The sequence below is a fragment of the Salirhabdus sp. Marseille-P4669 genome (assembly GCF_900240405.1).
Taxonomy (GTDB): domain Bacteria; phylum Bacillota; class Bacilli; order Bacillales; family Alkalibacillaceae; genus OEQK01.
The window spans coordinates 57672-173014 of the sequence record NZ_OEQK01000005.1; the positions used below are offsets into that span (position 1 = coordinate 57672).

Annotated in this window: 108 protein-coding genes and 1 tRNA gene (1 of these 109 only partly in view); 98 read left to right on the plus strand and 11 right to left on the minus strand. The window is 36.7% G+C overall.

The window, feature by feature from the left end; genetic code table 11:
• The 62 genes from C1A05_RS10790 to C1A05_RS11100 form a co-directional block, all read left to right on the plus strand.
• A protein-coding gene (locus C1A05_RS10790; RefSeq protein ID WP_102028249.1) for a phosphatidate cytidylyltransferase crosses the window boundary here: on the plus strand, nucleotides 1–150 show its end. It extends 648 nt beyond the left edge of the window; the window shows 150 of its 798 coding nt (coding positions 649–798); its start codon lies off the left edge, out of view; its stop codon occupies nucleotides 148–150.
• A 23-nt stretch (nucleotides 151–173) separates the two neighbouring features.
• Complete coding sequence (gene dxr, locus C1A05_RS10795) at nucleotides 174–1322, plus strand: 1-deoxy-D-xylulose-5-phosphate reductoisomerase (protein ID WP_102028250.1); 1149 nt, start codon at nucleotides 174–176, stop codon at nucleotides 1320–1322.
• A gap of 15 nt (nucleotides 1323–1337) precedes the next feature.
• Nucleotides 1338–2597 carry an RIP metalloprotease RseP gene (gene rseP, locus C1A05_RS10800; protein WP_102028251.1) on the plus strand — a complete coding sequence of 420 codons (1260 nt, stop codon included), beginning with the start codon at nucleotides 1338–1340 and terminating at the stop codon, nucleotides 2595–2597.
• Between the two features lie 26 nt (nucleotides 2598–2623).
• Entirely contained in the window at nucleotides 2624–4327 is a 1704-nt protein-coding gene (locus tag C1A05_RS10805) for a proline--tRNA ligase (protein WP_102028252.1), read from the plus strand.
• 298 nt (nucleotides 4328–4625) lie between these two features.
• Entirely contained in the window at nucleotides 4626–8918 is a 4293-nt protein-coding gene (locus tag C1A05_RS10810; RefSeq protein ID WP_102028253.1) for a PolC-type DNA polymerase III, read from the plus strand.
• 335 nt (nucleotides 8919–9253) lie between these two features.
• Nucleotides 9254–9724 (plus strand): ribosome maturation factor RimP, encoded by a 471-nt coding sequence (gene rimP, locus C1A05_RS10815; RefSeq protein ID WP_102028254.1) that lies wholly within the window; start codon nucleotides 9254–9256, stop codon nucleotides 9722–9724.
• Nucleotides 9725–9787: 63 nt separating this feature from the next.
• Nucleotides 9788–10894: a transcription termination factor NusA gene (gene nusA, locus C1A05_RS10820; RefSeq protein ID WP_102028255.1), complete on the plus strand. Its 1107-nt coding sequence runs from the start codon at nucleotides 9788–9790 to the stop codon at nucleotides 10892–10894.
• An 8-nt stretch (nucleotides 10895–10902) separates the two neighbouring features.
• The gene (gene rnpM, locus C1A05_RS10825; RefSeq protein ID WP_102028256.1) at nucleotides 10903–11181 is read left to right on the plus strand and encodes an RNase P modulator RnpM; all 279 of its coding nucleotides are present in this window, start codon (nucleotides 10903–10905) and stop codon (nucleotides 11179–11181) included.
• Nucleotides 11174–11488 carry a YlxQ family RNA-binding protein gene (locus tag C1A05_RS10830; protein ID WP_102028257.1) on the plus strand — a complete coding sequence of 105 codons (315 nt, stop codon included), beginning with the start codon at nucleotides 11174–11176 and terminating at the stop codon, nucleotides 11486–11488. Before rnpM ends, C1A05_RS10830 begins: the two co-directional genes overlap by 8 nt.
• A 4-nt stretch (nucleotides 11489–11492) precedes the next feature.
• Nucleotides 11493–13676: a translation initiation factor IF-2 gene (infB, locus tag C1A05_RS10835; RefSeq protein ID WP_102028258.1), complete on the plus strand. Its 2184-nt coding sequence runs from the start codon at nucleotides 11493–11495 to the stop codon at nucleotides 13674–13676.
• Nucleotides 13673–13951, plus strand: coding sequence for a DUF503 domain-containing protein (locus tag C1A05_RS10840; RefSeq protein ID WP_102028259.1), 279 nt, complete (start codon nucleotides 13673–13675; stop codon nucleotides 13949–13951). The genes infB and C1A05_RS10840 overlap by 4 nt, the downstream gene beginning before the upstream one ends.
• A 108-nt stretch (nucleotides 13952–14059) precedes the next feature.
• A complete protein-coding gene (rbfA, locus tag C1A05_RS10845) occupies nucleotides 14060–14416 on the plus strand; it encodes a 30S ribosome-binding factor RbfA (RefSeq protein ID WP_102028260.1) in 357 nt (118 codons plus the stop codon).
• 79 nt (nucleotides 14417–14495) lie between these two features.
• A complete protein-coding gene (gene truB / locus C1A05_RS10850) occupies nucleotides 14496–15407 on the plus strand; it encodes a tRNA pseudouridine(55) synthase TruB (RefSeq protein WP_102028261.1) in 912 nt (303 codons plus the stop codon).
• A gap of 16 nt (nucleotides 15408–15423) precedes the next feature.
• Nucleotides 15424–16371 carry a bifunctional riboflavin kinase/FAD synthetase gene (locus C1A05_RS10855; RefSeq protein WP_102028262.1) on the plus strand — a complete coding sequence of 316 codons (948 nt, stop codon included), beginning with the start codon at nucleotides 15424–15426 and terminating at the stop codon, nucleotides 16369–16371.
• Nucleotides 16372–16497: 126 nt separating this feature from the next.
• On the plus strand, nucleotides 16498–16767 hold the full coding sequence (gene rpsO / locus C1A05_RS10860; protein WP_102028263.1) for a 30S ribosomal protein S15: 270 nt from the start codon (nucleotides 16498–16500) through the stop codon (nucleotides 16765–16767).
• 160 nt (nucleotides 16768–16927) lie between these two features.
• Complete coding sequence (gene pnp, locus C1A05_RS10865) at nucleotides 16928–19039, plus strand: polyribonucleotide nucleotidyltransferase (protein WP_102028264.1); 2112 nt, start codon at nucleotides 16928–16930, stop codon at nucleotides 19037–19039.
• A gap of 163 nt (nucleotides 19040–19202) precedes the next feature.
• The gene (locus tag C1A05_RS10870) at nucleotides 19203–20156 is read left to right on the plus strand and encodes a polysaccharide deacetylase family protein (protein ID WP_102028265.1); all 954 of its coding nucleotides are present in this window, start codon (nucleotides 19203–19205) and stop codon (nucleotides 20154–20156) included.
• A gap of 39 nt (nucleotides 20157–20195) precedes the next feature.
• Nucleotides 20196–21410 carry a M16 family metallopeptidase gene (locus C1A05_RS10875; RefSeq protein WP_102028266.1) on the plus strand — a complete coding sequence of 405 codons (1215 nt, stop codon included), beginning with the start codon at nucleotides 20196–20198 and terminating at the stop codon, nucleotides 21408–21410.
• Nucleotides 21411–21459: 49 nt separating this feature from the next.
• On the plus strand, nucleotides 21460–21702 hold the full coding sequence (locus C1A05_RS10880; protein ID WP_102028267.1) for a YlmC/YmxH family sporulation protein: 243 nt from the start codon (nucleotides 21460–21462) through the stop codon (nucleotides 21700–21702).
• Between the two features lie 321 nt (nucleotides 21703–22023).
• Nucleotides 22024–22917, plus strand: a complete 894-nt coding sequence (dpaA, locus tag C1A05_RS10885; protein WP_102028268.1) for a dipicolinic acid synthetase subunit A — start codon at nucleotides 22024–22026, stop codon at nucleotides 22915–22917.
• 1 nt (nucleotide 22918) lies between these two features.
• Complete coding sequence (gene dpaB / locus C1A05_RS10890) at nucleotides 22919–23524, plus strand: dipicolinate synthase subunit B (protein WP_102028269.1); 606 nt, start codon at nucleotides 22919–22921, stop codon at nucleotides 23522–23524.
• Between the two features lie 170 nt (nucleotides 23525–23694).
• Entirely contained in the window at nucleotides 23695–24747 is a 1053-nt protein-coding gene (gene asd, locus C1A05_RS10895) for an aspartate-semialdehyde dehydrogenase (protein ID WP_102028270.1), read from the plus strand.
• 160 nt (nucleotides 24748–24907) lie between these two features.
• Nucleotides 24908–26125: an aspartate kinase gene (gene dapG / locus C1A05_RS10900; RefSeq protein ID WP_102028271.1), complete on the plus strand. Its 1218-nt coding sequence runs from the start codon at nucleotides 24908–24910 to the stop codon at nucleotides 26123–26125.
• 24 nt (nucleotides 26126–26149) lie between these two features.
• Complete coding sequence (dapA, locus tag C1A05_RS10905; RefSeq protein WP_255398299.1) at nucleotides 26150–27016, plus strand: 4-hydroxy-tetrahydrodipicolinate synthase; 867 nt, start codon at nucleotides 26150–26152, stop codon at nucleotides 27014–27016.
• Nucleotides 27017–27121: 105 nt separating this feature from the next.
• Nucleotides 27122–27877, plus strand: coding sequence for a ClpP family protease (locus C1A05_RS10910; protein WP_102028273.1), 756 nt, complete (start codon nucleotides 27122–27124; stop codon nucleotides 27875–27877).
• Complete coding sequence (locus C1A05_RS10915) at nucleotides 27874–28083, plus strand: YlzJ-like family protein (protein ID WP_102028274.1); 210 nt, start codon at nucleotides 27874–27876, stop codon at nucleotides 28081–28083. Before C1A05_RS10910 ends, C1A05_RS10915 begins: the two co-directional genes overlap by 4 nt.
• 206 nt (nucleotides 28084–28289) lie before the next feature.
• Nucleotides 28290–30611 (plus strand): FtsK/SpoIIIE family DNA translocase, encoded by a 2322-nt coding sequence (locus tag C1A05_RS10920; protein WP_102028275.1) that lies wholly within the window; start codon nucleotides 28290–28292, stop codon nucleotides 30609–30611.
• 905 nt (nucleotides 30612–31516) lie between these two features.
• A complete protein-coding gene (locus tag C1A05_RS10925; protein WP_102028276.1) occupies nucleotides 31517–32599 on the plus strand; it encodes a BMP family lipoprotein in 1083 nt (360 codons plus the stop codon).
• A gap of 153 nt (nucleotides 32600–32752) precedes the next feature.
• On the plus strand, nucleotides 32753–34285 hold the full coding sequence (locus C1A05_RS10930; RefSeq protein WP_102028277.1) for an ABC transporter ATP-binding protein: 1533 nt from the start codon (nucleotides 32753–32755) through the stop codon (nucleotides 34283–34285).
• Nucleotides 34282–35331, plus strand: coding sequence for an ABC transporter permease (locus tag C1A05_RS10935; RefSeq protein ID WP_102028278.1), 1050 nt, complete (start codon nucleotides 34282–34284; stop codon nucleotides 35329–35331). Before C1A05_RS10930 ends, C1A05_RS10935 begins: the two co-directional genes overlap by 4 nt.
• Nucleotides 35332–36285 (plus strand): ABC transporter permease, encoded by a 954-nt coding sequence (locus C1A05_RS10940; RefSeq protein WP_102028279.1) that lies wholly within the window; start codon nucleotides 35332–35334, stop codon nucleotides 36283–36285.
• A 248-nt stretch (nucleotides 36286–36533) separates the two neighbouring features.
• Nucleotides 36534–37817 carry an EF-P 5-aminopentanol modification-associated protein YfmF gene (yfmF, locus tag C1A05_RS10945; RefSeq protein ID WP_102028280.1) on the plus strand — a complete coding sequence of 428 codons (1284 nt, stop codon included), beginning with the start codon at nucleotides 36534–36536 and terminating at the stop codon, nucleotides 37815–37817.
• A complete protein-coding gene (yfmH, locus tag C1A05_RS10950; protein ID WP_102028281.1) occupies nucleotides 37814–39103 on the plus strand; it encodes an EF-P 5-aminopentanol modification-associated protein YfmH in 1290 nt (429 codons plus the stop codon). The genes yfmF and yfmH overlap by 4 nt, the downstream gene beginning before the upstream one ends.
• Before the next feature lie 11 nt (nucleotides 39104–39114).
• A complete protein-coding gene (gene ymfI, locus C1A05_RS10955) occupies nucleotides 39115–39834 on the plus strand; it encodes an elongation factor P 5-aminopentanone reductase (RefSeq protein WP_200816491.1) in 720 nt (239 codons plus the stop codon).
• 89 nt (nucleotides 39835–39923) lie between these two features.
• Nucleotides 39924–40184 carry a DUF3243 domain-containing protein gene (locus C1A05_RS10960; RefSeq protein WP_102028282.1) on the plus strand — a complete coding sequence of 87 codons (261 nt, stop codon included), beginning with the start codon at nucleotides 39924–39926 and terminating at the stop codon, nucleotides 40182–40184.
• Between the two features lie 176 nt (nucleotides 40185–40360).
• The gene (locus C1A05_RS10965; RefSeq protein WP_102028283.1) at nucleotides 40361–41155 is read left to right on the plus strand and encodes a DUF3388 domain-containing protein; all 795 of its coding nucleotides are present in this window, start codon (nucleotides 40361–40363) and stop codon (nucleotides 41153–41155) included.
• 17 nt (nucleotides 41156–41172) lie between these two features.
• Nucleotides 41173–42093, plus strand: a complete 921-nt coding sequence (locus C1A05_RS10970; protein ID WP_159462058.1) for a helix-turn-helix domain-containing protein — start codon at nucleotides 41173–41175, stop codon at nucleotides 42091–42093.
• A 125-nt stretch (nucleotides 42094–42218) separates the two neighbouring features.
• Nucleotides 42219–42797, plus strand: a complete 579-nt coding sequence (gene pgsA, locus C1A05_RS10975; protein ID WP_102028285.1) for a CDP-diacylglycerol--glycerol-3-phosphate 3-phosphatidyltransferase — start codon at nucleotides 42219–42221, stop codon at nucleotides 42795–42797.
• Entirely contained in the window at nucleotides 42794–44044 is a 1251-nt protein-coding gene (locus C1A05_RS10980; RefSeq protein WP_102028286.1) for a competence/damage-inducible protein A, read from the plus strand. The genes pgsA and C1A05_RS10980 overlap by 4 nt, the downstream gene beginning before the upstream one ends.
• A 166-nt stretch (nucleotides 44045–44210) precedes the next feature.
• The gene (recA, locus tag C1A05_RS10985; RefSeq protein ID WP_102028287.1) at nucleotides 44211–45251 is read left to right on the plus strand and encodes a recombinase RecA; all 1041 of its coding nucleotides are present in this window, start codon (nucleotides 44211–44213) and stop codon (nucleotides 45249–45251) included.
• Between the two features lie 255 nt (nucleotides 45252–45506).
• On the plus strand, nucleotides 45507–47075 hold the full coding sequence (rny, locus tag C1A05_RS10990) for a ribonuclease Y (protein ID WP_102028288.1): 1569 nt from the start codon (nucleotides 45507–45509) through the stop codon (nucleotides 47073–47075).
• 114 nt (nucleotides 47076–47189) lie between these two features.
• A complete protein-coding gene (locus C1A05_RS10995) occupies nucleotides 47190–47987 on the plus strand; it encodes a TIGR00282 family metallophosphoesterase (RefSeq protein ID WP_102028289.1) in 798 nt (265 codons plus the stop codon).
• A gap of 241 nt (nucleotides 47988–48228) precedes the next feature.
• The gene (gene spoVS, locus C1A05_RS11000; RefSeq protein ID WP_010093295.1) at nucleotides 48229–48489 is read left to right on the plus strand and encodes a stage V sporulation protein SpoVS; all 261 of its coding nucleotides are present in this window, start codon (nucleotides 48229–48231) and stop codon (nucleotides 48487–48489) included.
• A 90-nt stretch (nucleotides 48490–48579) separates the two neighbouring features.
• Nucleotides 48580–49500 carry a dipeptidase gene (locus C1A05_RS11005; RefSeq protein WP_102028290.1) on the plus strand — a complete coding sequence of 307 codons (921 nt, stop codon included), beginning with the start codon at nucleotides 48580–48582 and terminating at the stop codon, nucleotides 49498–49500.
• A 130-nt stretch (nucleotides 49501–49630) separates the two neighbouring features.
• The gene (locus tag C1A05_RS11010; RefSeq protein WP_102028291.1) at nucleotides 49631–51391 is read left to right on the plus strand and encodes a 2-oxoacid:acceptor oxidoreductase subunit alpha; all 1761 of its coding nucleotides are present in this window, start codon (nucleotides 49631–49633) and stop codon (nucleotides 51389–51391) included.
• On the plus strand, nucleotides 51378–52244 hold the full coding sequence (locus tag C1A05_RS11015) for a 2-oxoacid:ferredoxin oxidoreductase subunit beta (protein ID WP_102028292.1): 867 nt from the start codon (nucleotides 51378–51380) through the stop codon (nucleotides 52242–52244). The genes C1A05_RS11010 and C1A05_RS11015 overlap by 14 nt, the downstream gene beginning before the upstream one ends.
• Before the next feature lie 458 nt (nucleotides 52245–52702).
• Nucleotides 52703–53122 carry a thiol-disulfide oxidoreductase DCC family protein gene (locus tag C1A05_RS11020; protein ID WP_102028293.1) on the plus strand — a complete coding sequence of 140 codons (420 nt, stop codon included), beginning with the start codon at nucleotides 52703–52705 and terminating at the stop codon, nucleotides 53120–53122.
• 236 nt (nucleotides 53123–53358) lie between these two features.
• A complete protein-coding gene (miaB, locus tag C1A05_RS11025; RefSeq protein WP_102028294.1) occupies nucleotides 53359–54936 on the plus strand; it encodes a tRNA (N6-isopentenyl adenosine(37)-C2)-methylthiotransferase MiaB in 1578 nt (525 codons plus the stop codon).
• A gap of 1 nt (nucleotide 54937) precedes the next feature.
• Nucleotides 54938–55363: a RicAFT regulatory complex protein RicA family protein gene (locus tag C1A05_RS11030; protein ID WP_102028295.1), complete on the plus strand. Its 426-nt coding sequence runs from the start codon at nucleotides 54938–54940 to the stop codon at nucleotides 55361–55363.
• 261 nt (nucleotides 55364–55624) lie between these two features.
• Nucleotides 55625–56191 (plus strand): outer spore coat protein CotE, encoded by a 567-nt coding sequence (cotE, locus tag C1A05_RS11035; RefSeq protein ID WP_102028296.1) that lies wholly within the window; start codon nucleotides 55625–55627, stop codon nucleotides 56189–56191.
• Nucleotides 56192–56436: 245 nt separating this feature from the next.
• Nucleotides 56437–59004: a DNA mismatch repair protein MutS gene (gene mutS, locus C1A05_RS11040; protein ID WP_102028297.1), complete on the plus strand. Its 2568-nt coding sequence runs from the start codon at nucleotides 56437–56439 to the stop codon at nucleotides 59002–59004.
• Nucleotides 59005–59046: 42 nt separating this feature from the next.
• The gene (gene mutL, locus C1A05_RS11045; protein WP_102028472.1) at nucleotides 59047–60882 is read left to right on the plus strand and encodes a DNA mismatch repair endonuclease MutL; all 1836 of its coding nucleotides are present in this window, start codon (nucleotides 59047–59049) and stop codon (nucleotides 60880–60882) included.
• Between the two features lie 341 nt (nucleotides 60883–61223).
• Nucleotides 61224–62165 carry a tRNA (adenosine(37)-N6)-dimethylallyltransferase MiaA gene (gene miaA / locus C1A05_RS11050; RefSeq protein ID WP_102028298.1) on the plus strand — a complete coding sequence of 314 codons (942 nt, stop codon included), beginning with the start codon at nucleotides 61224–61226 and terminating at the stop codon, nucleotides 62163–62165.
• 33 nt (nucleotides 62166–62198) lie between these two features.
• Nucleotides 62199–62423, plus strand: a complete 225-nt coding sequence (gene hfq, locus C1A05_RS11055; protein WP_102028299.1) for an RNA chaperone Hfq — start codon at nucleotides 62199–62201, stop codon at nucleotides 62421–62423.
• Nucleotides 62424–62581: 158 nt separating this feature from the next.
• The gene (locus tag C1A05_RS11060; protein ID WP_373419471.1) at nucleotides 62582–63508 is read left to right on the plus strand and encodes an AAA family ATPase; all 927 of its coding nucleotides are present in this window, start codon (nucleotides 62582–62584) and stop codon (nucleotides 63506–63508) included.
• 29 nt (nucleotides 63509–63537) lie between these two features.
• A complete protein-coding gene (gene hflX / locus C1A05_RS11065; protein ID WP_102028300.1) occupies nucleotides 63538–64812 on the plus strand; it encodes a GTPase HflX in 1275 nt (424 codons plus the stop codon).
• The gene (locus C1A05_RS11070; protein ID WP_102028301.1) at nucleotides 64790–66061 is read left to right on the plus strand and encodes a methionine gamma-lyase family protein; all 1272 of its coding nucleotides are present in this window, start codon (nucleotides 64790–64792) and stop codon (nucleotides 66059–66061) included. Before hflX ends, C1A05_RS11070 begins: the two co-directional genes overlap by 23 nt.
• A 117-nt stretch (nucleotides 66062–66178) precedes the next feature.
• Nucleotides 66179–66583, plus strand: coding sequence for a MerR family transcriptional regulator (locus tag C1A05_RS11075; RefSeq protein ID WP_102028302.1), 405 nt, complete (start codon nucleotides 66179–66181; stop codon nucleotides 66581–66583).
• 20 nt (nucleotides 66584–66603) lie between these two features.
• On the plus strand, nucleotides 66604–67941 hold the full coding sequence (glnA, locus tag C1A05_RS11080) for a type I glutamate--ammonia ligase (protein ID WP_102028303.1): 1338 nt from the start codon (nucleotides 66604–66606) through the stop codon (nucleotides 67939–67941).
• Between the two features lie 271 nt (nucleotides 67942–68212).
• Nucleotides 68213–68527 carry a hypothetical protein gene (locus C1A05_RS11085; RefSeq protein WP_102028304.1) on the plus strand — a complete coding sequence of 105 codons (315 nt, stop codon included), beginning with the start codon at nucleotides 68213–68215 and terminating at the stop codon, nucleotides 68525–68527.
• A gap of 398 nt (nucleotides 68528–68925) precedes the next feature.
• Complete coding sequence (locus tag C1A05_RS11090) at nucleotides 68926–69306, plus strand: hypothetical protein (protein WP_102028305.1); 381 nt, start codon at nucleotides 68926–68928, stop codon at nucleotides 69304–69306.
• A gap of 602 nt (nucleotides 69307–69908) precedes the next feature.
• Nucleotides 69909–70226 (plus strand): hypothetical protein, encoded by a 318-nt coding sequence (locus tag C1A05_RS11100; RefSeq protein ID WP_102028307.1) that lies wholly within the window; start codon nucleotides 69909–69911, stop codon nucleotides 70224–70226.
• A gap of 90 nt (nucleotides 70227–70316) precedes the next feature.
• Here C1A05_RS11100 and lexA read toward each other — a convergent pair whose 3' ends face one another.
• Nucleotides 70317–70940 (minus strand): transcriptional repressor LexA, encoded by a 624-nt coding sequence (gene lexA, locus C1A05_RS11105; protein ID WP_102028308.1) that lies wholly within the window; start codon nucleotides 70938–70940, stop codon nucleotides 70317–70319.
• A gap of 278 nt (nucleotides 70941–71218) precedes the next feature.
• Between lexA and C1A05_RS11110 the strand changes: the two genes are divergently transcribed.
• From C1A05_RS11110 to C1A05_RS11150, 9 genes are all read left to right on the plus strand, one after another.
• Nucleotides 71219–71869 carry a YneB family resolvase-like protein gene (locus C1A05_RS11110; RefSeq protein WP_102028309.1) on the plus strand — a complete coding sequence of 217 codons (651 nt, stop codon included), beginning with the start codon at nucleotides 71219–71221 and terminating at the stop codon, nucleotides 71867–71869.
• Nucleotides 71870–71952: 83 nt separating this feature from the next.
• Entirely contained in the window at nucleotides 71953–72186 is a 234-nt protein-coding gene (locus C1A05_RS11115; RefSeq protein WP_102028310.1) for a DUF896 domain-containing protein, read from the plus strand.
• 264 nt (nucleotides 72187–72450) lie between these two features.
• On the plus strand, nucleotides 72451–74451 hold the full coding sequence (gene tkt, locus C1A05_RS11120; RefSeq protein WP_102028311.1) for a transketolase: 2001 nt from the start codon (nucleotides 72451–72453) through the stop codon (nucleotides 74449–74451).
• A 141-nt stretch (nucleotides 74452–74592) separates the two neighbouring features.
• Nucleotides 74593–75015 (plus strand): sporulation inhibitor of replication protein SirA, encoded by a 423-nt coding sequence (gene sirA / locus C1A05_RS11125; protein ID WP_102028312.1) that lies wholly within the window; start codon nucleotides 74593–74595, stop codon nucleotides 75013–75015.
• 75 nt (nucleotides 75016–75090) lie between these two features.
• Nucleotides 75091–75315: a YneF family protein gene (locus C1A05_RS11130; RefSeq protein ID WP_102028313.1), complete on the plus strand. Its 225-nt coding sequence runs from the start codon at nucleotides 75091–75093 to the stop codon at nucleotides 75313–75315.
• 371 nt (nucleotides 75316–75686) lie between these two features.
• Nucleotides 75687–76394, plus strand: a complete 708-nt coding sequence (locus C1A05_RS11135; protein WP_102028314.1) for a cytochrome c biogenesis CcdA family protein — start codon at nucleotides 75687–75689, stop codon at nucleotides 76392–76394.
• A gap of 121 nt (nucleotides 76395–76515) precedes the next feature.
• Nucleotides 76516–76938 (plus strand): Na(+)/H(+) antiporter subunit B, encoded by a 423-nt coding sequence (locus C1A05_RS11140; protein WP_102028315.1) that lies wholly within the window; start codon nucleotides 76516–76518, stop codon nucleotides 76936–76938.
• A gap of 26 nt (nucleotides 76939–76964) precedes the next feature.
• Nucleotides 76965–77327 (plus strand): response regulator, encoded by a 363-nt coding sequence (locus tag C1A05_RS11145; RefSeq protein ID WP_102028316.1) that lies wholly within the window; start codon nucleotides 76965–76967, stop codon nucleotides 77325–77327.
• 29 nt (nucleotides 77328–77356) lie between these two features.
• Nucleotides 77357–77863: a CcdC family protein gene (locus C1A05_RS11150; protein WP_102028317.1), complete on the plus strand. Its 507-nt coding sequence runs from the start codon at nucleotides 77357–77359 to the stop codon at nucleotides 77861–77863.
• Here the strand turns inward: C1A05_RS11150 and C1A05_RS11155 are convergent.
• A complete protein-coding gene (locus C1A05_RS11155) occupies nucleotides 77856–78305 on the minus strand; it encodes a DUF2621 domain-containing protein (protein WP_102028318.1) in 450 nt (149 codons plus the stop codon). The two genes, C1A05_RS11150 and C1A05_RS11155, sit on opposite strands and share 8 nt — an antisense overlap.
• A gap of 193 nt (nucleotides 78306–78498) precedes the next feature.
• Between C1A05_RS11155 and C1A05_RS11160 the strand changes: the two genes are divergently transcribed.
• From C1A05_RS11160 to C1A05_RS11170, 3 genes are all read left to right on the plus strand, one after another.
• On the plus strand, nucleotides 78499–78912 hold the full coding sequence (locus C1A05_RS11160) for a hypothetical protein (protein ID WP_102028319.1): 414 nt from the start codon (nucleotides 78499–78501) through the stop codon (nucleotides 78910–78912).
• A gap of 236 nt (nucleotides 78913–79148) precedes the next feature.
• Nucleotides 79149–79802, plus strand: a complete 654-nt coding sequence (locus C1A05_RS11165) for a pyridoxine/pyridoxamine 5'-phosphate oxidase (protein WP_102028320.1) — start codon at nucleotides 79149–79151, stop codon at nucleotides 79800–79802.
• A 132-nt stretch (nucleotides 79803–79934) separates the two neighbouring features.
• On the plus strand, nucleotides 79935–80273 hold the full coding sequence (locus C1A05_RS11170) for a J-domain-containing protein (protein WP_102028321.1): 339 nt from the start codon (nucleotides 79935–79937) through the stop codon (nucleotides 80271–80273).
• Between the two features lie 102 nt (nucleotides 80274–80375).
• Here the strand turns inward: C1A05_RS11170 and C1A05_RS18045 are convergent.
• Nucleotides 80376–80472 (minus strand) — tRNA-Sec (locus tag C1A05_RS18045).
• 131 nt (nucleotides 80473–80603) lie between these two features.
• Here C1A05_RS18045 and selB point away from each other — a divergent pair.
• From selB to selA, 3 genes are all read left to right on the plus strand, one after another.
• A complete protein-coding gene (gene selB / locus C1A05_RS11175; protein WP_102028322.1) occupies nucleotides 80604–82487 on the plus strand; it encodes a selenocysteine-specific translation elongation factor in 1884 nt (627 codons plus the stop codon).
• Between the two features lie 77 nt (nucleotides 82488–82564).
• A complete protein-coding gene (locus C1A05_RS11180; RefSeq protein WP_373419472.1) occupies nucleotides 82565–82804 on the plus strand; it encodes a SelT/SelW/SelH family (seleno)protein in 240 nt (79 codons plus the stop codon).
• 94 nt (nucleotides 82805–82898) lie between these two features.
• Nucleotides 82899–84302, plus strand: a complete 1404-nt coding sequence (selA, locus tag C1A05_RS11185; protein ID WP_102028324.1) for an L-seryl-tRNA(Sec) selenium transferase — start codon at nucleotides 82899–82901, stop codon at nucleotides 84300–84302.
• Here selA and C1A05_RS11190 read toward each other — a convergent pair.
• Nucleotides 84288–84416, minus strand: coding sequence for a small acid-soluble spore protein P (locus C1A05_RS11190; RefSeq protein ID WP_102028325.1), 129 nt, complete (start codon nucleotides 84414–84416; stop codon nucleotides 84288–84290). The two genes, selA and C1A05_RS11190, sit on opposite strands and share 15 nt — an antisense overlap.
• A 203-nt stretch (nucleotides 84417–84619) precedes the next feature.
• Between C1A05_RS11190 and acnA the strand changes: the two genes are divergently transcribed.
• The 7 genes from acnA (at nucleotide 84620) to C1A05_RS11220 (ending at nucleotide 89687) form a co-directional block, all read left to right on the plus strand.
• Complete coding sequence (acnA, locus tag C1A05_RS11195; RefSeq protein ID WP_102028326.1) at nucleotides 84620–87331, plus strand: aconitate hydratase AcnA; 2712 nt, start codon at nucleotides 84620–84622, stop codon at nucleotides 87329–87331.
• A gap of 143 nt (nucleotides 87332–87474) precedes the next feature.
• Nucleotides 87475–88128 (plus strand): TlpA family protein disulfide reductase, encoded by a 654-nt coding sequence (locus tag C1A05_RS11200; RefSeq protein WP_159462059.1) that lies wholly within the window; start codon nucleotides 87475–87477, stop codon nucleotides 88126–88128.
• A 75-nt stretch (nucleotides 88129–88203) separates the two neighbouring features.
• Nucleotides 88204–88350: an FbpB family small basic protein gene (locus C1A05_RS17865; RefSeq protein ID WP_145997314.1), complete on the plus strand. Its 147-nt coding sequence runs from the start codon at nucleotides 88204–88206 to the stop codon at nucleotides 88348–88350.
• A gap of 83 nt (nucleotides 88351–88433) precedes the next feature.
• The gene (gene sspN / locus C1A05_RS11205; RefSeq protein ID WP_102028474.1) at nucleotides 88434–88583 is read left to right on the plus strand and encodes a small acid-soluble spore protein N; all 150 of its coding nucleotides are present in this window, start codon (nucleotides 88434–88436) and stop codon (nucleotides 88581–88583) included.
• 13 nt (nucleotides 88584–88596) lie between these two features.
• Complete coding sequence (tlp, locus tag C1A05_RS11210) at nucleotides 88597–88827, plus strand: small acid-soluble spore protein Tlp (protein WP_102028328.1); 231 nt, start codon at nucleotides 88597–88599, stop codon at nucleotides 88825–88827.
• A 132-nt stretch (nucleotides 88828–88959) separates the two neighbouring features.
• Nucleotides 88960–89382 carry an acyl-CoA thioesterase gene (locus C1A05_RS11215; protein ID WP_102028329.1) on the plus strand — a complete coding sequence of 141 codons (423 nt, stop codon included), beginning with the start codon at nucleotides 88960–88962 and terminating at the stop codon, nucleotides 89380–89382.
• 2 nt (nucleotides 89383–89384) lie between these two features.
• Nucleotides 89385–89687, plus strand: coding sequence for a hypothetical protein (locus tag C1A05_RS11220; protein ID WP_102028330.1), 303 nt, complete (start codon nucleotides 89385–89387; stop codon nucleotides 89685–89687).
• 11 nt (nucleotides 89688–89698) lie between these two features.
• Here C1A05_RS11220 and yidD read toward each other — a convergent pair whose 3' ends face one another.
• From yidD to plsY, 4 genes are all read right to left on the minus strand, one after another.
• Nucleotides 89699–89941: a membrane protein insertion efficiency factor YidD gene (yidD, locus tag C1A05_RS11225; RefSeq protein WP_102028331.1), complete on the minus strand. Its 243-nt coding sequence runs from the start codon at nucleotides 89939–89941 to the stop codon at nucleotides 89699–89701.
• Nucleotides 89942–89960: 19 nt separating this feature from the next.
• Nucleotides 89961–90890, minus strand: a complete 930-nt coding sequence (gene folE2, locus C1A05_RS11230; RefSeq protein ID WP_102028475.1) for a GTP cyclohydrolase FolE2 — start codon at nucleotides 90888–90890, stop codon at nucleotides 89961–89963.
• Between the two features lie 111 nt (nucleotides 90891–91001).
• Complete coding sequence (locus tag C1A05_RS11235; protein ID WP_102028332.1) at nucleotides 91002–92183, minus strand: CapA family protein; 1182 nt, start codon at nucleotides 92181–92183, stop codon at nucleotides 91002–91004.
• A 120-nt stretch (nucleotides 92184–92303) separates the two neighbouring features.
• Nucleotides 92304–92885: a glycerol-3-phosphate 1-O-acyltransferase PlsY gene (gene plsY / locus C1A05_RS11240; protein WP_102028333.1), complete on the minus strand. Its 582-nt coding sequence runs from the start codon at nucleotides 92883–92885 to the stop codon at nucleotides 92304–92306.
• 224 nt (nucleotides 92886–93109) lie between these two features.
• Here plsY and C1A05_RS11245 point away from each other — a divergent pair, with 224 nt between their 5' ends.
• From C1A05_RS11245 to C1A05_RS11310, 14 genes are all read left to right on the plus strand, one after another.
• Nucleotides 93110–94852: a glycosyl hydrolase family 18 protein gene (locus tag C1A05_RS11245; RefSeq protein WP_102028334.1), complete on the plus strand. Its 1743-nt coding sequence runs from the start codon at nucleotides 93110–93112 to the stop codon at nucleotides 94850–94852.
• A gap of 60 nt (nucleotides 94853–94912) precedes the next feature.
• Nucleotides 94913–95326, plus strand: coding sequence for a CoA-binding protein (locus tag C1A05_RS11250; protein ID WP_102028335.1), 414 nt, complete (start codon nucleotides 94913–94915; stop codon nucleotides 95324–95326).
• A gap of 292 nt (nucleotides 95327–95618) precedes the next feature.
• A complete protein-coding gene (gene parE, locus C1A05_RS11255; protein ID WP_102028476.1) occupies nucleotides 95619–97574 on the plus strand; it encodes a DNA topoisomerase IV subunit B in 1956 nt (651 codons plus the stop codon).
• 15 nt (nucleotides 97575–97589) lie between these two features.
• Entirely contained in the window at nucleotides 97590–100043 is a 2454-nt protein-coding gene (gene parC / locus C1A05_RS11260; RefSeq protein ID WP_102028336.1) for a DNA topoisomerase IV subunit A, read from the plus strand.
• 238 nt (nucleotides 100044–100281) lie between these two features.
• Complete coding sequence (locus C1A05_RS11265; RefSeq protein WP_102028337.1) at nucleotides 100282–101940, plus strand: peptide ABC transporter substrate-binding protein; 1659 nt, start codon at nucleotides 100282–100284, stop codon at nucleotides 101938–101940.
• Nucleotides 101941–102077: 137 nt separating this feature from the next.
• A complete protein-coding gene (gene fabI / locus C1A05_RS11270; protein ID WP_102028338.1) occupies nucleotides 102078–102857 on the plus strand; it encodes an enoyl-ACP reductase FabI in 780 nt (259 codons plus the stop codon).
• Between the two features lie 122 nt (nucleotides 102858–102979).
• The gene (locus C1A05_RS11275) at nucleotides 102980–103576 is read left to right on the plus strand and encodes a TetR/AcrR family transcriptional regulator (RefSeq protein ID WP_102028339.1); all 597 of its coding nucleotides are present in this window, start codon (nucleotides 102980–102982) and stop codon (nucleotides 103574–103576) included.
• A gap of 105 nt (nucleotides 103577–103681) precedes the next feature.
• Nucleotides 103682–104824: an acyl-CoA dehydrogenase family protein gene (locus tag C1A05_RS11280; protein ID WP_102028340.1), complete on the plus strand. Its 1143-nt coding sequence runs from the start codon at nucleotides 103682–103684 to the stop codon at nucleotides 104822–104824.
• 11 nt (nucleotides 104825–104835) lie between these two features.
• A complete protein-coding gene (locus tag C1A05_RS11285; RefSeq protein ID WP_234998481.1) occupies nucleotides 104836–106185 on the plus strand; it encodes an acetyl-CoA carboxylase biotin carboxylase subunit in 1350 nt (449 codons plus the stop codon).
• Between the two features lie 11 nt (nucleotides 106186–106196).
• Nucleotides 106197–106409, plus strand: coding sequence for an acetyl-CoA carboxylase biotin carboxyl carrier protein subunit (locus tag C1A05_RS11290; RefSeq protein ID WP_102028342.1), 213 nt, complete (start codon nucleotides 106197–106199; stop codon nucleotides 106407–106409).
• Between the two features lie 23 nt (nucleotides 106410–106432).
• Complete coding sequence (locus C1A05_RS11295) at nucleotides 106433–107347, plus strand: hydroxymethylglutaryl-CoA lyase (protein WP_102028343.1); 915 nt, start codon at nucleotides 106433–106435, stop codon at nucleotides 107345–107347.
• Entirely contained in the window at nucleotides 107344–108120 is a 777-nt protein-coding gene (locus tag C1A05_RS11300) for an enoyl-CoA hydratase-related protein (protein WP_102028344.1), read from the plus strand. The genes C1A05_RS11295 and C1A05_RS11300 overlap by 4 nt, the downstream gene beginning before the upstream one ends.
• Before the next feature lie 21 nt (nucleotides 108121–108141).
• Nucleotides 108142–109674, plus strand: a complete 1533-nt coding sequence (locus tag C1A05_RS11305; protein WP_102028345.1) for an acyl-CoA carboxylase subunit beta — start codon at nucleotides 108142–108144, stop codon at nucleotides 109672–109674.
• A gap of 142 nt (nucleotides 109675–109816) precedes the next feature.
• Nucleotides 109817–110590 (plus strand): class I SAM-dependent methyltransferase, encoded by a 774-nt coding sequence (locus C1A05_RS11310; RefSeq protein ID WP_102028346.1) that lies wholly within the window; start codon nucleotides 109817–109819, stop codon nucleotides 110588–110590.
• A 58-nt stretch (nucleotides 110591–110648) separates the two neighbouring features.
• Here the strand turns inward: C1A05_RS11310 and C1A05_RS11315 are convergent, their stop codons facing one another.
• The 3 genes from C1A05_RS11315 to C1A05_RS11325 all read right to left on the minus strand — a co-directional run bounded on the left by C1A05_RS11315 (nucleotide 110649) and on the right by C1A05_RS11325 (nucleotide 115269).
• Nucleotides 110649–112592 carry an AMP-binding protein gene (locus tag C1A05_RS11315; protein WP_102028347.1) on the minus strand — a complete coding sequence of 648 codons (1944 nt, stop codon included), beginning with the start codon at nucleotides 112590–112592 and terminating at the stop codon, nucleotides 110649–110651.
• Between the two features lie 489 nt (nucleotides 112593–113081).
• Nucleotides 113082–114293: an MFS transporter gene (locus C1A05_RS11320; RefSeq protein WP_102028348.1), complete on the minus strand. Its 1212-nt coding sequence runs from the start codon at nucleotides 114291–114293 to the stop codon at nucleotides 113082–113084.
• Between the two features lie 100 nt (nucleotides 114294–114393).
• On the minus strand, nucleotides 114394–115269 hold the full coding sequence (locus C1A05_RS11325) for a LysR family transcriptional regulator (RefSeq protein ID WP_102028349.1): 876 nt from the start codon (nucleotides 115267–115269) through the stop codon (nucleotides 114394–114396).
• Nucleotides 115270–115343: the final 74 nt, after the last annotated feature.

The following is a 115343-nucleotide window of genomic DNA, read 5'->3' on the forward strand; positions in this document are numbered from 1 at the left end:
CAAATTGGGGATTTAGTAGAGTCGGCAATTAAACGTAACTATAATATTAAAGATTCAGGTACCATTTTACCAGGACATGGTGGTATTTTAGACCGTTTTGATAGTTTAATTTTTGTTTTACCTGTTATTCATTTAATCCACTTTATTTGATTCGAGAAATAGGAGAGAAGAATATGCAAAACGTTACACTTCTAGGAGCAACAGGATCTATCGGTATTCAAACAATTGACGTAATTGAAGAACATCAAGAAGAATTTTCACTATTTGCGATTTCTTTTGGAAGAAATGTCGAGAAAGCTCTACCTATTATTTTGAAGTTTCAACCAAAATATATCGTTGTAGGTAGCGAGGATATAAAGCAAAGCGTACAGCAACAATTACGATATCATGCAACAGTATATGTAGGAATTGAAGGGATGAAGGAAATTGTTACCCATCCCGATGTAGATATTGTTGTAAATGCGGTACTTGGTAGTGTTGGTTTAGAACCGACAATAGACGCAATACGTGCGAAAAAAAGAATTGCTTTTGCAAACAAAGAGACGCTCGTTACAGCTGGCCATCTTGTGATGAAGGAAGCAAACAAGTATGGTGTGGAATTGCTACCAGTCGATAGTGAGCATGCAGCTATTCATCAATGTTTAAAAGGCGAAAGTAAGAAGGAAGCGAAACGGATTATTATAACTGCATCAGGTGGAAGTTTTCGAGATAAGACTAGAGAAGAACTTAAAAATGTTAGCTTAAAAGAAGCTTTACAACATCCCAATTGGTCTATGGGCGCTAAAATTACGATTGATTCAGCTACGATGATGAACAAAGGCTTAGAAGTAATTGAAGCACATTGGTTATTCAATATGCCGTATGACAAAATCGATGTATTACTTCATAAGGAAAGTGTCATTCACTCGATGGTAGAATTTCAAGATTTAAGTGTGATGGCTCAACTAGGTACACCGGATATGAGAATCCCAATTCAATATGCTCTAACGTATCCTTCTAGGTTTGCATTCCCGAAAGGAAAAGGGTTAAACTTAATGGAAATCGGAACATTGCATTTTGAAAAACTTAGTACGGAAAGATTTCCAGCGTTAAAAATGGCGTATGAGGCAGGTAGAGCAGGTGGAACTATGCCAACTGTACTAAATGCTGCCAATGAAGTTGCTGTCCAATTATTTTTAGATGGGAAAATTTCTTTCTTAACTATTGAAGATTTTATCCAAAAAGCTATGGATGAGCATACAATTATTAATAACCCTGAATTAGAAACAATTTTAGAGATAGACCAAGAAACTAGGAGACGGGTAAAATCTTATGTTAACTAAAGGTAGGTGCTTTGTTTGAATACCATCATTGCTTTTATTTTTATGTTTGGACTACTCGTATTTGTCCATGAACTTGGACATTTAATATTTGCAAAACGAGCTGGAATGCTAGCAAGAGAGTTTGCTATCGGCTTTGGACCAAAATTGTTTTCATTTAAAAAAAATGAAACGTTATATACGATTCGCTTAATTCCGGCAGGTGGTTACGTACGAGTGGCAGGGGAAGACCCAGAAATTATTGAACTAAAACCAGGTCATCATGTTGGATTAGAATTTAAAGAAAATGGCCTAGTAAATAAAATCATCGTTAATAATAAATCCAAACATCCAAATGCTCGAGTAATCGAAGTAGAGCGTGCGGATTTAGATCATGATTTAGTAATTGAAGGGTATGACGTGGACAGTGAGGAACGAGTGGTGTTCCAGGTTGATCCGAAAGCCGATTTTGTAATGGATGAAAAGGAAACACAAATTGCACCTTATGATAGACAATTTGCTTCTAAGTCTGTTCCGAAAAAGGCATTGCAAGTTTTCGCTGGTCCGTTAATGAACTTTTTATTAGCGATTATCATCTTTATTATTTTAGGCTTTATTCAAGGTGTTCCTGTCGATGAAGCTGAGCTTGGAAAGCTGACGCCAGGTGATCCTGCAGCCGAAGCTGGACTTAAGCAGGGAGATATTGTGGTTAAGGTTGATAATGAAGATGTGGATACATGGACAGATTTTGTACTAACTGTTCAGGAACATCCGAATGAAGAAATTGAGCTTACGATTGATCGAGATGGAGAAATCTTAACTGTTCCTTTAACACCAGAACAAGTGGAAGAACAAGGTGAGAAATTTGGTCGAATTGGCGTTATGCGACCATTTGAAAAATCTCCTGGTGAAGTTTTAACCTATGGTTTTACCCAAACATATGAATTATCAAAGTTTATTCTAACAAGTGTTGGTCAGTTAGTAACGGGTCAACTTTCCATTGATAATTTAGCAGGTCCAGTTGGAATTTATGACGCGACCGATGAGTTTGTGAAAAGCGGCCTATATAGCTTTTTAACTTGGACTGCAATGTTAAGCATTAACCTTGGTATTATTAATTTACTACCACTCCCAGCTTTGGATGGTGGTCGCTTACTATTCCTAGGAATTGAAGCTGTTCGAGGCAAACCATTAGAGCCTCAAAAAGAAGGTCTCGTTCACTTTATAGGGTTTGCGTTATTAATGTTATTAATGATTGTTGTTACTTGGAATGATATTCAACGCTTATTTATGCAATAGTAATGGAAGAATTGAGGTGTAGTAATTTGAGACAAAGTAATATGCTTTTGCCAACTTTAAGAGAAATACCATCTGATGCAGAAATAAAAAGTCACCAGCTTTTAGTTCGGGCTGGGTTTATTCGCCAAGTTGCATCTGGTTTATATAGTTTTCTACCAATTGGAAATCGTGTTCTTCGTAAAGTAGAACAGATTGTTCGTGAGGAAATGGATAATGCCGGTGCAAATGAAATGTTTATGCCAGCTCTACAACCAGCCGAACTTTGGCAGGAGACTGGTAGATGGAATACCTTTGGTCCGGAACTAATGCGTATGCATGACCGTCATATGCGAGAGTTTGCGTTAGGAGCAACACATGAAGAGGTTATTACAAGTATTATACGTGATGAAGTGAATAGTTATAAAAAATTGCCACTTGCCGTTTATCAAATTCAGTCCAAATTTAGAGATGAAAAGAGACCGCGATTTGGATTACTGCGTGGCAGAGAGTTTTTAATGAAAGATGCTTATTCGTTTCATGACTCTGCTGAAAGTCTAGATGACATGTATAATAAAATGTATACAGCTTACCAAAATATCTTTAGAAGATGCGGTTTAGACTTCCGTGCGGTTATTGCAGATTCTGGTGCTATGGGTGGAAAAGATACGCATGAATTCATGGTATTATCAGAAATTGGCGAAGATACAATTGCATATTCAGATACTTCCGATTATGCAGCAAATATTGAAATGGCGCCAGTTGTGATGAATTATGAGAAAAGCAGCGAAGAGCCAAAGGAACTGCAAAAAGTTGAGACACCTAATCAAAAAACAATGCAAGAAGTTGCTGACTTTTTAGGTCACACGTTAAAAGAGGGCTTAAAGTCCATCATGTTTAAAGTGGATGAAAAGTTTGTATTAGTTGTAACTCGTGGAGACCATGAAGTAAACGATGTGAAGCTGAAAAACTTATATGGAGCAAGCGTTGTGGAATTAGCTTCAGAAGAAGAAACGAAAGAAGTTATGAACGCTGGTTTCGGTTCCTTGGGTCCAGTTGGTGTAGGAGAAAATGTGGAAGTCGTTGCGGATACAGCAGTTCAATATGTAGTGAATGTATCTTGTGGGGCCAATGAAGATGGCTATCATTACATAAATGTAAATCCAGAACGTGATTTCAATGTTAGTCAATATGCAGACCTCCGTTTTATTATGGAAGGGGACCCATCTCCAGATGGACAAGGTTTCATTAAGTTTGCTAAGGGAATCGAAGTAGGACATGTATTCAAACTAGGGAAGTTCTACTCTGAAAAAATGAAAGCTTCGTACTTGGATCAAAACGGGAAAGCCAACACTATGATAATGGGCTGTTATGGAATTGGGGTATCCCGAACTGTTGCAGCTATTGTGGAGCAGTATAACGATGAGAATGGGATTACGTGGCCAAAAGCGGTTGCACCTTTCCATGTCCATTTATTAGCTTTAAATGTGAAAAAACAAGAGCAAAAAGAACTTGCGGATAACCTATATGAAACATTGAAAAAAGCAGGCATTGAAGTTTTATATGATGATCGACCTGAACGAGCAGGAGTAAAATTTGCTGACAGTGATTTAATTGGTATCCCATTACGAGTAACAGTTGGAAAACTTGCAGATCAAGGCATCGTAGAAGTAAAGGATCGTCAATCCGGAGAACAACAAGAAGTTCACGAAACGGAGATACTGAATTTTGTACAATCCTTTTTACAACCCTAAAACTATTAGATAATTAAAACATTAATTAAACCCTTGTCTATACTTACAGGCAAGGGTTTGTCGTGTTAAAATAAAGGGATACTCCATGCATTAGGTCCATTTCATTTGGGTAATGTGCTAAAACAATTTTGGAGTGTAAAATTCGTATTGGATAGTATTTAAGCATTAAGAATATAGATTCAATTGATTTTACTATTACGAATAGACCATTTCGTTGTAGAATAGATAGTAAAGAGAGTACGAAACGCTAAACGTTTAAGGGAGCGTTAGCAAAGTTTTCTTTAGGAGAGGATTATTGGTGAGTGTTTCAAATAGAGAAAAAATGCAAATTTTACTAGAACAAATACAACTTTCAGAGGAACTTGTATCTAAATACTTCTCTACTGCTTCGATTAAGAAACTTGCCGTATGGAAGCAAGAGAAAAAGTGGAAATTCACATTTGAAATCCCAGAGGTTTTACCTCCAGATGCATTTCAAGTGTTTCATGTAAAACTACGTGATGCATTTGCCCATATTGCTTCTGTTGATTTTATTTTTGAAACAGAAAATAAGCAATTTCATCCAGATTATTTAGCAGGATATTGGCAATGCTTCTTAAGTTCCATTCCTAGTCTTTCTCCTGCATATGTGAATATTTTGCAACAACAAACACCAAAGCTTGCCGGTCAAAAATTAAACATCGTAACACGCAATGAAGCTGAGGCTAGTAGCATAAAGAAGAGATTAGAGCAGCCATTGAAAGATTTTTGCTTGCAAATTGGTACAAATCCTTTTGTGATTGAGTGTGATGTAAAACAATCTGATGAAGATATGAAAAGATTTGTGGAACAACGAAAGCAAGAGGACCAATTATTTATTCAAAAAGCAGTGAAAGAAAAGGAAGAGCGAGCTAGAAAAGAAGCGGAAGAGGTACAAGAAGGTCCATTCATGCTAGGTTATCCAATCCAAGACGAACCAGTTCGAATGGAAGAAATCCTTGAAGAAGAACGTAGAATGACAATTCAAGGATACATCTTTAATGTGGAAATTCGTGAGCTTCGTTCAGGACGTCATTTATTAATGGCGAAGGTTACAGACTATACAAGCTCTTTACAATTTAAAATGTTCTCCAATGGGGACCAAGATACGGAAAAGTTTAAACAACTTAAAAAAGGTATGTGGGTAAAGGTAAGAGGTAGTGTACAAACGGATACTTTCTCTAATGAGTTAACGATGATGGCAAAAGATGTTAATGAAGTGAAAGTGGAAACAAGACAAGATTTGGCACCAGAAGATGAAAAGCGAGTGGAATTGCACGCACATACAATGATGAGCCAAATGGATGCTCCAGTTTCTGCTTCTCGATTAATTGAGAGAGCTGCTAAATGGGGCCACCCTGCAATTGCTATTACCGATCACGCTGTTGCTCAATCGTTCCCAGAAGCTTATGCTGCAGGGAAAAAACATGGAATAAAAATCCTTTATGGGGTTGAGGCGAATGTTGTAGATGATGGTGTGCCTATTGCATATAATCAACAAGACCGCTCTTTAGAAGAGGGAGAGTATGTTGTATTTGACGTCGAAACAACAGGGCTTTCCGCTATTTACGACACGATTATTGAATTAGCAGCAGTAAAAATAAAAAACGGAGAAATTATCGACCGCTTTGAGTCTTTTGCCAACCCGCATCATCCATTAAGCGATACAACTACAGAGCTAACTGGTATTACAGATGAGATGGTAAGGGATGCTCCTGAAGTTGATGAAGTACTAGAGAATTTCTATCAATGGATGGGGGATTCGATATTAGTTGCGCATAATGCGAGTTTTGATATGGGATTTTTAAATGCAGGATTAAAGAAAATTGGTAGAGCAGAAGCGGATAATCCTGTTATTGATACACTAGAATTGGCAAGATTTTTATTCCCGAATTTAAAGAATCACCGATTAAATACATTATGTAAGCATTTAAATATTGAATTAGTGCAGCATCACCGTGCTATTTACGATGCAGAAGCAACGGGATATCTTCTCTGGAAATTGATTAAAGATTGTTTGGAAAAAGGTATTGTGAATCATAATCAATTAAATGACAACATGGGAGAAGGGAATGCATATCAACGTTCCAGACCTTTTCATGTCATTTTACTGGCGAAGGATGCAGTTGGCCTTAAAAACCTGTACAAGCTTATTTCACACGCACATATCGACTACTTTTATCGGGTGCCGAGAATACCACGATCTATGCTACAAAAGCTAAGAGAAGGTATTATTGTAGGTTCAGGCTGTGATAAAGGGGAACTTTTCGAAACGATGATGCAAAAGTCTAAAGAAGAGGCTGAAAAAGTAGCAGCATTTTATGACTATATCGAAATCCAACCACCCGCTAATTATGAGCATTTAATTGAAAAGGAATTAGTAAGAGATCATCACGATTTAAAAGATATTATTAAAAACCTAGTAGAACTAGGTGAGAAGTTAGAGAAACCGGTTGTCGCTACTGGAAATACCCATTATGTTGATCAGCATGAAAAAATTTACCGTAAAATATTAATTGCATCACAGGCTGCAAATCCCCTAAATCGCCAATTGCAACCGGATGTTCATTTTAGAACAACAGATGAAATGCTAGAAGAATTTGCTTTTCTTGGAGAGGAAAAGGCAAAAGAAGTTGTTGTTCACAATACACAGCTTGTTTCAGATTGGATTGATGATGTCAAACCAATTAAAGAGGACTTGTATACACCGAACATCGATGGAGCAGAAGATGAAATTCGCCAGATGAGCTATGGGATGGCAAGAAGTATATATGGTGATGAAATTCCAGAAATAGTAGTAAAACGCCTGGATAAAGAATTAAACAGTATTATCGGTCATGGGTTTGCGGTTATTTACTTAATTTCTCATAAGCTTGTTAAAAAATCCTTAGATGATGGGTATCTTGTAGGTTCTCGTGGTTCGGTTGGTTCTTCATTGGTAGCAACAATGACAGAAATTACAGAGGTAAATCCACTTCCACCACATTACGTTTGTCCGGAATGTAAACATTCTGAATTCTTCACGGATGGCTCAATTGCATCTGGTTTTGACTTACCAGAAAAAGACTGCCCGAAATGTGGACATTCGTATAAGCGTGATGGGCAGGATATTCCGTTTGAAACGTTCTTAGGATTTAAAGGGGACAAAGTACCAGATATCGACTTAAACTTCTCTGGTGACTATCAACCGAGAGCTCATAACTATACAAAAGTTTTGTTCGGTGAAGACAATGTATATCGTGCCGGAACAATTGGTACTGTAGCTGAAAAAACAGCTTATGGTTATGTAAAGGGATATGGGTCTGATAATAATATTGTCTTTCGTGGCACAGAAGTGGATCGACTTGTACAAGGATGTACAGGGGTTAAAAGAACTACAGGACAACACCCTGGTGGTATTATCGTAGTACCTGACGACCGGGATATATATGATTTTACACCGATACAGTATCCAGCTGATGATAGAAATTCAGAATGGCGCACAACCCACTTTGATTTCCATTCCATTCACGATAACCTATTGAAGCTAGATATTCTTGGGCACGATGATCCGACCGTAATTCGTATGCTACAAGATTTGACTGGAATTGATCCAAAAGATGTACCAACATCAGACGAAGAAGTAATGAAAATCTTCTCGGGAACAGAATCAATTGGGGTTACCCCAGAACAAATTATGTGTAAAACGGGAACTTTAGGCGTTCCAGAGTTTGGTACTCGATTCGTTCGACAAATGTTAGAAGATACAAAACCATCTACCTTTGCCGAGTTAGTAATCATCTCAGGTTTATCACATGGTACGGATGTTTGGCTGGGAAATGCTCAGGAACTTATTAACCAAGGTATTTGTCAGCTGCCAGACGTAATTGGTTGTCGTGATGATATCATGGTGTATTTAATGCATAAAGGATTGGATGCATCACTAGCATTTAAAATCATGGAGTCTGTACGTAAAGGAAAAGGTCTTCAGGACGAATGGATTGTTGAAATGAAAAAGCATGATGTACCGGATTGGTATGTGGAGTCATGTAAAAAGATTAAATATATGTTCCCGAAAGCTCACGCTGCAGCATATGTATTAATGGCAATTCGGATAGCATATTTTAAAGTACACTACCCTATTTATTTCTATGCTGCATATTTTACCGTTCGTGCAAGTGATTATGAATTAGAAACGATGGTAAAAGGAAGCAATGCGATTCGAAAGCGAATTGAAGAAATAAACGCGAAAGGGAACGATGCGTCACCGAAAGAAAAAAGTTTATTAACCGTATTGGAAATTGCTTTAGAAATGTGTGAACGTGGATTCGCTTTCCAAAAGGTAGACTTGTATCGCTCCTCTGCAACAGAATTTATTGTGGATGGCAATACACTAATTCCGCCATTTAATGCAATAGATGGATTAGGTACAAACGCCGCTATCAACATCGTGAAGGCTCGTGAAGAAGGGGAGTTCCTATCCAAAGAGGATTTAAGAGAACGTAGTCGTATTTCAAAAACGGTATTGGAATATTTAGATTCACAAGGATGCTTAGAAGGACTACCGGAGGCTAATCAGCTGTCTTTATTCTAAAATCAGTTGTCAAGTACGAATCGTTAGGAAAAGATTTGCAATAAAGCTATATTTATGGTATATTTTTAATGGTTAAACAAAGGATACGTACTAAGAAGAGAGTGGGGAAACCCACTCTTTCGTTTTTATCTTATACTAAAAATCCTTTTTTGTTTGATGGGATAGATATAGCTTTAGCTCACTTTAACTACGTTATTCTGTCATTTTACAACGTTGTAACTAAAAAATGCCAATGGTGGCGTTTTGCTCATCTGTCTTACGTGTAATTCCCTGCTTCAAAGCGGGGAATTTTAACGTACATATACATCTTTTTAGGGCATAAAGGAGTGATGACTATGGGAAAAAAAGTAACCGAAATAACAGAAGAACTCGTAAAGCCTATCGTAAATGAGATGAATTTGGAGCTTGTTGATATCGAATTTGTAAAAGAGGGTAAAAACTGGTTCCTGCGCGTTTATGTAGATAAAGACGGTGGTATTGATATTGAAGAATGTGGTATCGTCAGTGAGCAATTGAGTGAAAAATTAGATGAAGTAGAACCCATTACAGATCCATATTATTTAGAGGTTTCTTCTCCAGGAGTAGAGCGACCGTTAAAAAACGAAGAAGCATTCGCAAAGAGCATCGGGAAGAATGTCTATGTTAAGCTCTATCAACCTATAGATGGTCTAAAGGAGTTCGAAGGCATCCTAACATCATTCGAAAATGGAGTTGCAGAATTAGAAGTAACAATCAAAACGAGGAAAAAGGTTGTTCCAATTCCTTACAATCAAATCGCAAAGGCAAGACTAGCTGTTAGTTTTTAAATGAAAATTATCGATGGAGGGTTCATAACATGAACTTTCCTACGTTCCAAAGGAGGATTTACGTTGAAAAGCGAGCTCTTTGATGCTATTCAATATTTAGAGAAGGAAAAAGGTATTGATAAGGATGTGTTAATAGACGCATTAGAAGCGGCATTAATATCTGCATATAAGAAGAATTTTAAGTCAAAAACAAATGTACGTGTCGAACTGAATGAAGAAAAAGGTACGATGCAAGTGCTGGCTCGTAAAAAAATAGTAGACGAAGTAGAAGATTCTCAGCAAGAAATTTCTATTGAGGAAGCTACTAAAATCGATCCGAATTATGAAGTAGGAGATATAGTAGAAATGGAAGTAACTCCTAAAGATTTTGGTAGAATTGCTGCTCAGGCTGCAAAACAAGTTGTTACACAAAGAGTTCGAGAAGCAGAACGCGGTGTTATTTTTAATGATTTTATTGACCGTGTAGAAGACGTAATGACAGGCATAATCCAAAGAAAAGATAATCGTTACATTTATGTTGATTTAGGGAAAGCGGAAGGTCGTCTTCCTTTAAATGAGCTAATGCCTAATGAAAATTACGAAGTTCATGAACGAATTAAAGTAATACTAACAAAAGTGGAAAGCACAAATAAGGGTCCACATATCTATGTTTCTCGCACTCATCCGAACCTTTTAAAACGTTTATTTGAGATGGAAGTACCTGAAATTTATGATGGAGTAGTAGAAATTAAATCGGTCGCTCGAGAAGCTGGTGATCGTTCCAAAATCTCTGTATATGCAGAAGACCCTGAAATTGATCCAGTTGGCTCTTGTGTAGGGCAGCGTGGGCAGAGAGTACAAGCAATTGTCAATGAACTGAATGGCGAAAAAATTGATATCGTGGAATGGTCTGAAGATCCAGTCGTGTATATTTCGAATGCACTAAGTCCGGCAAAAGTAATCACTGTACTTGTGGACGAGGAAGAAAAAGCTACTACTGTAGTAGTTCCAGACTATCAATTGTCCCTTGCAATCGGTAAGAAAGGTCAAAACGCAAGATTGGCTGCTAAATTAACTGGTTGGAAAATAGACATTAAGAGCGAATCAGATGCAATTGCCGATGGAACCATTGAAGAAAACAACCTAGATTTGGATGATTCTTATTCTGATTTGGACGAAATACCTGAATAAGGAGGTTCATTTCGATGGCAAAGAAAATACCATTACGTAAATGTGTTGTAACGAACGAAATGAAGCCTAAAAAGGAACTAATTCGTGTAGTTCGTAATAAAGAGGGAGAAGTTTTTGTTGACGTTACAGGTAAGAAAAATGGTAGAGGAGCTTACGTATCAAAAGATGCAGACGTAATTAAAAAAGCAGCTGCCAAGGATATCTTATCACACCATTTGAATACAAAAGTAGAACAGTCAGTATACGATGATTTACTGAAACACGTTGAAGGTGTTAAAGGTGAATAAATCATATTTAAACATGATCGGGTTAGCCTTCCGTGCTGGAAAATGTACTGTTGGAGAGGAATCTATAGTTAAAGACATTCAAAAGAAAAAAATAAAACTTTTACTACTAGCAAGTGATATTTCTGAAAACACAAAGAAAAAGTTAACTGATAAATGTCATTATTATAATATTCCTTACGTTTATGCCGAAAGTAGAGAAATTCTATCCCATGCAATAGGTAAAACGGGAAGAGTGGCTATTGGCATAACAGATATTGGATTTGCAAAAAAAATTACCTCGATACTCGATCAAAATAACCGGGGGTGAACGTATGACTAAAATGCGAATTTATGAATACGCAAAAGAACGAAATTTAAAAAGCAAAGATGTTATTACAAAATTAGAGGAATTAAACATTGAGGTCTCAAACCATATGTCAACCATTACAAGCGAAACAATTAATCTACTCGATAAAGAGTATGGAAATAAACAACAGCAAGAAACAAATCCTAAGGAAAAATCTGTAACTGAAAAGAACGATCGTCCGAAAAAGCCTGAGCAAAAAACTGCTCAACAGCAAGGTTCCAAGGATGCTAAACAAGGAAAAAATAGCCAAAATAACAAACAACCTAAACAAGAAACTTCAAAACCACAAGCAAATGATTCAAAAAAGAATAATAAAAAGAAAAAACAAAAGAAAAATAAGCATATGAATACAAACAACAATGACAAACAACAACCACAACAAAAGAATACGGAAACACCGAACAAAATTACCTTCAGTGGAGGATTAACTGTAGGTGAATTAGCAAGTGAGTTGGGTAAAGAGCCTTCTGAAATCATTAAGAAATTAATGTTCTTGGGAGTAATGGCAACAATTAACCAAGAGCTTGATAAGGATACGATTGAATTAATTTGTGATGATTATGGAATTGAAGTAGAAGAAACAGTGGAAGTAGATGAAATTGCAATCGAAAACTTTGACTTTGAAGACGATCCGGATTCTTTGGTAGAACGCCCGGCAGTTGTGACAATTATGGGACACGTTGACCATGGTAAAACAACTTTACTTGATTCCATTCGTAATACCAAAGTAACGGAAGGTGAAGCTGGAGGTATTACACAGCATATTGGTGCATACCAGATTGTAAAAGATGGTAAGAAAATAACGTTTTTAGATACGCCTGGTCACGCAGCTTTCACTAGCATGCGCTCAAGAGGTGCACAAGTTACAGATATCGCGATTTTAGTAGTTGCTGCAGATGATGGTGTAATGCCACAAACTGTAGAAGCTATTAATCATGCGAAAGCTGCAGAAGTACCAATTATTATTGCAGTAAACAAAATCGATAAAGAAGGCGCGAACCCAGACCGTGTGATGCAAGAATTAACAGAGTACGAATTAATTCCTGAAGATTGGGGTGGCGAAACCATTTTCGTTCCAATCTCCGCCTTACAAGGTGAAGGGATTGAAGATTTACTTGAGATGATCAACCTAGTTGCTGAGGTAGAAGAACTAAAAGCAAACCCAGATCGCCTTGCAACTGGAACTGTTATTGAAGCACAGTTAGATAAAGGAAGAGGTCCTGTCGCTACACTATTGGTACAAAACGGAACGCTAAAAGTTGGAGATCCAATTGTAGTTGGCGCAACCTTTGGTCGTGTACGTGCAATGGTTAACGATTTAGGTAGAAGAATTAAAGAAGCAGGACCATCGATGCCGATTGAGATTACAGGCCTAAATGAAGTTCCTCAAGCAGGTGACCGTTTCATTGCCTTTGACGATGAAAAGAAAGCTCGTCAAGTAGGGGAAGCTCGTCAACAGAAGCATATTGAAGAACAACGAAATGATACGGTTCGTGTAAACCTTGATGATCTCTTTGAACAAATCAAACAAGGTGAAATGAAAGATATAAATATTATTATTAAAGCGGATGTACAAGGATCTGTAGAAGCATTGGCAGGTTCTCTTCAAAAGATTGAAGTAGAAGGCGTAAAAGTAAAAATCATTCATACAGGTGTAGGTGCGATTACAGAATCAGATATTATTCTAGCGTCTGCATCCAATGCAATTGTCATTGGCTTTAACGTAAGACCTGATGCAGGGGCTAAGAAAACAGCAGAAACAGAAAATGTAGACATTCGATTGCATCGTGTCATTTACAAGGCTATTGATGAAATTGAAAGTGCAATGAAAGGGTTACTTGATCCAGAATTTGAAGAAAAAGTGACTGGTCAAGTAGAAGTTCGTGAAATCTTTAAGGTATCGAAAGTTGGAACAATAGCAGGCTGCTTTGTTACAGACGGTAAAGTTACCCGTGATGCTGGTATTCGCTTGATTCGCAATGGCGTCGTTATTTATGAAGGAGAACTTGATTCCTTAAAACGTTTCAAGGACGATGTGAAAGAAGTAGCTCAAGGCTATGAATGTGGTATAACCATCAAAAATTATAACGATATTAAAGAAGGCGACGTTATTGAAGCCTATGTAATGGAGGAAATCGAACGGAAATGATAGGCTATCTCGAGGTGGATTGTCATATTTATGATACACATTCATTAAAGGATAAAAGATCCGTCTTAAAAAGAGTAATGAACCGCCTGAGTAAGCAATTCAATATATCCATTTCTGAATTAGACCATCAAGACCTTTGGCAACGAGCGACCTTAGGGATTGCACACGTATCGTCCTCAAAGGTTCAAGCCGAAAAGGTTTTACAAGAAGTGTTGAAGCAATTCGATTCCTTTACAGAACTAGAAGTTGCGAATAAACATTTCGAATGGTTTTAAAAGGTCGATGTGTAAGTAAATTTGAAGTTTGTTATTCACAGATGTTTAGCTTAAGCGTTAAATACGAGAAGTAAGGAGCGCTTAAGCTTTCCTTAGTGAGGTGAGAGTATGAGTGAATTACGTTCTAATCGTGTTGCTGAGCAAATGAAAAAAGAGCTTGGCGATATTATTGGAAAAAAACTAAAAGATCCACGAATCGGTTTTGTAACAGTTACAGATGTTCGAGTTACTGGAGACCTGCAGCAAGCAAAGGTCTTTATATCCGTTTTAGGTGATGAGGATAAGAAAAAAGATACTCTAATTGGCTTAGCAAAGGCGAAAGGATTTATTCGGTCAGAAATTGGGAGACGAATTCGCCTTAGAAAAACGCCAGAAATCACTTTTGAATTGGATGAAGTACTTGAATATGGTAATAAAATTGAAACGTTATTACGGGAATTAAACGAAGACACGAAAGACCAGTAATGAAAAAAAGGGTAGACCACATGTGTCTACCCTTAACTTTCTTTTAAAATGTATTTTTCGATAAATAGGAGGGATGAACTTGGATGGTATCCTTCCATTATGGAAGCCAAAGGGTATGACATCACACGATTGTGTTTATGCAATTCGAAGGCTATTGAAAATGAAAAAAGTTGGACATACTGGAACTTTAGACCCTGCTGTTGAAGGGGTTTTGCCAATTTGCTTAGGTCAAGCAACAAAAATCTCAAGCATTATTATGGAATCCCAGAAGGTGTATGAGGCAGAGGTGACACTCGGTGTTTCGACTGAAACCGAAGACCAAGAAGGCGCAGTTGTAGAAGTAAAGAAACTAACGGAGCCATTGACGATGGCTGAAGTAGAGCGTGCATTGCAGGGATTCATAGGGGAAATGGAGCAAATTCCACCTATGTATTCAGCTGTTAAAGTAAAAGGAAAGAAATTATATGAGTATGCTCGTTCTGGTGAAGAAGTAGAGCGACCAGTAAGAAAAGTACACATTCACTCCATAACTTTGCTGTCTGAGGTGAAGACATTAGAGGAGGGAACTGCCACATTTCGGATTCGGGTTGCTTGTTCGAAAGGAACGTACATTCGCACACTGTGTGTAGACATTGGAAAAGAACTAGGATTCCCAGCGCATATGTCTCAATTAGTTCGTATAGAATCAGGCACATTCCAACAGGAAGATGCTGTCACTTTTGAGGAAATACAGGAAGCGGTAGAAAAAGGAACCGTGGAACGAATGGTGAAAAATCTCGATCAAGCTCTTACAAAGTATGATCAAATTGTCGTGTCAAAAGAGGATGAACTACGAATCAGGAATGGTCAAGTACTTCCATTACCAAAAGAAGAATGTAAAACCAATCCATTTCGAATGAAAACTAGTGACGGAAAGCTCTTAGCACTTTATCAAATACATCCAACAAAACCTCATGTAATGAAACCATTTAAGATGTTTGTTGTGAAATAAGAAGAAGGTGAAAACGATGAAAACCATTTATATAGAGCATCCACATAATTTGAAAAAAGCGGATATAAAAGAAACAGCCCTTGCAATAGGATATTTCGATGGAATCCATAAAGGTCATCAAGAAGTAATCTTAACAGCGAAAAATGCTGCAGATGAAAAGGGATTTCAAAGTGGAGTTATGACTTTTCATCCTCATCCTTCCGTTGTGTTAAATAAGAAGATTCAACATGTCCAATATATAACTCCTCTTGAGGATAAACTAGAACAGCTAGAAAAATTAGGCATCGATTGTGTGTATGTCGTCAAATTTACGGAGTCCTTTTCTAATTTAGAGCCAGAAGAGTTTGTCCAGCAATTTTTAATTGATCTAAATGTAAAACATGTAGTCGCTGGCTTTGACTTTTCTTACGGGAAAAGGGGGAGCGGGAATATGGATTCTATGGTTGAACATGCTCGCGGCTTATTTACAATTACAACCGTAGAAAAAATAGAGAAAGATGGGGAAAAAGTGTCATCTACTCGTATTCGTAAAGAGCTTCAAAATGGTAATGTAGGCGAGGTTCAACGACTATTAGGAAGACCTTATCATGTAAAAGGTAAAGTCATTACTGGATATCAACGTGGTCGTACAATCGGTTTTCCAACGGCAAATATTGCAGTAAAGGATGAATACTTAGTTCCACAAATTGGTGTTTATGCTGTAAGAGTGACGATACAAGACAAACAATATTATGGTATGGCAAGCATTGGCTACAATCCAACCTTTGAAAATGAACATAAAAAACCTTCTGTAGAAGTGAATATTTTTGACTTTAATGGAAATATTTATGATGAAGAAATAAAATTAGAATTATATGAATACATGCGTGAAGAGAAGAAATTCTCTGGAATTGAGGAACTAAAAGAGGCATTAAGGCAGGATGAGGAAAATATTAGGTCTTATTTTTCTACTACAATCATATAATATCTCTTGCTTTTTTGCTTGAAAAGTTGTAATCTAGTATCCGTACGTAATTAAACCATCGCTTGGCTTCTCGAATCACCGACGTTTAGCTAGGGGATTGGGGATCAATAATAGGAGGTGAAAAGGATGGCAATCACAAAAGAACGTAAAAATGAAATCATTAACGAATTCAAAACACACGAGAATGATACTGGTTCTCCAGAAGTTCAAATCGCTGTCCTAACGGAAGAGATTCAAAACTTGAACGACCATTTACGTGTTCATAAAAAGGACCACCATTCACGTCGCGGTCTTTTAAAAATGGTAGGTAAGCGTCGTAATCTATTGAACTATTTACGTAATAAAGATGTTACTCGTTACCGTGAATTAATTCAAAAACTAGGTTTACGTCGTTAAGTAGTAAGCGGGAGATTCTCCCGCTTTTTCTATAGATTCGTTCGTATTACTTATATTTGGTTTTATACGATTTATACATATATTTTATCTTGTTTGAGGAAATCTAAAAATACTTACATTTACTAAACGTAAATATTGTTTGAGAGGAGTTAATTGATATATGTCCGAAAAGAAAACATTTTCGATAGATTTAGCAGGCAGAACGTTGACCGTTGAAATCGGTGAATTAGCAAAACAAGCTAATGGCGCCTGTTTAATCCGTTACGGAGAGACAGCTGTATTAAGTACAGCTACTGCTTCTAAAGAAGCCAAAAATTTAGGATTCTTTCCATTAACTGTGAATTATGAAGAACGACTTTATGCTGTAGGTAAAATTCCAGGAGGATTTATTAAGAGAGAAGGCCGTCCTAGTGAAAAAGCAATCTTAACTTCTCGCTTAATCGACCGCCCAATCCGTCCTCTTTTCCCAGATGGATTCCGGAATGAAGTACAGGTAATAAGTACTGTAATGAGTGTGGATCAAGACTGTTCCACAGAAATTGCTGCTATGATAGGTTCTTCTATTGCATTGTCTGTATCCGATATTCCATTTAATGGACCAATCGCAGGTGTTATTGTTGGTCGAATCGATAATGAATTCATCATTAATCCCACTGTAGAGCAACTAGAACGTAGTGATATTCATTTATCTGTAGCAGGGACGAAAGATGCTGTAAACATGGTAGAAGCAGGTGCGGATGAAGTGCCTGAGGAAGTAATGCTTGAAGCTATTATGTTCGGGCATGAAGAAATTAAGCGTCTTGTAGCATTCCAAGAAGAAATTGCACAAGAAGTAGGCAAAGAGAAATTTGAAGTAACCTTATTTGAAATCGATGAAACTCTTCGCGAAGAAGTAAAAGAGAAGGCTCTTAATAAACTGTTATCAGCAATTCAAGTTCAAGAGAAACACGCTCGTGATGAAGCAATCTCTGCTGCAAAGGATGAAGTGTTAACGGAATATGCGGAACAAGAAGTGGAAGAAGAAACAATTGGTCAAGTAAAAGAAATATTGGACAAGCTTGTTAAGGAAGAAGTTCGTCGCCTTATTACAAAAGAAAAAATAAGACCAGATGGACGTAAACCTGATGAAATAAGACCGTTATCTTCAAGGGTAGGTATTTTGCCAAGAGCTCATGGGTCTGGTCTTTTTACAAGAGGACAAACGCAAGCACTAAGTGTATGTACGCTAGGCGCCCTTGGGGATGTTCAAATTTTAGATGGTCTAGATTTAGAAGAATCAAAACGATTTATGCATCATTATAATTTTCCATCCTTTAGTGTTGGGGAAACAGGCCCAATCCGTGGACCTGGTCGTCGTGAAATCGGTCATGGTGCACTAGGTGAACGTGCTTTAGAACCAATTATTCCTGATGAGAAAGCATTTCCATATACGATTCGTGTCGTATCTGAGGTGCTAGAATCAAATGGTTCAACATCTCAAGCTAGTATATGTGCGAGTACGATGGCAATGATGGATGCTGGTGTGCCAATTAAAGCACCTGTTGCTGGTATTGCTATGGGGCTTGTGAAATCTGGTGAAGACTACACGATTTTGACAGATATTCAAGGAATGGAAGACTTCCTTGGAGATATGGACTTTAAAGTTGCAGGAACTAGTGAAGGGGTTACAGCTCTTCAAATGGACATTAAAATTGAAGGTCTTTCTAGAGAAATTTTAGAGGAAGCTTTAACCCAAGCGAAAAAAGGAAGAATGCATATTTTAGGTCATATGTTAGAAACGATTAACACACCGAGATTAGAGCTTTCCCAACATGCTCCTAAGATCTTAACAATGTCTATTAAGCCTGAGAAAATTCGTGATGTAATCGGTCCAAGTGGAAAACAAATTAATAAGATTATTGAAGAAACAGGCGTAAAAATTGATATTGAGCAAGATGGTAGTGTGTTTATTTCTTCCGTTGATATGAAAATGAATGAAAAGGCGAAAGAAATTATTGAAGATATCGTTCGTGAAGTAGAAGTTGGAAAAATTTACTTAGGAAAAGTAAAACGTGTCGAAAAGTTTGGAGCCTTTGTTGAAATATTTAAAGGCAAAGAAGGACTTGTACACATTTCCCAATTAGATGAAAAACATGTGAAAAATACATCTGATGTTGTTTCTGTAGGCGATGAGATATTAGTTAAAGTAAAAGAGATTGACAATCAAGGACGTGTAAATCTTTCAAGAAAAGATGCAATGAAAGATCAAGAAGCAGCAAAAGAAACAAATTAAACAGAAAAGAAGCTGGAATTCCAGTTTCTTTTTTCACAATTGCATAAAAGGATTGAGACTAAGGTTTGTAAAACACCTTAGTTTTTTTAATGGCTGAATTTAAGTGGAGAAATGTTCTAAGTTGTACAACCCCTTCATATTTTTAAGGGAAGGGGGAATGATTATGAAACGGCATCATTTACTACAATTATTTTTATTTACGACAATTGTCTTTTTAAGCTATACCTTTTTACAAAATACATATACAAAAGTGGATATAGATGTTATGAAAAATATTGAAGTTACAAAAATAGATAAATCCGATTCCCTATATCAAGAAATTGTAAAAAAGGCGAAAGAATATGAAACGAAGCCTCAAAATGCAACAATTGATAAAGTGTGGAAAAAGATGCCAGGATTAAGCGGTTTACAAGTAAATATTGAAAAATCCTATCTTAATATGAAAAAGAAAAATAAATTTGATGAGAAGTTGATTGTTTATAACAATATAAGACCAGAAATATCCTTGAAAGATTTACCAGCTTCCCCAATTTTTAGAGGACATCCCGATAAGAATATGGTAACATTTTTAATTAACGTATCTTGGGGAGAAGAACACATTCCTGATATGTTAAAAACGTTAAAGAAGCATAAAGTGAAAGCAACATTCTTCATCGATGGTGCCTGGGCTGAGAAAAATGTAGAGCTGGTTAAAATGATTAAAGAAGAAGGACATGAAATTGGTAGTCATGGATATAATCATCCGAATATGAGTAGGTTATCTAATGAGGAAATTCGCAATCAACTTACGAAAACAAATAATATACTAAAATCGATCGTTGATGAAAAACCAATGTATTTTGCACCACCTGCCGGTAACTATACAGATTCAGTAGTGAAAGTGGCAGATGAATTAGAGATGGAAACAATCCTTTGGACAGTGGATACCATTGACTGGCAAAACCCAACAAAACAAGCCCTTTTAAATCGAGTATTAACAAAAGTGGAGCCTGGTACGATGATTTTAATGCACCCGAAAGAAGTAACGAAAGATGCCCTGGATGAATTAATTTTGAAAATTAAGGATAAAAACTATAAAATTGGTACTGTTGGTAAATTATTAGATGAAGAAAGATAAAAAGTAATCGGAAAAGGAAAAGTACTAGGAGGATTTATATTGGTGAAAAAATACACATGTCAAAATGGTTTAACAATCGTATTAGAGCACATTCCAACTGTAAGGTCAGTCTCCTTAGGTGTTTGGGTGCTAGCTGGGTCTAGAAATGAAGATGAAAAAAATAATGGAATTTCACATTTTATTGAACATATGTTTTTCAAAGGTACTAAAAATAGAACTGCCAAAGAAATAGCGGAAGCTTTTGATGCTGTAGGTGGACAAGTTAATGCCTTTACCTCAAAGGAATATACATGCTATTACGCTAAGGTTTTAGATTCACATGCAGATTATGCTTTAGATATATTATCGGATATGTTTTTTCATTCTAAGTTTGATCCAGAAGAAATGGAAAGAGAGAAAAAAGTAGTTCTCGAAGAAATAAAAATGTATGAAGATACACCTGATGATATTGTCCACGATCTACTATCACAAGCAAGTTACGGCGGTCACCCATTAGGTTTTCCGATTTTAGGTACAGAAGAAACGCTACACTCCTTCAAGCCTGACGATATCCACCAATACATGGAGGAAAATTACACACCTGAAAATGTTGTTATTTCAGTAGCCGGGAACGTTGACGAAAGTTTCTTTAAAAAAGTGGAAGAGCATTTTGGAACCTTTACGAGAAAAGGACAAAGGAATGCTATTGTGGAGCCATCCTTCTTGACAGAACAAATCTCGAGAAGAAAAGAGACTGAACAGGCTCATCTTTGTTTAGGATACAAAGGTCTTCAAGTAGGGCATGAAGATATTTATAGTTTAGTTGTTGTAAACAATGTACTCGGTGGTAGTATGAGCTCAAGACTATTTCAAGAAGTACGTGAAGCTCGTGGATTAGCATATTCTGTATTCTCCTACCATAGCTCCTTTTTAGACAATGGTTTGTTAACCATTTACGGAGGAACTGGTAGTGACCAATTAGAAATATTACAACAAACCGTTGAGGAGACCATCCAAGAACTCGTTTCATCAGGTTTAACAGATAAAGAATTAAACAATAGTAAGGAACAATTAAAAGGGAATTTAATGCTAGGCTTGGAAAGCACAAATAGTCGAATGAGTCGAAATGGGAAAAATGAATTATTATTAAAACGGCACCGATCTCTAGATGAAATTATTCAAGAAATCGATCGCGTAAGTCATGATTCGGTCCATAAAATCATTCAAGACATCTTTAATAAACCGTATTCTAGCGCATTAATTTCGCCGAAGTAAAATAACTTGTATCCCTCTTGCATAGAATGATGTAGGAGGGATTTTTAGGATGCGATTCAAAGAGCTTAGTGGAAAAGAAATGATCGATGTAGAGCGTGGGGCAAGACTTGGTGTTTTAGGCCAAACGGATTTGGAAATTGACTCGAAAACGGGACGGATAAATTCCATTATCGTACCGAGCTACAAATGGTTTGGGGTAAAAAAAGGGGAAAGTGAAGTGAAGATCAGTTGGAATGAGATTGAAAAAATTGGGGATGATATGGTCATCATCAAGCCAAGAAATGATATGTAAACAACAACAACACGACACCTGCATGATACGGAAAGCTTTATTCTGTATCGTGCAGGTGTTTTTTATTGGTTTGGAAACCACATCTAATCGAACGGCAAGGTAATCTCTAGCTCCCGCAAAAATTCAGCCATTGCTTCCCTTACATTAGAAGGGAATAAACAAGATGCTACTACTTCTTACTTAACAATAAACAAGCACAAGCTCTATTAATTATGCACATAGTTGTTATATCTTCATAAGATAAATCGAAAACAATTTGGGCTCATATTATTTTTGAAGTTGTATTTCGTTTATGAAGTTACCTAAAAAGAGGTGAATTTGATGTTAACGAATTATCAAATAGGAGTCATTGGCGGTGACGCTCGTCAGCTTGAGATTATAAAAAAACTATGTGACGCAGATGCTAATTTATTTCTAGTCGGATTTGATGAACTAGACGAGGATATTCCAGGTTCAACGAAAACAGATATGGAGCGGATTTCTCAAAATCAATTAGATGCCCTTATACTACCTGTAGCAGGAACGGACCATGAGGGTTATTTAGACTCTCACTTTTCCGATTACTCCCCGCAGCTCACAAAAGAATGGGCGAGCAAACTAAAGGAGGATTGTTTTGTGTTCTCCGGCATTACGAACAGTTATTTAACTTCGCTATGTGAGGATGCCAATGTTCAATTAATTCCTTTGTTCAATCGTGACGATGTAGCCATTTATAATTCTATTCCTACTGTAGAAGGTGCAATTATGATGGCAATCCAATATACAGATTTTACGATTCATAGTTCCAATGTCGTTGTAATTGGTTTTGGTCGGGTAGGTAAGACATTAGCAAGTGCATTTAAAGCGTTAGGTGCAAAAGTCAAAGTAGGTGCTCGAAACAAAGCCGATCTAGCCCGAATTTATGAAATGGGCTTTCATCCTTTTCACGTGGATGATTTAAGCACGGAAGTATCCGATTGTAATATATTGTTAAATACAATTCCTGCACAAATTGTAAATGTAAAGGTTCTCCAAAATATGTCTACAGAATCGTTAATTATTGATTTGGCATCAAAACCAGGAGGTACGGACTTTCGTTATGCGAAAAAACGGGGGATAAAAGCAATTTTAGCACCAAGCCTACCTGGTATGGTAGCGCCAAAAACAGCAGGTAATATATTGGCTGCTGTTATAAAACAAATTTTATTGGAAGAAAAGGGAGAGAGGAGTATATAATATGGATTTAAAAGGTAAGCGAATAGGCTTCGGTATCACTGGATCCCATTGTACGTATGAAGAGGTGTTCCCGCAAATAAATAGTTTAATGGAAGCTGGTGCAGAGGTAGTACCAGTTATTTCAAAGACGGTACAATTTACGGATACAAAGTTTGGGAAAGCGGTCGACCACGTTGCCAAAATCGAGGAGTTGACTGGACAGAAAGTAATTGCATCTATTCCGGAAGCAGAACCATTAGGCCCAAAAAACCCACTAGATTGTATGGTTATCGCTCCCCTAACAGGTAATTCCATGAGTAAACTCGCTAATGCAATGACCGATACTCCGGTACTAATGGCAACAAAAGCGACCATTCGTAATCAACGACCTGTTGTTTTAGGGATTTCCACGAATGATGCTTTAGGATTAAATGGTGTAAATTTAATGAGGCTAATGGCGACCAAATATTTATATTTTATCCCATTCGGTCAAGACCACCCATTCAAGAAGCCTACTTCCTTAGTTGCAGATATGAGTCAGCTAAAAGAAACCATTGAGCACGCGCTAGAATTTAAACAACTACAGCCTGTTTTAATCCAACGAATGTTCAAGGAAAATGAGGCATAAACCGTATTTTTATTGCTATGAATATGGTAAAATAGTAAAAACAAAGGAATGACAACTATTAATCCATCCAAAAGAAAGTGATTACAGTAGTTCGTCAATCTTATGACAAAGGCGCCCGTTATCATACGGGGCCTTGTCAAATTTTCCATATTTAGAGAGGGGTAAAAATAATGTTTCAAGCAGATGGATATCATGTAGCAGTTGTTGGAGCTACGGGGGCTGTAGGGCAGAAAATGATTGAAACGTTAGAAAATCGAAATTTTCCAATTCAAACTTTGTCTTTACTTGCATCTAAACGTTCAGTAGGAAAGAAAGTTTCATATAAAGGGCAAGAAATTGAAATTAAGGAAGCAACACCTGAAGCTTTTACAGGTGTAGATATAGCTTTGTTCTCAGCAGGTGGTTCCATTTCCAAACAGCTAGCTAAAGAAGCGGTAGTACGCGGAGCTGTAGTAGTAGATAACACAAGTGCATTTCGTATGGACGAGAATGTACCTTTAGTAGTTCCAGAAGTAAATGAAGCAGATATTAAAGAGCATAACGGAATTATTGCGAATCCAAACTGTTCTACTATTCAAATGGTTGCAGCACTTGAACCAATTCGTAAAACATACGGATTAAATAGAGTCATAGTTTCCACATACCAATCAGTATCTGGATCTGGAACAGCGGCAGTTGAAGAACTAAAAACACAAACGAAAGCCTTTCTAGAAGATAAGGAAATGGAAGCAAATATTCTCCCTGTAAAAGGGGATAAGCACCATTATCCAATCGCTTTTAATGCATTACCACAAATTGATGTATTTCAAGAGAATGGTTATACATTTGAAGAGATGAAAATGATAAACGAAACGAAAAAAATTATGCACCTTCCAGAATTAGAGGTAGCGGCTACTTGTGTTCGTTTACCGTTTTTCACAGCTCACGCCGAAAGTGTATATATTGAAATAGAAGATGAAAATGTTACAGTAGACCAAATAAAAGGTCTATTAAAGGATGCTCCTGGGATTGTTCTTGAGGATGACCCAGCTACGCAAACGTATCCAACACCATTAAAGGCACAAGGTAAAAGAGATGTATTCGTGGGAAGAATCCGCAAAGACCTTGATCGACCAAATGGTTTTCACCTTTGGGTTGTATCCGACAACCTGTTAAAAGGGGCTGCATGGAACTCTGTACAAATTGCAGAGCGACTAGTTGAAAACAATTGGCTTAAAAAATAAATAAAACAATTCTAAAAAAATGTAGCGTGTAAGCCACGAAAGCTAAAATATCGTAAAAAATCTGTTAACCAGTCCCTTCCGAATGGATTGCAATGGAGATGGGATTGAACCCATCCCTTTTTTAGGCTTACGCTTTAGAAGAAGCTAACGAGGTGACTAAATGAAGATTGTAGTACAGAAATTCGGTGGAACTTCCGTACGAACGAAAGAAACACGAAAGAATGCTATCCATCATATACAAAACGCAGTGAATGAAGGCAATAAAGTCGTTGTTGTCGTTTCAGCTATGGGAAGACTTGGAGACCCTTATGCAACGGATACACTGTTATCCTTAATTGGAGATAAAGAGAGTATTGTTTCGGATCAAGAGAGAGACTTATTAATGTCATGTGGTGAAATAATATCATCTGTAGTGTTCTCGAATGAGCTTAACGTTGCTGGTTTGAAAGCAAAAGCATTGACAGGATCTCAAGCGGGCTTTTTAACAAGTGATGAATTTACAAACGCTAAGATAGAAAAAATGGAAACAGATCGTCTGCGCAAAGAATTAGAAAATCATGATGTAATTGTTGTAGCAGGTTTTCAAGGGAAAAACGCAGATGGTGATATTACCACATTAGGACGAGGAGGTAGCGATACCTCTGCTGCAGCTTTAGGAGCAGCTCTGCAAGCAACCTATATCGATATTTTTACCGATGTAGAAGGGATTATGACAGCAGATCCGAGGATTGTAGATAATGCAAGACCTCTTTCTGTTGTTACGTATAACGAAATCTGTAATTTAGCATATCAAGGCGCGAAAGTAATTCACCCGAGAGCGGTAGAATTAGCAATGCAAGCTGAAGTACCAATGCGAATTCGGTCTACCTATTCCGATGATAAAGGAACGTTAATTACAGCATCAAGAACCGATGAAAAAGGTAAAGATGTCACAGACCGTCTCATTACTGGAATCGCGCATTTAGCAGGTATAACACAAATTCATATTGATACAGATGAAAAAATTGAAAATGTGCAAGCTGACGTTTTTCAAACTATGGCTAATGCAAATATATCCGTGGACTTTATCAATATTTCAAAAGATGGAGTAACGTACACGGTACAATCACACCAGGCTGATAAAGCGGTAAAGCTAGTAAAGGAATTAGGTCACGAGCCTATTATTGAAAATGAATGTGCCAAAGTATCAACCGTTGGTGCAGGGATGTCAGGAGTTCCTGGTGTAACAGCTAAAATAGTGCATACACTAGCATCTAAAGGAATTAAAATTTTACAATCTGCGGATAGTCATACAACAATCTGGGTGCTAATAAAAGAGAAAGATTTAAAACAAGCTGTCTCTGCATTACACGATATTTTTGAACTGGATCAATATTGAGTTAAGTGAAAGGAGATAGGAGCTTTGACTTTCGGGAAGATCTTAACGGCTATGGTAACACCTTTCAACAATGAAGGAAAAATTGATTATGAGAAAACGGAAAAGTTAGTTGAGTATTTGCTTGAAAATGGAACGGATGGGCTAGTTGTTGCTGGGACTACAGGGGAATCTCCAACCTTAAAAGTCGAAGAACAAGTAGAATTATTCAGACACGTAGTAAAATTTGTTAATGGACGTGTACCTGTGATTGCTGGAACAGGTAGCAACGATACACAACATGCGATAACGACAACAAGACTTACAAATGATACTGGCGTAGATGGGATTATGCTTGTAACTCCGTATTACAATAAACCAAACCAACGTTCAATTTATGCACATTTTAAAGCGATTGCTGAGGTAACTGATTTGCCTATAATGCTATATAATGTGCCTGGACGCACGGTTGTTCGAATTGATCCAGATACCATTTTACAATTGTCGCAGCTAGACAATGTTGTTGCATTAAAGGATGCAACAGGTGATCTAGATAGTATGGCAGAAGTAATTGAACGTACGAGTGATGATTTTATGGTCTACTGCGGTGATGACAGTTTAACGTTACCATCCTTAGCAATTGGAGCAGACGGTATCATATCCGTAGCATCTCACATCATCGGTAATGAAATGAAGGAAATGATTCAATTATTTGAAGCGGGTGAAGTTCAAAAGGCAGCTCAACTTCACCGTAAACTCGTACCGATTATGAACGGAATATTTATGACACCATCCCCAACAGCTGTTAAAGCAGCCCTTAATATGAAAGGGATTGAAGTAGGTTCTACTCGCTTACCATTAGTAGACCTAACAGAGGATGAATTAGAAAAGTTATCCACATTATTAAATGCATAAAAGGTAAAGTCGACATACCCATGTCGGCTTTATTTTTTTAGGAACACTTGGTTTTGTAATGGTGCATTTTTTTGCCATGGCTGGTGAAACTATAAGAAAGCTATGATGAAAAGGAGAGCTGATAGTGTGACTGAAAGAGATGATAATCAAAATCAAGAGGAAGAAAAAAGCTCACCAGCTAGTTCACTGGTGGAGAAAATTCAATCATTAGGTCAGTCCAATGTGGCATCTGCACCGGATTCGAACATTCATATTCTTCCAATCATTGGGCAAATAGAAGGTCATGTACAATTACCGCCTAAAAATAAAACAACTAAGTATGAACATTTAATACCACAAATTATCGCAATTGAGCAAAACCCGAAAATAGAGGGATTGATTGTGTTATTAAATACAGTTGGTGGTGATGTAGAGGCGGGGCTTGCTATATCCGAAATGATTGCATCCATTTCCAAGCCAACTGTATCCATTGTGTTAGGTGGTGGTCATTCCATTGGTGTACCAATTGCCGTATCCACTGACTATTCCTTTATTGTCGGTACTGCGACCATGACCATTCATCCTATTCGCTTAACTGGACTTGTTATTGGAGTTCCACAAACTTTTGAATACTTAGATAAAATGCAAGAAAGAGTTATTAAGTTTGTAACAGGACATTCCAATATTACTGAGGAAAAATTTAAGGAATTAATGTTTGAAAAAGGAAACTTAACAAGAGACATTGGTACGAACGTTGTCGGTACAGATGCTGTTCAGTATGGCCTTATCAATGAAATTGGCGGCGTAAAGGAAGCCTTACAAAAGCTAAATGAAATGATTGAAGAAAGACGTAAAAATGAAGAAAATCAGGTGATTCAATGATTCTATATACACCGCTTAGCATGGATGATATTTTTCCCGAAGATGAAAGGGAATACGAAAAGCATAAATGGATAAATGTAGAGGGGAAAATGATGAAAGTATATGATCATAATGATGGGACAGTTGAATTAACACAAATGATCTCTACAAACCCAAATGATTACTTAGATACACGGTATATGCCAGGTTCAAGATTGAAACTGTAAGATTTAGTAGACCTTAGGATTTTATACCAAAATGAAGGTTTCTATGATATAATAAGATAGACAAAAATTTTAAGCAGCCATTTTGTGGCTGCTTAAAATTTTATCCTACAGGAATACTCAATAATTACGAGCGATGAATATTACATATATGTACGACTTTTCGCTAAATGTAAGCGGTGAGTCGTGTTTTTTTCTGAGGTGATGATATGGCAAAAAAACGAACTAGACGAAAACGAAAACTACGAAAAGGTCTTAAATTTGAACTGTTAGGCCTACTTTTTATATCAATTGCTATTTTTTCGAGCGGGATTAGTGCCATTGGACAAGGGTTTATCCCAAGAGGCCTTGAACAAATAGCTCGATTGTTTTTTGGCTTTTGGTTTACGGTTCCAGCCTTATTTTTATTTGGCTTGGGTATTTACTTAATGATTAAACGAAGCTGGCCAAACTTTTTTACTCCCAAGCTAATCGGATTTTACATAATCTTTGCATCTGTTTTGTTATTTACACATGTCCAAAGATATGAGCCAATTATGGTATCTCCAGAAGATCCTTCCATTCTAAAAACGACATGGAATCATTACACACTTTATTTAAGTGGAGATGTTAGTTCTTCCTTTTTGGGTGGAGGAATGATAGGGGCCTGCTTGTTTGCATTTGGTTTCTATTTGTTTTCTCCAACAGGGGCAAAAATTTTATCGGTAATGGGGATTTTAGTAGGTATCTTATTCCTTACACAGGTTTCCCTAGGCGACATGATTAAAAAGTTTTACGAGAGATTCAAAAACAGACTATCGGAAGCATGGACAAAAATGAAAGCAAAATGGGATGAAAAGAAGGCATTAAAGGAACTACAAAAAAGGGAAAAGTCAATCTCGGAAGATGCATCCTTGGATGATGAAGTAGAGATAGTAGATGATGATCATTCAGAACCTATAATTGAGGACTTTACCAATCGAATTTATACAAAAGATGACATAATTGAAGATCAAGAAGCAACGGAACAACCTCCAGTAAATGTTACAGATCCAAATGCAACCGAGCAAGAGGAAAAGGAAACAACGGTTTTAGATCAAGCATTGCCACTAACAGAGATTGAAAATGAAGAATATTTATTACCTTCTCTTGATTTACTAGCAGAGCCAGTCCATAATTCGCAGCAACAAGAGAAATCGCAAATTCAGGCAACTGTACGTAAATTGGAACGGACGTTTGACAGCTTTGGGGTTAAAGCGAAAGTTTCAAAGGTACATGTTGGTCCATCTGTAACTAAATACGAAGTGTATCCAAGTGCGGGTGTAAAGGTTAGTAAAATCGTTAATTTGCACGATGATTTAGCATTAGCATTAGCAGCGAAAGATTTACGTATTGAAGCACCAATTCCAGGTAAATCTGCAATCGGCATTGAAGTTCCAAACCAAGAAATTGCAATGGTTGCTTTACGAGAAGTACTAGATGAAACAATCAAAAGTAAAGATTCGAAGCTATTATTTGGATTAGGTCGAAATATTTCCGGCGATGCTGTTACAGCGGAATTAAACCGAATGCCCCATTTATTAATTGCAGGTGCAACAGGAAGCGGTAAAAGTGTATGTGTAAATGGAATCATTACTAGCATTTTAATGAGAGCTAAGCCTCATGAAGTGAAAATGATGATGATTGATCCGAAAAAAGTAGAATTAAATGTTTACAATGGGATTCCCCATTTACTATCGCCAGTAGTGACAGATCCGAAAAAAGCATCGCGCGCCTTAAAAAAGGTTGTATCGGAAATGGAAAGACGTTATGATTTATTTTCTGATACTGGCACACGTAATATCGAAGGGTACAACGAGTATGTTAGAAGGATGAACACAGATAGTGAGGACAAGCAGCCATTATTACCATACATCGTCGTGTTAATTGATGAATTAGCCGACTTAATGATGGTAGCTTCTAGTGAAGTAGAGGATTCCATTACTCGCCTAGCCCAAATGGCACGTGCAGCAGGCATTCACTTAATTATCGCTACACAGCGTCCTTCTGTTGATGTTATTACTGGAGTAATCAAAGCAAACATTCCTTCACGAATTGCATTTAGTGTATCATCACAGACAGACTCTAGAACGATACTGGACTCTGGTGGTGCTGAAAAATTATTAGGTAGAGGGGATATGTTATTTTTACCTGTTGGAGCAAACAAGCCAACACGTATACAAGGAGCATTTCTCTCAGACGAAGAAGTAGAGCGAATCGTAGATCACTGTATCGAACAGCAAAAGGCCCAGTACCAGGAAGAAATGATTCCAGACGATCAAGATGAAGTCATGGACGAAGTCGACGATGAATTATACGATGAAGCAGTTCAACTCGTGATGGAAATGCAAAGTGCAAGTGTATCCATGCTTCAGAGAAGATTTCGTATTGGATATACCCGAGCAGCTCGACTAATCGATGCCATGGAAGATCGTGGAATCGTAGGGCCATATGAGGGTAGTAAACCAAGAAAGGTTTTAGTTACTAACGTGAAAGAAGAGCAAACATTATAAGTTATTCGTAAGGAACCCAAGCCACGATTAAATCCTCCTAGTAGAGGATTGGAATGGTTTGGGTTTTTTAATTGGATATAAAATCAGACTATGATTATACAGCTGTGCAAGCATACGCTACAAAAAAAACAAACTGCTAACACCAGGGGTCTCCTTGTATTACCGTCACTGATTTTTGGTTTTTAAAGAATGTTTGTGCCGTATGGAGATGTTAATTGCGTACGTATTTGAGCAAAGGGATTCTTGTAAAATATGGTTCATAGCCAACTCTTATGTGACCGGTTAATGCAGGTACTCTTGGTTCGGGCACATAGCTAACCTCTATGTTCTGGGTTCTTGCTGATGCCCTTGTTTTTGGTCACATAGCCACCCCTATGTTCCCGTTTAATGCTACTGCCCCATTGTTTCGGTCACATAGCCACGCTGTATGTTCCCGTTTAATACGCATACCATCGGTTTCGGGCACAAAGCCAACAATCACTCAATTATTTTAGCAATTTCACTTTCGTATCACTTTTTTAAAAAATGTATTACAGAACACGATTTTGTATTTTTACCCATTTCGAACACCATTACAACAAAGTAAGAATAGTCAAAAAACCGAAAAGAATTAGACTTTTTGAAAGTTTGCTAGATTTATTAAGTGTTTCTCAATTTCAAAAAAAATGTTATTTCATTTCGCTAGAAAAAGTGGTATATTAAAATGCGGAAGCTCACAATTTGTCAGGTTTTGTTTTCTAGTTATCTTTTATTTTTAACTAGAATAATTAAAATATTCAAAACGAATAAGTGGACTTATTTTTTTATAGGGTCTGAAAGCGTTTGTAAAATGTTTTGAGATGGATATAAAGACCTTGGCATTTTGCGTTCTTTCTTAAAAAATATTAAATGGGGGTAGGACAAATATGCTTAAAAAACGCATTTTGTTTGCATTAATGTTAGTTTTAGGCCTTGTCTTAGCAGCGTGTGGTACATCTGATAAAAAAGAAGCTGCAGATGGAGAGAAGGAAGCAACAACTGATTTTAAAGCGGCAATGGTTACAGACATTGGTGGAGTAGATGATAAATCATTCAACCAATCTGCATGGGAAGGTTTAAAAGCATGGGGAGAAGAAAATGGTCTTTCTCAAGGGGAAGGATTTGACTATGCTCAATCTAACGCAAAAGAAGACTACATGCCTAACCTTACTAGCTTAATTCGTAACGATTACAATCTCGTATTTGGTATTGGGTTTGAACTAAAAGAAGATATTCAAACGGTTGCGGAACAATATCCGGACACATACTTTGCATTAGTAGATGATACTGTTGAAGCACCGAATGCTACAAGTATTACGTTTAAAGAGCACCAAGGTTCTTTCTTAGTAGGTGTTATCGCAGCACTTAAATCAGAAACTGGTAAACTAGGATTTGTTGGTGGGGTAGATTCTCCATTAATCAACAAGTTTGAAGCTGGTTTCATTGCTGGTGCTAAATCTGTAGATCCATCAATCGAAGTAACTGTTGAATATGCAGAATCCTTTGGTGATGCTGCAAAAGGTAAAATGATTGCTTCTAGCATGTACAATGACGGAATTGATATCATTTATCATGCTGCTGGTGGTACAGGTAACGGTGTGTTTAACGAAGCAAAAGATATTAAGCAAAACGATCCAGAACGTCAAATTTGGGTAATCGGGGTAGACCGTGACCAACACGAAGAAGGTCAAATTGGTGACCACAACATTACATTAACTTCTATGGTTAAACGTGTAGACGTTGCCGTACAAGACGTTTTAAATCGTGCTATGAAAGATGAATTCCCTGGTGGCGAACTTCTTGAATATGGTTTAGAAGAAGATGGTATTGCTTATGCAACTACTAACAAAGAAGCAGTAACTCAAGAAATTATTGATGAAGTAGAAGCATACAAAGAGCAAATTCTAAATGGTGAAATTCAAGTTCCACAAACTCGTGAAGAATTAAAATCTTTCGAAGCTGGACTATAAAAATTAAAGAGGAGGCTTAGGCCTCCTCTACTAATAAAAATCTTCAACTGAAGTGGATATATAGTTATATATCCTTTTCATTTGGCGATTTTTAAAAAAATCCCATGCAATTTTATTTATTTTTTTGAGAGATGGTTTAAGGGGGGAGTCTAATTGGATTACGTTATAGAAATGCTTAACATACGAAAAGAATTTCCTGGAATCGTTGCAAATGATAATATAACCCTTCAGTTAAAGAAGGGAGAAATTCATGCCTTACTAGGGGAAAATGGTGCAGGGAAATCCACGTTAATGAACGTTTTATTTGGACTTTATCAACCTGAAAAGGGAGAAATCCGCGTAAAAGGTGAAAAAGTTATGATTACCGACCCAAACAAGGCGAACGAACTTGGGATAGGTATGGTGCATCAGCATTTTATGCTTGTAGAAAATTTTACGGTAACACAAAATATTATTTTAGGTAGTGAGCCGAAAACAAAAACGGGCAAAATTGATATTAAAAAAGCTGAAAAAGAGATACAACAACTATCTGATAACTATGGATTAAAAGTGGATCCCACTGCAAAGATTAGTGATATATCCGTAGGAATGCAGCAAAGAGTTGAAATTTTAAAAACCTTGTATCGTGGAGCAGATGTGCTTATTTTTGATGAACCGACAGCGGTACTTACCCCGCAAGAGATCCATGAGTTAATTGAAATCATGCGTTCTTTGATAAAAGAAGGTAAATCGATTATTCTAATCACGCACAAGCTTAAAGAAATTATGGAAGTATGTGACCGATGCACCGTTATTCGTAAAGGTAGAGGGATTGGTACGGTTAACGTTTCCGAAACAAATCCAAATGAATTAGCATCGTTAATGGTAGGTCGGGAAGTTAACTTTAAGACAGAAAAGGAAAATGCGAATCCTAAGGAACCTGTTCTTGAAATTCGTAACTTAGTTGTAAAAGATGCTAGAAAAGTAGAAGCGGTAAAAGGATTAGAATTAGATGTCAGAGCAGGAGAAATTGTTGGGATTGCTGGTGTTGATGGTAATGGTCAAACTGAATTAATTGAAGCCATCACAGGTTTAACAAAATCGGATTCTGGTTCTATTAAACTACGAGGTAAAGAAATTCGTAATCTTTCACCAAGAAAGGTTACGGAAAGTGGTTTAGGCCATATTCCACAGGATCGACACAAATATGGATTGGTTCTAGATTATTCCATTGGGGAAAACATGGTCCTACAAACCTATTATAAAAAGCCGTTTTCAAAAGGTATTGTATTAAAGCATAATGAAATTTTTGATAAGGCAAGATCCCTAATTCAAGAATTTGACGTGCGTACGCCAAGTGAATATACAAAGGCACGTGCATTATCTGGAGGAAATCAGCAAAAGGCAATTATTGCTCGTGAAGTCGATCGTTCTCCTGATCTACTAATTGCGGCTCAGCCTACTAGGGGATTGGATGTTGGTGCAATTGAGTTTATTCACAAAAAGTTGATTGAAGAGCGTGATAAGGGGAAGGCTATTCTTTTAGTTTCCTTTGAATTAGATGAGGTCCTAGATGTGAGTGACCGAATTGCTGTAATGTTTGATGGTAAAATTGTAGCCAATGTGGATCCAAAAGAAACAAATGAGCAAGAATTAGGTTTACTTATGGCTGGAAGTAACGCAGCAAAGGTAGGTGATAAGGCATGACATCCAATAATAAGCTGTTTGCTATATTAGTTCCAGTTATTTCTGTTTTACTAGGCTTACTAGCTGGTGGAATTATCATGTTATCATTTGGTTATAGTCCAATAGAAGGGTATGCTGCCCTTTGGAATGGTGCTTTTGGTGATGCCTATACAATTGGGGAAACAATTAGACGTACAACACCATATATTTTAACAGGACTAGCAATTGCATTTGCTTTTCGCTCTGGACTGTTTAATATTGGTGCAGAAGGACAAGTAATTGTAGGTTGGCTTGCAGCGGTTTGGGTTGGTTTAGCAGTGGATGCTCCAATGTATATCCATTTACCGTTAGCATTAATTGCTGCAGCGGTTGCAGGTGGTCTTTGGGGCTTTATTCCAGGGATTTTAAAGGCTAAATTAGGAGTACATGAAGTTATTGTAACGATTATGATGAACTATATCGCTCTTCATGTTGTGAATGCTATTATACGTGATGTACTAACAGATCATTCTACAACAACAGAACATATCAGTGGTTCTGCATCCCTAGCTTCTGAGTGGTTAGCGAGTATTACGTACTTCTCTCGTGTCCATTACGGATTCATTGTAGCAATTCTAGCTGCTATTTTAATGTGGTTTATCATACAACGAACCACAGTTGGTTATGAGTTAAAGTCTGTAGGTTTTAACCAACATGCTTCAAAATATGCTGGTATGAACGTAAGTAAAAACATTATGTTGTCCATGATTATCGCTGGTGGATTTGCTGGGTTAGCTGGTGCGATGGAAGGTTTAGGAACGTATGGAACCATATCTGTCATGTCTGGGTGGACAAACCTAGGTTTTGATGGAATCGCAGTTGCTTTAATTGGGGCAAATAACCCATTTGGTGTTATTTTAGCGGCTTTCCTTTTTGGTGCCTTGAAAGAAGGGGCAAGAGAAATGCCTACAGCGGCAGGTATTCCTACCGAACTTGTTGATATTATCATTGCATTAATTATTTTCTTTGTTGCTTCCAGCTATATTATTCGCTGGGCATTGACTCGCTTTAAAAAGGAGGGGAAATAAATGGTTGAAGCTTTACAATCAATAATTCCAACTGTGTTATTCTTTTCAGCTCCTTTAATTTTTACAGCACTTGGCGGTGTATTTAGTGAAAGATCTGGTGTTGTTAACATTGGCTTAGAAGGTTTAATGGTAATGGGTGCCTTTGTAGGTATTGTATTTAATTTAACCTTCGCGGATGTGTTTGGCGCGGCAACACCTTGGATTTCGATTCTTGTAGCAGGTCTTATTGGTGGTGTATTTTCGACACTTCACGCTGTTGCATCTGTTTCATTTCGTGCAGATCAAGTTGTTAGTGGGGTTGCGATTAACTTTTTAGCTCTAGGTATTGGTGTGTTTTTAACAAAGCAATGGTATGGAAAAGGCCAAACAGACATGGTTACAGAGCCATTCTTTAGAACAGATATACCATTACTTTCAGACATTCCCGTTATCGGACCAATGTTCTTTAAAGGGATTTATATCACTTCTTATGTTGCCATTCTTGTTGCAATAATCTCTTGGTACGTTCTATATAAAACAGCTTTCGGTTTACGTTTACGAGCAGTTGGTGAACATCCAATGGCTGCAGACACAAATGGGATTAATGTTTCAAAAATGCGCTATATTGCAGTAATCTTGTCTGGGGTATTAGGTGGTTTAGGTGGTTCCGTATTTGCTTTAACAATTGTATCCAACTTTTCACATTCTACCATCGTTGGACAAGGTTTTATGGCATTAGCTGCCGTTATCTTTGGTAAATGGCATCCTCTAGGAGCAATGGGAGCTGCCTTGTTCTTTGGATTTGCCCAAAGTTTAACAGTTGTTAGTGGAAGTATTCCATTCTTGGAGCATGTACCAGAAGTATTCTTGTTAATAGCACCATATGTGTTAACCATTCTGGCACTTGCTGGCTTTATCGGTCGTGCTGAAGCGCCAAAAGCGAATGGAGAACCATATATAAAAGGTAGTCGATGATTTATACAATGCTGTCTCATTATGATGGGACAGCATTTTTATATGGATTTAGACTTTCTTCGTGTATGCTTCCATTCTGTAAAATGGCATTAGGAGTCTTTCACAATGCTTGAAGGTAATTTTTCTTATGGAAAACTATTCTTCTATAAGGATAAATTTAGCAGTTTCATGATATGCTATGGTAAGATGTTTATTTTATTTTAGAAGCTGTAAATACTTGCGGCTTTTTGATTTAGGAGGTAGAACGAGTGTCAGAGTTGAATGAACAAATTATCGAACAAAATGGGTATTACTTACACATAATTCCAACGAAAAAATTTAAAACGAATGTATTATTAATTCGCTTTTTAGCTCCTCTCGAAAAGGAAACAGCTACAAAACGAGCACTCCTTCCTTTCGTATTACAAAAGGGTACAAAAAATTTTCCTAGCGAACGTCAATTACGTACAAAACTCGACGAATTATATGGAGCAAAGTTAAATATGGATTGTTCTAAAAAAGGCGAAAATCATTTAATTACTATCCAAATTAGCTTTGTAAATGAGAAATTTCTCCCTACCGATGAACAGATTATGGCAGATGTCCTATCACTTGTTAAAGAATTGCTTTTAGAGCCTAATGGTGAAAATGGTTCCTTTAAAAAAGAGATTGTAGAGAGAGAAAAAGATACATTACGTCAAAAAATCCAATCAATAAAAGATCAAAAAATGAGTTATGCCAATATGCGATTAATCGATGAAATGTGTAAGGGTGAACCCTTTGAAACGCATGTTCACGGTTATTTAGAAGATTTAGATGAGATTAATGAGAAAAATTTATATGAGACATTCCAAGCAATGTTAAACGATGATCGGATGGATATCTATGTGTTAGGAGATATTGATGCCAATCAAGTAGAAACATCTATTCAAAAGCATGTAAACTTTAGAAGAAATCGTAAACATGAGGCAACAAATGTGAAGGCTAATAAAGAAGTCAAGGATTATAACGAGGTAATTGAAGCCGAAAAAGTACAACAAGGTAAATTACATATTGGTTTCCGCACCAATACCACTTTTAGTGATGATGATTACTATGTACTGCAAGTGTTTAATGGTTTATTTGGTGGATTTCCACATTCTAAATTGTTTATGAATGTTAGAGAGAAGCATCAATTAGCCTATTATGCATCTTCACGTATTGAAAGTCATAAGGGCTTGCTTCTTGTATTTAGTGGTATTGCACCCTCTGTATTCCAAAAGGCAAAAGAAATTATTATGGAACAGTGGAATGAAATGAAACAAGGTAATTTTACAGATGAACAGGTTGAGGAAACAAAACGATTAACGATTCATCAATTAAAGGAAACGTTCGATCATCCTGTAGGCATCATAGAGCTTATGTATCATCAAGTGATTGGAAATAAATCGATTACACCAAATGAAATGTTTGAAGCAATTGAACAGGTTAAGAAAGAAGACCTTATTCAATTGGCGGAAAAAATGGAGCTTGATACTATTTATTTCTTAACAAGTGAAGGTGAAGAGCAGTGAAGACCATTAATTTAGAGCAAATTCAAGAAACATTGTATTACAAACAATTGGATAATGGATTAGACGTCTATTTGTTGCCACGGGCTGAAATGGAAAAAACATATGGCATTTTTGCAACGAAATATGGTTCCATTGACCAGACATTTACTCCAATTGGGAAAGATGACTTTGTTACGGTTCCAGATGGGATTGCACATTTTTTAGAGCATAAAATGTTTGAAAAGGAAGATGGGGATGTTTTTCAGCAATTTACGAAGCAAGGGGCATCCGCCAATGCCTATACTTCCTTTACTCGAACAGCTTATCTATTTTCATCGACTACGAACGTGATGGAAAATATGACAACTCTACTGGATTTTGTTCAAGAGCCATACTTTACGGAGGAGACCGTAGAAAAGGAAAAAGGAATCATTGGTCAAGAAATTAAAATGTACGATGATCAACCAGATTGGCGCCTGTTTTTCGGTGCAATTGGATCCATGTATAAAAATCACCCGGTAAAAATTGATATTGCTGGAACAGTAGAGTCCATTCAAGAAATTACGAAGGACGATTTATATACGTGCTACGAAACATTTTATCATCCATCCAACATGATTTTGTTTGTTACAGGTGCGTTCGATCCGAAAGAAATGCTTGATCATATTGTTCAAAATCAACTTAAGAAGACATTCCGGAAAGCGGATGAAATCAATCGATCCTTCCCGGAAGAACCAATGGAAGTAGCAAAAAAAGAAGATCAACTTCGAATGCCAGTTTCCATATCAAAATGTTTAGTTGGAATAAAGGGTGATCCGACGCAGCTCAATCAAGAAGCTTTACCAAAAGTAAAGCTTGTAACGCAGATGGTATTGGATTACTTTTTCTCGAAAAGTGGGGAGTACTTTGAGGAGCTCTATAACGATGGCCTTATTGAAGGGGATCTGAGCTATGAGATGCACATAGAGCAAAACTTTGCCTTCTCGTTAGTAGGTGGGGATACGAAAGACCCAGAAAAATTGTCCAATAGGTTAAAGCAGATGTTATTAAATATTAAAAATGAATCGATTGCTGAGGAAAGTTTTGACGCGATGAAGCGAAAACGATTAGGTGAATTAATTCGTTCGCTAAACTCCTTAGAGTCTACTGCAAATCAATTCATTGACTATTATCAATTAAACTTAAACTTATTTGATGTTTATGAAACATTACAAAATATGACCAAACAAGAGTTTGATGAGGTTGTTTCTAATTGGATAAGCGAAGAGAGAATTAGTACATTTTCCATTGTCCCAAATCATGAATAGAAGGTGAAAATGTGGAGAGGAAAATATGTTTAATTACAGGGGCGAGTGGTGATATTGGGGAAGCCATTACGAAGGCCGTTCTTCATGATGGGTGGCAAGTCATTCTCCACTGTAATCAAAATATAGCAAAAGTTAGGGAAATGACAAAGCATTTTCCAGAAGAATCTGTTTTAAGTATTATTCAATCGGATCTTTCTAGTGAAGCTGGGATTCAATTACTGTTGGATTCACTTGCATTTTCTGTGGATGCATTCGTGCACGCTAGTGGGACAGCGTTATATGGTCTATTCCAGGAAACATCCGATCAACAGATGCACGATATGTTTTATTTGCATGTCTATGCACCATGGAAAATTAGTAAAGAAATACTTCCTAATATGGTGAGAAAACAACAAGGGCATATTGTTGTTATTAGCTCGATTTGGGGAGAGGTTGGTGCTAGTAACGAGGTAATCTATTCATCAGTGAAAGGTGCCCAAAATAGTTTTGTAAAGGCACTTTCTAAGGAAGTAGCATTTTCGAATATTAATGTGAATGCGGTTAGCCCAGGATTCATTAACACGAAAATGAATGGTCACCTAAGTGGAAGTGAACGTGACGAGCTTTTGGATAGTATACCAGCAGGAAGAGCAGGTGCTCCAGAAGATGTTGCAGAACTAGTGTCGTTCCTAATCAGTTCAAAAGCAAGCTATATAAATGGCCAAGTTGTAAGTGTTAATGGCGGTTGGTAATGCCGAATTAGAAAATGTTTTCAACTATGCATAATCTTATTCGTCCAGTCCAAACTAACTCATGATAGTTATATCAAGGAGGAATGTTCATGTCCGTATTAGATAACTTTGAATCATGGAAGGACTTTTTAGGAGATAAGATGCACAATGCCGAAGGGCAAGGTCTTACACAACAAGCAATTTCGAATCTTGCTTTTGAAGTTGGGGATTACTTAGCGACTAAAGTGGAGCCACGTAATGAACAAGAAGCAATCTTGCGTGATTTATGGAATGTAGCATCAAATGAAGAAAAACATGCTATCGCAAGCATGATGGTAAAACTTGTTCAAAATGAAGGCAACACGCATTAAACAAGAGGGAGAAATTCCCCTCTTGTTTTTCGTTGTGGTTAATCGGTTTTGTCATTTGCATAATTTTTGGTTTTTTGTAGAAATTAATGCTAATATTTCCTTTAATAATAGGTAAAAATCCTTTATTATTATAATTATAGATCGTATTAGGGTATGCCCTTTAGGAGAGTGGGGAAATGGAGAAACGGAAAGAATGGTATTTTGAATACGAAATTGAGCATAATCGCCCTGGATTATTAGGAGATATATCCTCTCTTTTAGGAATGCTACTCATCAATATTGTAACCATTAATGGGGTAGAGGATTCTAGACGTGGGTTACTTTTGCTTTGTAAAGAAAAGGAACAAATTGATCGTCTGAAATCAATATTAGACACAATGGAAACGATTAAAGTAACAAAATTACGTCGCCCCAAACTCCGCGATCGACTTGCGGTCAGACATGGACGTTATATTCAAAGCGACGTGGATGATAAAAAAACGTTTCGTTTTGTGCGCGATGAGCTTGGACTACTCGTTGACTTTATGGCTGAGTTATACAAAAAGAAAGGTCATAAACTAATTGGAATTCGCGGTATGCCCCGTGTCGGCAAAACGGAATCGATTGTTGCTGCAAGTGTTTGTGCGAATAAGCGCTGGCTTTTTGTTTCCAGTACGCTATTAAAACAAACGGTAAGAAGCCAATTGATAAAAGACGAATATGATGAAAGTAATTTGTTTATTATAGATGGAATTGTTTCAACAAAAAGAGCAAATGAAAAGCATTGGCAATTAGTAAGAGAAGTAATGCGTATGCCGTCAATTAAAGTCGTAGAACATCCGGATATATTTGTGCAGCATACAGAATATACATTAGATGATTTTGATTACATTATTGAATTACGTAGTAACGAAGACGAAGAAATAACTTATCAAGCAATGGAAAAACCGATGTTTTCAAAAGATGATGGTTTTTCAATGTTTGATTTTTAGGATGGACGGTGTTAAGGGTGGAACTAGGAGAAAAACTGAAAGATGCTAGAGAACAAAGTGGGCTGTCATTATATGATGTGCAGGAAAAGACGAAAATACAGAAACGATACTTAGAAGCAATTGAAGAGGGCAATTTTACGATTTTACCTGGGAGTTTTTATACGCGAGCTTTTATACGTGAATTTGCTTTAGTTGTTGGTTTAAATCCTGATGTATTATTAGAAGAACATGCAGCAGATTTGCCAACGACCAAAGAGGAAGATTTTGAAAGATTATCGCGGGTACAAAAACATAGTAAGCCAGGTAATTCGAGCAAAAACTCTGCAATTTTCTCCGTCATTCCTAAAATACTGACAGCCGCACTCATTATTGGCATTATTGCTGTTGTATGGTATTTTCTACAAAAAGAGGTGGACCCTGAAAATGAAGGTCCGGTCGATGAGACGAATGAAGTAGAATTTGAGAGAAATGCAGAAGCATTAGAAGAAGGAAATGCACAAATGAATGAAGATAATGCAAATGAGGATGAACCAGCTCCTGAAGAAGGAGTGGAAGAAGAACCAGAAGAACAATCGGAGCCTGAGGAAGAGCCTGAACCAACTACGAAATTAACATTAGTTGATCAAGATGATAGTGGCACGCCATCTTCCGTTTTTGAAGTGACGAAGCCAGAGGAGCTCGTTATTAAGGTAGAAACAGAGAATAACAGTTGGCTAGATATAAAAAATGCGGATGGTGATGTATTTTATAGTAAAAACTTTACGAAGGACGATTCTCCCGCTGAGTTTGAACTAACGGAGGAAAATGAGATTATTTTAAATATTGGTCGTTCTGTAGATATTACTGTTACCGTTAATGGTGTTCCTATTGAATATCCATTTGATGAAACGAAGGCAGAAAATTATCATCAAGTAGTAACGTTGAAAGTGGTTGAGTAGTGGTAGCCATTATCGTTTTAACATAAAGAGTCATCGTGTATTGCTCGATGACTCTTTATTTTATGTGAAGAAAACGATATATTTAAATGAGTAAATGCAATTAATGTTTATTGGAGGGTACAAACATGAATATACCAAATCGAATTACTGTATCTAGAATTTTACTTATTCCATTTTTTATTCTTTTGTTAGCAATTCCTTTTGAATGGGGAGAAATACAGATTGGAGAAGAAGTCCTACCAGTTTCACATTTAGCAGCTGCTATTCTCTTCATCATTGCTTCTACTACAGACTGGATTGATGGATATTATGCAAGAAAACATAATTTGGTAACAAACCTAGGGAAATTTTTAGATCCGTTAGCAGATAAATTATTAGTGTCTGCAGCCTTTATTTTACTAGTGGAGATGGGATTAGCACCGGCATGGGTCGTAATTGTTATTATAAGTCGTGAGTTTGCAGTAACAGGTCTAAGACTTGTCGCTGCAGGTGAAGGTGTTGTACTAGCGGCTAGTAATATGGGAAAATTAAAAACCTGGATTCAAATTATCGCAATCTCTGTATTATTACTACATAACTTCCCGTTTTCGTATTTAGATTTCCCATTTGACACCATTGCATTATATGCCGCATTAATCATTACGGTTGTATCAGGGCTAGATTATTTCATTAAAAATTGGCATGTAATGAGGGATTCTAAATGAGTAGAGAAGTAAATGCTGAAATCGTTTCCGTTGGCTCCGAATTGCTGCTTGGCCAAATCGCAAATACGAACGCACAATGGATTTCAGAACAACTTGCTCAAATTGGAGTAAATGTATTTTTCCATCATACAGTTGGGGATAATTTTTCTAGGCTGGAATCAGTGATGAGATTAGCAGAACAGCGATCTCATTTAGTAATTGTAACTGGTGGCCTAGGTCCTACTGATGATGATTTAACTAGAGACGTAGCTAAAGAGGTATTAAACCAACAATTAGTTATAAATGAAACCGTACTAGAAAAGGTCCAACATTATTTTTCGAAGAATCACATTGTCATGACAGAAAACAATCGCAAACAAGCATTAGTGTTTCAAGGTGGAGAAGTATTTCTAAACGAAGTGGGAATGGCTCCAGGAATACTTGTTAAGAAGGGGGACACCATTTGGGTATTTTTGCCTGGAGTCCCACGAGAAATGAAAAGTTTAATGACAAAGAGTGTTCTTCCATACTTAGTAAACTATTATAAGTTAGATCAAATTATTCAATCTAAAGTGTTAAAATTTATCGGAATTGGTGAATCCATTTTAGAAGATAAATTAAAAGACATTATTCGAAGCCAAACCAACCCAACTATTGCTCCATTGGCAGGGGAAGGGGAAGTAACCTTACGCCTAACAGCAAAGGCAAACAATACCGAAATAGCATCCCAACTAATAAGCAAAGTAGAAGAAAAAATAGTAGAGAGGGTTGGAGCATTTTGTTACGGTAAGGATCAAGAAACCATTGAACAAAGGGTACTCACTCTGTTACAAGAAAAAAATAGGAGCCTTGCTTCAGCAGAAAGCTTAACAGGTGGGAAATTCATTGAAAAATTAATTGCGATTCCTGGTGCTTCATCTCATGTAGCCGGCTCTATCGTCAGTTACCAAGAGGAAACAAAAGTAAATGTTTTACAAGTTTCAAAAAGCATAATAGAGCAGTATGGAACAGTTAGTAGTGAATGTGCAAAAGCAATGGCAGCTCAAATCCAAGCATTAATGAACACTTCTGTAGGAATAAGTTTTACTGGGAATGCTGGACCAGACGCGAGTGAAGATAAGCCTGTTGGAAAAGTTTTTATCGGTGTCAAAGTAGCAAATAAAGAAGCCGAAGTTTATGAGTTTCAATTTAACGGTAACCGTGATACAATACGAAATCGCGCAGTCAAAAAAGGATTTGAAATTTTATATAATTTATTAAAAAATTAATTTTACTATTATATTTATACTGGAAAAGAGCCATTTTCTATATTAATAATGATGTTTTACCTAAAAATTGCCGGCTAAAAAACCGAATAAATGTTCTACTTTTTTGTTGGCAAAAGAATAAAAAAGAGGTATGATAGTAGTAGATTGAAAAAGGGAGGAAACTCGTGTGAGCGAACGTAAACAAGCGTTGGATATGGCGCTAAGACAAATAGAAAAGCAATTTGGTAAAGGATCTATTATGAAACTTGGGGAGAATACAGATCAAAATGTATCTACAGTTTCGAGTGGATCTCTAGCATTAGATATAGCATTAGGTGTAGGTGGTTATCCAAGAGGTCGTATTATTGAAATATATGGACCTGAATCTTCAGGTAAAACAACTGTTGCGCTTCACGCGATCGCAGAAGCACAACGTAAAGGTGGACAAGCGGCATTTATTGATGCAGAGCATGCACTTGATCCACAATATGCACGTAAATTAGGAGTAGATATTGAAGAACTTCTATTATCACAGCCAGACACTGGGGAACAAGCTCTAGAGATTGCAGAGGCATTAGTACGAAGTGGTGCCATTGATATTATCGTTATTGACTCCGTTGCTGCGCTTGTTCCAAAAGCAGAAATTGAAGGCGATATGGGTGATGCTCATGTTGGTTTACAAGCACGTTTAATGTCTCAAGCATTGCGTAAATTATCTGGGGCCATTAACAAATCAAAAACAATTGCTGTATTTATCAACCAAATTCGTGAAAAAGTAGGGGTTATGTTTGGAAATCCTGAAACAACTCCTGGTGGACGCGCATTGAAGTTCTATTCTTCTGTTCGTTTAGAAGTTAGAAGAGCGGAAACATTAAAGCAAGGTAACGATATGGTAGGGAATAGAACTAGAATCAAAGTAGTTAAAAACAAGGTTGCTCCTCCATTTAAGCAAGCGGAAGTGGATATTATGTACGGTGAAGGAATATCAAAAGAGGGTGAACTGTTAGATATTGGGGCAGATCTAGACATCGTTCAAAAGAGTGGGGCATGGTATTCATACAATGATGAAAAACTAGGTCAAGGAAGAGAAAATTCTAAGATCTTTTTACGTGAAAATCCGGAAGTAATGGAAGTCATTCAAAATGAAGTGCGTAAACACTATGATTTTGAAGGTACAAAAGATTCAGAAGGAAAAGCGAGTGAAGAGCAAGAAGTACTTGATGTATAAAAAGTATAATTAATAAAAAAGGTATCTATTATGTGTCATGTTTAATGAAAAATCGACATATAGTAGATACCTTTAAAAGTATAATGGGCATAATCTGATAATTCCTTGACAATAATTTTTTACAAGCTTAAAATTAGTATGTATAATTTTATTTTTATTTCAACTATAACTTTGAAATGAATGTTATGAAAATTGTAAATTTGTACATGCCGACTGTATTTAAGTACGAGCATTACAGCAAGAGGAGGTGAACAAATGGAAGTCAGTTTACTCATCCTTATCATCTCCGCTTTGCTTGCCTTGATTGTCGGTTTGTTTGTTGGTTATTTAATTCGCAAGTCAATTGCAGAAGCCAAAATTTCGAGTGCTGAAGAATTGGCAAAACAAATTGTCGAAGAAGGTCGGAGAAATGCAGAAGCCGCTAAACGTGAGGCGCTATTAGAGGCTAAAGATGAAAATCACCGTCTGCGTCAAGAAACAGATAATGAACTTCGTGAAAGACGAATGGAAGTAAAAAGCCAGGAAACTCGTCTTTTACAAAGAGAAGAAAACTTGGACAGAAAAAGTGAAACGCTAGATAAGCGCGAGCTCATGTTAGAAAGAAAAGAAGCGTCACTTGCTGAAAAACAACAACAAATTCAAGAGATGGAAAGCAAAGTGGAAGAATTAGTTAAGGAACAGCAAGCTGAGCTTGAACGCATTTCAGGTTATACATCTGACCAAGCTAAACAAATTATTTTAGAGCGTGTTGAAAAAGATGTGACACACGAAACGGCCATGATACTAAGAGAAGCTGAGAACCGTGCTAAAGAAGAGGCAGATAAAAAGGCAAAAAATATTTTATCACTTGCCCTACAACGCTGTGCAGCTGACCATGTAGCTGAGACGACTGTATCTGTAGTAAATTTACCAAATGATGAAATGAAGGGTAGAATCATCGGTAGAGAAGGACGGAATATCCGCGCAATTGAAACACTTACAGGAATTGATCTTATCATTGATGACACACCTGAAGCGGTTATTTTATCCGGTTTTGACCCGATAAGAAGAGAGACTGCCCGACTTGCACTTGAAAAACTTGTTCAGGATGGACGTATACATCCTGCAAGAATCGAGGAAATGGTTGAAAAATCTCGTCGTGAGGTAGATGAATACATTCGTGAAATTGGTGAACAATCTACTTTTGAAGTAGGTGTGCATGGATTACATCCAGATTTAATCAAAATACTAGGTCGACTAAAATACCGTACAAGCTATGGTCAAAATGTATTAAAACATTCAATGGAAGTCGCGTATTTAGCTGGCTTGTTAGCAGCGGAGCTAGGTGAAGATGAACGTTTAGCACGTCGAGCTGGATTACTTCATGATATTGGTAAAGCAATAGACCATGAAGTGGAAGGAAGCCATGTAGAAATCGGTAAGGAGCTTGCTCAGAAATATAAAGAACATCCTGTCGTGATCAATGCAATTGCATCCCACCACGGCGATGAAGAGCCAACTTCAATTATTTCAGTATTAGTAGCAGCTGCCGATGCACTTTCTGCTGCACGTCCTGGAGCTCGAAGCGAAACGTTAGAAAACTACATCAAGCGCTTAGAAAAACTAGAGGAAATTTCCGATTCTTATGAGGGTGTAGAAAAGTCTTATGCAATACAAGCAGGTAGAGAAATCCGAATTATGGTCAAGCCTGATGAAATTGATGATGACAAATCCATTATTCTTGCAAGAGATATTCGGAAAAAGATTGAAGATGAATTAGATTATCCTGGACATATAAAAGTTACTGTCATTAGGGAAACGAGAGCAGTCGAATATGCTAAATAAGCGATCCATATACGGATCGCTTATTTTTGTATTCACTTTTGACAATCACCTAGTTCTATGTGACACTATCAATGGATAAAACCTAATAACTATGCAATAGAGAGGACCTCGAAGATGAAAATACTTTTTATAGGTGATGTAGTTGGTTCACCTGGAAGAGACATGCTGAAGGAAAATCTACCAAAGCTAAAAAACAAATATAATCCAAATATAACGATTGTAAATGGAGAAAATGCTGCACATGGTAAAGGAATTACGGAAAAGATTTATCGTCAGTTTTTAGAATGGGGGGCTAATGTCATTACATTAGGTAACCATGCATGGGATAAAAAGGAGATATTTGAGTTTATTGATGATGCCCCACATATGATTAGACCGGCAAACTTTCCTAAAGGAACCCCAGGGAAGGGAATGACTTTTTTTAAAGCAGGTAAACATGAGCTTGCTGTAATAAACGCACAAGGTCGGACATTTTTACCACCATTAGATGATCCATTTCGCATTTTAGATGAATTAGTGGTAGAAGCAAAAAAAAGAACACCTTTTGTATTTGTAGACTTTCATGCAGAAGCAACGAGTGAAAAGCAAGCGATTGGTTGGTATTTAGATGGTAGAGTAGGTAGTGTTGTAGGAACGCATACACATGTTCAAACAGCCGATGAACGAATCTTACCAAAGGGTACAGCTTATATTTCGGATGTAGGGATGACTGGTCCTTATGATGGTATTTTAGGAGTGCAGAAAGAAAATGTTATTAAGAGATTTTTAACAAACTTACCTGTACGATTTGAAGTACCTTCAGAAGGCAGGGCACAGCTTTCTGGTGTGATTATTGATTTAGATGATTCTACTGGTTTAGCAAAAAATATATCACGTATTTTAATCAATGATGATCACCCATTTTTCTCATAATACGAAACTAGATACTGTATGATTCAGTATCTAGTTTTTTTACATATATTTATTACAGTTCTTATAGCGCTATTCTATGGAAATATATCTCCTAGACAGTATTTATAGAAAACGCTTACAAAATCAATTAAAAATATTTGTATTTTTCAGAAAAATCTTCCATAATAAAGAGGAATATCAAAAGTTTTCGTGAATATAGTAATTGTGGGAGAAGAATAGAAATTTTGAGGAGGAACTAGTAATGGAAATATTAAAAGTTTCAGCAAAATCAAATCCGAACTCTGTAGCAGGGGCCCTTGCTAACGTTTTACGCGAGAGGGGCACAGCCGAAATTCAGGCGATCGGTGCTGGTGCATTAAATCAAGCAGTTAAGGCTGTAGCGATTGCACGAGGATTTGTAGCGCCTAGTGGTGTTGACTTAATTTGCATTCCCGCTTTTACAGATATTATGATTGACAATGAGGAGCGGACTGCAATTAAATTAATTGTGGAGCCAAGATAATACATTAATGAAACCTGTTTGCAACGGGCAAGCAGGTTTTTATTTAATTATGTTACGTAACCTTATACATCTTGAGAGAGGAGCATTTTTATGATAATAGATGCACATTGTGACGTATTATTTCAATTATGGAAAAATCCAAACCTACAATTTAAAAATAGTCCAGAATTAAGGGTTACATACGACAGTTGGAAAGATAGTATAGCGAAGGTTCAATGCTTTGCAATTTTTGTTCCAGAAGATGTACCGGAATCGATGCAATTTGAGACAGCATTAAAAATGGTAGATATTTTTTACGAAAAGATTATTAAACCTTTTCCAAATATTCGAGTAGTGACAAATAGCGAGGACATTTTACATTTAAAAGAAAATGAACTAGGGGCCATGTTAACGTTAGAAGGTTGTCATCCAATTGGAAGTGACATTACAAAATTAAAAACGTTGCTTCGTTTAGGGGTTCGCGCTGTTGGGTTAACTTGGAATAATGCAAATGCAGTTTGTGATGGTGTTGGGGAATCGAGAGGTGCTGGTCTTTCCACGTTCGGAAAACAAGTAGTAGAAACCTTAAATGAATATGAAATTCTTACAGATGTATCCCACATTTCTTATAAAGGCTTTTGGGATGTAATGGAGCTAGCAAAGTATCCAATTGCCAGTCACTCCAATACGTTTAAGCTTTGTAACCATCCACGGAATTTAGATGATAAGCAATTAAAGGCGCTTATAGCGAGAAAAGCATTTATTGGTGTTACATATGTTCCAGAATTTTTGACGAACGAAAAATCTGCATCTATAAAAAATGTTTTTGAACACATTGAAAAGATTTATAAAATGGGTGGTGAAAACTCCGTAGGGCTTGGCTCTGACTTTGATGGAACAGATGGATTTGTTGAAGGAATTGAGGATTATTCAAAATATAATGCTTTTTATTATGAACTAAAAAATCGTTTTTCAAAGGAATTTGTCCAAAAGATTACATCGGAAAATTTTCTTCACAATCTCCCAAATTAACTTTTTGGTGTAATAAATCTTTTGACCTTCCATTTGGTGGTCAAAAGATTTCAAGTATGTAAAAAACTTATGCTTCGTCTTGATGACAGGAGTTTAAGTTACTAATAAATTTATTTAGGGGGTGTTAAGTATGACAAGCCAGCTTTCTTGGAAGGTCGGTGGACAACAAGGAGAGGGTATTGAAAGTACAGGGGAAATCTTTGCCTCTGCATTAAACAACTTAGGATACTACTTGTATGGATACCGACATTTTTCGTCCCGAATAAAAGGCGGACATACAAATTATAAAATACGTGTTTCTACTTCCCACGTTCGGGCAATCCAAGATGATTTAGACATATTGGTTGCATTCGACCAAGAAACGATTGATGTCAACTTTGATGATTTACATGATCATGGAATTGTATTAGCTGATGAAAAATTTAACCCCACAATCCCAAATGGAACAAACGTAACCTTATTTGCAGTTCCGTTTACGGAGATAGCTAGAAATCTTGGTACAACATTGATGAAGAATATGGTGGCGGTTGGCGCATCAAGTGCCATTTTAGGTTTGAAGGTAGAGGATTTTGAGGAAGTCGTAAAAGACACTTTTGGAAGAAAAGGTCAAAAAGTAGTGGAAAATAATCTGAAGGCTATTGAAGCAGGTGCCAAAACCATTCTGGATCAAATGGCTCCGGACAAACAAATACATTTGGAGGCTGCCGATGGAAGTAAGCGTCTATTTATGATTGGAAATGATGCATTATCGTTAGGACTGTTAGCCGGAGGGTGCCGCTTTATGGCAGCATATCCGATAACACCAGCATCAGAAATTATGGAATTCATGATTAAACACTTACCGAAATTTGGTGGGACGGTTATTCAAACAGAAGATGAAATGGCTGCAGCCACAATGGCTATTGGAGCGAACTACGGAGGTGTACGTTCCATAACAGCCTCCGCTGGTCCTGGTCTATCTTTGATGATGGAATCAATTGGACTTGCTGGTATGACAGAAACACCAATTGTAATCGTCGATACCCAAAGAGGAGGCCCTTCAACAGGATTACCAACAAAGCAGGAGCAATCCGATTTAATGGCGATGATCTATGGTACCCATGGGGAAATACCGAAAGTTGTAATGGCCCCCAGTACGGTAGAAGAAGCCTTTTACGATGCGGTGGAAGCATTGAATATCGCTGAAGAATACCAATGTCCAGTCATCTTTTTAACGGATCTTCAGCTATCACTTGGAAAGCAGACCGTTGAGCCATTGTCAATTGAACAAATCGAAATAAGAAGAGGCAAACTTGAACAAAATCCAAATCTTCCAAAACAATCTCCAGGTGACTATTTTAAACGTTATGAAATCACAGATGACGGTATATCACCACGAATTCTCCCAGGCACAAAAAACGGTATTTATCATGTAACAGGTGTAGAGCATGATGAAACAGGAAAACCAGTTGAAGCTGCCAAAAATAGAAAACAACAAATGGATAAAAGACTCCGAAAACTAAAGGACCTACCAAACCATTTTTACAATCCTGTTCATAAAACAATAAAAGACGAAAGACCAGAAATATTATTTATCGGGTACATATCTACTAGGGGTGCGATAGAAGAGGCGATGGAACGTTTAGAGAAAGACGGAATATCTGTAAACCATGCGCAGCTTCGATTAATTCATCCTTTTCCGAGTGATGAAATCAAGCCATTAGTAGAGAGTGCTAAAAAAGTAATTGTTGTCGAGCACAATGCTACTGGACAATTAGCAAATATAATAAAGATGAATGTAGGCTACAGCGAAAAGATGACTTCAATTCTAAAATATGATGGAACGCCATTTTTACCAAATGAAATATATAAAGAATGCATAAAGGAGGTTGTCGCTAGTGGTAACATTTAAAGAATTCCGCAACAATGTTAAGCCGAATTGGTGTCCTGGATGTGGTGACTTCTCCGTTCAATCTGCTATTCAACGTGCAGCCGCTAACATTGGAATTGAACCGGATAATCTAGCGGTTGTATCTGGTATAGGTTGTTCAGGACGTATTTCTGGCTATGTAAATGCATATGGTTTCCATGGAATTCATGGTCGAGCACTACCGATTGCACAAGGTTTAAAAATGGCGAACCGGGACTTGAATGTCATTGTTGCTGGTGGAGATGGAGACGGTTTGGCAATCGGCATGGGGCACACCATTCATGCAATAAGAAGGAATATAGATATTACGTATATTATTATGGATAATCAAATTTATGGATTAACGAAGGGCCAGACCTCCCCAAGAAGTGAAATTGGTTTTGTCACAAAAAGCACCCCAGATGGTTCTATTGAGTCTTCCGTCAATATTATGGAGATGGCATTAAGTGCAGGGGCTACCTTTGTGGCGCAGGGATTCTCTAGTGATTTAAAAGATTTGACAACGCTTATTGAGCAAGGGATCAACCATAAGGGGTTTTCCCTAATTAACGTGTTTAGTCCATGCGTCACTTATAATAAAGTAAACACATACGACTGGTTTAAACAAAATCTAGTGAAATTATCGGAAATGGAGAACTATGATCCTAGTAACAGAGCAGAAGCGATGAAAACGTTAATGAAGCACAATAGTTTAGTAACTGGACTAATTTATCAAAATAAAAATCAAAAATCGTATCAAGAATTAGTATCAGGCTATAAAGCGAGTCCGTTAAAAGATGAAGATTTAACATTGGATAAAGCTAAATTTAACGAAATTGTTGCAGAATTCCAATAAACAGCTGCTATTTCCTGGGTAAGCGCAAAATATCCGAAGAATATGGAATAATCGACAATTTAGTAAGAGGGTAAAGAAAGCTGACTTGAGGTTTGTTAGCTTTCTTTTTTCTTGGAAAGCTGTCTTCCTGTATTATAAATGGAGTCCTATTTAGACGATTGGACTATGTACCCTTCACTTTATTCTTCTGTTTTCTTTTGTTTGATTTTTATTAAATGAATCCCTCAAGTTTTTATACAAACCTTATAGGTAAACTGAGGAAAATCGGTTTCTTCACTATTTAAGTATGTGATATAGTTAACATGTTCCATTATAATCTACCACACAAGGTAGAACATAACTCGATACCCTTTTTGGATTATGAGAAAGGCAAATGATTCATAGTGCTTCCGGTTCCTTCGGCGCCTTCTAAAAACTAGGAAATCTTCTTTCCAAAAAGAAATAGGGGGTTCGGTTATATGGTTAAAAAGAATAAAGAGAAATTCATTGTTTTCTATGACAGTTGGTGCCCATTATGTACAAAAGCAAAGGAAAAAATCGAACAATATGACACTAAGAAGCGAATAACTTTATTATCCTTCCGCGAAAGAGAAGTTTTTGAAAAGTACAACTTAGGTGGTCAAAACGTAGAAAATCGGATTTATGCTAGAGATGAGGTTTCTGGTAAATCCTTTTCTGGAATTCATACCGTCCGCCAGATTGCAAGGCGAATTCCAAAATATAAAGTGTTCGCTCCTTTTATCTCTATTTCCATATACACGGGTCTCGGGACAATAATATATGATTATATCGCTTCTAAGAGAAACATTGTACCTGTCGGTCATTGTGATGAGGAAGGCTGTCCTATACACAGAAAAGAGGATAAAGATCACTTGTAAGCCTATCTATTAATCAGTATGCTCTTTGTCATTTAAAAGAATAAAAGGAATGCTAACTCTTGCCGTTTTTAGTATAATGACAGGTATCATTTCTTTAATAATTGGGCAGTTCTGCTAAGTATGGTACAGGGAAATAGTGACAAAACCTTGAACCATTCGAAAACCTATTTTCATTTTTCTATATACACTGCTATAATAATACAGTTAGATAGGGCTTTTTAGAAAGGAGATTCGTAATGAACGAAAAACAGCGGAAAGAACTTAACAATCAAATTAAACAAGTAAATCCAGCGGACGTAAAATCCGATCAGGATAACTTAGAACGTTTAAAACAGAAAACATCTGAAGACTTTGTTAAGTATTTCCAAACGACTTATGAACCACCTAACATAAATAAAGCGAGAAAGCGTAAAAGAGAAGAAGTTAAATATTTTAATGATTTTGAAATCCCAGAAGAACTTCAGGGCTTCGGTAATGGGAAAAAATTTTTAATGCGCACGTATGGCTGCCAAATGAACGAGCATGATTCAGAGGTTATGTCCGGAATATTTACCGAACTAGGCTATGAAGCAACACTTGATCAGGAAGAAGCAGATGTTATTCTTTTGAATACTTGTGCGATTCGTGAAAATGCAGAAAATAAAGTGTTTGGAGAGCTTGGTCATTTAAAAGCACTAAAGCGTGAAAAACCAGGCCTTATTATCGGGGTTTGTGGCTGTATGTCACAAGAAGAATCCGTTGTAAATAAGATTCTTGCAAAGCATCAGCATGTTGACTTAATCTTTGGTACTCACAATATCCATCGCTTACCACATCTATTAAAAGAAGCGATGTTTGGTAAAGAAATGGTTGTGGAAGTATGGTCCAAAGAAGGAGATATTATTGAAAATCTTCCAAAATCCCGTCAAGGTAAAACAAAAGCTTGGGTGAACATTATGTATGGATGTGACAAGTTCTGTACATATTGTATCGTTCCAATGACACGTGGTAAGGAACGCTCTAGACGTCCAGATGACATTATTCAAGAAGTTCGACATTTAGCTGCTCAAGGGTATAAAGAAGTAACCTTATTAGGGCAAAATGTTAACGCATATGGAAAGGATCTAGAGGATATTGAATATGGACTAGGGGATTTAATGGATGAAATCCGCAAAATCGATATTCCACGGGTTCGCTTTACGACATCTCACCCGAGGGACTTTGATGATCGCTTAATTGAAGTCCTTGCAAAAGGTGGTAATTTAATGCCTTATATTCATCTTCCAGTACAATCTGGTAGTACCGAGGTATTAAAGAAAATGAACCGTAAGTATACTAGAGAAGAATACTTAGAACTTGTACGAAAAATTAAAAAGGCAATCCCTCATGCTGCATTAACAACAGATATTATTGTTGGCTTCCCAAATGAGACGGATGAACAGTTTGAAGAGACAATGACCTTATATGAAGAAGTAGGCTTTGAAAGTGCATATACATTCATCTACTCTCCACGTGAAGGTACACCAGCTGCTAAGAAAAAAGATGATGTACCAATGGATGTGAAGAAGAAGCGTCTGCATCGACTAAATGAGTTAGTAAATCAGTCCTCAAATGATGCACTTAAGAAATATGAAGGCCGTGTTGTGGAGGTTTTAGTTGAAGGAGAAAGTAAAAACAATCCGGAGGTCCTCGCGGGTTATACACCGGAGAACAAATTAGTAAACTTTAGAGCGCCTAAATCAGCTATAGGCCAAATCGTTAAAGTAAAAGTAGTTAAAGCGAAAACTTGGACATTAGATGGTGAAATGGTAGAAGAAGCGGTAGAGGTGAAATAAAATGGCACAATACACACGTAAAGACATTATGGAAGAAGCAAAGAAATTAGCTAATATGTTAGCGAACATTGAGGAAATTGATCGTTTTAAACAAGTGGAGGAAAAATTAAACGAGAACGAAAAAGTTCAAAGTTTGATTTCTCGAATTAAAGCATTGCAAAAACAAGCAGTGAATTTCCAGCACTATGGAAAAACAGAGGCGTTGAAAAAAGTGGAAAAAGAACTAGATCGCTTACAAGACGAACTAGATGCTATTCCAGTAGTTGCTGAATTTAAGGATACACAAATAGTTATTAACGATATTCTTCAAGGAGTAACGAATACAATTGCGAACGAAGTAACAGATGAAATCATTCGTTCAACCGGTGGAGATGTTCTATCTGGACAAACAAAGTCGCAAAGAGAAAATGAACCTTCTTGTCACTAGTGGATAACAAAAAGGATATGGACCGTAAAAGGTGTCCATATCTTTTTTTTTTATGACTATAATCCTCTTCCCTGTATATCTCATAATATCCTTTTAGATAACCGCCCAACTTCTTTCAAAAGACACACAATTAGGTGAATGTGCATAAACTTTAATAGACAGATAACTAGTCACCAGAAGAATTTTATTCGAAGTTTCATTCACTTCGGGCGAATGCCTTGAATAAAATGTCATGGAACTAATTAGAAGGAGGTAAGCTCTATGTCATTCCTTGATAAACAAGTACGACAAATCATTACCAAAGCGGTTATTGGAAAAGGAAAAAAGTTTACGGAAGCAACACATACAATTTCTCCAAATCATAGTCCATCCAGCATCTTAGGTTGTTGGATCATTAACCATCAATATAAAGCTAGAAAAAAAGGAGATTGTGTGGAAGTTTCAGGAGCATACGATATTAATGTGTGGTATTCCTTTAACGATAATACGAAAACCGAAGTAGTAACAGATAAAGTTACTTATACAGACTCCATTCCTTTATTAGTTAAAGATGAAAACTGTGTAACAGATGACCTAGAAGTAATTGCTCGTGCTACACAACAACCAAATTGTTTAGAATGCAGCATAAATGAAGCTGGTAATCGAATTTTAGTTGACGTAGAAAGAGAATTCATTGTAGAGGTTATTGGAGAAACAAAAGTATTTGTTAAATTAGACCCAGACGGTTTCGTAGAGGAAGACGATTTTGATTTTGACGTATTAGAAGCGGAGCTATCCGAAGTAGATCCGGATATTTCAAGTTCTTCCTCAAGCTCTAGTAAAAAGTAGTAGCGAGTTGGTATCTTTTTTAAGTGGAAACACGTATGTGGAGTGTCGGACAACTGGCACTCCTTTTTTTGTTTGAAAATCGTGCTCTTTACTAGAAAAAATCTATAAAATAGAACAATATCGCGTTACTTAGCGGTAATTGGACAGGTGACTATTCTCGTACCCGATGCAAAAAAACTGTTGTATAGCAAAAGCATGATTCCCTTTATATATGTTATAATAATGAAATGATTGGGGGCAGGAGAATGGCACAGTATACGCCTATGATTCAGCAATATTTAACGATTAAAAACAATTATAAAGACGCCTACTTGTTTTTTCGGTTAGGTGATTTTTATGAAATGTTTTTTGAGGATGCAGTATCAGCTGCGAAGGAATTAGAAATTACATTAACGAGCAGAGATGGTGGAGAAATTCCGATGTGTGGAGTTCCATATCATTCTGCTTCGACTTATATAAAAAAATTAATTGATAAAGGCTATAAGGTTGCAATATGTGAGCAAGTGGAGGATCCAAAAGAAGCAAAAGGTGTAGTGAAAAGAGAAGTCATACAAGTTATTACACCAGGAACCGTTATGGAAGGCAACTTGTTAAATGAAGAAGAAAACAATTACATCGCCTCTATTACACCCTTTTCTACAGAGCATTATGTAATTGCATATAATGACCTTTCAACAGGTGAAAATAGTGTCGCACAAGTACATGATGGCTGGGATTCCGTTGTTAGTGAGTTATTTAATCGACCGGTAAAGGAAATTGTCATTCCTACTGTTTTAGATGAACACCAGGTTGAAGTGTTAAAAGAACAATTAAAATTAACCATTTCGTACGAAGATGAAGTGGACATGCCAGAGGAATACCGCTACTTAACGAATACGTTATCCGAAAACGAACTAAAAATTGGCTTTGGACGCTTATTTCAATATTTAAAAAAGACCCAAATGCGATCCTTAACTCACCTTCAGCCCGTTACGTATATTGAATTAAATCAATATATGAAGCTAGATATGTACTCGAAGCGGAATTTGGAGTTAACAGAAACCATTCGTAACAAAGGAAAACATGGCTCCTTGTTATGGGTACTAGACCGTACAGTTACAGCTATGGGAGCTAGAATGCTTAAAAAATGGCTGGATCGACCACTATTATCTAAGGATGCGATTGAAGCCCGTCATCGTTTAGTGGAAGCGTTGATGGAACAATTTTTTGAACGAGAGTCTTTACGAGAAGCATTAAAAGAGGTTTATGATTTAGAACGACTATCCGGAAGAATTGCTTTTGGGAATGTAAATGCTAGAGATATGCTGCAATTAAAACGTTCCTTACAACAAGTTCCGAGAATTATAGACGTACTTTATTCGCTAGATGGGGAATGGAAGAAGTTTTCGGAATCTATCAATCCATTGACAGATGTTCAGGCGATACTAGAACAAAGCATACATGAAGAACCTCCTATGTCCGTTAAAGAGGGGGGAATTATTAAAGATGGTTTTCACCAAACATTAGACCAATACCGTCTTGCTTCTAAAAATGGTAAACAGTGGATTGCGGAATTAGAGCAACAGGAAAAACAAGAAACAGGGATTAAATCGTTGAAAATCGGATATAACAAAGTATTTGGTTATTATATCGAAGTAACGAAAGCCAATTTGCATTTAATTCCAGAAGGTCGGTATGAGCGTAAGCAGACGTTGAGCAATGCGGAGCGGTTCATTACCCCAGAGCTTAAAGAAAAAGAAACGCTTATTTTGGAAGCTCAAGAAAAAAGTGTTGAATTAGAATATGAGATTTTTACAGATATTCGAGAACAAATGAAACAGTACATTCCAAATCTTCAGCATTTAGCGAATCAAATCAGCCAAGTTGATGTCTTGCAAAGCTTTGCGGAGGTAAGTGATCAAAATCAATATATCAAACCAACGTTTATCAATAGTCGCGAAATAGACATTGTTGGTGGGAGACATCCGGTCATCGAAAAGGTGATGAAGAACGAAACCTTTGTTCCCAATGATGTCAAAATGGATGAGAACAATAACATTTTACTCATAACTGGTCCAAATATGGCCGGAAAAAGCACTTATATGAGACAGCTCGCTTTAACGGTTATTATGGGGCAAATTGGATGTTTTGTACCTTGTGAGTCATGTGAGCTTCCTGTATTTGATCAAATATTTACCAGGATTGGTGCAGCAGATGACTTAGTAGCGGGTCAAAGTACGTTTATGGTTGAGATGCTAGAAGCAAAGCATGCTATTACGAAAGCAACGAGCAATAGTCTCATTTTATTAGATGAGATTGGTCGGGGTACAAGCACCTACGATGGAATGTCTTTAGCACAAGCGATTGTAGAATATATTCATGATCATATCCATGCCAAAACATTATTTTCTACACACTATCATGAATTAACATCATTGGAAGCAACCTTAAAACAATTAACAAATGTTCATGTGAAAGCAGAGGAACATGATGGGGAAGTTGTTTTCCTTCATAAAATTCAGCAGGGTCCAGCTGATAAAAGCTATGGTATACATGTAGCAAAGCTTGCGGATTTACCAGAGGCATTAATCGATCGGGCATATGAAATTCTGCAACAATTTGAGGGTGAACAAAAAGTAATAAAACCGATCGTGAAAGAAACAAGTGATCAACAATTAAGCTTCTTTCAAGAAGAGGTAAACAAAAAGACATCCAAACGCTCCTCTGCAGAAGAGTATGCTTTAAACGAGCTAAAAGCTTTAAACTTACTAGAAATGACGCCGATGGATGCGATGAATATGCTCTATGCGATTCATAAAAAGTTAAAATCCTAAATTCATAGAGACGGAGGTGAGAGCGTGGGAAAAATTCAGTTGATGCCAGATGCGTTAGCCAATAAGATTGCAGCTGGAGAAGTTGTAGAACGGCCAGCTTCCGTAATTAAGGAACTAGTTGAAAATAGTATTGATGCCAATAGCACATGGATTAAGGTAGAGCTAGAGGAAGCAGGGCTAGCCAAAATCAAAATAACCGATAATGGTGACGGAATGTCTGCTGACGACTGTGAGCGTGCTTTTTTCCGTCATGCTACGAGTAAAATTATCTCTGAAAATGATTTGTTTCATGTTCGGACACTTGGGTTTCGGGGTGAAGCACTTGCTAGTATTGCGGCGGTAAGTAGATTAACAATGCGTACATCCACTGGTGAGAGTGCTGGAAATCAACTGCAATTCGAGGGTGGTAAGTTACTAGAAAATGAAAAAAGTGATGCGAGAAAAGGTACGGAAATTACGGTTGCAGACTTGTTTTTTAATACGCCAGCACGATTAAAATATATGAAAAGTCTTCATACGGAGCTTGGTCATATTACCGATGTATTAAATCGTATGGCGTTATCGTACCCGCATATTCGATTTGAATGTTATCATAATGGCAAACAGCTATTTTATACTTCAGGTAGAGGAGATCTCCTCCAAGTAATAAGCCAGATTTATGGTATGCAAACGGCCAAAAAAATGATTCGGGTAAACCATAGTACGCTAGACTTCGAGATTAACGGATTTATCGCGCGTCCAGAAATAACTCGGGCGAACCGCAACTACATGTCTACTATTGTGAATGGAAGATATATTCGCAATCATATGTTGAATAAAGGCATTATACAAGGTTATCATACGTTGCTCCCGATTGGTCGATATCCACTTGTTGTATTAAATATTGAAATGGACCCTTATTTAGTCGATGTCAACGTACATCCAGCGAAATTAGAGGTTCGCTTTAGTAAGGAAAAGGAATTATTTGATGCAGTAGAAACAACAATTAAGCAAGCATTTAAAGCACAAATATTAATTCCAGAGCCTAGTAAGACATCAACGAAACAAAAAGAAGTGTCGACACAAGCTTATTTCACACTTGATGAAAATAGTAATAAATGGGATTCTACTAAGGTAAAGGACGATTACCCTTGGGATGCGTTAATTAATATTGGTGAACCGAAACAGGGCTTTCCTAACCAGACTTCGGATTCGATTGAAGTTGAGGATAAAAGTAAAGAAGAAAATGGGGATCGTACCTTTGACGAGGAAGTTGATGAATTAAGAGAAAATACACCAGTAGTAGAAGAAAAAGAACGAGTACCAGTACTTTATCCAGTTGGACAAGTTCATGGGACGTATATTGTCGCGCAAAATGATAAAGGACTGTACCTCATTGACCAGCATGCTGCTCAAGAGCGAATAAAATACGAATTTTATCGTGAAAAAGTCGGAATCGTTGCGCAGGAGTTACAAGAGTTGCTTGTTCCAATGACCTTTGAATTCACGAAACAGGAATCGATTTTGATTCAAGAATATGATGAGGAATTGAAAAAGGTAGGGCTATTCTTTGAACCTTTTGGTGAACACACATACATTATTCGTTCCCATCCTCAATGGTTTCCAAAAGGGGAAGAGGAAGAAATTATACGGGATATGGTCGATGAAGTGCTGGAGGAACAAAAAATAGACATTAAAAAATTGCGCGAGGATGCTGCGATATTAATGTCTTGTAAAAAATCGATTAAAGCAAATCATTACTTAACACATGATGATATGTATCGTTTACTAGAGGATTTAAGGAAGTGTGAGGACCCCTTTACATGTCCTCATGGAAGACCGATCATTATCTTCTTCTCTGAATATGAACTAGAGAAATTATTTAAGCGAGTAATGTAAGTTTACGATCGAAGAAAACCTGTAAACACATCAACTACATTCTAAACAGTATGATTCAGAAAAGGCTCGCCTCAGCCTATTTAACGAAAGGAAGCAGGGATATAACCCGCTTCCTTTTTCAATAAATTTCACTGCCTACTATAAATCGATAAAATTTAACCATTAAATTTTGCTAAACGACGATTTTAATGTATAATAATTTTTAAGTTGTCAATTATTGGTTTTGAAGGAAGATAGATGAACCCGTTCGTTAATCAGAATAGTTCCTTCTAACATGGAAGGACCATCTAGAATTTGAGTATGTCGCTTCCGTTTGATAGTAAATGGGGGAAATGCATTATATGAAAATACCAGTTGTTGCAATTGTTGGTCCTACAGCAGTTGGAAAGACAAAGCTTAGTGTAAAAATTGCGAAACGTTTTAATGGTGAAATTATAAGTGGAGATTCCATGCAAGTATATAAAGGCCTTGACATTGGAACTGCAAAAGTTACAAAGGATGAAATGCAGGGGATTCCACACTATATGATTGATATAAAGAATCCGGAAGAATCTTTTTCGGTGGCAGAATTTAAGGATAAGGTTCAAGGGTACATTGAATACATACATAACAAAGGTGCCTTGCCGATTATTGTTGGTGGTACCGGTTTATACATACAATCAACCCTTTATCAATTTAACTTTGCAGATGAAGGTAGAGATCCCGCATTCGTTCAAAAAATAGAAACGGAAATCGACCAAAATGGTATCGATGAGGTTTATCAAAGACTAGTGGCAGTTGATCCTGAGCAAGCCCAAAAAATACATCCAAATAATAGACGGAGAGTCATACGTGCTCTTGAAGTTTATGAAAAGACAGGTCTTACTATGTCGGAGCTTCATGCAAAGCAACGTCGTGAATCCCCGTATAATCCGATAATTATTGGTTTAACTATGGAACGGGAGGAATTATATCGTAGAATAAATAATCGCGTTGATCAAATGGTGGAAGATGGCTTAGTTGAGGAAGTAAAGTATTTTTATGACAAAGGTTTAAAACATGCTCAATCCATGCGAGGAATAGGATACAAAGAGTTAATACCATATTTTGAAGGCGATATATCAATGGAATATGCAATCGAACAATTGAAACAAAACTCAAGACGTTACGCCAAACGACAATTTACATATTTTCGAAATAAACTAGATGTTCATTGGTATCCGGTTTCTGTACCTACTATAGAACATATTTTTTCCATAATTTTAAGGGATTTAGAAGGAATGTTAAAAGAAGTACCGAAATAATGAAATATAGATAAATAGAGGAGGAAGTAATCCATGGGTCAAACAGTAAATATTCAAGACCAGTTTTTAAACCAGCTTAGAAAGGATCACACTCAGGTTACGGTATTTTTAATTAGTGGCTTTCAAATAAAAGGTGTAGTAAAGTCATTCGATAATTTCACAGTTTTATTAGAAGTGGATGGTAAACAACAGCTTATTTTTAAACATGCGATTTCTACTTTTGCGCCTGCAAAACCTGTTCAATTTGATAAAGAATAAGCTAGTACAAACGGATGCATGAGGCATCCGTTTTTTCATGTTATGAAATGAAGTGGTTCCTACATGTTGCCGATAAATTTCCTGAAAATGGACTATGGGCGAATGTCACACTTTTCCCCTAATGAACGTATAGTAATCGTAGTAAGGGGTGAAAAGCCGTGGGATTGCAAACAAAACGAAATGGCCAAATTAATATTGTTTTACATGATCAGAAAACTGATAATTTGCATCAAGATTATTATCGAATCACAGATAATCAAAGCGATACTTTTGGGTTTATTAATCATGCCTTTGATGCTTATATTGGAATGAATAAATTAAAGAATACATTAAAAGAAATCTATGCTAGTGTTGTCATTAATCATAAACGAAGAGAAGCTGGACTGAAAACCGAAAACCAAATGCTTCATATGCTATTTAAAGGGAACCCTGGTACTGGTAAAACATCAATTGCAAGAGACATAGCGAAGCTTTTTCATCAAATGAACCTGCTTTCAAAAGGTCATTTTATCGAAGCGGAGCGAGCGGACCTTGTAGGAGAATATATTGGTCATACCGCCCAAAAAACTAGAGATTTAGTGAAAAAGGCGATGGGTGGTGTACTCTTTATTGATGAAGCATACTCGTTAGCAAGAGGTGGAGAGAAAGATTTCGGAAAAGAGGCTATTGATACGCTTGTAAAGCATATGGAGGATGCGCACCAAGATTTTGTATTAATTTTAGCTGGTTATCCGGAGGAAATGGATGAGTTTTTATACCTAAACCCAGGATTGCGATCACGGTTTCCAATTATTGTAGACTTTCCTGATTATACAGTTGATGAATTAATAAAAATAGCACAAATTATTACGGAAAGGAAACAATATGAGTTATCAAAATCAGCTGAAGATAAATTAAGAAGACATTTGCAGGAACTAAAACACGCAAACAGTAAAAATTTCTCGAATGGACGTTATATTCGAAATGTAATGGAAGATGCAATTCGACGACATGCCTTGCGATTAGTCGCGACAGAGCGATACTCAGCACGTGATCTTCTATACATTTCAGCGGAAGACTTGGATTTTGTAAATACGAAACCATAAATAGTAAGAAATAGACAAGGAGTATGAATATGGATGAAAAAGAACGCGTACTATTAGTTGCTTGTCAAATTAAAGGTGAAAATGAAGACAGATTTGACACGTCGTTGCAAGAATTAGAACAACTTACCGAAACAGCCAATGGCAAAGTTTTTGATATTGTGACACAAAAAAGAGATCGTAGACATCCTGCCTATTATTTAGGTACCGGAAAGCTTGAAGAAATTGAGAAAAAAATTGAAGAATACGATATTGATTTAATTATTTTAAATGATGAAGTTTCTCCCGGGCAGCTGAGGAATTTAACCGACCGGCTAAACGCCCGGGTAATTGATCGTACCCAGTTAATTTTAGATATCTTTGCAGGACGTGCCAAAACAAGAGAAGGTAAATTACAAGTAGAGCTTGCACAAATGGAATATATGCTACCGAGATTATATGGAAAAGGTATTGAAATGTCACGTCTCGGTGCAGGAATTGGGACAAGAGGTCCTGGGGAAACCAAGCTTGAGACAGATAGGAGACACATTCAAAGAAGGATAACTGAGATTAAGCAACACTTACAGACGGTAGTAAATCAGCGTAATCAATATCGAAAGCGGAGAAAAGAAAATAAGGCGTTTCAAATCGCAATTGTTGGTTATACGAATGCTGGTAAATCAACGCTTTTTAACAGGCTAACAAATAGTGAGTCCTTAGAAGAGAATCAGTTGTTTGCCACATTAGATCCGCTAACAAGAGAGATTCAATTAACAAAAGGATTTCATGCTATCATATCGGATACAGTAGGGTTTATCCAAGACTTACCTACAACGCTAGTAGCAGCATTTCGTTCCACTTTAGAAGAAGTAACGGAAGCAGACTTTATTTTGCATGTTGTGGATGGCTCAAACCCAGACTTTCCTCAGCATGAAAAAACGGTTTATGATTTGTTAGAGGATTTAGGTGCAAATCATTTACCAATATTAACGGTGTACAACAAACAGGACCAATTTACAAAAGAGTTTACACCTACATCCCACCCGTTTTTTACAATGAGTGCTTTTAATGAGAATGATATAAAACAGCTCTTAACAAAAATAGAAGAAGTAGTAAAGGGAGAGTGGGAAGAGTATCAAGTCCAAGTATCTGCCGATGATGGTAGAAAATTAAATGAAATGCGAAAGCATACAATCATCGAATCGGAGACCTTTCATTCGGATACGGAAAAGTATATTTTAACCGGATATATTAATCCTGAACATCCGATATATCACCAAAACATAGTGAGGGGAAATACAGACAATGAATTCGGCACAACTAATTGAATTAACCGATAAGATAGAAGAAAAGTTAACTCCATATTTTAAAAGAATAAGACAAGTAGTAGAGTTTAATCAAAGGAAAGTATTAGAAGCGTTTCAAAAAGAACAAGTTAGTGACTACCATTTTAATCCAACAACTGGATATGGTTATGATGATATTGGAAGAGACAAGCTTGAAAGTGTTTATGCTGCGGTTTTCTCTACGGAGGATGCTTTAGTACGACCACAAATCATTTCGGGAACCCATGCCATAACATTAAGCTTGTTTGGGGTGTTGCGGCCCGGAGATGAACTTTTATATATTACAGGAAAGCCATATGACACGTTAGAAGAAATAGTGGGTTTACGGGGAAGTGGTAAAGGCTCATTAAAGGATTTTCACATTGGTTATGATACAGTTCCTTTAAACGAAGAGGGAGCTGTCAACTATGACATGATAAAAGAAAAAATAACAGCAAAGACGAAAATGATCGGAATTCAACGCTCAAAAGGGTATGATAATCGTCCTTCCTTTAGCATTCACGATATCAAAGCTATGGTTGAATATGTCCGGTCTATTAGGCCAGATATTATTGTGTTTGTGGATAATTGTTATGGAGAATTTACCGAAAAACAAGAGCCAACTGATGTAGGTGTTGATCTTATGGCTGGCTCTTTAATAAAAAATCCAGGAGGCGGAATTGCAAAAACAGGTGGGTATATTGTTGGACGAGCAGATTTAATAGAGCTTTGTGCGAACCGTTTGACAGCACCAGGGTTAGGGAAGGAAACGGGAGCGAGTCTTTATAGTTTACAAGAAATGTATCAAGGGTTCTTTTTGGCTCCTCATGTTGTTGGAGAGGCGTTGAAGGGTGCCTTGTATACTGCCTGTCTCCTTGAATCGTGTGGATTTAAGACAAGTCCTTCCTATAAAGAGCCGAGAACAGACTTAATTCAATCAGTTATCTTTCCTGATAGTGAATCGATGGTTGCCTTTTGTCAAGCGATTCAAAAAGCCTCTCCAATAAATTCGCATGTGACCCCTTATCCAAGCTCAATGCCTGGCTATGAGCATGATGTTATTATGGCGGCAGGTACATTTATCCAGGGTGCTAGTATGGAACTAACCGCTGATGGCCCTATAAGACCCCCATACACTGCATACGTCCAGGGTGGTTTAACATATGAACATGTGAAAATAGCGGTTGTGAATGCTTTAAAAACCTTACAAGAAAAGGGATTTCCTCTACATATTAACGATGATTTGAACTGAATCTGAGTAGGATAAAAATAATGCATAATTTTCATGTTATATTTTCTAACATCTCTTGACAGGTATAAAGACATTGGAATATAATAAAAATACAAGAAGTAGATAGGAGGTCACATCATGAGTGATATGAACCGCCGCTCAATGCCCCTATTCTCCATGGGAATCGTCATGGAGTTGACAGATTTGACAGCTAGACAAATACGATATTATGAAGATAACAACTTAGTTCAACCAGCTAGAACTAAAGGTAATCGAAGACTTTTTTCCTTTAATGACGTGGACCGATTACTTGAAATTAAAGAATTAATTGAAAAGGGTGTGAACTTAGCTGGTATTAAGGAAATGTTTGCTATGAAACAAGGAACAGAGAAAGAGGAGATTGTTGTAGAAAATGAACCAGCATTTACCAAGGATTTATCGGATAAGGAATTGCGTGAGATGTTGCGAAAGGAATTATTCAATGCTGGTAGGTTAAACAATGCATCGTTAAGACAGGGAGAGTTATCAAGATTCTTCCATTAAAAATAGAGGAGGCTTTTTCCATGGGGACAAAGTATACTAGAGAAGATGTTATTAAGAAAATTCAAGAGGAAAACGTTAAGTTTATTCGACTTCAATTTACGGATATTCTTGGAACTATTAAAAATGTTGAGATTCCATTAAGCCAGCTAGATAAAGCATTAGATAACCAAATTATGTTTGATGGATCTTCCATTCAAGGTTTTGTACGAATTGAAGAATCCGATATGAAGTTATATCCAGACTTAGATACATTTGTAGTTTTCCCTTGGACATCAGAAAAAGGGAAGGTAGCGCGATTTATTTGTGATATTTACAAACCGGATGGTACTCCTTTTGAAGGGTGTCCACGTTACAACTTAAAGCGTAACCTTCAAAAGATGGAGGAACTAGGCTTTAATGCCTTCAATATTGGTCCAGAACCAGAATTCTTCTTATTCAAGTTAGATGATAGAGGAGAACCAAGTTTAGAATTAAATGATAAAGGTGGCTATTTTGATTTAGCTCCTACAGACTTAGGTGAAAATTGTCGACGTGATATTGTACTTGAGCTTGAAGAGATGGGCTTTGAAATTGAAGCATCTCATCATGAGGTAGCTCCTGGACAACATGAAATAGACTTTAAATACTCGGACGCACTAAAAAGCTGTGATGATATTCAAACCTTTAAACTAGTAGTTAAAACGATTGCTAGAAAGCACGGATTACATGCAACGTTTATGCCAAAACCTCTATTTGGTGTAAACGGATCTGGAATGCATGCAAATATGTCTTTATTTAAAGACGGTGCTAATGCGTTCTTTGATGAAGCCGGAGAACTAAAATTAAGCAAAACAGCTTATCAATTCATTGCAGGTGTGATAAAGCATGCGACAAGCTTTACTGCAGTTACGAACCCAACTGTTAACTCATACAAACGTTTAGTACCAGGATATGAAGCTCCATCTTATGTTGCTTGGTCTGGCCAAAATAGAAGTCCACTAGTACGTATTCCGGCATCCCGTGGAATGAGTACTCGTATCGAGGTGAGATCTGTAGACCCAGCTGCAAATCCATATTTAGCAATGGCAGTAATGCTTGCTGCAGGTCTAGATGGGGTTGAAAATAATCTAACAGCACCAGCTCCAGTTGACCGTAATATTTATGTTATGGATAAAGAAGAGCGTGAGAAAAATGGAATTCAAGATTTACCAGCTACACTTTATGATGCATTAGAATTATTAAAGAGTAACCCGGTTATTGTAAATGCATTGGGTGAACATTTATTTGAGCACTTTATTGAAGCGAAAGAGATTGAATGGGATATGTTTAGAACGCAAGTCCATCCGTGGGAACGTGAGCAGTATATGCAAATGTATTAATAGCTAGCAAAAACCCTTGACACTATTGGTGTTGAGGGTTTTTTATTTTTTTTATAGGTGGAATATATTTATTTAAAATTTACAGAAGACTCTAATGCTTAAACTAGGAAAGATATATACGGATCAATAGTAAATCAGCATTCTATCACTACTTCTTTATCCCTAAAACTATAGTTATATACTACCAATTACTTTATAAATTATTGAATATTATTAATATTTTGATATATTTGTGTTGTGCGCATAATTAATGAAAAGGAGGTTTTGTTGCATGAAGAAGGTATTGAAAAAGTCAATAGGAATTGTTTCTTTAGCTGTATTAATCTCAACAGGTTTACTCTTTAGTCATGCTTCTGCTAGCTCTGTAACTCCAACAAACACTTCAATCAGTTCAAACTCCGGAGAATACGGTACATTTGCTTCAAGTAAATATGTTGAAGTAAGAATGTACGTTGGATCAGGCTTACCAGCATCAAAGTATTATTACAGTAAGAATGGTTACACTGGATGGCTCACTGTAAAAGAATTCGATGGGAATTACGTAATTTATAGCGGGATCGTCTCATGTTCAGGCGCTTGCGGCTAATTCCATAAACCTATTTCAACAAAAAGCCCTTCCTAAATTGGAGGGGCTTTTGTTGACGATAATATTGTTACTAATAAATGGAAAACTGTTAAAATTATGATGGATCACATTAGATATTTAACATGTTAATAGAGTGATTTCTAGAGCTTCGGTTAGATGAAAATGGATTGTTCGATCCTATAAACAAATTGTTAAGTGGGAGGTGTGGACTATGAAGAAAATTCGAAAACCAATAGTAACTCTAGCTCTCTTTATTCGTTGTATTATTGGAGTGATATATTATAATATATTGCAATCAAGCCATATATCTCCATCATCTTAAGGAGTAGGGCTTAAGGTACAAGGAGAAAAGAATCTTAAATCCTTAAACTCGGATTTAATCGTAAAGGGAACGGTTGATGGAAATTATTGATACAGAGATACTAATGGAGGATAAAGAATTTAATACATATATAGTTTTAGAAGGATTTTCACAAGTAACTGTTAATAAGACTTTTAAGCAGTCTAAAGGTGCAATAGATAGGAAAAAAATTACTTTTCCCGTAGGATTTCAACAATTAAATGAAAATGGGGAGGCTATAAGTGATTTAGTATTACTAGACGATGAACTTGTATTTATAGAATCAGGTGCATATATTCTATTCTTAGATGAGATTAGCGGGGAATATCATTTTGCTAATAGCAACCATATTTATAAAAAGGTAAATAAAAATAAATACGAGAATATTGCAACGGATTCTATTTCTACCATAATGGTAGAGGATCTTTCGGCTAAGTAGAAACAAAAATAGCTTGATTATATGTAAATTTCTGTGTTAGTCTACTCCCAAAAACATAGTTTTTAATTGTACTGACACTTAAGATTATAGACGTAATAAAACAAACGACTAAAAGGATAAATAGTACACCTCTCATAAACTTGCTTTCTTTTATTTTAGTTGGCAAATAAACGGTAATAGATCCAAGTATATATAGTAGAGCGACAAACGGTAAAAGGAACATAAACAAAATCAACATTATTCCTATCATTAAATCCACATTATTCTACCTCCCAACATAATTCCTCTATTATTTACATTTAGAACTTTCAATTATTCCACCATTATAAGACCTGCAGATTTCTAGAAAACCATTTTGTTTGTCGGCTTAGCGGCTAACTTTAATAATTTTACAATAAATTTCCTTAACATTATAAGAAAAATTTTGTGAATTTTACTTGTAACTTTCTGGAAACTTGGTTTTATTCACGCGGTTTTATTAATCCTATCTTCCTATTATTATAGTAATATATAACCAAACCATGTTAATTGTATTGAAAATTTATAAAATTCTGATATATTTTGTGTTGTGCTACATAAAAACAAAAGGAGGAATAGGTTAAATGAAAAAAGTATTTAAAAAGTCGCTTGGTATTTTACTTTTAGCTGTACTGATTACAACTGGTATATTTACTCATGCTTCTGCAAGCTCTGTAGCCCCATCAAACACCTCAATCAGCACAAACTCTGGAGAATATGGAACATTTGCTGTTAGCAGATATGTTGAAGTAAGACAGTATGTTTCATCTGGCTTACCAGCATCTAAGTATTATTATAATAGGAATGGTTATAGTGGCTGGCTCACAGTAAAACAATTCGATGGCAATTATGTTGTATATGGAGGTTATGTATACTGTTCAGGCACCTGTGTTGCGCCGTAATCCAAATAGTAAAGCCCTTACGTTAATTTGTAAGGGCTTTTTATAACAAGAATATAACGATTCCGTCTTTATTAGATAGTTGCTTACTAGTTATTGGATTTCTCGATACAATCCAATCACTTTACCTAAAATAACGACATTTCTTACTATAATCGGTTCCATTGTTGCGTTTTCTGGTTGTAAGCGGATATAATCCTTTTCTTTAAAAAAGCGTTTTACAGTTGCTTCCTCTTCCTCCGTCATAGCTACAACAATCTCTCCATTTTGAGCTGTTTGCTGTTTCCGAATAATTACTTTATCCCCATCTAAAATACCAGCTTCAATCATACTTTCTCCTTGAACATTCAGGACGAAAAGATCATCTTCAGAAGTAGCAAGGTGAGCAGGGACTGGAACATAATCTTCTATGTTTTCGATGGCTGTAATCGGAATTCCAGCAGTAACTTTTCCAACAACTGGAGCATAAAATGCTTCAGTCTTTGGAAAATCATTTATATCTTCTTCATGTAATACTTCGATGGCTCGTGGTTTAGTAGGATCCCGTCTAATAAACCCTTTTTGTTCTAATCTGGATAAATGTCCATGTACAGTGGAACTAGATGCGAGGCCCACTGCTTGTGCAATTTCACGTACTGAAGGCGGGTAACCTTTTAAATTTACTTGTTCTTTTATGTAATCTAGTATTGCTTCCTGTCGTTTTGATAGCTTTGTCATATCCAACTCACCTCGTACATATTATTAAGTAAATATAGTATAACATGGTTATTTAAGGAATACAAACATTCGTTCGTAAAAAGTGTTGACAAGAACGAGTGTTCGTGTAATAATGAAAACAACAAAAAGCGAACAAAGGTTCTTATGGAGGCGAATTAATATGTTTGGTAAACTAACTAAAATGGATTTGACGCTTTATGGATTATTCGGATTAAGTCTAGCGTTTATTTATTTTGCAGTTGTTGTTAGTTAATTAAAGTCATAACGGGGGATACAGAATGAGAGCCATTCTATATTGTAGAGTGAGCACGAATAAAGATGAACAAACTACTTCCTTAAAGAGGCAAGAAGAAGAGTTACTTCAACTCGCAAAGATACATCAATTGGAAGTGGTTAATGTAATATCCGAGCGTGCTAGTGGTTATGAGATAGAACGGGATGGCATATTGGAGCTATTGGATTACTTTTCTAGTAAAAGGGCAGACATTTTATTAATACAAGATGAAACTAGATTAGGAAGAGGGAATGCTAAAATAGCGTTACTTCACCAGTTAAATAAATATGGAGTGCAAATTTATACCATTTCACATCAGGGTGAAATGCAAGTTTCCGAGTCGGATTCTATGGTACTCCAGATTGTTTCCATAGTGGAAGAATATCAAAGAAAATTACATAATATTAAAATCAAACGAGGGATGAAGAAAGCCGTTTCCAATGGATTTCGTCCCGAGAAAAATCTATCCAATATTAGGGAAGCACCTGGTAGAGAGCGGAAACAGTTTCCCTTAAAAGAAGTGATCCGATTAAAAGAACTTGGTTTTTCCTTTAAAGACATTGCGTTAAACTTAAAGGGAATGGGGCACGACGTATCAAAGGCCACCGTACATAGGCGATACCAAGAGTACTTACTTGAAAAGGAAGATAAATAAAGTTACTATATAATAGATAATAGTAAGAAGCGAGGGTCTATAAAGCTGACACTTGCTTTATTTATTTTAGAAGGAGCGTCCCCATGATTTCCAAAGATAAGTTAGACCGTATCAATTTTCTTGCAAAGAAATCCAAAAGTGAAGGATTAACTAATATAGAAAAAGAAGAACAGCAAGAACTACGTAAGGAATATTTAAAAAATGTGAGAAAGTCATTTAAAAACCAGCTGAAAACCATGACCGTTATAGATCCTGCTGGAAATGACGTTACTCCAAAAAAATTAAGAGATGAACAAGAAAGAAATAAACATCATTAAAAAAGGTAGACTCCATCATTTGGTGGGAGTCTATCTTTTTTATATATGTAGAACGAATAAATTAGGAGCTTTCAATACACTTTATAAAAGAATCAACTTTACAAAAAGAATAAAATGGTTAAAATGTCACTTTTTTGCTTGTCTAACAACCTTTTTACGTTTAGGATAAACATAGTACATATTAAATTTGAGCAATGTTAATCATTTGCACATTCTAAAAAAAATTGATAAAAAAGATGGAAGAATAGAAGGGAGTAAGTAGATATGTCTTTAGAAATGAAATCGATAAACACAATACGAACTTTATCCATTGATGCTATTGAAAAAGCAAATTCTGGTCACCCTGGAATGCCTATGGGGGCTGCGCCAATGGCTTATACGTTATGGACAGAATTTATGAATCATAACCCGAAAAATTCAAAATGGTTTAACCGTGATCGTTTCGTGCTTTCAGCAGGACACGGAAGCATGCTTTTATATAGTTTACTTCATTTATCTGGATATAACGTTACTATGGACGATCTTAAAAATTTCCGCCAATGGGGTTCAAAAACACCTGGGCATCCGGAATATGGACATACAGACGGTGTAGAAGCTACTACAGGACCACTTGGTCAAGGCTTTGCGATGGCAGTAGGGATGGCTATGGCAGAAAGTCATTTAGCAGCAAAATACAATCGAGATCATTTAAAAGTGGTGGATCACTACACATATAGCATATGTGGTGATGGGGATTTAATGGAAGGCATTTCCCATGAAACGGCATCTCTTGCAGGCCATTTAAAGCTAGGTAAATTAGTTCTTTTATATGATTCGAATGACATTTCCTTAGATGGAGATTTGGATCGTTCCTTCTCCGAAAACGTGGAAAAACGTTTTACATCCTATGGTTGGCAAGTCATACGAGTGGACGATGGAAATAATTTAGATGAAATTCGAGATGCAATTAAAGCGGCAAAGCAAAATACAGAGCAGCCAACACTTATTGAAGTAAAGACAGTTATAGGTTATGGGTCGCCTAATAAATCTGGTAAATCAGCATCCCATGGCGCGCCACTAGGTACAGATGAAGTGAAGCTAACAAAAGGTCACTATGAATGGGAACATGATGAGTTCCAGGTACCTAACGATGTATATGAAGATTTTAAACAAAAAGTAATAGAAAATGGTAAACGTCAGGAAGAAAAGTGGAATCAAGTCGTAGCAGAATATAAAGAAAAATATCCTGAGCTTGGTAATGAGTTCGAAGCTGCGATTCAAGGTAAATTACCTGAGGGATGGAAAAAGGACTTCCCTGAATATAAAGTAGGGGAAGATAAGCCTGCAACTCGGGAAACCTCAGGGAAAGCCTTAAATGCTATTGCAGAAAAGGTACCTTTCTTCCTAGGAGGTAGTGCTGATTTAGCAGGTTCCAATAAAACAACCATTAAAGATGCTGCAGATTTAACAGCAACGGATTATAGCGGACGAAACATTTGGTTTGGAGTTCGTGAATTTGCGATGGCAGCTGCCTTAAATGGTATGGTATTACATGGTGGGGTTAAAGCATATGCAGGCACATTCTTTGTATTTAGTGATTACTTGCGTCCTGCAGTACGTTTAGCTGCATTAATGAACATACCTTCCATCTTTGTATTTACACATGATTCCATTGCTGTTGGAGAAGATGGACCAACTCATGAACCGGTTGAGCACCTGTCTTCATTCCGTTCGATGCCAAATCTTTCGTTAATCCGTCCAGCAGATGGATACGAAACGAATGCTGCTTGGCAACTTGCATTAGAGTCAGAGGACCAACCAACAGCATTAGTGTTAACGAGACAAGGACTTCCAACACTTGAAAGTACAAAGGAAAATGCATATGAAGGGGTAAAACGTGGAGCATATGTGGTTTCTAAAGGTGAAAAAGCAGAAGCAGATGTGTTGCTACTTGCTACAGGATCCGAAGTACATCTTGCTATTAATGCACAACAAGAATTAAGAAAGAAAGGTGTAGATTGTGCCGTTGTAAGTATGCCATCATGGGATCGCTTTGAAAAGCAGCCTCAAGAGTATAAAAACAGTGTGATTCCGAAAACCATTAAAAAGCGTTTAGCAATTGAAATGGGAGCATCACTAGGCTGGGATCGATATGTTGGTGATGAAGGAGCGATTATTTCAATTGATGCATTTGGGGCTTCAGCACCAGGAAATAAAGTAATAGAAGAATATGGTTTTACTGTTGAAAACGTAGTGAAACATGTAGAAGAGTTAGTAAATAAATAATAATAGGAATCCCCTACAAGTTGAGTAGGGGATTCGCTTTTATAAAAGAAGTTTGTCAATAAAATAATATATTTTTATCCAAATTTCGACAGACTTTTAAAAAAATTCTGATAGAATAGTCTCCAAGAGGTGAGACAAGCTATGCAAAAATATTCGTTGTACTTTATAGAGGATGAATTTTTTCATCATTATTATCACAAAAGTACGCTTTTGTTTGATTTCTTTATACATGTACGAAATCAGCCAAGCAATAGTATAATTCGTAAGCAATATGAGTTTATTACGAAAAAGATTCCGTATAAAAAAATGAAAGAATTTCTTGCCTATCACACGAACTTAACTGTACATGAAACAGAAGAGGGACTATTAATAAACCACTTACAATCAAACATTGTTATCGAATGTGAAGATAGAGAATGGACGGTTTATGCATCCTCATTACACGAAGTCGAAAGGTTATTATTTGAAAACCTACGATGTTTTGATATATCTTTTTATGTAGTAGATTTCGAACATAATCAATATGGGTGGCTATCTCCTCTACGAAAAGAAATTCTGCTATAATAGAAAAGCTATTGTCATATTTATAACGTTTTACTATACTGTATGAGAGACAACATGAAGGAGGAAACCGTTTTTATGAGTACAATTTGGGTAGTATTAATTGCAATCGTAGCATTAATCGCGGGTATTGCATTAGGATTTTTCATTGCTAGAAAATATATGATGAACTATTTGAAGAAAAATCCTCCTATTAATGAACAAATGCTAAGAACAATGATGATGCAAATGGGACAAAAACCATCTCAGAAAAAAATAGCACAAATGATGCGTGCAATGAATAACCAAACAGGTAAAAAGTAAGAAGAGCCTTTGAGAAACTTAAGGGATCCGTTTTTGCTTGACATTAAGAAATCCTTCTTCAGATACAGAAGAAGGATTTCTTTTTACGAATACATAGTTAGTGGCATGAGCCTTCACAAAAATGTCAATAATGAATGAACTATAGAGAAGGATTTCCCAATACAGTTTGATAAAATGATGTTAAGTTACTCCCATTATACGGTTGTAGATTAGGAAGACCCATGCAAACAGATAGAGTAACAGGATAACTGAAGCAATTTCTTACAAGTACTTACCGTTTTTTCAACAGACAGCCACTTTGAAAAGATGCAAAAAACTCAATGATTAAAGATTCACATTCATTATCACTATTACATGAAGGAGCGTTCATCATGGTAGAGGAAGTTAATTTATTTCTATCCTTTGGAGCGGGGTTTTTGTCTTTTATATCCCCTTGTGTATTACCGCTTTATCCTATTTTTTTATCTTATATTACGGGAATGAGTGTAAATGAATTAAAAGAAGACAATGCAATGCTACGTAGACATAGCCTGCTTCATACCTTAAGCTTTATTGTTGGTTTCTCTGCAATCTTTGTCATACTAGGATTTGCAACTTCTGCAATAGGAGAAGTTCTGATCGAATATCGAACATTAATTAGACAACTTGGAGCCATACTAATGGTGTTCTTTGGTTTTGTTATGATTGGGGTATTCAACTTTGAATTTTTAATGAAGGAGAGAAAAATTTCCTTTAAAAATAGGCCAGCAGGGTATATAGGCTCATTATTTATTGGTATGGCTTTTTCCATGAGCTGGACACCTTGCGTTGGACCTATCTTAATGTCTGTAATCGGACTTGCTGCGTCTAATCCGGAATCTGGTGTTGTTCTTATGATTGCATATTCATTAGGATTCTCTATTCCATTTTTTGTTTTATCCTTCTTTGTAGGAAAATTAGGTTGGATAAAACGTAATGGTGCAAAGCTTGTGAAAATTGGTGGATATATAATGATTTTAGTCGGTGTTGCCTTATTCTTTGACTGGATGAGAGTTTTTACTGCATATTTATCTAGCTTTTTTGGGTTTCAAGGTTTTTAATTTCTAAACCGAACATAATATAAGAAATCATACCTAAAACTTGTGAAAATAGTAAAAATTATTTATTATGATAGTAATGTTACTTTTTTCGGTACAGCTAAAAATAAGGGGGGTACATACTATGCGCTCAAATGATTTAATTTTAAGAACGACTACGGCCCTTATTGCCTTCATATTATTAGGCTTTTCGGTTTATTTATTTTTTGCTGGACATAATTCACCTGGTGGGGGATTTATTGGTGGATTAATGACAGCATCCGCGATTGTTTTAATGTATATGACGTACGGTTTTGATGTTATCCGTAAAGTGTTGCCATTCAATTATAATATACTAATCGGGTTAGGATTAATGACTGCTTTATTAACAGCTATTGGCTCATTTGCCTTTAATCAACCCTTTTTAAGTCATACATTTGACCATTTCCATATTCCAATATTTGGAGATGTTGAATTAGCAACGGCAATGTTGTTTGATTTAGGAGTATATTTAACCGTTATTGGAGTGACATTAACCATTATTTTGTCAATTGCAGAAGATAACTGATATATATGCGATGGGGAGAGATTGAGATGGGGAAAGTTTTGGTAGTTGATGATGCGCAATTTATGAGGTTAACACTGTCTAATATACTGAAAAAAGCTGGTTTTGAAGTTGTAGGTGAAGCTTCTGATGGTCAGATGGCTGTTGATATGTATGATCAATTAAAGCCAGATCTGGTAACAATGGATATCACGATGCCGACAATGAATGGGCTAGATGCTACCAGAGAAATCTTAAAGCAAGATCCAAACGCAAAAATTGTAATGTGCTCAGCGGTAGGTCAACAAAAGATAGTAGTAGAAGCGATTCAAATGGGTGCAAAGGATTTTATTGTTAAGCCCTTTGATGAAACTCGAGTTGTTGAAACAATTCATCGTTTCATTCAAAAATAATTTATAGACTTCAGAGAGTGTGAAATGGTATGAACTACTTTGTTATAGCTAGTACGGTAGTCGCAATGTTTATGGCAGTCACTATGATTTTTGTACGAATGAAGGCTGCTAAGAAACCTGCTTCCATTAAGAAGATTATTTTGCCACCAATTATGATGAGTACGGGTGCGTTCATGTATGTTTTTCCAATGTTTCGAATATCATTTCTGCAAGTTGCGGAAGCATTAGGAGTAGGAATTCTCTTTTCCATATTACTAATTGTTACATCAAAATTTGAAATACGAGAAACAGAAATTTATTTAATACCATCCAAGATCTTTATCCTTGTTTTAGTTGGTTTATTAGTGGTTAGAGTCATCTTGAAGAGTATTTTAGGACATGTCATTACTCTTGGAGAAACGAGTGGAATGTTCTTTATGCTCGCATTTGGTATGATAATCAGCTGGCGATTGGCTATGCTATTTAAATTCATCAAATTGCAAAAAGCGTTAAACGAAGGTGCTGTGTCTACAATAAAATCCCAAACTACTACATAGTAGTTTGGGATTTTTCTTTTTCAAGTAGATGTTCATATGGGGAAAAATCAATTTCTTTACGTTGTAATGTTTTTATTAAAAATTTATGGTCTCTTTTTGGTGTAGCTAATATGTATCCTTCAATTAGTACATCTTGTGTAATTTTTTTCTTCTTTTTTTCTAAAGCTAACTGCCCAATTTTACTTGCAATTTTTTGTTTCGCAACGTCTCGAAATAATTGTGGAACGGGGGACACTAATTCTTCTAAAAGTCTTTTTTCATCTTCTCCCCAAAGCTTTGCTGTTTTGTTTACATAGTACTCTTCCCAATCTATTATCGATTTACCATCCTCTTTTGGTAGTCGTTTCAGGAACTTTCGGAACATAAAAAAGCCGCCGATCCCCATTAATCCAACTAATATGAATGTCCAACCAATAATAAAAATTAAGAATCCTGTTGACATATTGTTCACCCGCAATTTTTTCATCTTATCCAGTAAAATATAGCATATTCTCAGTAAAATAGCTATTACAAATACGCCGTCACCTATAATTATATTATGTAAACTACTTAAATCCAAAAAATAGTATTTGGTTGTCCTTATTATCAATCATTTGCATAAACATATGTATCAGAAGAGTAAAGTGGGGGATTACATGATACTTCGTTTTAGTGGTTTAGTTATTAGTATTGTAGTTTTTACTTTAACCGAAATATATTGTAGCTTGAAAATAGGGGCAGACGGCATGTATCCTAGGTCGGAAGTGTTGATGCAAATTTTAATCCATTATATCTTGTTATTTTATCTTTTTACCTTTGCCATTCTTATCATGCAGTGGAGTGCAGTTAAGCTTACGGATGACTTATATAATGATCAATACTCCTTATTGGAAAAAGCATATATGCTTATTTTCTATATTGGATTTACCATTATCATACCAGGGTATATGCTTCTTCGGTTTCTATATATCATTTGGGAAAAGACCTATATGTTTACTCTATCTATCTCCTTGATCTACTTATTAGCAAGTATTGTTGCGATAATTAAAAAGAAATGGCTTTGGGAATAAATCCATTTCTTTTTATCTTTCTTTTGGTAGAGTCAATTCTTTTCAACCAACTTCTCTAATACAGAGCATGACTATCCCGAATAGTTTTAGGGGATAATAACAATTTTATTGGATATATATGCTAATATTAACGATAAATTGGAATTTTCGTCACTTAAACGGAATGGATGTAATAAGCTAGTATATGTTACTCACCGGCTTCCGATATAACAATTCATAAGGAGCTGTTCAATATTATGAATAGTGTCAGGAATAAAATCCAAAACAGTAAAACACTCATAGGGCCATTTCCAACATTTGAAGTCCAAGATACTCCTTATACTCCCTACGAATTATTCTTAACATGGTTTCAATTTGCATTTGATCATGATATACATGAACCTCACGCAATGACTCTATCTACAGTAGATAAAAAAGGCAATCCAGATTCGAGAGTACTTATACTTAAAGATGTGGATGAAGAAGGCTGGTACTTTGCAACTAGTACTATTAGTGAAAAAGGTAAACAATTACAGACTAACTCTAATGTTTCCTTAAACTTTTATTGGTCATTAATTGGTCGGCAAATAAGAATACGTGGTAATGCTATGAAGATGGATAAAAAAACAAACATGCAGGACTTTTTGAATCGCGGAAAGGTTGCACGTGCTATTACTTTAATAGGTAAACAAAGCTCAATTTTAGAAAAACAAAGTGACTTTGAGGAAGCATTGTCAACACAACTGTCTAATTTGAAAGATAATCCTGTTGAAGTTTCTGATTCTTGGGCCCTTTACAAGGTTAGAGCTAATGAGGTTGAATTTTGGCAAGCAGATGAGAAGAGACAGCATGTTAGATTAAAGTATTTTTTAGAAGGTGGGAATTGGGTAAAAAAACAATTGTGGGCATAATCAATAAATACTTTAAAATTGCTATTCGTTATCTCATGAAAAGACGGTGCATAACACATCCCCTATGAAAGAATTTTTTCATGTCTAAAGTGAAATTATCTAAAATGACAAAATTGGAGGAGAGTGAAGTGTATGGATAAAAAATATAATGACTTAATAGGCGACATAATTAAAGAAAATAATTATGAATATGAAAAAGAGCTACCTGGAAAAGGAAAGCCCCTTCCTAAAGATTATATGCAAAAGGATACATTTCAACATTTTCAAAAGATTGCAAAAGATGCTGGCTTTTTACCGCCATGGTTAGAATTACAAAAAGAAATAAGGGTTTTATTGAATGCAGCCAAAACAGAAAGCGATATAGAAGTTATTAATTTGAAAATTAAAAAACATAATCGAATATGTCCAACTCCAATGCAAAAAAATCTAGTAAGCTTATCTAATTTAGAGCAAAACAAAAAAAACTGGTAATCAGATAATAGGTAACGAATAGTCGACGTAGCTCATCTGGTAATGATATAGCACCCTGAGAAGAACAGGTGGTTTGCCGAGGCAAGATACTTAACAAATAGTTGGCGGGACTGTGTGGGAATCGAACCCACCAGAGATGACACGCACCTCTCAAACGGTTTTGAAGACCGCGACGGGCACCAGCACCGTAACCAACCCCATATCTAACAAAATTTAATTATACAGAAAGCCTCTATTTATTTCAATTATCGAATCACTAGAATTGATTTTTGATGGTTGAGCCGTAATAATAAACCTACATACTAATTTAGAAAATGACGGTGAAAAGCAATGAATAATAGAAGTTATACAATAGGGATGGCCGGGCATATCGATCATGGAAAGACGTCGTTGACCAAAGCACTAACAAATGTGGATACAGATCGGCTAAAGGAAGAAAAGGAACGGAAAATTTCGATTGAGCTAGGTTTTGCCCCATTAAAGCTAAAAGATTCGAATTACAATATTTCCATCATTGATGTACCTGGACATGAGAAGTTTATTCGACAAATGATTGCAGGGGTTGCAGGGATTGATCTTGTGTTGATCATTATTGCTGCTGATGAAGGGATAATGCCACAAACGGTAGAGCATATGAATATTCTTTCCTTATTAAATATCCATAACGCCATTATTGTTATAACAAAGGTGAAGCAAGCGGAAGCAGAGCTAATAGATCTAGTTGAAAATGATATCAAGGAATTTATAAAGCAAACAACCTTCGCCGATGCTCCTATTGTTCAAGTCGATAGTATCGATGGTGTGGGAATAGAGGGATTAAAACAACGAATAATGGACCAGCTAAATTATACGAAGCATCGTAATGAATTAGCTCCATTCCGTTTGCCAATTGATCAAGTATTTACGATGAAAGGTGTTGGCACTATTGTACGAGGCACCATTTATGAAGGTACTGTTCACGTAGAGGACCAGCTTGTAGTGCTACCAAATGACCAAAAAGGAAAAGCGCGGCAAATTCAAGTACACTCCCATTCGGTTAATCGTGGTTTTGCTGGACAACGGACTGCAATTCAACTTGCGGGCGTTCATAAAGACGATGTGAAACGCGGGGATGTACTAGTGAAACAACCAGAATTTTTTACGACCACCACGACGATTGATGTTGCGATGCGTTTTATCAATCCACTTAAAACGCCTATTAAGCAACGTACCCCGATAAAGTTACATACTGGAACTAATGAAGTGTATGGACACATCATCTTCTTTGACCGAAACAAAGTAGAAAAGGAAATGGATGAAATCGTTTGTCAAATACGATTGAAAGAACCAATTGTAATAAAAAGGGAAGACCGCTTTATCCTGAGACGAGCCACTCCTGTCGAAACAATTGGTGGAGGATGGGTAATCAATCCAAATGGAGAAAAGTATAAGTTTGGAGAAGAAACGATTACAAAATTAACCCAAATGAAGGAGGGAACACCAGAAGAGCAAGTGCTACAATTGATTTCTAGACACAATTGGATTACAAAAGAAGAGCTTGTGAAAAAAATACCGATAGATTTAAACCAAATGGAAGAAATGGTTCATCGCTTGAGCATAGATGGTACAATCAAGAAAATAGCAAATTATTATACATTAACAAGCTACTATGAGCAGATCCAAAATGAAATAATCCAGGTTTTAAATCAATTTCATGATGAAAATCCAATGAAAACAGGTATGAACAAACCAGAGTTATTAAAGCATATAGAGGTCCATAAATCGATCCAAGAGATGCTTATCAAACAATGGATTGGAGATAAAAAAATAAACCAAAAAGGTCATTATATTGCAATAAATGGATTTGAACCACATTTACCTACTAAATGGGAAACAAGAATGTTATCTGTTTTAGATCAATTAAAGGCGGACCAGCTAAAGGTTAAAGAATGGAAAGAGTATGTGAAGGGGCTTCCTATGGAGTTCGTAGAGCCTTTTCATAATTATTTAATAGAACAAGAAATTATTACGCCATTAATGGAAAACTATATGATTCACACAAATGTATGGGAGGAAAGTGTTGCTTTATTAAGACAACAGACAGAAGCCACCTTTACGTTGAAAGAAGCGAAGGATATTTTGAAAATATCGAGAAAATATTTAATCCCATTTTTAGAACGATTAGACAAACGAAACATCACGATACGAATAGAAGACAAACGAAAATGGGTGTAAAACACAAAATTTGAAGTATTTTGAATCTTTTTCTATACTGAATTTAAATGATTTAAACTGGAGGAGGCAATAAAAGAATGTCTTGTAACGTATCTATTGAATTCTGCATGATGTGAAATTATGCACCAAAAGCTGCGCGTGTCGCAGAAGAATTATTTAGCCATTATCGTCATAAAATTACCAATATGACGCTAACACCAGGCTCAGGTGGTGTTTTTGAAGTAACAGTAAATGGGAAGAAGATTTTCTCGAAAAAAGAAATGGACAGATTTCCGAATGCAGATGAATTGATTGAAAAAATGGATGAACACTTTTAACAATTAGCATACCCTTAAGTGGTGTGCTTTTTTCAATTGAATAGAGCATTGATGTTATAATGAGGACAATTGATAGTTTTAGGGAGGTATGACCTTGAATTCACTACTACGATCTATTCCACCTGTGCACGAAATCCAAAGGGAAGCTGCTATATTAGATATCCAAAAGGAGTTAAACCTAACGACTAACAAAGTGACGGAAACAATTCAACAGGTTGTGAATCAGATTAGAGAAATGATTATAGAGGAAAAGCTTAGCTTGGATTCTCGTTCTATAAAAACGCATATTATTGATATCGTTGTACAATCGTTAACGACATGGAACGAATATACGTTAAAAAGAGTTATTAATGGAACAGGTACCGTTTTACATACAAATCTTGGGCGAGCAAGACTGTCGGAAGAGGCTGCAAAACATGTTGTTGAGATTGCTACGAGTTATAGTAATTTAGAATATGACATACAAAACGGCAAACGGGGTTCAAGACATGCCATTGTAGAGGATTTAATTAAAGAGGTAACTGGTGCCGAGGCTGCGATTGTAGTAAATAATAATGCCGCAGCTGTGTATTTTATCCTTCGATGCTTTGCGAAAGGTTCGGAAGTTATCGTATCCCGTGGAGAATTAGTCGAAATTGGTGGAAGCTTTCGAGTTTCCTCCATAATGGAAGAAAGCGATGCAAAGTTGGTGGAAGTCGGCACCACAAATAAAACCAACATAAATGATTATGAAAAAGCCATTTCTGATCGAACCACAATGCTGTTAAAGGTACATACAAGTAATTTCAAAATTGTTGGATTTACAAAAAGCGTAGAGCGTAAGGAACTTTCCAAACTAGCTGAAGAGCATGGAGTACTTTTTTATGAAGATTTAGGTAGCGGAGCGTTATATAATTTTTCTGACCATCACATTGGGGACGAACCTGTTGTTAAATCAATTTTAAAGGAAGGCCCACACCTAATTTCTTTTAGTGGTGATAAGCTTTTAGGGGGCCCACAAGCAGGTATTATTGCTGGAAAAAAAGAACTGATTGATAAGCTCAAACAACATCAGCTTGCAAGGGTACTTCGAGTGGATAAAATGTCACTCGCTGCACTAGAAGTAACATTAAAAGCGTATGTGAAAGATACTATACCTGCAATTCCTACTGTTAAGGATATGTTAAAGCCTAAAGAACAGTTGCATATGCAAGCCATGCAATTTTTAGGGCGATGTCGAGACTTTTCGAACATCCGTTTAAGTATCAAAAAAGATATGTCCATGATTGGCGGGGGGACTATGCCTACAGAACAAATCGAAACATACGGGATTACACTTAACACCAAAAAAATGACGACTGTTGATATGGAAAGAAATTTACGTGTTCGCAAGCTTCCAGTTATTTGTAGATTTGTAAAGGAAGAATTATTCATCGACTTTCGAACACTTTCCAATCAAGATATAGACGATTTATTTCACATTCTTACGCAAGTAGAACAAGAATTACAGGTCGTGTGAGGCACCTTTTTTCTGTCTAGAATGATTGCGGTTCTTTACCTTTTTGGAGCCTTTCATTGGCTCACCGTAAGGCTGTTTTACTTGATCTTTGAATTTCGATTGCTTTTCTGACATAGAAACTCCTCCTTTCCATCTTATTATTTGAAAAACATTTAGGAAATATTTAATGTTTTTATGTATAGAAAAGAAAAATTTAGTTGAATCGTTTTACTTATCTAACATTTTGATTTAAAATGAATACGTGCGCAAAGACTGTCAAAGGTAGGGACATGGGAACAGGAGAAGCACTTATACATATTTTCTTAGGGGGTATACAAATGACAGCTAATAACGCTTACAATGCGAAAAAGCAGTTTGAAATTGATGGCAAAAAGTATAATTACTATGATTTGAAAGCGTTGGAGGAAGCTGGAATTGGTAATGTATCACGCTTACCATATTCCATTCGTGTTCTTCTTGAATCTGTACTACGCCAGCATGATGGACGTGTAATTAAAAATGAGCATGTTGAAAACTTAGCAAAATGGGGCACAGCTGATGTAGAAGGTAATGTGGATGTTCCATTTAAACCTTCCCGAGTTATTTTACAAGACTTTACAGGGGTACCAGCAGTAGTAGATTTAGCCTCCCTTCGTAAAGCTATGGTTGATATGGGTGGAAGCCCTGACAGTATTAATCCAGAAGTTCCAGTTGACCTAGTAATTGACCACTCCGTTCAAGTTGATAAATATGGTTCTTCAAATGCCCTTCGATTAAATATGGACCTAGAATTTGAACGTAACGCGGAGCGTTATCAATTCCTAAACTGGGCTCAAAAAGCATTCGATAATTATCGTGCTGTTCCACCTGCAACAGGAATTGTACACCAAGTTAACCTAGAATATTTAGCAAGTGTTGTTCATGCGATCGAAAATGAAAGCGGTGAATATGACACATATCCAGATACTTTAGTGGGTACGGACTCTCATACAACGATGATCAACGGTATCGGTGTTCTTGGTTGGGGTGTTGGTGGTATTGAAGCGGAAGCAGGAATGCTTGGTCAACCATCTTATTTCCCAGCTCCAGAAGTTATCGGTGTGAAACTTGTAGGTAAGTTTCCGAATGGAGCTACAGCAACAGACTTAGCTTTAAAAGTAACGCAAGTACTTCGTGAAGCTAAAGTAGTTGGTAAATTTGTTGAATTCTTCGGTCCTGGTTTAAGTGAAATGCCTTTAGCTGACCGTGCAACTATTTCGAACATGGCTCCTGAATACGGTGCTACTTGTGGTTTCTTCCCAGTTGATAATGAAGCGTTAGCATATATGCGTTTAACTGGACGTTCTGAAGAGCACATTAAAGTAGTTGAAACGTACTGTAAGGAAAACAACTTATTCTATACACCAGATCAAGAAGAGCCTGAATTTACAAAGCTTATTACAATTGATCTTTCTGAGCTTGAACCAAACCTTTCTGGTCCTAAGCGTCCGCAAGATTTGATTCCTTTATCACAAATGAAAGAATCATTCAACAAAGCACTTACTGCTCCAGCAGGTAACCATGGTTTTGGTTTAGATGAAAATGAAAAGGATAAAACTGCTACTGCTAAGCTTGCAGATGGTAGAGAAACAACAATGAAAACAGGTGCAGTTGCAATTGCTGCAATCACATCTTGTACAAATACTTCGAACCCATACGTAATGCTAGGTGCTGGTCTACTTGCGAAAAAAGCAGTAGAAAAAGGCTTAGAGGTACCTGCTTATGTAAAAACATCTTTAGCACCAGGCTCAAAGGTTGTTACACGTTATCTTGAAGATGCTGGTTTACTTGATTATTTAGATCAATTAGGATTTAACCTAGTTGGTTACGGATGTACTACTTGTATCGGTAACTCTGGTCCACTACTACCAGAAATTGAGGAAGCGATTTCTGAGAATGACTTAACTGTAGCATCTGTACTTTCAGGTAACCGTAACTTTGAAGGTCGTATCCATCCATTAGTGAAGGCGAACTTCTTAGCATCACCACCACTAGTTGTAGCATATGCGTTAGCTGGTACAGTGGATATCGATTTATACAACGAGCCACTTGGTCAAGATAAAGACGGTAACAATGTATTCTTTAAAGACATTTGGCCTTCTAGTGAAGAAGTAAAAGCGGAAATTGCAAAAGTAGTAACGCCTGAAATTTTCCGTAAAGAATATGAAAACGTATTTAATTCAAACGAAAAGTGGAATGCGATTGAAACAACAGATGAGCCACTTTACCAATGGGATGAAGATTCCACATACATTCAAAATCCTCCATTCTTTGAAGGATTGTCCAAAGACCCAGAAGAGGTTAAACCCCTATCTGGATTGCGTGTAGTTGGTAAGTTTGGAGATTCAGTTACGACTGACCACATTTCACCAGCAGGGGCTATTCCTAAGGATATGCCTGCAGGTAAGTATTTAACGGATAAAGGAGTATCTCCACGTGACTTTAACTCTTATGGCTCTCGTCGTGGTAACCATGAAGTAATGATGCGTGGTACTTTCGGTAACATTCGTATTCGTAACCAAATTGCACCTGGTACAGAAGGTGGATTCACAACATACTGGCCAACAGAAGAAATTATGCCAATTTATGACGCATGTATGAAATACCAAGAAGACAATACTGGTTTGGCTGTTATTGCTGGTAACGATTACGGTATGGGATCTTCTCGTGACTGGGCTGCAAAAGGTACAAACTTACTAGGAATCAAAACAGTTATTGCCCAAAGTTTTGAGCGTATTCATCGCTCTAACCTTGTAATGATGGGTGTACTACCATTACAATTTAAAGAAGGTGAAGGCGCTGAAGCTCTTGGCCTAACTGGTAGAGAAGTACTTGATGTTCAAATTGATGAAAATGTAAAACCACATGACCTAGTGAAAGTAACGGCTACTGATGAAGCAGGTAATAAGACAGAATTTGAAGCTATTGCCCGTTTCGATAGTGAAGTGGAAATTGATTACTATCGTCATGGCGGTATTTTACAAATGGTATTGCGTAACAAATTAAAATAAGTAATATTCACATGCACTCCTCTATTGAGGAGTGCTTTTTTAACATTTATACGGATTCACCCATAGCTTTTCTTACATGTATAACCATGTTAAAATGGACAGTAGCGAATACATATTGGAGTATAAAGGATGGTTACAACGCTATGATTAAACGCCTATTTGCAGTAACAGTTCTACTTTTAATGATTGGTTTTGTTATATACAGCTTTACAAAAGAAAAAACAGCTGCAGAGAAAGGATACAGCTTCACAGAAGAAAATACAGCTGCAGAGAAAAAGGAGGAGTTACCAGTTGAAGTGGAGGACGAATCCTTTGATGGGGTTATTTGGGCAACTCCTGAGGACGATCGTGCTGTAGAGGTTTCAAGTGTGAAGGTGCAGGATATTGCACCAGATTTTACTTTAGAAACGTTATCTGGTGAATCATTAACATTATCCGACTTGAAAGGGAAAAAAGTGTTTTTAAATTTTTGGGCTACTTGGTGTACTTACTGTATCGATGAAATGCCAGCTATGCAACAATTTTATGAGGACCACAAGGATGAGCTTGTTGTTCTAGGACTTAATGCAACCGGATCTGAAAAATCTGTAAAAGAGGTAAAGTCCTTTGTTGAGGATTTAGGTGTTACCTTTCCAATAGCTCTTGATAAGGATTTAGACGTAACCTATAACAAATATCAAGCATTTGGTTTACCAACAACGTATTTTATCAATACCAAGGGAGAAGTGCAATTACCAAAACATGTAGGTCCAATGGATATAGAACTCATGACTGAAAAGCTAAAGGAACTAGAATAAGTTATTTTTCTGACTTCTCATCGAATAAACGTGCCTTTTCTTGGAAATAATGTTACAAAAAGGAGAGTATTTCCAATGAAAAAGAAACGTAAAATGTCCTACGCAGAAATTTTGGCAAATGAAAGAGAACAAATAAGACAAAATCCAGAACTTATGGAACAAATTGAACAAAAGCTTGAAGAACGTTTATCCTCAGGAATTATGGAAGCAGCCGAAAAATAGGGCTGCTTTTTTATTCCACTTATATATTCTGTGATAAAGCTCAAACTATTTACGAAAAACTTCATAAAGGAGTTTTGATGCCAATGGGTAATCCCAAAAAGGACTCAAAGCATTTTCAGCCAAGACATCTTGGTTTAGCAAGTCGCAAGTATGATGGTAATATGGGTAAGAAATATCAAACGAAACCTGAGCATGGTGGAGGGACAATCTGGGCTCAACCAAAAGGAAATTAGAGGGGGAGTATAGATGAATCATTATCACAATAAGCCAAAACCGGATGATCGTTCCGATAACGTAGAAAAGTTACAACAGATGATTCATGATACGATTGAAAATATGGAAGAAGCAGAGGAATCAGCTCAGTTTGCAAATGAACAAGACCGCCAAGATATCGAAGCGAAAAACGAACGCAGAAGACATGCAATTGAAGGGTTTCGAAGTGAAATAAAAGATGAAGTACGAGATAACAATCACTAATTACGAGAGCCTGTCGTGAAGACAGGCTTTTTTTCAATCTCGAGCATGTAATATCAAACACTGGGAAAATCCGTCTAACTTATGATAAAATCACCATATTACATATAGCAGTAATTAGAGGGGAGTACTTTCATGAAAATATCAGAAGCAGAGGTAACCGTTCGATATCAGGAAACCGATCAGATGGGGGTCGTATATCATGCCAATTATTTAGTATGGTTTGAAATTGGACGGACAAAATTTATGGAGGACTTAGGTTTTCAATATCATGAAATGGAAGAAGAGGGAATAGTTGTTCCAGTAGTAGATGCGAACATTCAGTTTAAGCAACCTGTACGCTATGGACAAACTGCAAAGGTGAAAACGTGGCTCTTAACGTATACTGGAGTTAAAATTGTATATGGATACGAGATATTAGATGGAAATGGTGAAACAGCAGTAACAGGTACGACAACACATGTTTGTGTCAAGAAAGAAACATTTAAGCCAATCTCTACACGCAAAAAATTTCCAGCCTTACATGAAGCTTATGTAAAAGCAACAAGGGATGAATAATTATGGCATTTGGTGTAAAACGTGATGAACTTATAAATTGGAAGCAAAAAGTCTTAAGTGGCGAAATCGCATTTTTAACCCATTATTGGCTCGATGACCGCTTTCCAAAGAGTAACACCGTAACAAAGGTTGGGTGCTCTGATCTAGCTAAGCTTATGGAATGGGGTAAAAAGTACGGACTAAAGCCAGAATGGATTCACAAGGATGAGCGATTTCCACATTTTGATTTAATTGGCTCCTTTCAACGTGACATATTAGAACAAGAGGGAAAGATGGAACAATTAAATCGTTTTCATTTACGTTAAAAAAGAGGTCCTTATTTCGAGTAAGGACCTCTTTTTCTTAGCTTTTCCGGTACAGGATCAAATCCACCTGGATGGAATGGATGGCATTTTAAAATTCTTTTCGTTGTTAAATAAAACCCTTTAAAGAAACCAAATCTTCTAAAGGCTTCCAACCCATATTCGGAACATGTTGGTTGAAATCGGCATGATGGTCCCCTTAATGGAGAAATATATTTACGATACACTTTAATAATGCCAATAAATAAATATTTCATAATCTAACAAATCCGTTCCTTAGATATCGGTACGCTTATCAAATGTAATCGATGCAACTGCGTCATGTAAATGGATGGACTCTTCATTTACACAGGAAACCTTGAATTTTTGAACAAAAGGCATTTCAAAAAGGTCAGCCGCTACTAATCGCACCATGTCCTCAACAAAGCGAGGATTCTCATAGGCTTGCTCGGTAACCATTTTTTCATCTGGTCGCTTTAAAACAGGATGGATTCGAGCACTTGCATTGGATTCCGCTGCTTCTAATAATGATTCTTTCCAATCGATGTCATCCTCATTAAAGTCATCTGTTAGGGTCGTCACGATTTTAACGTTACCTCTTTGGTTGTGTGCACTATATTCACTTATCTCTTTTGAACAAGGACATAGAGTGGTAATTGTTGCTTCGAGTGAAACTTCAATTGTGAAACCTGTGTCTTTGTTATACGTAACTTTCATGGAAACATCAGCATGATTTAAACCAGTTAGATCGGATTGAGGACCTTTTCGTTCATAAAACCATGGAAATGTAACTTTCATAGATGCATCCGTTTGTTTTAAACGATCTGAAAGTTCGGCAACAAATTTTTTCATCGTATTCAGGTCAATGATAAAACCATTTTCATAATACTGATGAAGCTGTTCCGTAAAGCGACTCATATTCGTGCCTTTACTATCTTGTGCAATACTCGAAGTAAATTCAAACGTACCAATAGTTGTTTGCTGATATGGCTTTAGCGCACTTTGAACAACAATAGGATGTTTCACATTTTGAATTCCTACCGCATCTATTTTAAATAAGAAATCATTTTTCGTATTTTGAAGGTCTTTCATTTTATCTTTTTCAGTTGGTTTTGTTTTGGGACCTGGTTGTACCGACCCAAATAATTTATGGCGCTCCCTTTTACTTGGTAGTTTTCTTTTTTGATCTGCTTCTAACATCTTCATGACTCCTTTCGCCATAGCTAAATCCTATTAATGATTCTGTAACTATGAATACTTAAAATTATACATGATATTTTACAAAATGTTCAATTATTCTACCTTAACGGAGCCACTCTATAGTTTTTCTACAACGGTAACATCGTCTGTATAGGATTTCATATGTTCTTGCATTTCTTGAAATAGCTCTTTTGCATCGGATAGTCCATACTGATCGGCATCTATTAAGGGCACTACTTTGTAATTTTGATAATTTGGTCGATAATTGTATGTCGGCATGATTTTTACATCCGAAAGGGAGACGGTCTTATTGTTGTTCTTGTCAATGGTTTTTGACAAATTTAAATGTAAGATGGCACCAATACGTTGATAGAGCTCTGCCTGCCCAGATAGAAAATTACCTAAAGAATAGATAACAAAAGTCCGATGACCATCATCTTGTTCAATCCAATCAGCTGGTTGTAATACATGTGGATGGTGACCTAATATAATATCCGCACCAGCTTTACTTACTTCTTCTACTAATAGTTTTTGTACATCATTTGCGTAACGTTGATATTCCAATCCGAAATGAAGACTAACTACTACAAAGTCTACTTGTGGTTTCAAGTTTTTAATGTCTTTTATAATTTTATCCTGCTCCAGATATTGAACAAGATAGTCTTTACCCTCTGGTCGGATTAAACCATTTGTTCCATAAGTATAAGCAACAAAACCGACCGAGATGCCATCCTTTGTTATGATTCTTGGTTTCTGTTGGTCTTCTTCGCTGCGATAAGATCCTACATATGGAATGCCGATTTTATCGAAATAAGCTGTAGCGTTTAAAATACCTTGCTCGCCTGCATCTAACGTATGATTATTCGCCATCGAAACAATGTCCACTCCAGCATCCTTTAATGCATCTCCTACCTCATATGGAGAATTAAACATTGGATAGGAGGAGAGACCAAGCTCTGTTCCGCCTAATATCGTTTCTTGATTTGCAAACATTATATCTGGTGAAATCATATATTCTTTCACTGGTGCTAGCATTGGGGTGAAATCATATCCTGTTTCAGTTTTTGCATCATTATAAACAGAATTATGAATTAAAATGTCTCCAACTGCCCCTAAAGTAATCTCGCTTTGAAATTGTTTTCCGGCTGGTTGAGCCTTCGTTTTCATACCTGTATGGTTTTGACTTGTATACGTCTTGTCGACAGCATCCGTTGGTTTATGACTTGAAATGATAAGGATAGCGATACAAACAACTAATAATGTCGCAATCAATGTAACAATACTAGATAACTTTCTCATTCTTCATTCCCCCTAAGAAGTTTTAAACCTAAAAACATATGGCTTTATCTTTTTATTTTCCGCCATGTATAGCATTGTTATGAAACGAAAAAAACACAACACTAGAGAATCGTGCTGTGTCTACATCCATTTGATCTTCGGCTCTGTTTTATTCATTATTCGTTTTATATTTGCACGGTGGCGATATACGATAATAGCAGTTAGTATTGCTGTCACGATAATTAATCCAATATCCTGAAAAAAGATAGATAAAATAATGGCTACTAAACCTGTAACCATAGATGACAAGGATACATATTTTGAAATTTTAAGCGTTATCAAAAATGTACAAAAAATGGATACAAATAGAATTGGGTTAACAGCTAAAATAACGCCACCAGAAGTTGCTACTGCTTTACCACCTTTAAATTTTGCAAATAATGGATATGTATGTCCTAATACCGCAAAAATACCTACCACTAAAGCATTTGCATCTGCATGGAATAATAATGGGAGCCCCGCTGCCAAAGTCCCTTTTAATACATCGGCGATTGTTACGATTAATCCAGCCTTAATTCCTAATACACGAAAAGTATTGGTGCCTCCTAAATTACCGCTTCCGTGTTCTCGAATATCAATACCGTAACCAAGCTTCCCTACGACAAGGGCAAAGGGAATCGAACCAAGTAAGTAGGCGATGATTCCAAAAATAACATAATCCATAAAAAATCTCCTTTTATCTCGAAATGATAAACGTAAAACAAGTAATACAAAAATGTAGTCATATTACAGTATAGGACGCTTTTAATAAATTATAAATAGATTTAGTACCTGCTCATATTTTATCATGAAATGACAAAAAACCGAATAATTTTTACAAACTTCATTTCCCTATTTTAAAAAATAGAAAAATCCTTTACGATTAGAAAGGGGAGGAGAGGCGAGAAATGTCACAGATTCAATTAAAAGAGAAAAGGAAATTAGGACGATTTGCATTGCCTTTGTTGCTATTATTTATCGTAACCAGTATTGTAACATGGGTTATCTATCCATTTCCTTCTGATATAAAAAGTGCGTATTTCGATAGTGAACATCCGATTCTAATAAATGATGATGTAACAACATATGAAGCAAAAATGGCAGAGGAATCCATTTATGTACCAATTGAATTCGTCCAAGAAGAGATAGATGAGCATCTATTCTTTGATGAGAATACAGGGTCTGTGATTGTTACGACTAAGGAAAAAGTCTTTCAATTACAAACGGATCATTTAACCTATTTTGTGAATAACCAAGAGCATTCGTTGTCATTTCCAGCACTTGTAGATAACAATGATCAAAAGTATATCGCAACAAGCTGGATGGAAGAAGTATACCCTATTGAGATTTCCTATTTAAGTGAAACAGGTGCGGTACATGTTATCGATGAGGGGAAAAGCGTCATGACTGGTAAATCGGTTTCCGAGTATGATGTAGATTTATTTAGACTTCGTGAAAAGCCAGATTTAACGAGTCCATATTATGAAGAACTCGAAACAAATGAAGAAGTGGTTATTGTTGACGAAAAAGAAAAATATTACAAAGTTAGAAAAGATAACGGTATTGCAGGCTATGTAAAAAAAGAAGTAATCGAATTAACCGGTGTGGAGCAGGTAGAAGTAGAAATAGAAGAAGAGCCTAAGTCTACGAATCTACCAAAACTAGAATGGCCGATTCATATGACTTGGGATGCGATATATCACCCAGATGCAACACCTACTGTCCTTACTGATTATGAAGGTGTACAGGTGATTTCTCCTACTTGGTTTCACCTGAACAAAGCGGATGGGTCCCTTACAAGTTATGCGAAGGAAGCATACGTGAAAGATGCAAAAGAGAAGGGCTATCAAGTGTGGGCATTATTTTCAAATGATTTTAATGCAGATTTAACACATGAAGTATTAAAATCCTATGAGACAAGAAAAACGATTATTTCCCAATTGCTTCACTATGCGAACATTTATAACTTGGATGGCTTTAATATCGATTTTGAAAATGTATACTTGGAGGATGGGGAATTATTAACGCAATTTATGAGAGAATTCACCCCTCTAGCACATGAAGCTGGTTTAGTAGTTTCCATGGATATTACGTTTATTTCTACGAATGAAAATTATTCGATGTTTTATGAACGAGAGCAGCTAGCAGAGGTTGTGGACTATTTAATCGTAATGGCATACGACGAACATTGGGCTACATCTCCAAAAGCAGGGAGTGTAGCAAGTATTCCGTGGGTTGAAGAAAATCTCACAAGGTTATTAGAAGTAGTACCAAATGAGCGCCTAATGCTAGGTGTCCCACTATATACGAGACTATGGAAGGAAACAGAAAATGCAGATGGTACCATTTCTGTAGAGTCTGAATCCATGTCCATGGATGATGTTGAAGCATGGATTACAGAACATCAAGTAACACCTAAATACGATGAAGCATCTGGCCAACAATATGTTGAATGGAAGGATCCAGAAAATCCAATCACATATAAAATTTGGATTGAGGATGCTCAATCACTACAAAAACGCACGGAATTAGTCCATAAGTATAATTTAGCTGGTATGGCGAGCTGGAGTGATTATTTTGCCAATGAAGCGGTTTGGAAAGAAATTGATGAATCATTGCGTACAAAAAGCGTGGTTGCAGAGTCAGATTGATTTTAACTAGACATTTGAATCATCTTTATAATACAGTTAATAAAAAAGGAGTGTGCGCATATGCAGAATCCAACAAACGAAGAAATTAAAGAAGTATTAGAAAACGCAAAAACGATTGCGGTTGTAGGTCTTTCGAACAATCCTGACCGTACATCGTACCAAGTTACGAAAGCGATGCAGGATGCTGGTTATCGAATTATCCCAGTAAATCCAACTGTGGATGAAGTTCTAGGGGAGAAGGCATATCCTTCTTTAAGAGATGTCCCAGAGTCATTCGATATTATCAATGTTTTCCGCCGTTCGGAATTTCTTCCGGAAATCGCAAAAGAGGCAGTCCAAACAGATGCTAACGTATTTTGGGCTCAACAAGGTGTCGAGAACGAAGAAGCTTATCACTATTTAAAAGAGCATGACGTTACAGTAATTATGGATACTTGTATAAAAGTTGCTCATAGTGTATTAATAGGCAAGTAAAATTCATGATATAATAGACTTAGTTATAAAATCCCTGTAGAAGCAGGGATTTTTATTTTCCGTATCAAACTCGCTATTATCCGTGTTTATTTTACGTAATGAGACTTTAAAAAATAGTACAAATACCGATAGAAATACTAGGCTTGTTCGGAAATATTTTGAAAACGTATTTGCGAAAGCGGCAAAAAAGGCTACAATAGTAAGAGTATATGCCGTAAAATAGTAAAGAAGAACAATTGTTCTAGTAATAGTTATCTTATATTTGTGTATGTTGGTTGAAAGGGGAACATTCATTTTGAGTAAACAACAATCATCTTATAATGACGATTCCATTCAGGTCTTAGAGGGGCTTGAAGCAGTCCGGAAAAGACCTGGTATGTATATAGGTAGTACAGATCACCGAGGCCTACATCACCTCGTTTTTGAAATAGTCGATAATGCAGTTGATGAAGCTTTAGCTGGTTTTGGAAATGAAATTAATGTAACCATACATAAAGATGGAAGTGTTTCTGTAGTGGACCATGGTAGAGGTATGCCAACAGGTATGCACAAAATGGGGAAACCTACTCCGGAAATCATCTTAACCATACTCCATGCAGGGGGTAAATTTGGACAAGGTGGTTACAAAACTAGTGGTGGTCTTCACGGTGTAGGGGCATCCGTCGTAAATGCTTTATCGGAATGGTTAGAAGTTACGATTCATCGAGATAAAAAGGTTTATTATCAACGTTTTGAAAATGGTGGGCATCCAGTAACTACTCTCGAGCAGAGAGGTAATACTAGGAAAACCGGTACGAAAATTCACTTCAAACCAGACCCAACTATCTTCTCAACCACTTCCTTTCAGTTTGAAATTTTATCTGAAAGATTGCGAGAAGCCGCATTCTTATTAAAAGGATTAAAAATAGAATTAATAGATGAAAACAAAGACTTACAAGAGACGTATGAATATCCTGAAGGTCTTGAAGCTTTTGTAGCATATTTGAATGAAGAAAAGGATACATTACATCCAATTGTATCCCTTGAGGGTGCCAGTCAAGACATCGAAGTAGATTTTGCTTTCCAATTTAATGATGGGTACACGGAGAATATTTTGTCTTTTGTAAATAATGTTCGGACGAGAGATGGTGGTACCCACGAATCTGGAGCAAAATCTGCTATTACACGTAGCATTAATGAATACGCTAGAAAAAATAACTTGATAAAAGAAAAAGAGAAAAATTTAGATGGAAATGATATTCGCGAAGGCTTCACTGCGATTGTGTCTGTTAGAATACCAGAAGAGTTGCTTCAATTTGAAGGTCAAACAAAAGGGAAGCTCGGTACATCTGAAGCACGATCTGTAGTAGATGCTGTCGTATCGGAAAAATTAACATTCTTCCTTGAAGAAAACCCAGATGTTGCCACGATGCTGATCCGGAAGGCAATTAAAGCTCGTGAAGCAAGAGAGGCAGCTAGGAAAGCAAGAGAAGATGCGCGTAATGGAAAGAAGCGAAAGAAAAAGGATACGCTATTAAGCGGAAAACTTACACCAGCTCAATCGAAAAACCCTGCAAAAAATGAACTCTATTTAGTGGAGGGTGATTCTGCAGGGGGCTCTGCTAAACAAGGTAGAGACCGTAAATTCCAAGCGGTTTTACCTTTGCGTGGTAAAGTAATCAACACGGAGAAAGCGAAAATCTCCGATATCTTTAAAAATGAAGAAATTTCGACGATTATTCATACAATAGGTGCGGATGTTGGTCCGGATTTTACCTTAGAAGATTGTAATTACGATAAGATTATCATAATGACCGATGCCGATACGGATGGGGCTCATATCCAAGTGTTACTCTTGACGTTCTTCTATCGCTATATGAGACCGTTAATAGAAGCAGGAAAAGTATATATCGCACTACCACCCCTTTATAAGGTTTCAAAGGGGAAAGGGAAAAACGAACAAATTGAATATGCTTGGGAAGATGATGAATTAAAGAAAGTAACGGCGAAGTTTAAAAATGGTTACACGATCCAGCGCTATAAGGGTCTTGGGGAAATGAACGCAGACCAACTTTGGGAAACAACGATGAACCCAGAAACTCGTACGTTAATTCGCGTTACAATTGAGGATATTGCGAGAGCGGAACGTAGAATTACGACCTTAATGGGGGATAAAGTAGAGCCTAGAAGAAAATGGATTGAATCTAATGTCCAATTTACATTAGATGAAGATGACAATATACTACAAAACGATAAAATTCATAACTAAAGGGAGGAAGAACTCTTGGCTGACCAGGGAAAATATTTAGATCTTCCTTTTGAAGAGGTAATTGGGGATCGATTTGGGAGATACAGTAAATACATCATTCAAGATCGGGCACTACCAGATGCTAGAGATGGTTTAAAGCCTGTTCAACGTCGTATTTTATATGCAATGCATAAAGAAAAAAACAATCATGAAAAACCATTTCGTAAGTCTGCGAAAACGGTCGGGGTGGTAATCGGTAATTACCACCCGCACGGTGATTCGTCTGTTTATGAAGCACTTGTTCGGATGAGTCAAACATGGAAAGTTCGTAATGAGCTTATTGAAATGCATGGGAACAACGGTAGTATTGACGGTGATCCACCTGCTGCGATGCGGTATACAGAAGCAAGATTGTCTAGTATTGCTTCTGAGCTCCTTCGCGACATTGAAAAAGATACGGTAGATTTTATACCAAACTTTGATGATACCGACCAGGAGCCTGTCGTATTACCTGCAAAATTTCCAAATCTGTTAGTTAACGGATCTACAGGTATTTCAGCAGGTTATGCTACAGATATTCCACCGCATAATTTAAACGAGGTCATTGATGCGGTTATTATGAAGATAGATAAACCATCCGCTGATGTTAATGAGCTAATGGAGGTAATCAAAGGCCCTGATTTTCCTACAGGCGGAATTATTCAAGGCATGGATGGAATCGAAAAGGCTTATCGAACTGGTAAGGGGAAAGTCATTGTAAGAGCAAAGGCTGAAACGGAAAATCAACGAAGTGGTAGACAGCAAATTGTCATTACTGAATTACCGTATGAAGTAAACAAAGCGAATTTAGTTAAGAAATTTGATGAACTACGATTAGACCGTAAAGTGGAAGGTATGGCGGAAGTTCGTGATGAGACAGATCGAACCGGTTTACGCATTGTCATTGAGTTAAAAAAGGACGCAGATAGTGAAGGTATTTTAAACTTTTTATATAAAAATACCGATTTGCAAATCTCGTATAACTTTAATATGGTGGCCATACATAATCAACGACCACAGCTTATGAGTCTTACGGCGATTTTAGATGCATATATTGCCCATCAAAAGGAAATTGTTACACGTCAATCAAAGTATGACTTACGAAAAGCGAAAGACCGTTCGCATATCGTAGAAGGATTGATTAAAGCTATATCTATTCTCGATGAAGTGGTGGCAACGATACGTGCTTCAAAAGATAAACAAGATGCAAAAAACCGCTTAATGGAACGCTACGGATTTACAGAGCCACAAGCGGAAGCGATTGTTACGTTGCAATTGTATCGTTTAACAAATACTGATGTAACGTCTTTACAAAAAGAAGCAGATGAATTGCAAAAGCGAATTCAAGAATTAGAGACGATATTAAATAGCGAAAAGAAATTAATGCAAGTTATTAAGAAAGACCTTAGAACGATACAAAAGAACTATACGACAGAACGATTAACGAAAATTGAAGCAGAAATTGAAGAGCTAAAAATTAATTTAGAAGTCATGATTGCTAGTGAAGATGTCTTAGTTTCTGTAACGAAGGATGGGTATGTGAAACGAACTAGTCCAAGGTCCTATGCTGCTTCTAACGAAGGAGATTTCCCATTAAAAGAGGGGGATTATCTCACTAGTTTATATGAAGTAAATACGACCGATACGATGCTATTTTTTACGAATAAGGGCAACTATTTGTTCGTTCCTGTTCATGAATTACCTGATATTAGGTGGAAAGACTTAGGTCAGCATGTAGGGAACTTAATCGCTATAGAAAAAGACGAAAAACTAATTAAAGCAATTCCTGTTCGAGAATTTACAGAAGATCGTTATTTACTATTCTTCACAAAAAACGGCATGGTCAAGAGGACGGATCTTAAGCAATACTTCGCTCAAAGACGGTCTCGTGCGCTAGTTGCAATTAACTTGAAAAAAGAAGATGAAGTAGTAGATGTTCAATTAACAGATGGAAACTGTGAAATCTTTGTTACTTCTAATAAGGGATATGGTTTGTGGTATCATGAGTCAGAAGTGAATCAAGTAGGGCAAAGAGCTGCCGGAGTGAAGGCCATTCAATTGAAGAAGGATGAATATGTTGTAAGTGGTGAGGTCTTTGATGACCTATCCTCTCCATCTATCGTTTTAGTTACACAACGTGGTGCTTGTAAGCGAATGACGTTAAATGAATTTGAACAAGGATCAAGAGCGAAACGTGGATTGGTCATGTTACGGGAGTTAAAATCAAGGCCACATCGAGTAGCTGGATTATTATTTGTTAATGATCAAGAACTGATTCAATATCAAACAAAGAATGGCGAAGTACATGAAATATTTCCATTAAAGTTAAACAAAAGTGATCGATATAGCAATGGATCATTTACAGTTGATACCGATATTGAAGGAGAGGTTATTGCAGTATGGAAAAAGCCATCTGTTATAAAGCCTTTCGGTGAAGTGGAGCAATCTTAATAACGAACGTTTAATCACCTGTTTCGTGCTAGAAGCAGGTGATTTTTCATGTTCTAAACCATTTTGGACATATTATGAATAATGGCTTACTAAACTATTGTTTTTTTGTGAAAAGGAGCAATTTTAAGACTTTACAAAAATGGGACGTTCTTTCATGAATTCATAATAAGATTTCGATATAATGGAGATTGTCTTTCAACTTTTGTTAGGACAACTATAGAATAGGAGGTATAACAACATGAAAACATCAAAGAAATTTTTATTGCTAGTTGTAGGTGTTGTGCTTAGTATGATTTTGGCAGCCTGCGGCGGTAATGATGAAGGCACTGTAGAAGACACCGGGGAAAATACAGGTAATACAGAACAAGTATTACATTTACCAAATGGTGACACCATCCCAACTATGGATGCATCTATGGCTACGGATGAATATGCATTCCAATTTCTAAGTGCTACAACAGACGGTTTATATCGTCTTGGTAAGAATGGAGAAATTGAAGAAGGCATTGCAATGAACCATGACATTAGTGATGATTCTTTAACATGGACTTTCCATTTACGTGAGGATGCAGTTTGGTCAAATGGTGACCCTGTTACAGCTCATGATTTTGTATATGCTTGGCAACGTGCAGTAAATCCTGATACAGGTTCCGAATATGGTCCCTACATGATGAGTGGTGTAATTAAAAACGCTAAAGCAATTAGTGAGGGTAAAATGGATGTTTCTGAATTAGGAGTTCGTGCAGAGGATGATTTTACACTAGTTGTTGAACTAGAAAATCCAACGCCTTATTTCGAATCCTTGACTACTTTTGGTACCTTCTTACCACTAAACGAAAAGTTTGTAGAGGCACAAGGTAATGATTATGCTTTAAGTTCTGATCATTTACTAGCAAATGGTCCATTTATTCTTAAAAATTGGGAAAGTACCTCAAACTCATGGGAGTTAGTGAAAAATCCTGATTATTGGGATGCGGATGCTGTTCAATTAGAGCGCATTACATTTGATGTATTGAAAGATACACAAGCTAGTGTGGATTTATATGAAAGAGGCGAATTACATCGCACAAATTTAAATTCAGACTTAGTTGATCGCTATAGTACTAGAGACGACTTTGTAACAACAATGGAATCAAGTATGGCATTCCTTAAATTTAATCAAACGAAGCATGAAGCATTAAAGAATGTTAATATTCGAAAAGCGATTAGTATGGCAATTGATAAGCAAGCAATGATTGATGTTATCATCAATAACGGTACGATTGTTGCTACTGGTGCTGTTCCAAAGGATTTTGCTAAGCATCCAGAAACAGGTGAAGATTTCCGAGATATCAATGGTGATCTTGTAACATTTAATTTAGAAGAAGCGCAAAGCTTATGGGAAAAAGGGTTAGCGGAGCTCGGAACAGATACCGTTGAACTTGAACTTTTAGGACAAGATGATGAAGTTTCGAAGTTGATGAATGAATATATCGCAAACCAGTTACAGACGAATCTTCCAGGATTAACTGTAACATTAAAACAAGTACCATTTGAACAACGTTTGGATCTAACGTCCAATCTTGAATATGACATGGTTATTTCTGCTTGGGGTGCAGATTATTTAGACCCTTATGGCTGGTTAAACTTATGGTTAACTGGTGGAGGAAATAACGAAACGGGTTATTCAAATCCAGAATACGATGCATTAGTACAAAGCACAGTTCAAGAGTTTGCACTTGACCCTGTGAAGCGTTTTGAAGCATCATTAGAGGCGGAGAAGGTTCTATTAGATGATGCTGTTATTGCACCACTTTATCAAAAAGGGAATGCACAATTAGTTTCACCTAATTTAAAAGGTGTTATTATCAACGCATTTGGTGCCGAGTACGAGTATAAGTGGGCATATATGGAATAATAAAGTTTTTTCAAAAGAGTACATACGATTTTTCGTATGTACTCTTATTTTCTATAATTGAAATTTGTCTGTACATAAAGTATAATTAGAACCAGGTACTAATAGTTGTTATAATTTATTGCTAGGAGGATATAAAATTGACAGATTTACTTCAATTAAAGGATAAAACGATTGTTATTATGGGGATAGCTAATGAAAGAAGTATCGGTTGGGGAGTAGCACAATCTTTATATAAAGTTGGTGCGAAGCTCGTATTTACATATCGGCAAGAGCGTTCACAAAAGAAACTACTTAAGCTACTTGAAAAAAATGAGTTTGAAGCAGAATTAGTTGTTGAATGTGACGTAAACAATGATGAAAGCATATCAAATGCGTTTAAGCAGATAGGAGAAAAGGTTGGCACAATCCACGGTGTGGTTCACTCCATTGCATTTGCCCACGCCGCTGATTTAAAAGGTGATTTTATTAATACTTCTAGAGAAGGATATGCATTTGCTCAAGATACGAGTGCTTATTCGTTAATAGCAGTAGCAAGAGAAGCAAAACCTTATATGACAGAGGGTGGATCGATCATTGGAATGAGCTATCTTGGTGCACAGCGAGTAATTCCAGAATATAAAGTAATGGGTATTGCCAAATCCGCTTTAGAAACAACAGTTAAATATTTAGCTTCTGATTTGGGACCGGACAATATTCGTGTAAATGCAATTTCTGCAGGTCCTATTCGTACACTTGCGGCTAAAGGAATTCCTTCTTTTAACGACATTCTGAATGAAGTAAAAGAAACAGCACCGCTTCGCAGAAATGTTACACAAGAGGATGTTGGAGATATGACGCTTGCCATGATGAGTCATTTATCTCGAGGTGTAACAGGAGAAATAATTTATGTGGATTCAGGCTATAACATAATGGCCTAAGAAACCAAACTCAAAACGGTAGGATTTTATTTTTCAATGGTCCTACTGTTTTTTTATTTGTGAATTTGAATTTTCAAAAAGTTATGATATTATAATAAAGAAAAGAAAGGATGGGAGGTCTTTTGAGTGAACTTAAGGATAAAATAGTAGAAACAGCTTTGTTATTATTTGAAAAAAACGGATTTCACGGAGTTTCTGTTAAAGAAATTGTGGAATACAGTGGAACATCAAAGGGTGGGTTTTATCACCATTTCCAATCAAAGGATGAGCTCTTATATAAAATCCATGATACCTTTATTTCGTATGTTCTAGAAAAGGCAAATGACGCAATTACAACCTACCAAAAACCTACCTTACAACTCAAAGCAATTATTCACTCCTTTGTGAAAGTATTTGATTTATACAAACCACACATCTCAGTTTTTTACCAAGAAAGTATTTATTTGAAACCACATTTTGAACAGCAGATCAAAAAGAAACGAGAAGCTTTTAAAAAAATCATTTTTGAAGTTATTGATAATGGACAGCAATCAGGGGAATTTCGTAGCGAGCTACCTGTCGAAATTACAGGAATGTCCATACTAGGAATGGTGAATTGGACATATAAATGGTACAAAAAAGACGGACCCAAAACGATTGAAGAGATTGCGAATGTTTTTACGGACATTATTTTACAAGGCATCTTAACAGATAAAGGAAAAGCTTTATACTCGAGGTAATTTGTAGAGTACATTCACACGCTGTAATTTTTAAGCGCTTTCATTTATATTGAACAGACCAACTAGTCGGTTTGTCCGACTGTCAACGGATAAAGGAGGGTAAAAATGAATTTTGAATTATCAAAAGAGCAGGAAATGACAAGAAATATGGTTCGAGAATTTGCTGAGAAAGTAATAGGACCGAGAACAATTGATATCGATACGAAAGCCATTTTCCCAGAAGATATTTTTGAGGAGATGGGGAAATTAGGGTTGCTTGGTATTCCCTTCCCTGAAAAGTATGGAGGGTCTGGTGGTGATACATTAATGTATGCCATCGCGGTTGAAGAAATTGGCCGAGTTTGCGGAAGTACTGGATTAAGCTATGCTGCTGCCGTTTCTTTAGGCGCTTCTCCTATCTATTACTTTGGTACGGATCAACAAAAGGAAAAGTACCTAACCCCATTAGCTAGTGGAAAGGCTTTAGGTTCGTTTGGATTAACAGAGCCAAATGCAGGCTCTGATGCTGGTGGTACGAAAACGACAGCAAGACTAGATGGAGATGGATATGTCATTAATGGTGAGAAATGTTTTATTACCAACGCAAGCTTCGCCGACACGATTATAGTAACGGCTGTTACTGGAAAAAACGACAGAGGAAAAAATGTTATTTCGGCAATTATCGTACCTGCTAATTCAGCAGGCGTAACGATTAATAGTAATTATGACAAAATGGGTGTTCGTGGTTCTAATACTGCTGAAATTATTTTAGAAGATGTTCGGGTTCCGAAAGAAAACTTACTCGGGGATCCAAAAAAAGGATTTAGTCAATTTCTTTACACATTAGATGGTGGAAGAATTTCCATTGCAGCACTTGGCTTAGGTATCGCACAGGCTTCCTTCGAAAAAGCATTGGCATATGCAAAAGAGCGAAAACAATTCGGACAGTCTATTTCTAAATTTCAAGCCATTCAATTTAAATTAGCTGACATGGCGATGGAAGTGGAATTGGCACGTAATATGGTATATAAAGCAGCGTGGTTAAAGGACCAAAGCAAACCATTTACAAAAGAATCCGCATTTGCCAAGTTATACGCTACAGAAACGGCATTTCGTGCGGCAAACCAAGCAATCCAAATCCATGGTGGGTACGGATACATGCGGGAATATGAAGTGGAGAGGTATTTGAGAGATGCCAAGTTACTTGAAATCGGTGAAGGTACTTCAGAAATTCAACGAATGGTTATTGCACGCCAATTAGGATGTTAGGAGGTTATGTTGTGCCTTTTCAAAAAATATTAATTGCAAATCGTGGTGAAATTGCAGCACGAATTATTCGGACTTGTAAAAAACATAATATTTCAACAGTAGCCATTTATTCCGAGGCTGACCAACATGCGCCCTATGTTAAGCTTGCAGATGAAGGGTATTTAGTTGGTGGACCACGTGTCCATGAAAGTTATTTACAAATAGAGAGAATTATCGAAATTGCAAAGCAAACAAAAGTAGAAGCCGTTCATCCAGGCTATGGATTGCTAAGCGAGAATGAAACATTTGCTAAAAGATGTGAACAGGAAGGAATTGTATTTATCGGACCATCTGCGCAAGTAATTAAACAAATGGGAAGTAAAATTGAGGCGAGAAAACAAATGATTGCAGCTGGTGTTCCTGTTATTCCCGGTGTAGAAGAGCCGATTCAAAATGTAGAGGAAGCGCTTCACATCGCTGAGCAGATTGGATATCCTGTGATGTTAAAAGCATCTGCTGGGGGTGGCGGAATTGGTATGCAAATCGTGAAGGATGCCAATACATTAAAAACTGCATTTGAGCGTAATTCGGAAAGGGCGACCAATTTCTTTGGGGACGGCACTATGTTTCTAGAAAAAGTAATTGAAAACGCCCATCACGTAGAAATACAGATACTAGCAGACAAGTATGGTAATGTGGTCCACTTGTTTGACCGAGAATGCTCGATTCAGCGTAGGCATCAAAAAGTTCTAGAGGAAGCTCCTTCTCCTTTACTAACAAACGAAACAAGAAGAAAAATGGGGGAAATGGCTTGTCAAGCTGCACGAGCTATTCATTATACAAACGCAGGAACCATAGAATTTTTAGTAGATGAAAAACAAAACTTTTACTTTTTAGAAATGAACACTCGACTTCAGGTAGAGCATCCCGTTACTGAAGAAATAACTGGTATTGATATTGTAGAGGAACAGTTGAATATCGCTGCTGGTCTAAAACTGAAACAAAAACAATCTGATTTATTTATTCAATCTCATTCCATCGAGGCTAGAATTTATGCCGAAGACCCAGTAACCTTCTTCCCATCCCCAGGGAAAATTACGAAAATGAAGGTGCCAGAAGGAAAACACATACGTAATGAGCTAGCTGTTGAAGAAGGTATGTCAGTTACACCTTTTTATGATCCGATGATTGCAAAACTCGTGACAACAGGTAAAACGAGAGAGGAAGCGATTCAACTATTGGCTTCTGCATTAGAGCACTATGTTGTAGAAGGGATCAAAACGAATATTCCATTGTTAAAACAAATTGTAGACTCCAAAGAATTTCAAAAAGGAAATACTAGAACATCTTTTATTGACGAACATATTCAAACAAATCGTTAGGAGGAAAAGAAATGAGTCAAGTAGTAGCAAATATGGCAGGTAGTGTATGGAAGATTGTTGTAAAGGAAGGAGAAGCTGTAAGCAATGGGCAGGATGTGGTCATCTTGGAATCGATGAAAATGGAAATTCCTCTATCATCTGAGGTCGATGGAACAGTAAAGGAATTAAAGGTTAGTGAAGGGGATTTTGTTAACGAAGGTGATGTTATCGCGATTATTGAATAACAAATAAAAGGAGTCTAATTTCTATGAATCTACCAAAGCAAGTAACGATTAAAGAAGTTGGTCCACGAGACGGACTCCAAAATGAGAAGGCAATTATACCAACTGAGAATAAAATTGAGTGGATCAATTTATTGTCCCAAAGTGGTCTTTCCTATATTGAGGTTACATCATTTGTGCATCCGAAGTGGATTCCACAGTTAGCAGATGCAATAGAAGTTGCAAAAGAGATTAATAGAGCAAAAGATGTCACATATGCTGCATTAGTACCAAACATGAAAGGCTTACAAGGTGCTCTTGCTACAAATGTCGATGAAATTTCAGTTTTTATGTCCGCAAGTGAAGCCCATAATAAAAAGAATATTAATAAAACCATTAAGGAAACGTACCCGGTTTTAGAAGCGGTTATCGGAGAGGCAAAAAAAAATGATAAATCGGTTCGTGGTTACGTTTCAACTGCATTCGGGTGCCCCTATGAAGGAGAAATTTCTGTAGAACAGGTTGTTTCGGTATCTAGGCAGCTGTTTGATTTTGGAATAGATGAATTGTCGTTAGGAGACACAATCGGCGTGGCAGACCCACTGCAAGTGAAAGAAGTACTTACGGTATTGAAGGATACGTTCCCAACGAAAAAAATGGCACTGCATTTCCATGATACGAGAGGAACTGCCTTAGCTAATTGTCTGATGGCTTTACAAATGGGATTCGACACCTTTGATAGTTCCTTAGGTGGTTTAGGTGGATGCCCTTATGCTAAAGGTGCATCCGGTAATTTAGCAACAGATGACTTATTGTATATGTTAGATCGAATGGGGATTAAAACCAATATTAACCAAACCAAATTACAAGAAGCGGCACAATACATCCAGCAATTTATTCCGAAGCCATTACCAAGTCATCAGATGCAAATTTGTAGCCAAGAAGGGAGTGCTACAAGATGAACAACGTAAAACTGGACATTACAGACGAACATATTGGAATCTTAACAATAGATCGACCCGATTCCTATAATGCGTTGTCTAACAGTCTATTAAATGAAATAAACGATTCCATAGAAAAAATAGAGGGAAATGACAATCTTCGAGTCCTTATTGTAACTGGAAGCGGAAAGGCTTTTTGTGCAGGTGCAGATTTAAAGGAACGGAAAAACATGAATGAGCAACAGGTTCTTGCAGCTGTAACCTACATTAAGGAAACAATCAACAAACTTGAATCTCTACGTATCCCTACTATTGCAGCAATTAATGGAGCTGCATTTGGTGGGGGACTAGAACTAGCGTTAGCATGTGATATTCGCTTAGCAAGTCACCAAGCTAAAATGGGATTAACAGAAACTTCTTTAGGCATTATCCCTGGTGCTGGAGGTACACAACGCCTTAGTAGACTTATCGGTATTGGAAAGTCGAAATACTTAATCTATACGGCAAAAAGATTAACGAGTTTCGAGGCACTCGAATATGGCATTTTAGAAAAGGTTGTCGATGCAGAGGAGCTAAATGATGTAACGCTAGAAATTGCTAGGACGATTGCTCAAAATGGACCAATTGCTGTTCAACAAGCTAAGAAGGCGATTCAGCAAGGCTTTAATATAGACCTACCAAAAGCCTTAGAAATTGAAATGGCCTGTTATAAACAAACAATTCCAACAGAGGATCGCTATGAAGGTATACGAGCATTTCAAGAAAAAAGAAAACCTATCTATAAAGGGAAATAGTAAAGAAAGAGGTGACATGGAATGATTACAACAGGATCAAAATTACAGGAAATGAAAGAGAAAATAGAACATGGCGGAGCAAAAAAGTATCACTTGAAAAACAAGGAAAAAGGGAAACTTTTTGTTCGAGATCGTTTAAAGTTGCTATTAGACGATGACGTTCAAGTGGAAGATGCATTTTTCGCAAATTGTATGGATGGGAACCTACCTGCAGATGGTGTTGTCACAGGAATCGGTAAGATAAACGGCCAAACTGTATGTGTAATGGCGAATGATTCTACAGTAAAAGCGGGTTCATGGGGTTCACGTACAGTAGAAAAAATTATCCGGATTCAAGAAACAGCACAAAAGTTGCAAGTTCCGATGTTTTATTTAGTAGATTCAGCAGGTGCAAGAATTACAGACCAAGTGGAAATGTTCCCTGGTCGCAGGGGTGCTGGCAGAATATTTTATAATCAAGTAAAAATGTCTGGGCAAGTACCTCAAGTTTGTTTATTGTTTGGACCATCCGCTGCTGGAGGCGCATATATTCCTGCCTTCTGTGATATCGTTATCATGGTTGAAGGAAATGCTTCCATGTATTTAGGGTCTCCACGCATGGCGGAGAAAGTAATTGGCGAGAAAGTAACATTAGAGGAAATGGGTGGTGCAAAAATGCATTGCTCAGTTTCAGGATGTGGAGATGTACTTGCCAAAAGTGAAGAAGAAGCAATTCTTTTTGCTCAAAAATACTTGTCTTACTTTCCTGCAAACTTTCGTTTCAAACCTAAGAAGGTCGACGCATTACAACCAAAGCATTTTGAGAAAACCATAGCGGAATTAATTCCTGAAAATCAAAATGCACCTTTTGACATGTATGCATTAATTGATCGTTTGATAGACGAAGAGTCATTTTGTGAAATAAAACGAGAATTTGCGAAGGAATTGATTACTGGCTTAGCCCGTATCGAAGGGCAAGTCGTGGGAATCATTGCCAATCAACCACGCTTTAAAGGTGGCGTTTTATTCCATGATTCTGCAGATAAGGCGGCAAAATTTATCCAACTTTGCGATGCTTACCATATACCGCTTATTTTCTTGGCTGATATTCCTGGCTTTATGATTGGGACAAAAGTAGAGAGAGCTGGTATCATTCGCCACGGAGCGAAAATGATTTCCGCAATGAGTGAAGCTACAGTACCTAAAATCTCTGTAATTGTTCGTAAAGCATATGGTGCAGGACTATATGCGATGGCAGGTCCTGCGTTTGAGCCAGATGTCTGTATCGCACTTCCAACAGCGCAAATTGCAGTAATGGGACCAGAAGCGGCTGTTAATGCCGTTTATGCAAATAAAATAGCAGAATTACCCGAAGAAGATCGACCAGCCTTTATAAAACAAAAGCAAGAAGAATACAAAGAAAATATTGATATCTATCGGCTGGCTTCCGAAATGGTTATCGATGATATCGTGGAGCCAAATGAGTTGCGTCATGTGTTAACGAATCGTTTAGAAGTATACGCTACAAAAGATATCACTTTTAGTGAAAAAAAACATGGAGTATATCCAGTTTAATTTAGTGAAACTCATGCAGTCTTTTCATACTGCATGAGTTTTTTGTTTCTCGTCTTCTGGGATTAATGAAATATTCAAATGGCAATAAACCAGATTCCCTTTTTACAACACATGGTGTATATTGGAAGCGAGGTGATGAAAAATGACCAATCGTGAGAAAGAGAAAGTGATTAACAATTTCACCAAGAATGCCTCATCTTATGTAACGAGTCCGATTCATGCTAAGGGAGAGGATTTAAATGCGTTAGTGGACTGGCTCCAGCCAAAATCGAATTGGGTTGTACTGGATGTTGCAACAGGAGCAGGACATGTTGCAAAAACGTTATCTCCTTATGTAAAGCAATTATTTTCAACAGATTTGACGAAAAAAATGCTTCAAACTGCGGCGGACTTCTTGGAAGATTATACAAACATTTTCTATATGCTAGCAGATGCAGAACAATTACCTTTTTTAGACGAAACCTTTGATGCCGTTACATGTCGCATTGCACCACATCATTTTCCGCATCCAGAAAAATTTATAAAAGAAATATCTAGGGTCTTAAAGCCAGGGGGTATGTTTATGTTAATTGACAATGTAGCCCCAGAGGAATCTGCTTATGACGAATTTATAAACGCAATAGAAAAATTACGGGACAACAGTCACGTAAGAGCACTAAAGATGAGTGAATGGAATCATTTGCTATCTCATAACCAAATGCGTGTTATAAAAGATGAAACGAGAAGAAAAACATTTGAGTTTGAGGATTGGGTTAGTAGGACAGCACATACAGAAGCGGAAAGAGAAGCAGTACGAAAATATATAATAGATGCGGAAGATTCCATTAAAAAGTACTTTCAAGTAATAACAAATGGGGAACAAATTGTCTCCTTTGAAACGAATGTTGGTTTATTGTTAGCATCGAAAGAAGAATAAAAACAAACACAATACCGCTTGGTACATTAAGTAATGCCAAGCGGTATTTCTTTAGACTTTATACGAAATTTTTTAGGTTCCGTATTTCCTCTAAACATTGAGGGTTTTCTAGAGCTGATAAATCTCCTCCATCCTTATTTAGATATGCTGTTTTAATTGCTCTTCTCATAACCTTGGCATTTCTTGTTTTTGGTAAATCCTGCACGATATATAGTTCACTAGGCGATAAAGCTTTCCCTAATTTTGCAATGGATAATGTTTTCAGTTCCTCTAAGACTAGCACTTCATTTATATTACTTTTATTTAATACAACAAAGCCAACTGGCACTTCACCTTTAACGTCATGGGGGATACCTATAACGCCAGCTTCTAAAACATCATCATGTTCTACAAGAATGGATTCAATTTCTGCTGGTCCGATTCGTTTACCAGCAACATTTAACGTATCATCAGACCTCCCTGTTATCGTAAAAAAGCCTTCTTGATCTTTTATAACCCAATCGCCGTGAACCCAAGTGTTTTCCCATCTATTCCAATAGGCTTCTTCGTATCGTTTCGGCTCTTGATAAAACCCATATGTCATACCTACCCATGGTTGTTTGATGACTAATTCCCCAACTTCATTCTCAACCGAGTGTCCTTGTTCATCAAACACATCTATATCCATACCTGGAAGAGCAGCATTAAAGGTAATTGGTGAAATTGGCTTCACTAATACATTTCCTAATATACCGCCTGATATTTCGGTGCCTCCAGAGTAGTTAAAGATCGGAACCTTACCTTTACAAACATTCTCAAATAACCACATCCACGGCTCCGGATTCCAAGGCTCTCCAGTAGAACCAATCATCTTTAAGGTGGATAAATCTCTAGTGGAATACCAATTGTCTCCCAATCCCATTAAAGAGCGGATTAAAGTAGGGGAGATACCTAAATGTGTAACACGATGGTTTTCTACTAATCGCCAAATGCGGTCTGGCTCGGGATAATCTGGTGTTCCTTCAAAAACTACTATTCTAGCACCGTTCATTAATCCGCCAAATACCATAAATGGTCCCATCATCCAACCCATGTCGGTATACCAAAAGAGAGTATCCTCTGGTTGAACGTCCATACATATCCCTGCATCAAAGGAAGATTTAATCGGAAACCCATGGTGAGTGTGTAAAGCACCTTTTGGTTTTCCAGTAGTTCCAGAAGTGTAGAGTATCATTAAAGGATCATTTCCATTTGTCTCCTCAATGTTGAAATCGCTTACATTTTGTCGTATTTCCTTCCAATCTACATCACGTGTCTCATCCCAAGGTACATTGCTTTTTGTTCTTCTTACCATGATCACTTTTCTTACTGAAGGAGCTTGCATTACTGCTTTATCTGCTTCTTCCTTTAACGGTATTTCTTTTCCACGACGAAAGAAGCCATCAGTCGTGATTAGCCATTTTGCTTGAGATGCATTCAGTCTTTTTGCAACCGCATCGGCTTTATAACCAGAGAATGCAGGTGAAAATATGGCGCCAATTTTCGCAACCGCAAGCATAGCAATGACCGTTTCAGGAAGCATCGGCATATATATCGATACAACATCTTGTTTTTTAATACCTAGATTCTTCAATCCATTAGCAACTTTGTTCACTTCTTTGTGTAGTTCCACAAAAGTATAGGTCTTCGTTTCTCCGTTATCACCTTCCCATACAAGAGCATCTTTATTACCAGTTGTAGCATTTTCCGCCCATTTATCAACACAATTGTATGCGACGTTCATTTTGCCGCCTACAAACCATTCTGGATAGGGGATTCCATTGGATAAATCTAAAGTCTGTGAGTACTCTTGAAACCATTTTATATTTAATTCCTTAACAGCCTGGTCCCAAAACCATGCAATATCGTTTACGGATTCCTGATGAAACGAATCGTATTGATCAAAACCTAATGACTTCATCCAGTTATAGAGTCTTGTGGTTTTTATATATGAATCACTAGGATGCCATACTGCCTTTGCCATATGTAAGTGCCTCCTTATAAGAATATTTAAAATAATCTATCCTTTTCATATTATATAATAAACATGAAAAGGATGAAATGATTATATAAATGACAAGAACAGTCGTGAAGTTGAAAGAAGTAAAATATGATAGTTGTCTGTTAATAATACTTCACATGTTTCTAATAACGGCTTCCAATTACCATAGAGTTTTTTCTGAAGTATGATTAAAACTTGACTACAGCTGAAGTATTAGGGAGGATGAGGAACTAGAATAAAGCAACGAAAACAATTTAACATAATGAAATCTATCCATCTACAATAATATAGCAATAAAAACACATTGGTTGTTAATAATATAATTATGTAAACTAATAAATTAAAATTCAATAGGACATAAAAAACGCCCCCTAAAGAAAAACAGATTTTTACTTTTTAAATCTATCTACCTTAAGGGGAGCATATCCATGTTGTAGTAACTCGGTTTTTTTATATTATTTAATTGTATGTTTATCCATTTACGGATTTCTTATTTTCACGCTTTGATCTTATCAATAAATAAACGTAAAATGCCATAGATAAGAACACAGATCCAGCTGCTGTTGCATATATACTAGCGTAATTAAAAAGATAAGCCAGTTGACCAAATCCAATAGCGCCAATTCCTACCCCTAAATCAAAAAAGGAGAAGAAGGTTGCATTTGCCATTCCTTTTCGATTTTTTGGTGACTTATCTACTGCCCATGCTTGAAGTGCGGGCTGTACACTACCAAAGCCTAAGCCATATAACGCTGCGGCAATAAGCATAACAAAAGTACTAGGTAACCAGGATAATAAAATCATAGCAATCAAAATACATAGCGTACCAGGTAAGAACACGTATATATGACCTTTTTTGTCATAAAGTTTGCCAGCGAAAGTTCTTGAAATCATTAAGAAAATGGCAAAAGTTAAAAAGTAAAGCTCTATTCCGCCGATTCCTTTTTCCTCCGTATATAAAGGGAGGAAGGTGGCAATACCCCCAAAAGTAACCGTAATAAAAAATAATAGTATGGAAGGCTGTATAGCAGACTTTTCAAATATATCAAACTTAACAGGTACGGTTTTTTCTTCTGATTTTTCCGCTTTTTTATAGTGGATTTTTGTTGAGAGTAAAAAAGCAATAAATCCCAATGCAGCACAAATTAAAAAGAGCGATTGAAATGAAATAACTCCGGCAAGTGTTAATCCAAGTGAAGGTCCAAAAGCGAGTGCAATATTACCAGATAAACCGAAATATCCTAATCCTTCACCACGACGATGTGGCGGGATAATATCAGTTGCGATTGTACCAGTTGCAGTTGTGGAAAATCCCCATCCAACCCCTTGAACCACGCGCATTATAAACAATATGATAATACTTGTAATAAATGCAAACGATCCCACAGCTAGAACAAAGATTCCTAAACCAAGCATGTATACAAATTGACGGCCTTTTGATTCTAAGGAATGTCCTGCGTAGGGCCTTAATAAAAGGGCAGAAAAAGTAAAGACACCAACAATCAGTCCAATTAACTGGTCACTTCCACCTAATTCTTCTACAAACAAAGGAATCGTTGGTAATGTCATTTGAAAGCCAAGAAAAATAAAAAAGTTAGCGAGACAAACTAAGACGAAATCACGTGTCCAAATTTTATCAGAATGTTGATCTTCGTATGTTTTTTGTTTTTGTGCGTCTTCCATAAAAGACTCCTTTCTTCGTTACTCGAAATATATTATACATGAGTAACTGGAAAAATGGAATCTTTGTACAATAATGATAATGAGTGTCCAACAATTACGATTAATAGTGGAATTGAGTTATAAAGGATAAAAATTCACGAATGATATCGTGATCGTATTTATAAATAGCAAAGGTTTTAGCTGTTGGTAAGGGAATTTCACTTTGTATTTCCATCATTCTTCCTTCTAAAAGCTCTCTTCGAACCGTTGAAGCAGGTAAATAGGATGCACCTAATCCTTCTATAATAAAACGCTTTGTAATATGAACTTGTGAGACTTTCATCGTTTTTACAAATGGATAGGTTCTTTTAATGGTAGGTAGTAAGTCATTCCAATAATCTGGATGGCTATCCGTTAACAAATGGTATTTTGACAGAATTTCTTCCTCTTCGATAGGTGGACCTGACTCTAAATCATAACCATCGTGAGGAACAATTAATAAAATGGAATCTTCATGTAATTTATCGCAATGAAGAGTGGTGTTTCGAGTGTTTAAACAACTAATGCCAATATCAACGGTTCCATTAAGGATTAAGTCCTCAATATCCTTTGATTCCATTACTTTAATGTTTAGTTCCACATCGCCATGATGCTTTAAATACCGTTTCAAAACTGCTGGTAATATCGTGTCTGCAATAAGTGGTGAAATTGCTAAAGTTAGCTTATAAACATAACCTTGTCGAAATCCTTGTAGATCTTCTAATCCTTCGTGGTAAACCTTTAATAAATGCTTAGCATGATGTTCGAAACGTTTTCCTTCCAGCGTTAGTTGTATTTTTCTTCCTACCCGTTCAAATAATGGAATCCCTAATGCTTCTTCTAAAAGCCTAATATGAACAGTAACGGTAGGCTGTGAAATAAACAGAGTTTCAGCTGTTTGTCTGAAATTCTCAAACTTCGCAGCTGTTACAAAGGTTTTGATCCAAGCGAAATCCATTTTAATCACTCCTAATTAACAAAGATAATTAATTTGATTACATTTATTTAATTTTTATAATTAACATTATTTTA

Bases quoted from the DNA above. Each gene is read 5' to 3' on its own strand.
- dxr (WP_102028250.1), top strand. From the start codon at position 174: ATGCAAAACGTTACACTTCTAGGAGCAACAGGATCTATCGGTATTCAA.
- rimP (WP_102028254.1), top strand. From the start codon at position 9,254: ATGGGAAAAAAAGTAACCGAAATAACAGAAGAACTCGTAAAGCCTATC.
- infB (WP_102028258.1), top strand. From the start codon at position 11,493: ATGACTAAAATGCGAATTTATGAATACGCAAAAGAACGAAATTTAAAA.
- C1A05_RS10840 (WP_102028259.1), top strand. From the start codon at position 13,673: ATGATAGGCTATCTCGAGGTGGATTGTCATATTTATGATACACATTCA.
- rbfA (WP_102028260.1), top strand. From the start codon at position 14,060: ATGAGTGAATTACGTTCTAATCGTGTTGCTGAGCAAATGAAAAAAGAG.
- C1A05_RS10855 (WP_102028262.1), top strand. From the start codon at position 15,424: ATGAAAACCATTTATATAGAGCATCCACATAATTTGAAAAAAGCGGAT.
- rpsO (WP_102028263.1), top strand. From the start codon at position 16,498: ATGGCAATCACAAAAGAACGTAAAAATGAAATCATTAACGAATTCAAA.
- pnp (WP_102028264.1), top strand. From the start codon at position 16,928: ATGTCCGAAAAGAAAACATTTTCGATAGATTTAGCAGGCAGAACGTTG.
- C1A05_RS10870 (WP_102028265.1), top strand. From the start codon at position 19,203: ATGAAACGGCATCATTTACTACAATTATTTTTATTTACGACAATTGTC.
- C1A05_RS10880 (WP_102028267.1), top strand. From the start codon at position 21,460: ATGCGATTCAAAGAGCTTAGTGGAAAAGAAATGATCGATGTAGAGCGT.
- dpaA (WP_102028268.1), top strand. From the start codon at position 22,024: ATGTTAACGAATTATCAAATAGGAGTCATTGGCGGTGACGCTCGTCAG.
- dpaB (WP_102028269.1), top strand. From the start codon at position 22,919: ATGGATTTAAAAGGTAAGCGAATAGGCTTCGGTATCACTGGATCCCAT.
- asd (WP_102028270.1), top strand. From the start codon at position 23,695: ATGTTTCAAGCAGATGGATATCATGTAGCAGTTGTTGGAGCTACGGGG.
- dapG (WP_102028271.1), top strand. From the start codon at position 24,908: ATGAAGATTGTAGTACAGAAATTCGGTGGAACTTCCGTACGAACGAAA.
- C1A05_RS10910 (WP_102028273.1), top strand. From the start codon at position 27,122: ATGAAAAGGAGAGCTGATAGTGTGACTGAAAGAGATGATAATCAAAAT.
- C1A05_RS10915 (WP_102028274.1), top strand. From the start codon at position 27,874: ATGATTCTATATACACCGCTTAGCATGGATGATATTTTTCCCGAAGAT.
- C1A05_RS10920 (WP_102028275.1), top strand. From the start codon at position 28,290: ATGGCAAAAAAACGAACTAGACGAAAACGAAAACTACGAAAAGGTCTT.
- C1A05_RS10925 (WP_102028276.1), top strand. From the start codon at position 31,517: ATGCTTAAAAAACGCATTTTGTTTGCATTAATGTTAGTTTTAGGCCTT.
- C1A05_RS10935 (WP_102028278.1), top strand. From the start codon at position 34,282: ATGACATCCAATAATAAGCTGTTTGCTATATTAGTTCCAGTTATTTCT.
- C1A05_RS10940 (WP_102028279.1), top strand. From the start codon at position 35,332: ATGGTTGAAGCTTTACAATCAATAATTCCAACTGTGTTATTCTTTTCA.
- C1A05_RS10960 (WP_102028282.1), top strand. From the start codon at position 39,924: ATGTCCGTATTAGATAACTTTGAATCATGGAAGGACTTTTTAGGAGAT.
- C1A05_RS10965 (WP_102028283.1), top strand. From the start codon at position 40,361: ATGGAGAAACGGAAAGAATGGTATTTTGAATACGAAATTGAGCATAAT.
- pgsA (WP_102028285.1), top strand. From the start codon at position 42,219: ATGAATATACCAAATCGAATTACTGTATCTAGAATTTTACTTATTCCA.
- C1A05_RS10980 (WP_102028286.1), top strand. From the start codon at position 42,794: ATGAGTAGAGAAGTAAATGCTGAAATCGTTTCCGTTGGCTCCGAATTG.
- rny (WP_102028288.1), top strand. From the start codon at position 45,507: ATGGAAGTCAGTTTACTCATCCTTATCATCTCCGCTTTGCTTGCCTTG.
- C1A05_RS10995 (WP_102028289.1), top strand. From the start codon at position 47,190: ATGAAAATACTTTTTATAGGTGATGTAGTTGGTTCACCTGGAAGAGAC.
- spoVS (WP_010093295.1), top strand. From the start codon at position 48,229: ATGGAAATATTAAAAGTTTCAGCAAAATCAAATCCGAACTCTGTAGCA.
- C1A05_RS11005 (WP_102028290.1), top strand. From the start codon at position 48,580: ATGATAATAGATGCACATTGTGACGTATTATTTCAATTATGGAAAAAT.
- C1A05_RS11010 (WP_102028291.1), top strand. From the start codon at position 49,631: ATGACAAGCCAGCTTTCTTGGAAGGTCGGTGGACAACAAGGAGAGGGT.
- C1A05_RS11020 (WP_102028293.1), top strand. From the start codon at position 52,703: ATGGTTAAAAAGAATAAAGAGAAATTCATTGTTTTCTATGACAGTTGG.
- miaB (WP_102028294.1), top strand. From the start codon at position 53,359: ATGAACGAAAAACAGCGGAAAGAACTTAACAATCAAATTAAACAAGTA.
- C1A05_RS11030 (WP_102028295.1), top strand. From the start codon at position 54,938: ATGGCACAATACACACGTAAAGACATTATGGAAGAAGCAAAGAAATTA.
- cotE (WP_102028296.1), top strand. From the start codon at position 55,625: ATGTCATTCCTTGATAAACAAGTACGACAAATCATTACCAAAGCGGTT.
- mutS (WP_102028297.1), top strand. From the start codon at position 56,437: ATGGCACAGTATACGCCTATGATTCAGCAATATTTAACGATTAAAAAC.
- mutL (WP_102028472.1), top strand. From the start codon at position 59,047: ATGCCAGATGCGTTAGCCAATAAGATTGCAGCTGGAGAAGTTGTAGAA.
- miaA (WP_102028298.1), top strand. From the start codon at position 61,224: ATGAAAATACCAGTTGTTGCAATTGTTGGTCCTACAGCAGTTGGAAAG.
- hfq (WP_102028299.1), top strand. From the start codon at position 62,199: ATGGGTCAAACAGTAAATATTCAAGACCAGTTTTTAAACCAGCTTAGA.
- hflX (WP_102028300.1), top strand. From the start codon at position 63,538: ATGGATGAAAAAGAACGCGTACTATTAGTTGCTTGTCAAATTAAAGGT.
- C1A05_RS11070 (WP_102028301.1), top strand. From the start codon at position 64,790: ATGAATTCGGCACAACTAATTGAATTAACCGATAAGATAGAAGAAAAG.
- C1A05_RS11075 (WP_102028302.1), top strand. From the start codon at position 66,179: ATGAGTGATATGAACCGCCGCTCAATGCCCCTATTCTCCATGGGAATC.
- glnA (WP_102028303.1), top strand. From the start codon at position 66,604: ATGGGGACAAAGTATACTAGAGAAGATGTTATTAAGAAAATTCAAGAG.
- C1A05_RS11085 (WP_102028304.1), top strand. From the start codon at position 68,213: ATGAAGAAGGTATTGAAAAAGTCAATAGGAATTGTTTCTTTAGCTGTA.
- C1A05_RS11090 (WP_102028305.1), top strand. From the start codon at position 68,926: ATGGAAATTATTGATACAGAGATACTAATGGAGGATAAAGAATTTAAT.
- C1A05_RS11100 (WP_102028307.1), top strand. From the start codon at position 69,909: ATGAAAAAAGTATTTAAAAAGTCGCTTGGTATTTTACTTTTAGCTGTA.
- lexA (WP_102028308.1), bottom strand. From the start codon at position 70,940: ATGACAAAGCTATCAAAACGACAGGAAGCAATACTAGATTACATAAAA.
- C1A05_RS11110 (WP_102028309.1), top strand. From the start codon at position 71,219: ATGAGAGCCATTCTATATTGTAGAGTGAGCACGAATAAAGATGAACAA.
- C1A05_RS11115 (WP_102028310.1), top strand. From the start codon at position 71,953: ATGATTTCCAAAGATAAGTTAGACCGTATCAATTTTCTTGCAAAGAAA.
- tkt (WP_102028311.1), top strand. From the start codon at position 72,451: ATGTCTTTAGAAATGAAATCGATAAACACAATACGAACTTTATCCATT.
- sirA (WP_102028312.1), top strand. From the start codon at position 74,593: ATGCAAAAATATTCGTTGTACTTTATAGAGGATGAATTTTTTCATCAT.
- C1A05_RS11130 (WP_102028313.1), top strand. From the start codon at position 75,091: ATGAGTACAATTTGGGTAGTATTAATTGCAATCGTAGCATTAATCGCG.
- C1A05_RS11135 (WP_102028314.1), top strand. From the start codon at position 75,687: ATGGTAGAGGAAGTTAATTTATTTCTATCCTTTGGAGCGGGGTTTTTG.
- C1A05_RS11140 (WP_102028315.1), top strand. From the start codon at position 76,516: ATGCGCTCAAATGATTTAATTTTAAGAACGACTACGGCCCTTATTGCC.
- C1A05_RS11145 (WP_102028316.1), top strand. From the start codon at position 76,965: ATGGGGAAAGTTTTGGTAGTTGATGATGCGCAATTTATGAGGTTAACA.
- C1A05_RS11150 (WP_102028317.1), top strand. From the start codon at position 77,357: ATGAACTACTTTGTTATAGCTAGTACGGTAGTCGCAATGTTTATGGCA.
- C1A05_RS11155 (WP_102028318.1), bottom strand. From the start codon at position 78,305: ATGTCAACAGGATTCTTAATTTTTATTATTGGTTGGACATTCATATTA.
- C1A05_RS11160 (WP_102028319.1), top strand. From the start codon at position 78,499: ATGATACTTCGTTTTAGTGGTTTAGTTATTAGTATTGTAGTTTTTACT.
- C1A05_RS11165 (WP_102028320.1), top strand. From the start codon at position 79,149: ATGAATAGTGTCAGGAATAAAATCCAAAACAGTAAAACACTCATAGGG.
- C1A05_RS11170 (WP_102028321.1), top strand. From the start codon at position 79,935: ATGGATAAAAAATATAATGACTTAATAGGCGACATAATTAAAGAAAAT.
- selB (WP_102028322.1), top strand. From the start codon at position 80,604: ATGAATAATAGAAGTTATACAATAGGGATGGCCGGGCATATCGATCAT.
- C1A05_RS11190 (WP_102028325.1), bottom strand. From the start codon at position 84,416: ATGTCAGAAAAGCAATCGAAATTCAAAGATCAAGTAAAACAGCCTTAC.
- acnA (WP_102028326.1), top strand. From the start codon at position 84,620: ATGACAGCTAATAACGCTTACAATGCGAAAAAGCAGTTTGAAATTGAT.
- C1A05_RS11200 (WP_159462059.1), top strand. From the start codon at position 87,475: ATGATTAAACGCCTATTTGCAGTAACAGTTCTACTTTTAATGATTGGT.
- C1A05_RS17865 (WP_145997314.1), top strand. From the start codon at position 88,204: ATGAAAAAGAAACGTAAAATGTCCTACGCAGAAATTTTGGCAAATGAA.
- sspN (WP_102028474.1), top strand. From the start codon at position 88,434: ATGGGTAATCCCAAAAAGGACTCAAAGCATTTTCAGCCAAGACATCTT.
- tlp (WP_102028328.1), top strand. From the start codon at position 88,597: ATGAATCATTATCACAATAAGCCAAAACCGGATGATCGTTCCGATAAC.
- C1A05_RS11215 (WP_102028329.1), top strand. From the start codon at position 88,960: ATGAAAATATCAGAAGCAGAGGTAACCGTTCGATATCAGGAAACCGAT.
- C1A05_RS11220 (WP_102028330.1), top strand. From the start codon at position 89,385: ATGGCATTTGGTGTAAAACGTGATGAACTTATAAATTGGAAGCAAAAA.
- yidD (WP_102028331.1), bottom strand. From the start codon at position 89,941: ATGAAATATTTATTTATTGGCATTATTAAAGTGTATCGTAAATATATT.
- folE2 (WP_102028475.1), bottom strand. From the start codon at position 90,890: ATGAAGATGTTAGAAGCAGATCAAAAAAGAAAACTACCAAGTAAAAGG.
- C1A05_RS11235 (WP_102028332.1), bottom strand. From the start codon at position 92,183: ATGAGAAAGTTATCTAGTATTGTTACATTGATTGCGACATTATTAGTT.
- plsY (WP_102028333.1), bottom strand. From the start codon at position 92,885: ATGGATTATGTTATTTTTGGAATCATCGCCTACTTACTTGGTTCGATT.
- C1A05_RS11245 (WP_102028334.1), top strand. From the start codon at position 93,110: ATGTCACAGATTCAATTAAAAGAGAAAAGGAAATTAGGACGATTTGCA.
- C1A05_RS11250 (WP_102028335.1), top strand. From the start codon at position 94,913: ATGCAGAATCCAACAAACGAAGAAATTAAAGAAGTATTAGAAAACGCA.
- C1A05_RS11265 (WP_102028337.1), top strand. From the start codon at position 100,282: ATGAAAACATCAAAGAAATTTTTATTGCTAGTTGTAGGTGTTGTGCTT.
- C1A05_RS11280 (WP_102028340.1), top strand. From the start codon at position 103,682: ATGAATTTTGAATTATCAAAAGAGCAGGAAATGACAAGAAATATGGTT.
- C1A05_RS11290 (WP_102028342.1), top strand. From the start codon at position 106,197: ATGAGTCAAGTAGTAGCAAATATGGCAGGTAGTGTATGGAAGATTGTT.
- C1A05_RS11295 (WP_102028343.1), top strand. From the start codon at position 106,433: ATGAATCTACCAAAGCAAGTAACGATTAAAGAAGTTGGTCCACGAGAC.
- C1A05_RS11300 (WP_102028344.1), top strand. From the start codon at position 107,344: ATGAACAACGTAAAACTGGACATTACAGACGAACATATTGGAATCTTA.
- C1A05_RS11305 (WP_102028345.1), top strand. From the start codon at position 108,142: ATGATTACAACAGGATCAAAATTACAGGAAATGAAAGAGAAAATAGAA.
- C1A05_RS11310 (WP_102028346.1), top strand. From the start codon at position 109,817: ATGACCAATCGTGAGAAAGAGAAAGTGATTAACAATTTCACCAAGAAT.
- C1A05_RS11315 (WP_102028347.1), bottom strand. From the start codon at position 112,592: ATGGCAAAGGCAGTATGGCATCCTAGTGATTCATATATAAAAACCACA.
- C1A05_RS11320 (WP_102028348.1), bottom strand. From the start codon at position 114,293: ATGGAAGACGCACAAAAACAAAAAACATACGAAGATCAACATTCTGAT.
- C1A05_RS11325 (WP_102028349.1), bottom strand. From the start codon at position 115,269: ATGGATTTCGCTTGGATCAAAACCTTTGTAACAGCTGCGAAGTTTGAG.